101 protein-coding genes (2 of these 101 cut by a window edge) are annotated in these 115,343 nt (G+C 51.3%); 47 read left to right on the forward strand and 54 right to left on the reverse strand.

Annotated features, from left to right (window positions below):
- The 5 genes from ABDW72_RS09975 to ABDW72_RS09995 all read left to right on the forward strand — a co-directional run.
- Positions 1-2,708, forward strand: the 3' portion of a protein-coding gene (locus ABDW72_RS09975; RefSeq protein ID WP_347158405.1) for a VCBS repeat-containing protein. It extends 658 nt beyond the left edge of the window; only the last 2,708 of its 3,366 coding nucleotides appear in the window; its start codon lies off the left edge, out of view; the stop codon is at positions 2,706-2,708.
- Positions 2,705-4,048, forward strand: coding sequence for a vanadium-dependent haloperoxidase (locus ABDW72_RS09980; RefSeq protein ID WP_347158406.1), 1,344 nt, complete (start codon positions 2,705-2,707; stop codon positions 4,046-4,048). Before ABDW72_RS09975 ends, ABDW72_RS09980 begins: the two co-directional genes overlap by 4 nt.
- 368 nt (positions 4,049-4,416) lie before the next feature.
- Positions 4,417-6,219 (forward strand): glycoside hydrolase family 9 protein, encoded by a 1,803-nt coding sequence (locus tag ABDW72_RS09985; RefSeq protein ID WP_347158407.1) that lies wholly within the window; start codon positions 4,417-4,419, stop codon positions 6,217-6,219.
- 72 nt (positions 6,220-6,291) lie between these two features.
- A complete protein-coding gene (locus ABDW72_RS09990; RefSeq protein ID WP_347158408.1) occupies positions 6,292-8,502 on the forward strand; it encodes a glycoside hydrolase family 3 C-terminal domain-containing protein in 2,211 nt (736 codons plus the stop codon).
- Between the two features lie 118 nt (positions 8,503-8,620).
- Positions 8,621-11,137 (forward strand): glycoside hydrolase family 9 protein, encoded by a 2,517-nt coding sequence (locus ABDW72_RS09995; RefSeq protein ID WP_347158409.1) that lies wholly within the window; start codon positions 8,621-8,623, stop codon positions 11,135-11,137.
- A gap of 90 nt (positions 11,138-11,227) precedes the next feature.
- Here ABDW72_RS09995 and ABDW72_RS10000 read toward each other — a convergent pair whose 3' ends face one another.
- The 3 genes from ABDW72_RS10000 to ABDW72_RS10010 form a co-directional block, all read right to left on the reverse strand.
- A complete protein-coding gene (locus ABDW72_RS10000) occupies positions 11,228-12,559 on the reverse strand; it encodes a TolC family protein (protein ID WP_347158410.1) in 1,332 nt (443 codons plus the stop codon).
- 50 nt (positions 12,560-12,609) lie between these two features.
- Positions 12,610-15,723 carry an efflux RND transporter permease subunit gene (locus tag ABDW72_RS10005; RefSeq protein WP_347158411.1) on the reverse strand — a complete coding sequence of 1,038 codons (3,114 nt, stop codon included), beginning with the start codon at positions 15,721-15,723 and terminating at the stop codon, positions 12,610-12,612.
- A 133-nt stretch (positions 15,724-15,856) separates the two neighbouring features.
- Complete coding sequence (locus ABDW72_RS10010) at positions 15,857-16,939, reverse strand: efflux RND transporter periplasmic adaptor subunit (RefSeq protein ID WP_347158412.1); 1,083 nt, start codon at positions 16,937-16,939, stop codon at positions 15,857-15,859.
- A gap of 205 nt (positions 16,940-17,144) precedes the next feature.
- On the opposite strand from ABDW72_RS10010, the gene ABDW72_RS10015 reads away from it, so the two are divergent.
- Positions 17,145-17,480: an MGMT family protein gene (locus ABDW72_RS10015; protein WP_347158413.1), complete on the forward strand. Its 336-nt coding sequence runs from the start codon at positions 17,145-17,147 to the stop codon at positions 17,478-17,480.
- A gap of 94 nt (positions 17,481-17,574) precedes the next feature.
- On the opposite strand, the gene ABDW72_RS10020 is transcribed toward ABDW72_RS10015, so the two are convergent.
- The 5 genes from ABDW72_RS10020 to ABDW72_RS10040 form a co-directional block, all read right to left on the reverse strand.
- Positions 17,575-18,150 carry a hypothetical protein gene (locus tag ABDW72_RS10020; protein ID WP_347158414.1) on the reverse strand — a complete coding sequence of 192 codons (576 nt, stop codon included), beginning with the start codon at positions 18,148-18,150 and terminating at the stop codon, positions 17,575-17,577.
- Between the two features lie 369 nt (positions 18,151-18,519).
- Entirely contained in the window at positions 18,520-19,377 is an 858-nt protein-coding gene (locus tag ABDW72_RS10025; protein ID WP_347158415.1) for a DUF4249 domain-containing protein, read from the reverse strand.
- An 11-nt stretch (positions 19,378-19,388) separates the two neighbouring features.
- Positions 19,389-22,040: a TonB-dependent receptor domain-containing protein gene (locus ABDW72_RS10030; protein ID WP_347158416.1), complete on the reverse strand. Its 2,652-nt coding sequence runs from the start codon at positions 22,038-22,040 to the stop codon at positions 19,389-19,391.
- A gap of 20 nt (positions 22,041-22,060) precedes the next feature.
- Entirely contained in the window at positions 22,061-23,050 is a 990-nt protein-coding gene (locus ABDW72_RS10035) for a FecR family protein (RefSeq protein WP_347158417.1), read from the reverse strand.
- Between the two features lie 122 nt (positions 23,051-23,172).
- Complete coding sequence (locus ABDW72_RS10040; protein ID WP_347158418.1) at positions 23,173-23,718, reverse strand: RNA polymerase sigma-70 factor; 546 nt, start codon at positions 23,716-23,718, stop codon at positions 23,173-23,175.
- A 184-nt stretch (positions 23,719-23,902) separates the two neighbouring features.
- Here ABDW72_RS10040 and ABDW72_RS10045 point away from each other — a divergent pair, with 184 nt between their 5' ends.
- On the forward strand, positions 23,903-25,012 hold the full coding sequence (locus ABDW72_RS10045; RefSeq protein ID WP_347158419.1) for a sensor histidine kinase: 1,110 nt from the start codon (positions 23,903-23,905) through the stop codon (positions 25,010-25,012).
- A 43-nt stretch (positions 25,013-25,055) separates the two neighbouring features.
- Positions 25,056-25,805, forward strand: coding sequence for a LytR/AlgR family response regulator transcription factor (locus tag ABDW72_RS10050; RefSeq protein ID WP_347158420.1), 750 nt, complete (start codon positions 25,056-25,058; stop codon positions 25,803-25,805).
- A gap of 102 nt (positions 25,806-25,907) precedes the next feature.
- On the opposite strand, the gene ABDW72_RS10055 is transcribed toward ABDW72_RS10050, so the two are convergent.
- A complete protein-coding gene (locus ABDW72_RS10055; protein ID WP_347158421.1) occupies positions 25,908-26,285 on the reverse strand; it encodes a cupin domain-containing protein in 378 nt (125 codons plus the stop codon).
- A 77-nt stretch (positions 26,286-26,362) separates the two neighbouring features.
- Here ABDW72_RS10055 and ABDW72_RS10060 point away from each other — a divergent pair, with 77 nt between their 5' ends.
- On the forward strand, positions 26,363-26,731 hold the full coding sequence (locus ABDW72_RS10060; RefSeq protein ID WP_347158422.1) for a hypothetical protein: 369 nt from the start codon (positions 26,363-26,365) through the stop codon (positions 26,729-26,731).
- Positions 26,732-26,915: 184 nt separating this feature from the next.
- Entirely contained in the window at positions 26,916-27,452 is a 537-nt protein-coding gene (locus ABDW72_RS10065; RefSeq protein WP_347158423.1) for a ferritin, read from the forward strand.
- Positions 27,453-27,503: 51 nt separating this feature from the next.
- Here ABDW72_RS10065 and ABDW72_RS10070 read toward each other — a convergent pair whose 3' ends face one another.
- A complete protein-coding gene (locus tag ABDW72_RS10070; protein WP_347158424.1) occupies positions 27,504-27,794 on the reverse strand; it encodes a (2Fe-2S) ferredoxin domain-containing protein in 291 nt (96 codons plus the stop codon).
- A 205-nt stretch (positions 27,795-27,999) separates the two neighbouring features.
- On the opposite strand from ABDW72_RS10070, the gene ABDW72_RS10075 reads away from it, so the two are divergent.
- Together ABDW72_RS10075 and ABDW72_RS10080 are read left to right on the forward strand one after the other, a co-directional pair.
- Entirely contained in the window at positions 28,000-28,683 is a 684-nt protein-coding gene (locus tag ABDW72_RS10075) for a TIGR04283 family arsenosugar biosynthesis glycosyltransferase (protein ID WP_347158425.1), read from the forward strand.
- Positions 28,684-29,191: 508 nt separating this feature from the next.
- Positions 29,192-31,303 carry a M13 family metallopeptidase gene (locus ABDW72_RS10080; protein WP_347158426.1) on the forward strand — a complete coding sequence of 704 codons (2,112 nt, stop codon included), beginning with the start codon at positions 29,192-29,194 and terminating at the stop codon, positions 31,301-31,303.
- Positions 31,304-31,382: 79 nt separating this feature from the next.
- On the opposite strand, the gene ABDW72_RS10085 is transcribed toward ABDW72_RS10080, so the two are convergent.
- On the reverse strand, positions 31,383-32,153 hold the full coding sequence (locus ABDW72_RS10085) for a peptidylprolyl isomerase (RefSeq protein WP_347158427.1): 771 nt from the start codon (positions 32,151-32,153) through the stop codon (positions 31,383-31,385).
- A gap of 428 nt (positions 32,154-32,581) precedes the next feature.
- Between ABDW72_RS10085 and ABDW72_RS10090 the strand changes: the two genes are divergently transcribed.
- Positions 32,582-33,808 (forward strand): S8 family serine peptidase, encoded by a 1,227-nt coding sequence (locus tag ABDW72_RS10090; RefSeq protein WP_347158428.1) that lies wholly within the window; start codon positions 32,582-32,584, stop codon positions 33,806-33,808.
- Positions 33,809-33,874: 66 nt separating this feature from the next.
- Here ABDW72_RS10090 and ABDW72_RS10095 read toward each other — a convergent pair whose 3' ends face one another.
- On the reverse strand, positions 33,875-34,375 hold the full coding sequence (locus ABDW72_RS10095; protein WP_347158429.1) for a GNAT family N-acetyltransferase: 501 nt from the start codon (positions 34,373-34,375) through the stop codon (positions 33,875-33,877).
- A gap of 120 nt (positions 34,376-34,495) precedes the next feature.
- On the opposite strand from ABDW72_RS10095, the gene ABDW72_RS10100 reads away from it, so the two are divergent.
- The 4 genes from ABDW72_RS10100 (at position 34,496) to ABDW72_RS10115 (ending at position 40,538) form a co-directional block, all read left to right on the forward strand.
- Positions 34,496-35,500 (forward strand): zinc-binding dehydrogenase, encoded by a 1,005-nt coding sequence (locus tag ABDW72_RS10100; protein ID WP_347158430.1) that lies wholly within the window; start codon positions 34,496-34,498, stop codon positions 35,498-35,500.
- A 242-nt stretch (positions 35,501-35,742) separates the two neighbouring features.
- Positions 35,743-35,997 carry an acyl-CoA-binding protein gene (locus ABDW72_RS10105; protein WP_347158431.1) on the forward strand — a complete coding sequence of 85 codons (255 nt, stop codon included), beginning with the start codon at positions 35,743-35,745 and terminating at the stop codon, positions 35,995-35,997.
- 215 nt (positions 35,998-36,212) lie between these two features.
- Complete coding sequence (locus ABDW72_RS10110) at positions 36,213-39,182, forward strand: SusC/RagA family TonB-linked outer membrane protein (RefSeq protein ID WP_347158432.1); 2,970 nt, start codon at positions 36,213-36,215, stop codon at positions 39,180-39,182.
- Positions 39,183-39,200: 18 nt separating this feature from the next.
- Complete coding sequence (locus ABDW72_RS10115) at positions 39,201-40,538, forward strand: RagB/SusD family nutrient uptake outer membrane protein (RefSeq protein WP_347158433.1); 1,338 nt, start codon at positions 39,201-39,203, stop codon at positions 40,536-40,538.
- Between the two features lie 44 nt (positions 40,539-40,582).
- On the opposite strand, the gene ABDW72_RS10120 is transcribed toward ABDW72_RS10115, so the two are convergent.
- The 4 genes from ABDW72_RS10120 to ABDW72_RS10135 all read right to left on the reverse strand — a co-directional run bounded on the left by ABDW72_RS10120 (position 40,583) and on the right by ABDW72_RS10135 (position 44,961).
- Positions 40,583-41,026 carry a putative signal transducing protein gene (locus tag ABDW72_RS10120; protein WP_347158434.1) on the reverse strand — a complete coding sequence of 148 codons (444 nt, stop codon included), beginning with the start codon at positions 41,024-41,026 and terminating at the stop codon, positions 40,583-40,585.
- A 17-nt stretch (positions 41,027-41,043) separates the two neighbouring features.
- A complete protein-coding gene (locus tag ABDW72_RS10125; protein ID WP_347158435.1) occupies positions 41,044-41,265 on the reverse strand; it encodes a CDGSH iron-sulfur domain-containing protein in 222 nt (73 codons plus the stop codon).
- 122 nt (positions 41,266-41,387) lie between these two features.
- Positions 41,388-42,194: a hypothetical protein gene (locus tag ABDW72_RS10130; RefSeq protein ID WP_347158436.1), complete on the reverse strand. Its 807-nt coding sequence runs from the start codon at positions 42,192-42,194 to the stop codon at positions 41,388-41,390.
- A gap of 325 nt (positions 42,195-42,519) precedes the next feature.
- On the reverse strand, positions 42,520-44,961 hold the full coding sequence (locus tag ABDW72_RS10135; protein ID WP_347158437.1) for a GAF domain-containing protein: 2,442 nt from the start codon (positions 44,959-44,961) through the stop codon (positions 42,520-42,522).
- Positions 44,962-45,211: 250 nt separating this feature from the next.
- Here ABDW72_RS10135 and ABDW72_RS10140 point away from each other — a divergent pair, with 250 nt between their 5' ends.
- The gene (locus ABDW72_RS10140) at positions 45,212-45,844 is read left to right on the forward strand and encodes a hypothetical protein (protein ID WP_347158438.1); all 633 of its coding nucleotides are present in this window, start codon (positions 45,212-45,214) and stop codon (positions 45,842-45,844) included.
- Between the two features lie 249 nt (positions 45,845-46,093).
- Here ABDW72_RS10140 and ABDW72_RS10145 read toward each other — a convergent pair whose 3' ends face one another.
- Positions 46,094-46,270 carry a hypothetical protein gene (locus ABDW72_RS10145; RefSeq protein WP_347158439.1) on the reverse strand — a complete coding sequence of 59 codons (177 nt, stop codon included), beginning with the start codon at positions 46,268-46,270 and terminating at the stop codon, positions 46,094-46,096.
- A 172-nt stretch (positions 46,271-46,442) separates the two neighbouring features.
- Between ABDW72_RS10145 and ABDW72_RS10150 the strand changes: the two genes are divergently transcribed.
- Positions 46,443-47,057 carry a deoxynucleoside kinase gene (locus ABDW72_RS10150; RefSeq protein WP_347158440.1) on the forward strand — a complete coding sequence of 205 codons (615 nt, stop codon included), beginning with the start codon at positions 46,443-46,445 and terminating at the stop codon, positions 47,055-47,057.
- A 235-nt stretch (positions 47,058-47,292) separates the two neighbouring features.
- On the opposite strand, the gene ABDW72_RS10155 is transcribed toward ABDW72_RS10150, so the two are convergent.
- The 5 genes from ABDW72_RS10155 to ABDW72_RS10175 all read right to left on the reverse strand — a co-directional run bounded on the left by ABDW72_RS10155 (position 47,293) and on the right by ABDW72_RS10175 (position 55,639).
- Positions 47,293-48,864: an NFACT RNA binding domain-containing protein gene (locus tag ABDW72_RS10155; protein ID WP_347158441.1), complete on the reverse strand. Its 1,572-nt coding sequence runs from the start codon at positions 48,862-48,864 to the stop codon at positions 47,293-47,295.
- A gap of 120 nt (positions 48,865-48,984) precedes the next feature.
- Positions 48,985-49,746, reverse strand: coding sequence for an MBL fold metallo-hydrolase (locus ABDW72_RS10160; protein ID WP_347158442.1), 762 nt, complete (start codon positions 49,744-49,746; stop codon positions 48,985-48,987).
- Positions 49,743-50,018 carry a hypothetical protein gene (locus tag ABDW72_RS10165; protein WP_347158443.1) on the reverse strand — a complete coding sequence of 92 codons (276 nt, stop codon included), beginning with the start codon at positions 50,016-50,018 and terminating at the stop codon, positions 49,743-49,745. The genes ABDW72_RS10160 and ABDW72_RS10165 overlap by 4 nt, the downstream gene beginning before the upstream one ends.
- 3 nt (positions 50,019-50,021) lie before the next feature.
- Complete coding sequence (locus tag ABDW72_RS10170) at positions 50,022-50,399, reverse strand: response regulator (RefSeq protein WP_347158444.1); 378 nt, start codon at positions 50,397-50,399, stop codon at positions 50,022-50,024.
- 8 nt (positions 50,400-50,407) lie between these two features.
- Positions 50,408-55,639 (reverse strand): PAS domain S-box protein, encoded by a 5,232-nt coding sequence (locus tag ABDW72_RS10175; protein WP_347158445.1) that lies wholly within the window; start codon positions 55,637-55,639, stop codon positions 50,408-50,410.
- A 240-nt stretch (positions 55,640-55,879) separates the two neighbouring features.
- On the opposite strand from ABDW72_RS10175, the gene miaA reads away from it, so the two are divergent.
- Entirely contained in the window at positions 55,880-56,794 is a 915-nt protein-coding gene (gene miaA / locus ABDW72_RS10180) for a tRNA (adenosine(37)-N6)-dimethylallyltransferase MiaA (RefSeq protein WP_347158446.1), read from the forward strand.
- Positions 56,795-56,896: 102 nt separating this feature from the next.
- Here miaA and pfkA read toward each other — a convergent pair whose 3' ends face one another.
- The gene (gene pfkA / locus ABDW72_RS10185) at positions 56,897-57,868 is read right to left on the reverse strand and encodes a 6-phosphofructokinase (protein WP_347158447.1); all 972 of its coding nucleotides are present in this window, start codon (positions 57,866-57,868) and stop codon (positions 56,897-56,899) included.
- A gap of 354 nt (positions 57,869-58,222) precedes the next feature.
- Between pfkA and ABDW72_RS10190 the strand changes: the two genes are divergently transcribed.
- Both ABDW72_RS10190 and ABDW72_RS10195 read left to right on the forward strand, forming a co-directional pair.
- Positions 58,223-58,612 (forward strand): TerB family tellurite resistance protein, encoded by a 390-nt coding sequence (locus ABDW72_RS10190; RefSeq protein WP_347158448.1) that lies wholly within the window; start codon positions 58,223-58,225, stop codon positions 58,610-58,612.
- Between the two features lie 16 nt (positions 58,613-58,628).
- On the forward strand, positions 58,629-58,964 hold the full coding sequence (locus tag ABDW72_RS10195) for a hypothetical protein (protein WP_347158449.1): 336 nt from the start codon (positions 58,629-58,631) through the stop codon (positions 58,962-58,964).
- Positions 58,965-59,035: 71 nt separating this feature from the next.
- Here the strand turns inward: ABDW72_RS10195 and ABDW72_RS10200 are convergent, their stop codons facing one another.
- A complete protein-coding gene (locus tag ABDW72_RS10200; RefSeq protein WP_347158450.1) occupies positions 59,036-59,668 on the reverse strand; it encodes a hypothetical protein in 633 nt (210 codons plus the stop codon).
- 52 nt (positions 59,669-59,720) lie between these two features.
- Positions 59,721-61,478, reverse strand: coding sequence for an SLC13 family permease (locus ABDW72_RS10205; RefSeq protein ID WP_347158451.1), 1,758 nt, complete (start codon positions 61,476-61,478; stop codon positions 59,721-59,723).
- 8 nt (positions 61,479-61,486) lie between these two features.
- Between ABDW72_RS10205 and ABDW72_RS10210 the strand changes: the two genes are divergently transcribed.
- Together ABDW72_RS10210 and ABDW72_RS10215 are read left to right on the forward strand one after the other, a co-directional pair.
- Complete coding sequence (locus ABDW72_RS10210; RefSeq protein ID WP_347158452.1) at positions 61,487-61,612, forward strand: hypothetical protein; 126 nt, start codon at positions 61,487-61,489, stop codon at positions 61,610-61,612.
- Between the two features lie 354 nt (positions 61,613-61,966).
- The gene (locus tag ABDW72_RS10215) at positions 61,967-63,532 is read left to right on the forward strand and encodes a sensor histidine kinase (protein WP_347158453.1); all 1,566 of its coding nucleotides are present in this window, start codon (positions 61,967-61,969) and stop codon (positions 63,530-63,532) included.
- Here the strand turns inward: ABDW72_RS10215 and ABDW72_RS10220 are convergent.
- Together ABDW72_RS10220 and ABDW72_RS10225 are read right to left on the reverse strand one after the other, a co-directional pair.
- A complete protein-coding gene (locus ABDW72_RS10220) occupies positions 63,529-64,236 on the reverse strand; it encodes a Dph6-related ATP pyrophosphatase (RefSeq protein WP_347158454.1) in 708 nt (235 codons plus the stop codon). The two genes, ABDW72_RS10215 and ABDW72_RS10220, sit on opposite strands and share 4 nt — an antisense overlap.
- Positions 64,237-64,332: 96 nt before the next feature.
- Complete coding sequence (locus tag ABDW72_RS10225; protein WP_347158455.1) at positions 64,333-65,439, reverse strand: MBL fold metallo-hydrolase; 1,107 nt, start codon at positions 65,437-65,439, stop codon at positions 64,333-64,335.
- A 16-nt stretch (positions 65,440-65,455) separates the two neighbouring features.
- On the opposite strand from ABDW72_RS10225, the gene ABDW72_RS10230 reads away from it, so the two are divergent.
- From ABDW72_RS10230 to ABDW72_RS10240, 3 genes are all read left to right on the forward strand, one after another.
- The gene (locus tag ABDW72_RS10230; protein WP_347158456.1) at positions 65,456-65,677 is read left to right on the forward strand and encodes a hypothetical protein; all 222 of its coding nucleotides are present in this window, start codon (positions 65,456-65,458) and stop codon (positions 65,675-65,677) included.
- Positions 65,678-65,789: 112 nt separating this feature from the next.
- Positions 65,790-66,020 carry a hypothetical protein gene (locus tag ABDW72_RS10235; RefSeq protein WP_347158457.1) on the forward strand — a complete coding sequence of 77 codons (231 nt, stop codon included), beginning with the start codon at positions 65,790-65,792 and terminating at the stop codon, positions 66,018-66,020.
- A gap of 85 nt (positions 66,021-66,105) precedes the next feature.
- On the forward strand, positions 66,106-66,369 hold the full coding sequence (locus tag ABDW72_RS10240) for a hypothetical protein (RefSeq protein ID WP_347158458.1): 264 nt from the start codon (positions 66,106-66,108) through the stop codon (positions 66,367-66,369).
- Between the two features lie 173 nt (positions 66,370-66,542).
- On the opposite strand, the gene arr is transcribed toward ABDW72_RS10240, so the two are convergent.
- From arr to ABDW72_RS10260, 4 genes are all read right to left on the reverse strand, one after another.
- Complete coding sequence (gene arr, locus ABDW72_RS20355) at positions 66,543-66,941, reverse strand: NAD(+)--rifampin ADP-ribosyltransferase (protein WP_430438153.1); 399 nt, start codon at positions 66,939-66,941, stop codon at positions 66,543-66,545.
- A gap of 370 nt (positions 66,942-67,311) precedes the next feature.
- Entirely contained in the window at positions 67,312-68,163 is an 852-nt protein-coding gene (locus ABDW72_RS10250; RefSeq protein ID WP_347158460.1) for a class I SAM-dependent methyltransferase, read from the reverse strand.
- Positions 68,164-68,223: 60 nt separating this feature from the next.
- A complete protein-coding gene (locus ABDW72_RS10255; protein WP_347158461.1) occupies positions 68,224-69,045 on the reverse strand; it encodes an energy transducer TonB in 822 nt (273 codons plus the stop codon).
- Between the two features lie 81 nt (positions 69,046-69,126).
- Positions 69,127-69,666, reverse strand: a complete 540-nt coding sequence (locus tag ABDW72_RS10260; protein ID WP_347158462.1) for a toxin-antitoxin system YwqK family antitoxin — start codon at positions 69,664-69,666, stop codon at positions 69,127-69,129.
- A gap of 241 nt (positions 69,667-69,907) precedes the next feature.
- On the opposite strand from ABDW72_RS10260, the gene pepE reads away from it, so the two are divergent.
- On the forward strand, positions 69,908-70,627 hold the full coding sequence (gene pepE, locus ABDW72_RS10265; protein WP_347158463.1) for a dipeptidase PepE: 720 nt from the start codon (positions 69,908-69,910) through the stop codon (positions 70,625-70,627).
- Between the two features lie 161 nt (positions 70,628-70,788).
- Positions 70,789-72,603 (forward strand): DUF885 domain-containing protein, encoded by a 1,815-nt coding sequence (locus tag ABDW72_RS10270; RefSeq protein ID WP_347158464.1) that lies wholly within the window; start codon positions 70,789-70,791, stop codon positions 72,601-72,603.
- Between the two features lie 74 nt (positions 72,604-72,677).
- Here the strand turns inward: ABDW72_RS10270 and ABDW72_RS10275 are convergent, their stop codons facing one another.
- The 10 genes from ABDW72_RS10275 to ABDW72_RS10320 all read right to left on the reverse strand — a co-directional run bounded on the left by ABDW72_RS10275 (position 72,678) and on the right by ABDW72_RS10320 (position 81,865).
- The gene (locus ABDW72_RS10275) at positions 72,678-73,133 is read right to left on the reverse strand and encodes a Spy/CpxP family protein refolding chaperone (protein WP_347158465.1); all 456 of its coding nucleotides are present in this window, start codon (positions 73,131-73,133) and stop codon (positions 72,678-72,680) included.
- Between the two features lie 7 nt (positions 73,134-73,140).
- On the reverse strand, positions 73,141-73,572 hold the full coding sequence (locus tag ABDW72_RS10280) for a hypothetical protein (RefSeq protein WP_347158466.1): 432 nt from the start codon (positions 73,570-73,572) through the stop codon (positions 73,141-73,143).
- A 48-nt stretch (positions 73,573-73,620) separates the two neighbouring features.
- Positions 73,621-74,160, reverse strand: coding sequence for an RNA polymerase sigma factor (locus tag ABDW72_RS10285; RefSeq protein ID WP_347158467.1), 540 nt, complete (start codon positions 74,158-74,160; stop codon positions 73,621-73,623).
- Between the two features lie 97 nt (positions 74,161-74,257).
- Positions 74,258-75,211: a transketolase family protein gene (locus tag ABDW72_RS10290; RefSeq protein ID WP_347158468.1), complete on the reverse strand. Its 954-nt coding sequence runs from the start codon at positions 75,209-75,211 to the stop codon at positions 74,258-74,260.
- A gap of 210 nt (positions 75,212-75,421) precedes the next feature.
- The gene (locus ABDW72_RS10295; protein WP_347158469.1) at positions 75,422-76,813 is read right to left on the reverse strand and encodes a vWA domain-containing protein; all 1,392 of its coding nucleotides are present in this window, start codon (positions 76,811-76,813) and stop codon (positions 75,422-75,424) included.
- Positions 76,814-76,883: 70 nt separating this feature from the next.
- Positions 76,884-77,741: a transketolase gene (locus ABDW72_RS10300; protein WP_347158470.1), complete on the reverse strand. Its 858-nt coding sequence runs from the start codon at positions 77,739-77,741 to the stop codon at positions 76,884-76,886.
- 130 nt (positions 77,742-77,871) lie between these two features.
- Positions 77,872-78,732 (reverse strand): alpha/beta fold hydrolase, encoded by an 861-nt coding sequence (locus ABDW72_RS10305; protein WP_347158471.1) that lies wholly within the window; start codon positions 78,730-78,732, stop codon positions 77,872-77,874.
- Positions 78,733-78,869: 137 nt separating this feature from the next.
- Positions 78,870-79,319, reverse strand: coding sequence for a thioredoxin-dependent thiol peroxidase (gene bcp, locus ABDW72_RS10310; protein ID WP_347158472.1), 450 nt, complete (start codon positions 79,317-79,319; stop codon positions 78,870-78,872).
- A gap of 7 nt (positions 79,320-79,326) precedes the next feature.
- Complete coding sequence (locus ABDW72_RS10315; protein ID WP_347158473.1) at positions 79,327-81,267, reverse strand: M23 family metallopeptidase; 1,941 nt, start codon at positions 81,265-81,267, stop codon at positions 79,327-79,329.
- Positions 81,254-81,865, reverse strand: coding sequence for a fumarylacetoacetate hydrolase family protein (locus ABDW72_RS10320; RefSeq protein ID WP_347158474.1), 612 nt, complete (start codon positions 81,863-81,865; stop codon positions 81,254-81,256). The genes ABDW72_RS10315 and ABDW72_RS10320 overlap by 14 nt, the downstream gene beginning before the upstream one ends.
- Before the next feature lie 365 nt (positions 81,866-82,230).
- Here ABDW72_RS10320 and ABDW72_RS10325 point away from each other — a divergent pair, with 365 nt between their 5' ends.
- A complete protein-coding gene (locus ABDW72_RS10325; protein ID WP_347158475.1) occupies positions 82,231-83,025 on the forward strand; it encodes a M48 family metallopeptidase in 795 nt (264 codons plus the stop codon).
- 15 nt (positions 83,026-83,040) lie between these two features.
- Positions 83,041-83,649, forward strand: coding sequence for a hypothetical protein (locus ABDW72_RS10330; RefSeq protein ID WP_347158476.1), 609 nt, complete (start codon positions 83,041-83,043; stop codon positions 83,647-83,649).
- Between the two features lie 105 nt (positions 83,650-83,754).
- Here the strand turns inward: ABDW72_RS10330 and ABDW72_RS10335 are convergent, their stop codons facing one another.
- Positions 83,755-84,561, reverse strand: a complete 807-nt coding sequence (locus ABDW72_RS10335) for an exonuclease domain-containing protein (protein WP_347158477.1) — start codon at positions 84,559-84,561, stop codon at positions 83,755-83,757.
- Positions 84,562-84,580: 19 nt separating this feature from the next.
- Positions 84,581-85,960, reverse strand: a complete 1,380-nt coding sequence (locus ABDW72_RS10340) for a UDP-N-acetylmuramate--L-alanine ligase (RefSeq protein ID WP_347158478.1) — start codon at positions 85,958-85,960, stop codon at positions 84,581-84,583.
- Between the two features lie 239 nt (positions 85,961-86,199).
- Between ABDW72_RS10340 and dnaB the strand changes: the two genes are divergently transcribed.
- Positions 86,200-87,747 carry a replicative DNA helicase gene (gene dnaB / locus ABDW72_RS10345; protein ID WP_347158585.1) on the forward strand — a complete coding sequence of 516 codons (1,548 nt, stop codon included), beginning with the start codon at positions 86,200-86,202 and terminating at the stop codon, positions 87,745-87,747.
- A gap of 175 nt (positions 87,748-87,922) precedes the next feature.
- Here dnaB and ABDW72_RS10350 read toward each other — a convergent pair whose 3' ends face one another.
- Entirely contained in the window at positions 87,923-88,315 is a 393-nt protein-coding gene (locus tag ABDW72_RS10350) for a DoxX family protein (protein WP_347158479.1), read from the reverse strand.
- Positions 88,316-88,355: 40 nt separating this feature from the next.
- Complete coding sequence (locus tag ABDW72_RS10355) at positions 88,356-88,970, reverse strand: mechanosensitive ion channel protein MscS (protein ID WP_347158480.1); 615 nt, start codon at positions 88,968-88,970, stop codon at positions 88,356-88,358.
- Positions 88,971-89,074: 104 nt separating this feature from the next.
- Here ABDW72_RS10355 and surE point away from each other — a divergent pair, with 104 nt between their 5' ends.
- Positions 89,075-89,851, forward strand: a complete 777-nt coding sequence (gene surE, locus ABDW72_RS10360) for a 5'/3'-nucleotidase SurE (protein ID WP_347158482.1) — start codon at positions 89,075-89,077, stop codon at positions 89,849-89,851.
- A 76-nt stretch (positions 89,852-89,927) separates the two neighbouring features.
- Here surE and ABDW72_RS10365 read toward each other — a convergent pair whose 3' ends face one another.
- The 7 genes from ABDW72_RS10365 to ABDW72_RS10395 form a co-directional block, all read right to left on the reverse strand.
- A complete protein-coding gene (locus ABDW72_RS10365) occupies positions 89,928-90,641 on the reverse strand; it encodes a TonB family protein (RefSeq protein WP_347158483.1) in 714 nt (237 codons plus the stop codon).
- Positions 90,642-90,684: 43 nt separating this feature from the next.
- Positions 90,685-91,923: a TonB family protein gene (locus ABDW72_RS10370; protein WP_347158484.1), complete on the reverse strand. Its 1,239-nt coding sequence runs from the start codon at positions 91,921-91,923 to the stop codon at positions 90,685-90,687.
- A 95-nt stretch (positions 91,924-92,018) separates the two neighbouring features.
- On the reverse strand, positions 92,019-93,314 hold the full coding sequence (locus tag ABDW72_RS10375; RefSeq protein WP_347158485.1) for a TonB family protein: 1,296 nt from the start codon (positions 93,312-93,314) through the stop codon (positions 92,019-92,021).
- Entirely contained in the window at positions 93,298-93,690 is a 393-nt protein-coding gene (locus tag ABDW72_RS10380) for a BlaI/MecI/CopY family transcriptional regulator (protein ID WP_347158486.1), read from the reverse strand. Before ABDW72_RS10380 ends, ABDW72_RS10375 begins: the two co-directional genes overlap by 17 nt.
- A gap of 133 nt (positions 93,691-93,823) precedes the next feature.
- Complete coding sequence (locus ABDW72_RS10385; protein WP_347158487.1) at positions 93,824-95,188, reverse strand: RagB/SusD family nutrient uptake outer membrane protein; 1,365 nt, start codon at positions 95,186-95,188, stop codon at positions 93,824-93,826.
- Positions 95,189-95,206: 18 nt separating this feature from the next.
- On the reverse strand, positions 95,207-98,302 hold the full coding sequence (locus ABDW72_RS10390) for a SusC/RagA family TonB-linked outer membrane protein (RefSeq protein ID WP_347158488.1): 3,096 nt from the start codon (positions 98,300-98,302) through the stop codon (positions 95,207-95,209).
- 375 nt (positions 98,303-98,677) lie between these two features.
- Positions 98,678-99,277 carry a GNAT family N-acetyltransferase gene (locus tag ABDW72_RS10395; RefSeq protein ID WP_347158489.1) on the reverse strand — a complete coding sequence of 200 codons (600 nt, stop codon included), beginning with the start codon at positions 99,275-99,277 and terminating at the stop codon, positions 98,678-98,680.
- A 248-nt stretch (positions 99,278-99,525) separates the two neighbouring features.
- Between ABDW72_RS10395 and ABDW72_RS10400 the strand changes: the two genes are divergently transcribed.
- The 14 genes from ABDW72_RS10400 (at position 99,526) to ABDW72_RS10465 (ending at position 114,143) form a co-directional block, all read left to right on the forward strand.
- Positions 99,526-100,221, forward strand: coding sequence for an SDR family oxidoreductase (locus ABDW72_RS10400; RefSeq protein WP_347158490.1), 696 nt, complete (start codon positions 99,526-99,528; stop codon positions 100,219-100,221).
- 33 nt (positions 100,222-100,254) lie between these two features.
- Positions 100,255-101,373: an NAD-dependent epimerase/dehydratase family protein gene (locus ABDW72_RS10405; RefSeq protein ID WP_347158491.1), complete on the forward strand. Its 1,119-nt coding sequence runs from the start codon at positions 100,255-100,257 to the stop codon at positions 101,371-101,373.
- A gap of 44 nt (positions 101,374-101,417) precedes the next feature.
- Positions 101,418-103,472 (forward strand): SDR family NAD(P)-dependent oxidoreductase, encoded by a 2,055-nt coding sequence (locus ABDW72_RS10410; RefSeq protein ID WP_347158492.1) that lies wholly within the window; start codon positions 101,418-101,420, stop codon positions 103,470-103,472.
- Between the two features lie 3 nt (positions 103,473-103,475).
- Entirely contained in the window at positions 103,476-104,486 is a 1,011-nt protein-coding gene (locus ABDW72_RS10415; protein ID WP_347158493.1) for an MDR/zinc-dependent alcohol dehydrogenase-like family protein, read from the forward strand.
- A 3-nt stretch (positions 104,487-104,489) separates the two neighbouring features.
- A complete protein-coding gene (locus tag ABDW72_RS10420; protein WP_347158494.1) occupies positions 104,490-105,539 on the forward strand; it encodes a Gfo/Idh/MocA family protein in 1,050 nt (349 codons plus the stop codon).
- Between the two features lie 3 nt (positions 105,540-105,542).
- Positions 105,543-106,643, forward strand: coding sequence for a glycosyltransferase family 4 protein (locus ABDW72_RS10425; RefSeq protein ID WP_347158495.1), 1,101 nt, complete (start codon positions 105,543-105,545; stop codon positions 106,641-106,643).
- 196 nt (positions 106,644-106,839) lie between these two features.
- Complete coding sequence (locus ABDW72_RS10430) at positions 106,840-107,982, forward strand: CgeB family protein (protein ID WP_347158496.1); 1,143 nt, start codon at positions 106,840-106,842, stop codon at positions 107,980-107,982.
- The gene (locus ABDW72_RS10435) at positions 107,972-109,078 is read left to right on the forward strand and encodes a CgeB family protein (RefSeq protein WP_347158497.1); all 1,107 of its coding nucleotides are present in this window, start codon (positions 107,972-107,974) and stop codon (positions 109,076-109,078) included. The genes ABDW72_RS10430 and ABDW72_RS10435 overlap by 11 nt, the downstream gene beginning before the upstream one ends.
- A complete protein-coding gene (locus ABDW72_RS10440) occupies positions 109,075-110,175 on the forward strand; it encodes a CgeB family protein (RefSeq protein WP_347158498.1) in 1,101 nt (366 codons plus the stop codon). The genes ABDW72_RS10435 and ABDW72_RS10440 overlap by 4 nt, the downstream gene beginning before the upstream one ends.
- 140 nt (positions 110,176-110,315) lie before the next feature.
- The gene (locus ABDW72_RS10445) at positions 110,316-111,137 is read left to right on the forward strand and encodes a TIGR04290 family methyltransferase (protein WP_347158499.1); all 822 of its coding nucleotides are present in this window, start codon (positions 110,316-110,318) and stop codon (positions 111,135-111,137) included.
- Positions 111,138-111,261: 124 nt separating this feature from the next.
- Entirely contained in the window at positions 111,262-111,825 is a 564-nt protein-coding gene (locus ABDW72_RS10450; protein WP_347158500.1) for an NUDIX hydrolase, read from the forward strand.
- Between the two features lie 401 nt (positions 111,826-112,226).
- Complete coding sequence (locus tag ABDW72_RS10455; RefSeq protein ID WP_347158501.1) at positions 112,227-112,775, forward strand: YceI family protein; 549 nt, start codon at positions 112,227-112,229, stop codon at positions 112,773-112,775.
- 50 nt (positions 112,776-112,825) lie between these two features.
- The gene (locus ABDW72_RS10460) at positions 112,826-113,431 is read left to right on the forward strand and encodes a nitroreductase family protein (RefSeq protein WP_347158502.1); all 606 of its coding nucleotides are present in this window, start codon (positions 112,826-112,828) and stop codon (positions 113,429-113,431) included.
- 1 nt (position 113,432) lies between these two features.
- Positions 113,433-114,143: a pirin family protein gene (locus tag ABDW72_RS10465; RefSeq protein ID WP_347158503.1), complete on the forward strand. Its 711-nt coding sequence runs from the start codon at positions 113,433-113,435 to the stop codon at positions 114,141-114,143.
- A gap of 170 nt (positions 114,144-114,313) precedes the next feature.
- Here the strand turns inward: ABDW72_RS10465 and ABDW72_RS10470 are convergent, their stop codons facing one another.
- Complete coding sequence (locus ABDW72_RS10470) at positions 114,314-114,517, reverse strand: hypothetical protein (RefSeq protein WP_347158504.1); 204 nt, start codon at positions 114,515-114,517, stop codon at positions 114,314-114,316.
- A gap of 214 nt (positions 114,518-114,731) precedes the next feature.
- Positions 114,732-115,343: the 3' portion of a hypothetical protein gene (locus ABDW72_RS10475; RefSeq protein ID WP_347158505.1), read on the reverse strand. Its footprint extends 210 nt past the window's final position; the window shows 612 of its 822 coding nt (coding positions 211-822); its start codon lies beyond the right edge, outside the window; it ends in the stop codon at positions 114,732-114,734.

Below are 115,343 nucleotides of genomic sequence, written 5' to 3' on the forward strand. Positions count from 1 at the left end.
AGTTCAACAACCTGGATGATATGGCCTACCAGCAGATCTTGCGGCAAAAAGAGCCGAACATGCGCGTTAAGCTGTTCCGCAACGACAAAGGGCATTTTACGGATGTGTCGGATCAGGCAGGTCTGGCCGGTTCGCCGCTCACCTACGGGCTGGGGGCAGGCATAGCCGACATGAACGGCGATGGCCGTCCTGATATTTACATTTCCAGCGATTACTCTGCCCCGGATTACCTGTACATCAACAATGGCGATGGCACCTTTACTGACAAGCTGCAGCAAAGTATAGGGCATACTTCTTTGTACTCGATGGGCAATGAGGTCTCGGACATCAACAACGATGGCCTGCCGGACATTTTTGCGCTGGACATGTTGCCCGAAGACAATCGCCGCCAGAAACTGCTCTTTTCTCCCGACAACTACGAACGCTTTAACATGTATTTGCGGGCAGGATTATACTACCAGTACATGCGCAATATGCTGCATGTAAATAATGGCGACGGTACCTTTAGCGAGGTGGGGCAGCTCACGGGCATCTCCAATACCGACTGGAGCTGGGCGCCGCTGTTTGCTGATTATGACAACGATGGCTGGAAAGACCTGTTCGTGAGCAATGGTTTTCTGCGCGATTTCACCAACATGGACTTCACCAAGTATGAAAGCTCGTTCTTCAAAAGCGGAAACGTGAATGAGAAAAGCATCCTGGCTGTAGTGAACAAGATCCCATCCTCCAATGTCAAAAACTACATCTTCCGAAATAACGGCAACCTGAGTTTCAGCAATAAAGGCGCCGACTGGGGCATCAACACACCCTCTAACAGCAACGGAGCCGCTTACGCCGACCTGGACAATGACGGCGACCTGGACCTGGTGATCAACAACATAAACAAGGAAGCTTTCATCTACCAGAACCAGGCAAATACGTTACAAGGCAACCACTACCTGCAGCTGAAGCTGGCCGGAGCAGGGCAGAATACACAGGGAGTCGGGGCCAAAGTAACGCTCTACCGCAACGGACAGCAGCAGTACCAGGAGCAGATGCCCGCGCGCGGCTATGAGTCTAGTGTGTCGCCAGTGCTGCACTTCGGACTGGGCAGCGAAGCAGGTATAGATTCACTACGCATTGTATGGCAGAGCGGCAAAAAGCAGGTGCTGCGCGATATAAAGGCTGACCAGGTGCTGACGCTGCAGGAAAAAGAAGCAACCGGCAAGTATAAATTTCCGAAAGCTACGCAGCCTGTGCTGGAAGAGGTACCATCGCCGGTGAAATATACGCAGCAGCAGCAAAGTTTTACAAACGATTTTAAGCGCCAGCCGCTGCTGGTAAACCCCGTGTCGTTTGCCGGCCCTTGCATGGTGAAAGCCGATGTGAACAGCGACGGGCTGGAAGATGTGTTTGTTGGTGGCAGCAGAGGGCAGGCAGCCGTGCTGTATTTACAGCAGCCAAATAAAAGCTTTGTACAGAAAGAACTACCGGCTTTTGAAGCAGATAAAAACAGCGAAGATACGGATGCCCTCTTCTTTGACGCCAACAAAGATGGGAAAATGGATTTATACGTGAGCAGCGGCGGCTATGGCGAGTTTATGCCACAAGATGCCCTGCTGCAGGACCGCTTATACTTAGGGGATGGCAAAGGCAACTTTACCAAACAGGCAGATGCCCTGCCAAAAATGCTCACCAGCACCAGTTGCGCGCGCGCAGCCGATGTGAACGGCGACGGTTTTGAGGACCTGTTTGTGGGCAGCCGCGTGATACCGGGCCGCTACCCCGAAGCACCCGAAAGCTATTTGCTGTTAAACGATGGAAAGGGCAACTTTAAAGACATGACCGCCGCAGTAGCTCCGCAGCTGCAAAAGTTAGGCTTGGTAACAGATGCCGCCTGGTATGATCTGGATGGAGACCGGCAGCAGGAGCTGATTGTAATAGGCGAGTGGATGCCGATCACGGTTTTCAAAAACGCTAATGGGAAACTCAGTGATAAGACCAGTTCATACTTCGACAAAAAATACAGCGGCTGGTGGAATAAGCTGCTCGTGGGTGATTTCAACAAGGATGGAAAGCCGGACCTGTTGGTGGGCAACATGGGGATAAACGCGCAGATAAAAGCCTCTGCCAAAGAGCCCGCCGAACTTTACTACAAAGATTTCGACGACAACGGCTCGGTAGATCCCATCCTGTGTAGCTATATTCAGGGCAAGAGCTATCCGTATGTTACGCGCGACGAGTTGCTGGACCAGATCAGCATGACACGCACACGCTTTGCCAATTACGAAGCATACGCCGATGCCACTCTACACGATATCTTTACGCCGCAGGAACTGAAAGGGGCCGGTCATTTGTCTGCTAACTACCTGAAGACGGCTTACTTTACGGGTGGTGCAGGCGGCAAATTCAAAGAGCAGGTGCTGCCGGTAGAGGCGCAGTTCTCACCAGTGTACGCCATCCAAAGTATAGACTATAACCACGATGGCCGCCCCGACTTGCTGCTGTGCGGCAACATCAAACAGGCCCGTCTCCGCTTCGGCAAGTATGACGCTAACTACGGCGTGCTGCTGCAGGGCGATGATAAGGGCGGTTTCACGTACGTGCCGCAGAACAAATCAGGGCTGCACCTGAAAGGCGATGTGCGCAGCATCGTGCAGGTAAACAACACGCTGCTATTCGGCATCAACCAAGGCGACGTGAAAGCTTATAAAATGAGAAAGCCATGAGAAAGCTGTTATGCATAGTATTTGCTGTCGTGGCGTTGGCGGCCTGCCAGAAGCAGGAGCCGGCACAGCCACAGTTCAGCAGCGAAGCCATTAGCCAGGTAACGGCAGAGATGACTGACCTGATGGTAAACGATGTGACCAACCCGCCTTTGGCTGCCCGCTTTTTTGCCTATGCCTGCCTGGCCGGCTACGAGGTGGTGGCGCAAAACGATAGTGCCTACCAAAGTATGCACAGCGCCTTAAACCAGTTTCCGGTAATAGAGAAACCAGCGGTATCCAACTACTCCTACCAGCTGAGCGCTTTGCTGGCCATGATGGAAACGGCTAAAAAGATGCAACCTTCCGGCACGCTGATGGAAACCTACGAGCAACATTTTCTGGATTCCTGCCGCACCAGTGGTATGGATGCGGAACTGGTGAACAACTCCCTCCGTTACGCGCAAAGTATCAGCAAGCAGGTGCTGGCTTACGCCAAAGCCGACAAGTATAACCAGATCAGCAACTATCCGCGCTATACCCCAAAAGAAGGGGATGGCAACTGGTATCCTACGCCACCGGGCTACTTTCCGCCGGTAGAGCCCTACTTTAACACCATCCGCTCCTTTACTCTGGACTCCTGCTCGCAGTTTAAACCGGTGCCGCCTGTGGCTTTTTCCACAAACAAAAGCTCCGAATTTTACAGGTTGATGCAGCAGGTGTATGAAGAAGGGAAGAACATGCCCGAAGAGCACCACCAGATTGCCGCCTTCTGGGACTGCAACCCCTTTGCCCTGCAGGATAAGGGACACCTGATGGTGGGCATGAAAAAGATCTCGCCCGGAGCGCACTGGATGGGCATCACAGGCATTGCCTGCAAGCAGGCCAACAAGAGTTTTGCAGCCGCCATGCAGATTAATACGACTGTGGCGGTGGCGCTGATGGACGGCTTTATCTGCTGCTGGGACGAGAAGTTCCGAAGCAACCGCATCCGTCCGGAAACAGCCATCCGCAAGTACATGGACCCTACCTGGAAACCGATGCTGCAAACCCCGCCTTTTCCGGAATACCTGAGCGGGCATTCTACCGTTTCAGCAGCTTCAGCAGTGGTATTAACGCACTTTTTGGGAGATAATTTTCACTTTACAGATACCGTGGAAGAGCGCTATGGCCTAAAAGCGCGTCAGTTCACCTCTTTTCACCAGGCGGCGCAGGAGGCTGCAATCTCCCGCATGTATGGCGGCATCCACTACAAAGATGCCATCGACAATGGGTTGGAGCAGGGCTTCCGGGTAGGTGCGCTGGTCCTGCAGAAAGTAGAGAAGGTGCCGGCTGTAACCAACGTAGCAGTAGCCGGAAAGTAAGAGCATTAAGCAAGTATAAAGTAAGATAAGAGACGCAGAATGTTGCGTCTCTTTTTTTGTGCAGGTATAACCAACTGGCGCGGGTGTTAATCTGTGATAAAGTATAACGTGAGCCTCCAGACTGGCATGTGCCAATTGCTGAAGTATATGTGCGAAACAAGTATAGGCAGAGACTTCATCTGTATGAGAGGTAAAAGCAATCCTACCGCCAGATAGTCCAGTTATACTTACTTAAACATATCCTGGAAACGTTTGAAACACTCCTGAATTTGTTGGTTTTAACCCGCGGGGCCCACATCAGAAACATTTGATACCTGCCGTTGCTGCGCTGAATGCCTATCTTCGCCTACTACTAAAAATAATGCGGTATGCAGACTTTATACAAGGCGCTTGGAGGGTTGTTGCTTTGCGCTTCGGCTTTGGGCGCACAGGCACAAACCACAACGCAGCAGCCGGCGCAGGAACAGATACGCCTGAACCAGCTCGGTTTTTACCCAAATGCGCCCAAAGTGGCTGTGGTGGTGGGGGAGAACAAAGGTGGTAAGTTTTACATCAAAACGGCCGATGGCTCCAAAACCGTTTATACCGGGCAGCTAACGGACACCAAAAAGGCAGAGCTGTCAGGCAGGCCCACCCGGATAGCAGACTTCAGCCGTTTTACCAAACCCGGCACCTATGTGCTTGAGGTTCCGGCATTGGGTAGTTCTTATACTTTTGAGATTGAGCCGGATGTGCACCGGAAACTGGCTGCTGCTGCCATCAAAGGTTTTTACTACCAGCGCATGTCCACGGACCTGCCGGAGAAGTATGCGGGCAAGTGGCACCGTGCTGCCGGACACCCCGACAATCACGTACTGGTACACCCTTCTGCCGCTTCGGCAGAGCGGCCTGCCGGCACCATCATCGCGGCGCCACGCGGCTGGTATGATGCCGGCGATTATAACAAGTATATTGTGAACAGCGGCATCAGTACGGGCACCCTGCTGTCGGCTTACGAGGATTTTCCGCAGTATTACAAAGCGCAGCAGCTGAACATCCCTGAAAGCAGCAATGCCGTGCCTGACCTGCTGGATGAGGTGCTGTGGAACCTGCGCTGGATGCTGGCCATGCAGGACCCCAACGATGGCGGCGTTTACAACAAACTAACCAACCCGGCCTTCGATGGCATGGTGATGCCCGACAAAGCCACCAATGCACGCTACGTAGTACAAAAAGGCACAGCCGCCACCCTCGACTTTGCCGCAGTTACGGCGCAGGCCAGCCGCATCTTCCGCAACTATGAAAAAGAGCTGCCGGGGCTGGCCGACTCGTGCTTAACTGCTGCTACCAAAGCCTGGGCCTGGGCGCAGAAGAACCCGAACATGGTCTACGACCAGGACGCCATCAACAAACAGTATGAGCCGAAGATAACAACTGGGGGATACGGGGATAGGGATTTCAGCGATGAGTTTATCTGGGCAGCGGCGGAGTTATATACTACCACCAAAAATGACAGCTACTACAAGGCAGTGAACATGTTGCCAGATAACAAGATGCCGTTGCCTTCGTGGCCACAGGTACGACTGCTGGGCTACTATACCCTGCTGCGGAACAGCAACAACCTGACAGCAGCGGCAAAAAAAGATATTCCTGAAATCAAGAAGCGCATGGTGAACTTTGCCGATGAACTGATAGCGGGCACGTCCACGCGCGCTTACAGAACGGTGATGGGCAAATCAGCCAGCGATTACATCTGGGGAAGCAGCTCCGTGGCGGCGAACGAAGGCATCGTGCTGCTAGAGGCTTACCAACTGACCGGTGAGAAGAAGTATGCCGAGGCAGCTCTTTCCAACCTGGATTACCTGCTGGGCCGCAATGCCGTAGGGTATTCGTTTGTGACTGGCTACGGCGACAAAGCCACCATGCACCCGCACCACCGGCCTTCTATAGCCGATGGCATAGCGGAGCCGGTGCCAGGGCTGCTGTCGGGGGGCACCAATGCTCGCGCCAACCAGCAGGACCATTGCCCGGGCTACAACACCTCCGCATCCCCAGATGAGATGTACCTGGACTCGGACTGTGCTTATGCCGCCAATGAAATTGCCATTAACTGGAATGCGCCGCTGGTATACTTAGCGGGCGCTCTGGAGGCCTTGCAGCAGAAAGCCGGCTTTTCAGGACCTGTGAAATAGTGACAGCAAGTATGGGTCGGCCATACTTGCTGCTGTAAATTGCTTGAAGTATCAACTAACAACCACCATACAATGACGAATAAATTAACCGGCCTCGGGCTGGCAGGAAGTCTGGCAGTGCTGCTTTTTACGGCCTCTTGTTCTTCTACCGACAAAGTGCAGAACCCGGAAGGCAACGAAGCCACTAACCTGATGACGCATGAGGCACAAATCGACTCACTGCTCAAGCTGATGACGCTGGAGGAGAAAGTAGGTATGCTGCATGCTTCTTCTTCCTTTACTTCCGGTGGCGTGCCCCGCCTGGGCATCCCGGAAATGATAATGTCGGACGGTCCGCATGGCGTACGCCCGGAGCATGGCCGCGACTGGGCGCTGGATAATGCCGGCAACGATTCGTCGACCTACCTGCCGACGGGTGTAGCCTTGGCAGCTACCTGGAACCCGGAACTGGGCTATCAGTTTGGCGCCGTACTGGGCAGCGAGGCAAATGCCCGCGGCAAAGACGTGATCCTGGGGCCGGGCATCAACATCATGCGCACGCCCCTCAACGGCCGTAACTTCGAATACCTGAGCGAAGACCCATACCTGATCACCAAAATGGTGGTAGGCTACATCAAAGGAGTGCAGGACCAGGGGGTAGCTGCCAGCCTGAAGCACTTTGCTGCTAACAACCAGGAAACCAGGCGCTCCGATATCAATGTGGAGATGGACGAGCGTACGTTGCGCGAGATCTACCTGCCCGGCTTTAAAGCGGCCGTAGAAGAGGGCGGCGTTTTAACGGTAATGGGCTCATACAACAAGTTTCGCGGGCAGTATGCCGTTGAAAATGATTACCTCATCAACAAGATACTGAAAGGGGAATGGGGCTTTAAGGGCCTGGTGGTGAGCGACTGGGGTGCTGTGCATAATACGATGGAAGCCATCAACAACGGCACCGACATTGAGATGGGAACAGACCTGGGCCAGATGCCGAACATCAACTACAGCAAGTTCTTTCTGGGTGATACGGTTGTGGCGCTGGTAAAGAACGGGAAAGTGCAGGAGTCGGTGATTGATGAAAAGGTACGCCGTATTCTGCGCGTGATGTATGCGACGCATATGCTGGGCAACGAGAAGCGCCAGTCAGGGGAGCTCAGCACCAAAGCGCACCAGCAAACAGCGCTGAAAGTGGCTGAACAAGCCATTGTGCTTCTGAAAAATGAACAGAACCTGCTGCCACTGGACAAGAGCAAAGTAAAAACAATTGCGGTGATCGGGGCCAACGCCGACTGGAAGCAGGCCATGGGCGGTGGTAGCTCGCAGGTGCGGGCACCTTACGAAATAACGCCGCTGGAAGGCATCAAGCGATTGGTGGGCAATGGCGTAACAGTGACATACGCCCCCGGCTATGAAGTATCCAGAAGTGAAAAGGCCAATCAGCAACTGATCGATGAGGCGGTGCAGGCAGCCAAAGGCGCTGATGCGGTAGTGTATGTAGGCGGTTGGGTACACGGCTACTCTGATGACTGGAACGGCAATGCCTACGATGCGGAAGGCATCGACAAGCCAAGTATGAAAATGCCATTTGAACAGGATAAACTGATCGATGCGGTGCTAAAAGCCAACCCGAACACCGCCATTGTGCTGGTAGGCGGCGGTCCGTTGGACATGACGCAGTGGGTAGATCGAGCCAAAAGCATTGTGCAGGCCTGGTACCCGGGTATGGAAGGCGGCACAGCTGTGGCAGAAGTGCTGTTCGGGCAGGTAAACCCATCGGGCAAACTGCCGGTCACCTTCCCTAAGAAGCTGCAGGATACGCCGGCCTACGTGCTGGGCGAATATCCGGGCGATAAAGACACCACCAACGTGCACTACAACGAAGGCCTGCTGGTAGGCTACCGCTACTACGACACAAAAAACGTGGCGCCGCAGTTCAGCTTCGGGCACGGTCTGTCTTATACTTCCTTCGACTATAGTGGGATGAAGGTAGCCAAAGATGGCGAGCAAGTGAAAGTTACATTGAACGTGAAAAATACTGGCAAGCGCGAAGGAGGGGAAGTGGTGCAGTTGTATGTAAAAGACGAGCAGGCAGCGGTGCAGCGCCCGGAAAAAGAGCTGAAGGCGTTCCAGAAAATATTCCTGAAGCCGGGCGAATCAAAAGAGGTGACATTGACCTTGCCAAAGAGCGCTTTCCAGTACTACGACGACAAGCAAAACCAGTGGGTGCTGGAGCCGGGTAAGTTTGATATCCTGGTAGGCAGCTCCTCGCGTGATATTCGCCAGACCGGCGAAGTGACCTTATAAGTATGAATTGGTTAGAATTTATATACAGAACAAAGGGCAGCTACTTGGCTGCCCTTTGTCTTATGGTTGATCATGCCTGAAAATATAAAGCAAGTAATAGTTATAAAAGCAGTCTGAAATGAAGAATCGAATCTTTAAAAGCGCTTTAAAAGTAGCAGCATTGCTGCTGGGGCAGCTTAACCTGGCTGTCGGTGTGGCCCAGGCACAGCAGCAAGGGTTGCACCTGAACGAGCAGGAGTACCTGGAAATGCCGGGTCTGAATGTAATGCTGGCCCATGACTTTTATCCCGAAGGACACCAGGGTGGCGTCGGCATCATTCAGAACGGCTTGCGCGTAGCCACCAACGGTGACTTGCGGCTGGAGCCTACGCCGGGGCAGTGGCAACCCATTCCAAAAGTAGGAGAGCGTATGGTGAGCCGTGAGAAGCAGGAGGTAAGCGTGCGCATGGCCTACCCCGATGAGTCCAAGAACCGCAAGGGCTTCAATCCTGTCTTCTATCCCGATCTCAACTTCAGCTATGTGCTGCGGGTGGTACCCGAGGGCAAAGCCTTCCGCATCATCGTAGACCTGGATAAGCCGCTGCCCGATGAGTGGATCGGCAAGGTAGGTTTCAACTTTGAGCTCTTCCCAGGCATCCTGTTTGGTAAAAGTTATTACATGGATGAACACTTCGGCATCTTCCCGCGGCAGCTCAACGGTCCCGGCTATCTGGATGAGGCGCAGGAGTTTCAGATTACACCCATGGCAACGGGCAACAAGCTGGTGATCGCCCCGGAAACTGAGCGCCAGACAATGACGATCCAGAACCTGAACAACAACGAGCTGCAACTGCTCGATGGCCGCGCCCGCCACAACAACGGCTGGTTTGTGGTGCGCTCGCTGGTACCCAAAGGCGCTACCAAAGGTGCCATCCAGTGGCTGGTAACGCCAAATGCCCTCGAAGGCTGGAAGTATGATCCGGTGGTGCAGGTTTCACAGGTAGGTTATCATCCTAAACAGCAGAAAGTAGCCGTCATTGAAACCGATAAAACTGATACCCGCCAGTTGCCTGCCACCCTGTACCGGGTAAAGGAAAGTGGTGGACTGGAGAAAGTGCTTGAAAAAGCGCCCACCGACTGGGGCAGCTTCCTGCGTTACCACTATTACCAGTTCGATTTCTCGCAGGTGCAAAAGCCCGGCATGTATATCGTAAAGTATGGCGACTACGAAACCAATCCTTTCCAGATAAATGAGCAGGTATACAAGCGGGATGTTTGGCAGCCGGTGCTGGAAACCTTTCTGCCAGTGCAGATGTGCCACATGCGCGTAAACGACCGCTACAAAGTATGGCACGGCCTGTGCCACATGGACGATGCCCGCATGGCCCCCGCCGACACCAACCACTTCGACGGTTACCTGCAGGGCCCCAGCTCACTGACTAAGTATAAAGGCGGCGAGCATGTGCCCGGCCTTAACATTGGTGGCTGGCACGACGCCGGCGACTATGACCTGCGCGTGGAGTCGCAGGCCGATGAGATCCGTATCCTGGCGCTCGCTTTCGAAGAGTTCAACGTAGACTACGACAACACCACCATTGATGAGCAGGACCACCTGGCAGAGCTGCACCTGCCGGATGGCAAGAACGATATCCTGCAGCAGATAGAGCATGGTGCGCTGAGCATTGTGGGTGGTTACCGCTCGCTGGGGCGCCTGTACCGGGGCATTATCGTGCCTTCGCTGCGGCAGTACGTGCTGCTGGGCGATGCCGCCTCGCACACCGACAACAGGCTATTTGACCCTGCCACGGCTCCTAAGCCGGTACCACCCATTGGTTTACCTGGCGGACCTGATGATCGCTGGGTTTTTACAGAGGAGAACCCTGGTAGGGAACTGCTGGTGAGTGCGGACCTGGCCGCTGCTTCGCGGGCTTTGCGGGGCTACAACGATGCGCTCTCCAAAGAATGCCTGCAGATAGCCGTGGAGCTTTGGAACAGGACCAAAGAAAAAGACAAACTGGACCGGGTAAGGCCTGCCACCGAGTTATACTTAGCGACACATGATAAGCAATACGCTGACTTCCTGATAAGCACGCGCGAGCAGATCAGCCAACACATTGATAAAACTGGCTGGATTGTAGGCCGCACGCTGCCGCTGATCAAAGACAGGAAGTATAGAAATGCCATCACGGCAGCGGTGAAAGGCTACAAAGCAAAGGTGGATGCGCAGGAGAAGGAGACGCCGTATGGCATGCCCTACAAGCCCGACATCTGGGGAGCCGGCTGGGGCATTCAAAGCTTTGGCGTAGAGCAATATTTTCTGCACGCGTCCTTCCCGGAGATTTTCCCCGGAAACTACATGCTGCACGCGCTCAACTTTGTACTGGGCGTGCATCCGGGCTCTAACACGGCTTCGTTTGCCTCGGGTGTTGGTGCAAAGTCGCTGACGGTGGCTTACGGTAATAACCGCGATGAGTGGTCGTACATTCCCGGTGGTGTTGGTTCGGGCACAGCCCTCATCCGGCCGGATTATCCGGAGTTGCTGGAGTGGCCGTACTTGTGGCAGCAGACGGAGTATGTGCTGGGCGGCGGCTCTTCCAACTACATGTTCCTGGTGCTGGCAGCTGATAAGTTTCTGAATGGGAACAGCGGCAAATAAACGGGGCAGCCCATACTCCTACAAAAGCAGAAGAGCTGCAGCCCATAGGCTGCAGCTCTTGTTGTTCTAAACCGATCAAGAAAATTTAGCTTATTGTTCGTTGTCTTTCAGCAAGGAGCTTGTTAACCGTTTAAGTTCTGTTTCCGCTACTTTGGCCTCATACCGGATATCAATAAGGCGGTTCTGCGCGACTAACTGGTTCTGCTGTGCTTCGCGTAGTTCAATAGCGGTGAGCAGGCCCAGGCGATAGCGCTCCAGGGCAATGTCTGCGTTTTCCTCGGCAAGCTTCAGGTTATTTTCTTCCAGTTCCAGCAGCTGCAGGCGGCTGGCGTAGCGGCTGTAAGCGCGGGCCAGGTTCGCCTGTAAGGCATTCTGCTCGCGCTGGTACTCCAGCGTATTGGATTCAAGGGAGATCCGGGCATTCTGCGCCTGGCGGTTAATATTAAAACCATTGAAAATTGGCAGGCTGAGGGTAAGGCCGTAGTTATAACCTAAGTTCCGGTTAAACTGTGCCTGATACTCGTTCAGGGGTTCTGCCTCGGAGCGGGTAAAATTATAGGCGCTGGTAAAGCCAATCCGGGGAAAGCGACTAGCCCGGATAGCTTTGATATCCAGCACTGCTATTTCGCGATTCAGCTGCAGACGCTGTAGCAGTGGGTTTGTACTTAATAAGTTGTTGGTGTTGCCGTATGAGATAGTAGGATCTACCACAATGGAGTCTGTTGCTGTAAAATCAGTGTCAGGGTTGCGACCCAGGAGCTGGTTCAGGTTGATCTTGGCATTCTGCAGCATTTCCTGTTGCTGCAGCAGTACAGAACGATCCGCATTGTAGTCTACCTGGGCCCGCAGAATCTCAACCTTGGCGCTCACACCTACCTCATACTGGGCCTGAGTGATGTTTACGCGTTCCTGCGAAATGGCAATCGCTTCCTGCAGCGACTTGATCTTCCGGCCCTGGCGCACCACTTCAAAGTAGGCATTGGAAATATCGGCCAGCGTATTCTCTACTGTTTCACGTGTAATCAGCTTGCCCGCTTTTTCTACTGCTTTGAGCCGGTCGTAGTTGATGAACATTCCCAAGCCATCGAAAATTGTCCAGTTCAGGTTTACGTTGGTGCCCAAGCTGTTGGAACTTGCGCCATTACGTGTGCGGTCGGGGCCGGTAGGGAAGGACTGACGAGAGTTATTCTCGCTGAAAGTGCGGTTGGCGCGCGCATCTACCGTAGGTAAAAAGCCGGCGTTGCCCAACGTTACATTGTTGGCATCAATATCGTCTTGCTTGTCTGCAATCCGGATATCATAGTTCTGTTCTAGGCCGATACGGATCGCCTGTTCGAGGGTAAGTTGTTCCTGGCTAAACCCTTGGCGCGGGAGGAGCAGTGCTGCCAGGGCTAGCAGCACACACGCTTTAAATGGAGACATCAAATTAGCAGACTCGTTAATACCGTTTGGTATGTGTTTATACTATACTTTTATTTACTGAAGGCGGGCTCCGGCTCCTGTAGCTTCCGCTGCGCTGGCTGCTCTGCTGCTGCCCCCTGATCATCTGCCTCAATTATATTGGCCTTCGCTGAAGAGAAGTAAGAGTAAATGGCCGGGATAATGTAAAGCGTAAGGCCGGTGGAGAAGATCAGACCACCCACCACAGCTATACCCATGGAAACGCGACTCTCGGAACCCGCACCCAGCGCCAGTGCGATAGGCAGCGTACCAAGTATAGTGGAAAGCGAAGTCATCAGGATCGGGCGGAAACGCGACACGGCCGAATCAATGGCAGCATCCAGTTTGTTCAGGCCCTCCTCTTTGCGCTGGTTGGCAAACTCTACCAATAGAATACCGTTTTTCGTTACCAGGCCCACCAGCATGATCATACCGATCTGGCTGAAAATGTTGAGCGTCAGGTCGAAGTACCACAGGCTGAGCAGGGCTCCTGCCAAGGCGAGCGGTACGGTAAACATGATGATGACTGGATCTTTGAAGCTCTCGAACTGTGCCGAAAGTGCCAGGTAGATCAGACCGAGTGCCAGCAGGAAAGCAAAAAGCAAGCTGTTGGAGCTTTCAGAGAAATCGCGGGACTGGCCGGTGAGTGAGGTCTGGAAGGTGTCATCCAGCACCTTACTTGAAATAGCATCCATGGCTTTGATGCCATCGCCGATAGTTTTACCCTTCGCCAGTGAGGCGCTGAAGGTGGCGGCAGCAAAGCGGTTAAAGCGATAGATCTGCGGAGAGGCGCTCTCTTCCTTCAGGTCGATCAGGTTATCAAGCTGGATGAGTTGACCATCGCTGCTTTTTACGTACAGGCTGCGCAGGTCTAGCGGCTGGCTGCGGTTTTCGCGCGCTACCTGCCCGATAATCTGGTACTGCTTGCCGCCTTTTACAAAGTAACCGAAGCGCTGCCCGCTAAGGCCTAGTTGCATGGTTTGGGCCACATCGCGCACGCTGACACCCATCGACTGCGCCTTCTCACGGTTGATCTCTACGCGCAGCTCGGGTTTGTTAAACTTCATATTCACATCCACAAAGCTGAAGGTAGGGTCTTGGCGGGCGGCGTCGAGAATCTTCGGAATCGCATCGCGCAGTTTGGCATTGCTCTGCGACTGCACGACATACTGCACCGGTTGGCCGGAGCCGCGGCCGCCTCCCAGGCCCTTATCGCCGGAGGCGAAGGCACGCGCACCCGGTATCTGACTGATTTTGTCGGTGAGGTTGTCCACGATCTCCTGCTGGCTCTGAGCACGCTGCTCAGGATCTACGAGGCGCAGGCGCACAAAACCGGAATTGGAGTTGCGGGTCATGGTGGTCATACTTTCAACACCAGAGGCGGAGTCATTCACCAGGTCCGAGAGCTCGTTCATGTAGTTATCCATAAACTCGAAAGAAGCACCCTCCGGGCCTGTGGCATTGATGCGGAGGCCGCTGCGGTCTTCATCCGGTGTAAGCTCCGACGGACGTGTGGCCATCTGCCACCAGATAGCGCCAGCTGACAGGACTACAAGTATAAAGGCTACCCAGCGTACGTGCATAAAGCTTTCCAGGCTGCTGCGGTAGCCGCTGGTAAGGGCGGCAAAGAAAGGCTCTGTTTTACGGTAAAACCAGCCTGGCTTGTCTTTGTGCTTCAGCATGCGGGAGGTCATCATCGGCGTCAGCGTCAGCGATACAAAGGCAGAGATAACTACAGAGCCGGCAACCACAATACCGAACTCGCGGAAAAGGCGGCCGGTGGTATCCTCTAGGAAAGCTACCGGCATAAACACTGCTGCCAGGGCGACGGTGGTTGAGATAATGGCAAAGTATATTTCAGAGGCCCCTTTTTTAGCAGCGTGCCGCGGCGAATCGCCATTCTCGATGCGGGCGTAGATATTCTCCAGCATCACAATCGCATCATCCACCACCAGACCAATGGCCAGTACGATACCCAGCAGTGTCAGCACATTGATGGAGAAGTCCATCAGGTACATGATAAAAAACGTACCGATAAGCGACACCGGTATGGCCACTACCGGGATGATTGTAGAGCGCCAGTCGCGGAGAAAAAGGAAGATGATCACCACCACCAGGCCAAAAGCAATGAAGATGGTTTCTTCCACTTCCGAAATGGAGGCCCGCACATACTGCGAGTTGTCAAAGCCGATGGTGAGCTGAATATCATCCGGAATATCTTTTTTGATGTGCTCTAAGCGGCGGTAGAACTCGTCGGCAATCTCGATCTGGTTAGAGCCAGGTTGCGGAACGAGTACCACGCCCACCATGGGCACCCCGTTGTAGCGCAGCACCGTCTTTTCGTTTTCAGGTGACAGCTCGGCATACCCTACATCGCGGAAGCGGATGAGCTTGTCAGCATCCTGCCGGATAATGAGGTTGTTGAAATCTTCGGGCGTAGAGATACGGCCCATGGTGCGTACCGAAAGCTCTGTAGTAGCTCCCTCTATACTACCTGATGGCAGCTCCACGTTCTGCCGAGCCAGGGCATTCTGAACTTCCAGCGGGGTTACCCGCATCGCTGAGAGTTTATCCGGGTCCATCCAGAGGCGCATCGAGTAGCGCTTGTCGCCCCAGATCATCACGGAGCTCACACCTGGAATTGTCTGCAATTGCTCTTTAAACACGTTCGCTCCTAAGTCAGAGAGCTCCAACAGGGAACGTGTTTCGCTGCGCACCCCCAGGAAAATGATCGGGTTGGCGTCGGCGTCGGCTTTGGAGATCGTCGGTGGCTCGGCATCGTCGGGCAGGCGGCGCTGTGCTCTGGAAACGCGGTCGCGCACATCGTTGGCGGCAGCTTCGAGATCCACACCCAGGTTAAACTCTACAGTAATGTTGCTGTTGCCTTCGCTGCTGCTGGAGGTAAGCGTCCGGATGCCGGCAATACCGTTGATGGATTCCTCCAGCGGCTCGGTAATTTCGGATTCGATGGTTTCGGCGTTAGCCCCTGTGTAGGAGGTAGACACGTTCACAATCGGTGGGTCCACGCTCGGGTACTCGCGAACACCCAGAAAGTTGATGCCGATAAATCCGAATACAATGATCGTGATGCTCATCACGATAGCCAGCACGGGGCGCTTTATACTTATGTTGGATAAACTTGCCATAATTTCTTCTACATTATCCAGCGGTAATCTATACTACCGGGCTGCTTTTGCTCCTGCACTTTCCACAGAAGCAGTCAAGCTGCGGTCCGCTGCCGATCTTCCTTTTGCCTAACAGCAGCTATTGCAAAACCGTTTACTGCTGCGAGGTGTTTACTTTGCGTATTTTCAGCTCCGAGCCCGGGCGCGCCTGCAGGATGCCCGACTGAATCAGGGTATCGCCAGGCTGAACACCTTCCATTATCTGAATCAGGCTTTCAGAGCGCTGCCCGATCTTCACCATCTGCGGCACGGCTTTATTATTTTTCACTAAAAACACCTTCTGGCCTTCTGCCTCCGGTATAATGGCCTCGGTCGGTATCAGAATGGCCTGCTCCACTTCTTTCAGCGGAACTGTGATTTTTACAAAGGCGCCGGGTCGCACTTCTTCCTGCTTGTTTTCGTATAGGGCGCGAAGCTGCAGGGTACGGGTTGTCGGGTCGATGTTTGGCTGAATGGCATAAATTTCTGCCTGATACTCCTGCGGGCTGCCTTCTGTCGTGAACGTGATCTTGTCGCCTCTCTTCAGTTGCTGACTGTAACGCCCCGGAACAGCGAAATCGATCTTTACAGGACTCACGTCTACAATTTGTGCGATAGGGGTGGCGGCGGTCACGTAGCTGCCTTCGCTTACCTGCCGCAGGCCCACCACGCCGGCAAAGGGTGCCCGTATATTGGCTTTAGATAATGTAGCCTGAAGCGCTTTGATATCGGCATTAGCGGTGGCCAGTTGGTTGCTTACCTGGTCATACTCCTGTTTGCTGATATATTCTTTCTCTAAAAGGGTGTGCTGGCGCTGCTCCATCTGCTGGTACAAGGCCTGGTTAGACTTGAGCTTCTGCAACTGCGCACGCATCTCATCGGCATTAACAGTTAGCAGCAACTGGCCCTTGCTTACACGGGTGCCTTCTGTAAAGTTAATGTTCGTTACCTGCCCTGGTATTTCGCTGCGCAGCTCCACCTCCTCGTTCGGCAGCACCGTGCCCGTAGAGGTAATCTTGTTCTGGTAAGCCGTAGGCGATACCACGAATACATCTACCGCTACTTTCTGTGCCATGGGGCCGCCGGCTGGACCTGCCTGTTTGGCCTCGTCCTCACCGGGATTCACTCGTTTGATGATAAAGAAAGCCACAAGGCCTACGGCAACAAGTATGAGTACGATTTTTAGAGGTTTGCTCATGTATACTTCCGGGTGATTATATTTGATGGTATCAGTGAAATCGGTGAAATTACCTGCTTTGGCAGCAAGGTGACAATAAGCCGTTTTAAAGTTACAACGTTATTCAGTTAAAATAAAACTGCCTGATGCGGAACACGGCAAACAGGCGTTACAATAAGACAAACGGCAGAGGCTTTGGTTTAAATTGATAAAAGAAAAATTAAGTATGGCAACTGGCAAAGAGAATTTCTTTGAGAATGTATACGAAGTAGTGAAGCTGATCCCGCGAGGCAGAGTAACCTCTTACGGCGCTATTGCCGCCTATCTGGGCTCTAAAGGATCGGCACGCATGGTGGGCTGGGCACTGATCGCCTCCCATCCGCACACAAAAATACCGGCTCACCGGGTGGTGAACCGCAATGGATTGCTCACAGGAAAGCAGCACTTTGAAGAATACAATGCCATGCAGGCACGCCTGGAGGAGGACGGGGTGCAAGTGGAGAACGACAAGGTGGTAAATTTTGAAAAGCTGTTCTGGGACCCAGCCAAAGAACTGCTGTAGCCAGGCGCTTAAAAAATATAGCAGGTAAAGTACCGTTGGGCAACGGCGCTTTACCTGCTATACTTGTATGATAGGTTCCGGGCGGAACAGGAAGTCAGAGGCCGGCTGTATTCTGGCGGCGGCAGTGGTATTCAGAAGCGATGAGATAGCTGCCCTGGCCGTCTGGCGTTTTGGTTACCTTTTTAAAAGAACCATCATCAAAGAAGAAGTACTGCAACTGCAGGCGGAGCTTGCCCCGTCCAGTCAGGTTCTTCTGGCCTTTAACTGGCTTCATTTCGATCATGTTAAACCGTGGGTCCCATTTGCCTACCATCATTATCATTGGTCTGCCAAAGGTGTCGTGCTGCACAAACTCAAAGCGCTGCTGCGCTTCTGCGTAACGTAGCGTGCCCTCCTGGTGCTTTATACTGCCATCAGGCTGCGCAATGTCAAACATCTCGGTTAAGGCTTCATTTTCATCGGTGCTGTACCGAACCTGACCGACCGTCTCGGAAAATTTATTCAACTCAGGCTGCCAGATCAGTGTCTTTACCCGCCAGTTGCCATAGAGCTTTCTGAAAAGCTGATTGGCTTCAGCTGCTGTTAACACGCTTCCCTTTTGCGCTTGGGCCATAGGGAGCCCGCCTACCAGCAGCACTGCTGCCAGCAGGAAAGTAATTACTTTTTTCATGGTTTTATTCTGTTATAGGTTAAGTGGTTGCGCTACTGCTGAGCAAGTATAAAAACCTTGTCAGCAGTATAAAGATAAGTTATAATAGAGGAAGGTTGCTTGGGTATTAGACAAACGCTGAAGGAATGTAGCCTTATTTAGATATTATCTGTACCAAAGCCGCTAAACGATGCAATTTTATCGATGAAGCGGCTCATGGCGGGGAGCTTTACCGGGAGCAGGCAGCGGGAATGGAGCAGGCTTATCTTGCCGCAACTGCGGGGGATGCAGCTAACTTTTGCAGAAGGGGAATCATGAATGGCGGCTGAATAGGTTTAAGAACCCTTATGAGGTGCCTAACCTATTCATCACCTGAAAGAGGAACTTGGGTTAAGGTTTAACAGCCAGCGTAACAGCATTAAATCCGGCAAAAAGGCCCATGCCATTTTGGATGTTGTTGGCTACCGGTGCCGGTATTTTGCCAAAGTCGTCTCCGGCTCCTTGTTTATCGAGTGTGCGGACGTACTGGTAATATTCTTTTGTGATATGCGCCACCTGCACATAGGTGGCTTTATCAGGCATATTATCTACATTAAATGTTAAGTTAATCTGCTTGCCGTCAAAGAGCTTATCACTGAAGAAATAGCGATTCTCCATCCCAAACTCATATCCGATAGGAGACACAAATTCCAGCCTGATGTACCTGTTATCCAGTTTACCTTCATAGTAGCTTGTGTCGGGTGTATAGGCTTGTACATAATAGAAGTTCTCCTGCCCCGGCATGTCATCCAGCGTAAAGGAGAGGGTTACTGTCTGCTGCTCAAAATCTGACCTGGGAGCGGCTTTAGCGGCTAGTATATGGCTTAAAACTGGTGCGGCAGGGATGTGCGTTCTAGCGCTGGCATCGGGATAGCCCGGGGCACTTACGCTTAATTCATACTGCTGCAAAGCCTGTGGCTTTCTATCGCCTTTATAGATGCCGTTGCCGGTATGCTGGAGCTCAAACAGGAGCTGCCCGGCCTGGTACACCTGCACTGTGGCATCTTCTATTTGCTGGTAAGCTCCGCTCGAGAAAGCGCTCTGGCTGGCGCTGACATCCACGGTAAACAGGCTATCCGGATTCAGCACAGCATTTACCACCAGTTGCGGCTCATGCTCCGGCAAATCCGCTTCTACTACGGTTTCACAGCTCCACAGCAGCAATGGAAAGCAACATAACAGGCCCAGTATATAGTTTAAAGTTCTCATACTTTAACTATCTAGAATTTGAAACCATAGCTAAGGGATGGCAGGAAAGGGAACAGCGACACCTGGTACAACTTGCGCGGCGGGGCATCAACCGTATTGCTGCTATAAGGCTTGCTAACCTGCATGAAGTATGGGTTTTTGCGGTTGTAGGCATTATAAATGGATATGTTCCAGCTGCGCTCGCCCCACCTTTTCTTTTTGGTGTGCGTCAGGCTCAGGTCGAAGCGGTGGTAGGCGGGCATCCGGTAGTTATTGCGCTCGCCAAGGTAATCAACTGTTCCGATGGCGTACCATGACGCCCCTTCCCAGTAATGCGGTTCGTTGTAGGCTTTGTAGCTGGCGACAGGCAATGTGGTCACGTAACCTGTGCGATACGTCCAAATGCCGCCTATACTTAGTTTCTCCGTGAGTTGGTGGTTAACTACCAGTGAGAGGCTGTGGCGGCTGTCATAGGTATAAGGGAATTTCCGGCCAAAGTTAATGCTGTCGAGCTGCCGCCACGACCAAGAGAGGGTGTAGCCGAGCCAGCCGGTGGTTTTGCCCTGCCGCTTGCGCAGTAGCCACTCCGAGCCATAGCTCCAGCCCTTGCCACTGGTAATGCGCGTCTGGTAGGGTGGTGCCACAAAGTTCGCAAAGTTTACGTCCGGGCCTGCCCGAAGAAAATCGGAAATAAAATCGGCTCCGTCCTTAAATTCTGCCATATCGTGCATCTCTTTATAGTATAGGTCTGATGTTATTTCCCATTGCTGCTGCCCCAGCACGGTAGCTGCACCTAGCGTAGCCTGCCACGAGCGCTGCGGCTTTACTTTATCAGTGGCTGGCACCCAAATATCGGTTGGTGCGCCTGTGGAGGGGTTGCTAAGCAGGTGCAGGTACTGGGCCATGGTGGCATAAGAAGCGCGTACGCTGATGCCGGTCGCAGATGTATAGCCCAAAGCCAACCGAGGCTGCAGCGAAGTATACAGTTTCCGGTTCACAGCAAAGCCGGATACGTGCAGGCCAACCGTTGCCTGCAAACGCTCGCTCAGTTGCACCCGGTCGTCGGCGTAGGTATAGAATTCATGCGCCCTGATCTCCGAAAATGAGTTGGAGCTAAGCCTTATGGTGTCAGTTTGGAGCACCACTGACTCCGGCATAAAGCTGTGGTAAGTATAGTTTCCGCCAAAGCGTACGCTATGCCTGGGGTTTAAAGCATAGTCAAAATCAGCTTTTGCCCCCCAGTCTTTAATGCCCGAACTATAGCCTGACCGGTAATTGGTGTTAAGCCCCTCTTCCTTTCGTGCCAAGTCTGTTTGCTGATTGAAGCTGTAGCGGCTGTGCGTGAGCGTCAGGTTACTGAATAGGCGGGGGCCGAACACGTGGTTCCATCGCAGGGTGCTTGTTTCGTTGCCCCAGTGCATTTTAAAGTGCTGTTTCTCGTCCAGTACAGCACTTTGGAACTCCTGTTTATCCGCGAAATTATCCCGTCCGGTGTACGCGCTCAGGTATAACCTGTTAGTAGGCGAGAAGGTGTGGTTTATCTTGGCGTTGAGGTCGTAAAAGTTATAGTTAGGGATGGTTTCTCCGCTGAGCGCCGCTGCTGTCTGCGCCAGCAGGTCCAGATAAGTACGTCGCACGGCAAGCAGGTAAGAGGTTTTGTCTTTTTTGACGGGCCCTTCTAAAAGCAGTTTAGAAGACATCAATCCGATAGCGCCTTCTCCAGTAAAGCGCTGATTATTACCTTCCTTCAGTTGTACATCCACTACCGACGATAACCTGCCGCCATATGGTGCCGGAAAGCCTCCTTTTATCAGGTCCACCGTTTTGATGGCATCCGGGTTAAAGACTGAGAACGTACCCAGCAAATGCGACACATTATAAACTGGCACGCCATCCAGCAAAACTAGATTCTGATCTGGGCTGCCGCCGCGCACAATTAAATCCGAGGATCCATCGCGACCTGCCTGCACACCAGGCATGAGTTGGAGCGCTTTAATGGCATCAGCCTCGCCCATCAGCCGCGGGAGTTGCTTTACGTCGGTGGCGCGCAGGGTTAGGCGGTTGGCCTGCTGCAGATCTGTTACTTTATCGGCCACTATATTGACTTCCTGCATTTGATTGGCCAGCGGCTGCAGCGCCAGTTGCAACGTCGTATCCGAGGCAAAAGGTGGAAGATAAATATCCAGGGGGTGATAGCCAAGGTAGCGAACCTGCAACTGCACCGGGCTAGCAGGAATACTCAGACTATAAAAGCCATACGTGTTGGAGGCTGCCCCGACTCTACCGTTCGAAACAATAGCGCCGGCCAGGTCCTCCCCTGAAGCCGCATCTGTTATATGCCCGCTGATGGTGAAGCGTTCTTTCTTTTCCTGAGTGACTGGCTGCAGGATAATCTGGCCTCCGATAACTGTGTAGCGGGTGTGGCTGTTTTTTAGCACCTCATCGAGTACCTGGCGCAGCGGTTGGTTGTCTGCTTTTATACTTACCTTTTGCTGCAGCGGCACCAGGTCATCGCCGTACGAGAAGGGAATGTCATACTTTTCGGCCAGCTGCGAAAGCACCTCCTGTATAGTAGCATTCGTGCTGTTGATAGATGCTTTTCGGTCGAGCAGGCTGGCTTGTGCCAGTACGGTAAAGGCAATAGCCAGCCAGCCTATGCCCAGGCATAGTAATCGTTTGTGCATAGATGATACTTTTATAGGTTTTACCTGCAGCCTCTGCCCGAGAGGGTATATGTCTGTTCGTTTTGCTTTGTGATCCTGATTTGCAGCGATGCCTCCAGCACCTGTAGTACCTCTGGCAGGCTGACGCGCTGGAAAGTGCCCGTAAAGCGGCAGTTACCCAGTTCAGGCTGCAGCAGTTGAAAGGTAACATGATACTGGCGTTCTAGTTGCTGTAGTACCTCCCGCAGCAGCGTGCCGCTGAACTGCAGCTTGCCAGTCTTCCAAGCCCAGGCATTTTCATTGGCCACGGTATAAGTAGCTATGCTGTTATCCTGTTTTGTTAGTATGGCGCCAAAGCCCGGCGTTACAAAAGCTTGGTGGGTGCCCTTTTTAGCTGTGAAAGCTACTTTGCCTGTTGCCACTGTCAGCTCTACGGCCTGCTCCTGCGGGTAGTCCCGCAGGTTGAACGACGTACCTAGGACCTGCACTTTTGCTTCCTCCGCCTCCACTACAAATGGCTGCTGCGGGTTGTGCGTCACTTTAAAAAAAGCTTCCCCTTCCAGGTGTACTTCACGGGTAGCTCCGTCAAAGTCCGGTTCATAAGCAAGTATACTTCCCTTATTGAGCCACACCTGGCTGCTGTCGGGCAGTACAACCGCTACCTCCCGGTTTCCTGACTCCACCACTTCCAATCCGTAGTAGGGAAAGCAGTATAGTTTTACGAGCCAGGCAAGGCCGACCAGGAGCACCACAGCTGCTGCCACACGCCACAGCTGCCGGTGTAGCGGAATAACTTTTGCCTGCTGGCGTTGCGATGGCTGCAGCTGCGCGCGCACTTTCTGCCAGGCAGCATCGGTATCCACCGGCGGGGTGGCAGCGGGTGCTGTCAGCTGCCAGAGCCGCCGTTGGGCCTCGTAAGCAGCCCCCTGTTCCGGGTGCTGTGTTAGCCACTGCCGCAGTGCTTGCTCCTCGGCAGGGGTGGCTGTGCCCGCAAAGGCTTTGGCGGCTATGTCCCAGTACTTGCTATCCATGGCAGGAGGTGCAGCTTTCCGTATTAAGTTTGCCTGTAGCCTGGCGGCATTCGCCAGGGCATCCGCTGTGTTTATCGCTTTGCATAAGTATGACAGTTGAAAGCACGGTTACCGCTACGTGATCATGAAAAAAATCTGAAAATAGTTTCGAGGCACACCAGCAGCAGGCTCAGCAGCACCTTCCGAAGTATGGCGAGCGCCTTTTTGATGTGGTTGTCCACGGTATTGGTGGAGATGTTTAGAAAGGCGGCGATCTCTTTGTGGCTCATTTCTTCGTAGCGGCTCAGCAGAAACACCTTTCGGCATGCGGGCGGGAGTGTATCAATGGCTTGCTGCACCTTTTGCTGTAGCTCCTGTAGCTCCAGGTACTGGCCAGCCGCTGAGGTTTTTGCCTGCTGTTGCTGATACTCCAGGCCCATGGTATGGCGGCGCTTTTGGCTGCAGGCATAGTTCAGAGCTTTGTTGATGGCGGACCGGAACAGGTAAGCTTCCGGATTCTCCACGGCCTGGCGGTTTTCAAGGTTCCAGAACTGTACGAATGCCTCCTGCACCACGTCCTCAGCCGCGTCCATATCGCCCAGCATGCGGTGCACGTGCCGGCACAGGCGCGGATAATGGCGCCGGAACAGAGTTTCGTATTGCTGCAGGTCGTCCTGGTAGTCAGGCATAGGTATGGGGTGTGGCTGCTCACAAAAGTATAAAAATCTTTTGTAGAGAAGCCTGCCTGCTATCAGATTTACCTTGAAGCAGTTGAGGGCCCTGATGCCGTTACTGAGAAGGCTGTGGTTGCTGACCGTCTAAAAGCCCCTGACGGCGTGCGGCCGCTTTCCGCAGAAAGTATACTTTTGTAGTATGATGGATGCAAAGTTAGAAGCTGCAGGCGAGTTGGAACTGCGGGCGTGGAGCCTGCCGGATGTGCGGAAGATCACGCAGTATCGGCCGGCACAGCACCTGCTTTTCTGGGTGGTATACGTGGTGTTTTTCGGGTTGCTCTACGGCAGCTACATCGACGACTACTACAACGCTTTTATGGTGGAGTTGGTGGAACTGCCCTTTAAAATGGGACTGGTATACTTTAACATGTACTACCTGCTGCCGCGCTACCTGCTGCAAAATCGCTACCTGGAGTTTTTTACATACCTGTTGTTACTGATGGCGCTCATTGCGGCCCTTATGCAGTTTGTATTAGTGCCCTTTCTCATTCATCCTTTTTTCTGCCCTACTACCTGCACTGAAGACAACCTGACCTTTTACCGCTTCGTGAAAAACGGGGTGAACATCAGCTATGTGGTGGCCATTACGGCAGTGATCGCACTGCTCAAAAACTGGTACAGCCACCAGCAGGCCGCCCGCAACCTAACGCAAGATAAACTGGAGGCAGAATTGAAGGTGCTCAAAGCGCAGATTCACCCGCACTTCCTGTTTAACACGCTGAACAGCCTGTACTCGCTCACGCTTAAAAAGTCGGATAATGCGCCGGAAGCGGTGCTGAAATTATCTGGACTGATGAACTACATGCTGTATGAGGCCAATGCTGCCAAAGTACCGCTGGAAAAAGAACTGAACTATATCCGCAACTACATCGCGCTGGAGCGTATTCGCTATGGGGAGCGCGTAGACGTGGCGTATACCGAAGCTGGAAATATAGCAGGCCAGCACCTCGCGCCCATGCTGCTGCTGCCTTTTGTAGAGAATGCCTTTAAGCATGGTGTGAGCACAGAAACAGGTAATGCCTGGATCCGCATTGATGTAAAAGTGCAGGACCAGCGGCTGGTATTATTGGTGGAGAACTGCAAATGCGGTGACCGCGCCAGCCGCAGCACCCGCGATATGGCTTCGGGCATCGGCCTCAAAAACCTGCGCCGCCGCCTGGAGCTGCTTTACAAAGATCGGTTTGTGCTGGAGGTGGAAGATGAGGCGGAAAGCTATGCCGCACGCCTGGAACTGCACCTGGAGGAATAGTGCAGGAATTCGAAGAAGGATTTCACAACAAGTATAAACGACGATGAAGATCAGATGCATGGTAGTGGACGATGAGCCACTGGCGCTGGATGTGCTGGAAACGTTTATTCAGCGGCTGGACAACCTGGAGCTGGTGTGCCGCTGCCACAACGCCGTAGAGGCCTACAACTGCCTGCAAAGCGAGCACATCGACCTGGTGTTCCTCGACATCCAGATGCCCAAGCTTACCGGCATTGATTTTCTCAAGTCGCTGGCCAACCCGCCGAAGGTGATTTTTACCACCGCTTACCGCGATTACGCCCTTGACAGCTACGAACTGAATGCGGTAGATTATCTGCTCAAGCCTATCGCGTTTGAGCGCTTCCTCAAAGCAGTGTCGAAGGTAACGCCGCAGGAGCAGCGAATGCCGGCGTTAGCTCCCGCAACTACTGCTGCCTCTTCCCTGACTGCTGCTCCGGATTATAAGGAAGCTTTTATCTACCTGAAAGCCGATAAGAAGATGGTGAAAGTGCTGCTCTCCGAAATTCTTTACATCGAGAGCCTCAAAGACTACATCCGGGTAAAAACAGAAACGAAGGAGATCATCTCCTATCAAAAAATCTCTTTTCTGGAAGAGAAGCTACCAACCGACAAGTTCCTGCGCATTCACCGCTCTTTTATTGTGGCACTTGATAAGATACAGGCCTTCTCCGCCACAGCCGTAGACATTGGCAAAAGCGAAATTCCTATTGGCCGCTTCTATAAAAACGAAGTACTGCAGGTGCTCAACCAAAATAATCTGCTGGAGTTATAAAGTAAGCCATTGCCCTGTTTTATACCTATACCTTTAAGATAATCGCTGCCGCTGCAAACACCAGGAGCAGGATGCGCTGTGCAACTCCTGCTCTTGGTTAAGTTATAGCCTTTCTAGTTGCTGGCGGGTGCGCTCACTGTTTTGCAGGTTGCCGGTGTTCACGGTACTGGCCGGCTCAAACATCAGTACTTCGGCTTCCGCGTTGGCAACCGGCTTGTGCTCTACGCCGCGCGGCACGATGATGAACTCCCCCGGATTTAGCGTCACTACCTTGTCGCGGAGGTGCAGCTCGAACTGCCCTTTTATCACCATGAAAAACTCATCCTCATTCTCATGATGGTGCCACTCAAAAGGGCCCAGGAACTTGGCAATTTTAACCTGCTGGCCATTCAATTCACCTATTACACGCGGGTTCCAGTGGTCGTTGAACTGGCTGAACTTTTCGGCTATGACTACTTTATCGATTCCTTGATTTTCCATATATGATTTATATCATCTGTTTTTATTTGGACTGATTCTAAATAGCGTGTAACTTTGCTGTATCATAAATTAGTACTGTGAAGTTAGGACAGATGATGCAAACAACCAGCGTAGTAACCGAAATTTATACTTCCGCAGCAGGAAGTATGCTGCAGTGCGACCGCCGAAATCGCCTGCTGCTAAATTTTTCCGGTGTGCTTACTGTGCTGAAGATCGAAACTTTCCTGCGCCTGAAAAAAGCAGTAGACCAAGTGGATGTGGCGCAGATGGCTTCCTCAACCAGCCGTAGCGCAGATGTTGAAATTATAACGGTGTGTGGCTGCGATAGCTGCTTTGTACTGACGCTTCCAGAGTTGGTTGCCCTGAAAGAGCTTCTGGCCGGCGCCCGGTTCATGCTGGAGCTCAACAGTATGCTGCAGCAATGCCTGCACGCTGAGGTAGCTTAACAGATTAACTTAATTTATACTTGCGATCATAAAAAAGAGCACGGCTGACACCGTGCTTTTTTATGTAGATTACTTCCATTTAGCGCTGGAGCCGTCCTGCAGCACAACTAAATTACAGGAAGATAGTATGCATTAGAAGGTCCCTGTAAAGCAGAATGCCTGTTAATTCAACACCCTGAACTTTATGAAAGACTTACTGAGATTACGAACATCCTTGACAGAAGAAATAGAGCAGATCCTGAACGAGCAGATAAAAATGGAGGCGGAGTCTTCGGCCATGTACTTGGCAATGAGCAGCTGGTGCGACCGCAATGGCTTTGATTTTAGTGCCGGCTACTTTAAAAATCAATCGGACGAAGAACGCGAGCACATGCTACGCCTCTTCAAGTTTGTGTCGGATATGGGCGGCCGTGCGGTTTCGCCGGAAGTAGTTAACATACCGGCAGAGTTTGAGAGCTTCCGGAGCGTTTTTGAGCAGGCGTTGCAGCAGGAAATTGCCGTTACGCAGTCGTTCAACCGCATCGCCGACAAATGCCAGAAAGCGAAAGACTATGTCACGTTCTCTTTCTTACAGTGGTTTTTGAAAGAGCAAATAGAAGAAGAGTATGTAGCCCGGCGTGCGCTGGAGCTGTTTGAAGTAATTGGCGAGGAAGGCACCGGCCACTACGAAATAGATAAGCGGGTGCCGAAGATTACCTATGAGAAGAAGTATGAAGTGTAGCGTTAGTACAAAGTAAAGCTATGAAGCCTTTGGAGCAATCCAAAGGCTTTTTTATTGTACAGTACCAGTATTCTTAGTTTTGACATGCTCCTGGAAAGCGGCCTTAGCTTTTTCATCTGTGGTCTGTGGCACCCACACATTGGCAGGCTGCAGGCATACAACCGGGGCATAGTCGCAGCGGTCGGTGCAGTCGGTTTTTATTACCTCCACCTGCCCTTTCAGGCCTGCTTCCTTGATCATACTTCTGAAAAGCTTGCTTAGCTCTTTACCACCTTTTTTTTTGCATTTGCTGCCCGTGCATACATAGATTACGTTATCCGGAATTGTAAAACTCTTGCTCATGCACAGGTTTACGCATTTCAGCGGCTGAAAGTAAAAGTTCTGGAGTCGATTTCGGTCAGATGTGTCGGAAACAGGAAGAGCAACAGGGTGCTTGCAAGGGCACAAACTGGAGCTAACGTGTTGCTGTCATTAGAAAAACAGCTATAATCTAAAACTTAAAAGCAAAGCAGGCAGGTAAACGTATCTGTAGCACAAACAATAAGCATTGAACATAAGCATCGTCATACCCACTTACAACGAGGAAGCCGCTATTGGCAAGCTGCTGGCCTATTTGCAGCAGCACAGCAGCCCCAGCACCGAAATTATACTTGCCGACGGCGGCAGTACGGATGCTACCCGAAGTATAGCTGCAGGCTTGGGGGTACAGGTGCTGCCCTGTGTCCGCAAAGGCAGAGGACCGCAAATGAATGCCGGGGCTGCCGTAGCTACCGGCGATGTGTTATACTTCCTGCATGCCGACACCTTTCCGCCTGCAGGTTTTGAGGAGCAAATCAGGCTAGCGGTAAAGCAGGGAAAGGGCAGTGGCTGTTTCCGGCTGAAGTTTGATGTGCCACACTGGTTTCTGCGCGCCAACGCCTGGTTTACAAGGTTTGATGTGGACGCCATCCGCTTCGGCGACCAGAGCCTGTTTGTGCGGCGCGACCTGTTTAAAAAAGCCGGTGGTTTTGATGAACGGCTGTTGTTGCTGGAAGACCAGGAGATCATTCGGCGTCTCCGGCAGCTGGCACCTTTCGTCGTGCTGCCTTACCATGTGCTTACTTCGGCCCGCAAGTATACTCAACATGGCGTTTACAAGATCCAGACTGGCTATTTCCTGATCTATACTTTGTACCGGCTCGGCGTGTCGCAGCAGTGGCTGGTTGAAGTGTATAAATGGCTGCTACGGTAAGTGGCGGTATATACAAGCCAGCCTTCACAACTCTCCGGATAAATAGCAGCGGGTACTTATCTTATATTGCTGCAAAAAAGCAATAGCTATACTTGGTAGAGTAGGTATTTAAGCAGTAAGAGAGAGGCTCATTATTCACAATCGTTAAGCAAACTCGTAGTATAAGCCTGTGCTGCAGAGCTATCTTGTTGCTTGAACTATAAATTTTCGACCGTCTGTGTAGATTCTTTGTTCCTGGTAATCCTTTCAGGCTGCTAAACGTAACCTGCTGTGTTTAGCAGCTCAAGTATACCTGCAATAATATTATTGAATATAGATGTATAAACCAACTCCTTTAACATCGGGAATTTAATCGTTATGTGGTCAGGTATGGTTGAGCCGTTTGGTTTTACAGGAACATACTTCTCAGAGTCGTTTGGTAACACCGGTAATTATACTTAGAGCCATGTTTTAAATGTGCCGACTATTTCCGTAACTTCATCTTCCGATTCAAACCTAAACTAACCTTATGAAAAGATCACACCTGTTATCTTATTCGGCTTTGCTGTCCGGATTGATGCTGGGTAGCTGTAGCAGTTCCTCGTCTACAACGAACGCGGGAGCAGACACAGCAGCTCAAACAGCTGAAGCCACCACCGCTGCAGCAGCTCCTGCTATGAACATGGGGCATGGCCTGGAGTTGGCAAACATGGACACTACCGTGGATCCATGCCAGAACTTCTACCTGTATGCCAATGGCGGCTGGATAAAGAATAACCCGATACCCGCTTCGGAAAGCCTCTGGGGATCCTTTAACGAGCTGACCGAGCGCAATAATACCGTGCTGCGCTCGCTGTTAACGCAGGCAGCCTCAAACGATGCTGCGGCAAAAGGTACGCCGGCACAGCTGGTAGGCGATTTTTACGCCGCCGGCATGGATTCTGCAGCCGTAAATGCAGCGGGGTATACGCCCATCAAAAATGAACTGAGCGAGATCGCTGCCATCAAAAACACAACTGACCTGGTGAAAACCGTTGCCGACCTGAAGGCGAAAGGTGTGAGTGGCTTCTTTAGTATGTATGTAGCCCAGGACGACAAGAATAGCACGCAATATGCCCTACAGGCTGGCCAGGGAGGCTTGAGCTTACCGGACCGTGATTACTACCTGAAGGAAGATGAGCGTTCGCAGAAAGTACGCACCGAATACAAGACGCATCTTCAGAACATGTTTCAGCTGATAGGCGATGATGCTGCCACTGCGCAGAAAAAGGCGCAGACTGTAATGAACATTGAAATGAAGCTGGCCAAGGCTTCTAAAGCCCGCGTAGACCTGCGCGACCCCTATGCCAATTACAACAAAACAACTGTACAGGAGTTTGCCAAACAGAACCCGAACCTGAAAGTAACGCAGTTGCTGACCAGCGTAGGCGCGCAAACAGCAAAAGACGTGATCATAGGGCAGCCTGCTTTCTTTAAAGAATTGAACGGCATGTTGAAAAGTATTCCGTTGAGCGACTGGAAAACATATGCACAATGGCACCTGGTAAGTTCTATGGCACCTTACCTGAGCGATAATTTTGTGCAGGAGAATTTCAACTTCTATGGCAAAGTGCTGAGAGGCGCTAAAGAAATGCAGCCCCGTTGGAAGCGTGTGCTTCGCACCACAGACGGCGCAGTTGGCGAGGCCTTGGGCCAGTTGTATGTAAAGGAAAACTTTTCGCCGGAGGCAAAGCAGAAAGCTTTGGAAATGGTGCATAATATTCAGGACTCTTTCCGCGAGCACGTAAAGGGGCTGGACTGGATGAGTGAGGAAACCAAGCAACGCGCACTGGCCAAACTGGAGGCCTTCGCTGTGAAGATCGGCTATCCGGATAAGTGGGAAGCTTACGAGGGACTGGACATCAACCGAAACTCCTATGCCGAAAACGTGATGCGTGCCAACCAGTTTGATTTCCGTAAAAATATCAACAAAATTGGCCAGCCGATAGACCGCACCGAGTGGGGCATGACACCACCCACAGTAAACGCCTACTACAACCCAAGTATGAATGAGATCGTGTTCCCGGCAGGTATTCTGCAGCCACCTTTCTTTGATCCTAAAGCAGATGATGCGGTGAACTATGGTGGCATGGGCGCTGTGATCGGGCATGAACTGACACACGGCTTTGATGACCAGGGCGCGCAGTACGACCCACAGGGCAACCTGAAAGACTGGTGGACAAAAGAAGACAAAGAGAAGTTTACCGCCCGTGCTAATGCTGTTGCTAACCAGTATGACCAGTATACGGTGCTCGATAATGTGCACGTAAACGGCAAACTGACACTGGGCGAAAACATGGCCGATATCGGAGGCCTGAACATCGCGTATACAGCGTTACAGAAGGCATTGCAGAATAACAACCCGGGCAAAATTGCCGGCCTTACCCCAGAGCAGCGTTTCTTCCTGGCTTGGGCGCAGATCTGGCGTACCAACATCCGTGATGAGGCGCAGAATCAGCTGGTGCTGACAGACCCGCACTCTCCGGGCCAGTTCCGTACCAACGGACCTGTATCTAACATGCCGGAGTTTTATAAAGCCTTTAATTGTGACGAAGGGGACAACATGGTTCGCAACAATGAGAACCGTGCGAAGATCTGGTAAGTATTCCTGGAAACATATAAAGAGAAAGGCGCTGGCAGAAGTCAGCGCCTTTCTCTTTTAAGAGCAGTGGGTACGGCAGCTACTTATTCATTATTTTGATGGTGTGCTTTACCAGTTCTTTCGGCCAGTTGCCGGCCTCCACCGGTACGTCAGCTATTTTATCCACTACATCCAATCCGTCGATCACCTCACCAAATACTGTATACTCTGAGTCCAGGCCCGGTTCGCCGCCAATAGTTTCATATACCTTCATCTGCTCCGGGGTATACTGGATGTGGTGCTTGGCCTCATAAGCCCGCAGCTCGGCCTCCGTGCGCGGTTTGCCCTGCACTATGTAAAAGTTGTGTGAGGAGGATTCTTTCTCCGGGTTGCGCTCATCGCCATAGCGAGCCATGGCCAGCGCCCCTTTTTTATGAATATGCTTTGGGGTGATCTCCTGTGGGATCTTGTAGGCGCCCTGCTTCATTTTTCGCTCATCGGAGTCGCCGCCTTGAATGGCGAAACCCTTCACCACCCGGTAAAATTCTCCTTCGTTGTAGAAGCCGGCTTTAGCCAACCGAATGAAGTTAGCCCGGTGCAGGGGCGTGTCTTTATAAAGGCGCACAGTTATGTCGCCGAGGCGGGTGCTGATCACGGCTATACTATCCTGGTTTTTTTCGCCATAAGTTGTTAATACGCCTACCACATTTTCAGATGTCAGGGGATCCAGCTTTGGTTCTGCAGTGGCTTTGGCAGTGCTTTCGTCTTCCTGCTTTTCAGAGGGGCTCCCCTGGTTACACGAGGAGAGAGGGAGCAGGCAGGTAAGCAATAGAGTAAAGAGGCAGGTAATAGCGGGGCGTTGTTTTCTCATAGTGTCCTAATATTTGGCTGAAGCCCTAAGGTATAGATTAATCTGCACTTTATCCACTCGCATCAAAGTACATAGTCATGGAAATATAAAATTGTATTTATTTAATTTAAGGTGCTTAAATTATCCTTTATTCTGCACTTGTCGTATAAGCCAGTTATGCCTTTTTGTAATGCGCTTCCGGGAGGTGTCATTCAAGGGCTGACCATCGCTCATTTTTCGCTCGGCGCCCATTGCGTGGCAGGCGAAATTTCGCGGGCATTGAACTCCTATCACTGCCTGTTATACCTTTCGAATTTGAGGACTCCCTGGCTATGTGGATGAATAAAATGAAATTTTTATTTGCATATACCATCCTAAGTCAGTAGTTTGGAATTGACGTCACTGTTTTTAGTTAAATAATTTTACTACAATCCAAAATTTTAAAGCGTATGAAGAAGAACTTACATTTTAAGAATGTAATGCGTTCCGTGTTGTTTGGCACTGCTATGGCAACGGCTGCATGTACCTTTACCGCGTGTGATAATGAGAGTGCTGATCCGGTAACAACACAGGCTTTACAGCAGGCTGATAGTGAGAATGGAGCTGCTATTGAAGGGCAATACATAGTTGTATTTAACCAAGGCAACAACATGCGTATGGATGCCAACGTGACGTATGCACAGCGCGTGGAGAAGGTGCGGCAAATGGGCAGTGCCATCCTAGCTGATAATGGAATTAAGAATGCGACCATTGTGCAGGCCTATGGCAAAGCGATTACTGGTGTAGCTGCCAGAATGAGTGCGGAAGAAGCCGCTAAACTTAGTTCCGATTCGCGCGTGGATTATATAGAGCAGGACCGGGTCGTAACCCTCGGAAAGCCATCTTCCGGCGGCGGCACCACATCTCCGGGCCAAGTTGTGCCTTATGGCATCACACGTGTAGGAGGAGGAACTACTGCTTCCAGCGCTACGGCCTGGATTATTGATACAGGCATTGACCTGGACCACCCGGACCTGAACGTGGATGTAAACCGTAGCCGCACCTTCTTTACAAGTGGCCGCGATGCCAGCAGCCCTGATGATGGAAATGGCCACGGATCGCATGTGGCAGGTACCATTGCAGCAATAAACAATGGTATAGGAGTAGTAGGGGTAGCACCGGGTACCACAGTAGTTGCGGTAAAGGTGCTTGATTCACGCGGTAGCGGCGCTTATTCTACTGTTATTGCAGGGGTAGATTATGTAGCTGCTAACGGTAAAGTTGGCGATGTGGCGAACATGAGCCTGGGCGGCCCTATTTCTACGGCATTGGATGAAGCTATTATAAAGGCGGCCAACAAAGGTATTAAATTTGCTTTGGCTGCCGGTAATGAGTCAGCGGACGCGAACAATTCCTCTCCGGCACATATCAATAATGCTAACGTATACACCGTTTCGGCCATTGATGCGGATAATAAGTTTGCCTACTTCTCTAACTTCGGTAACCCGCCGATTGACTTTGCTGCGCCTGGCGTTAACATACAATCTACCTGGAAAGACGGAGGTTATAACACGATCAGTGGTACTTCAATGGCCTCGCCGCACGTAGCAGGCTTGTTGCTGCTGGGTGCCGTTAGAGGAGATGGTACTGCCATCGGAGATCCGGATAGTACTCCAGATCCGATAGCACACCATTAACAAATATCAAAAGCTTAAACAAGCGAAAGAGGCAGCCAATCGGTTGCCTCTTTTATTTTACCGATGCTACAGCCGCTTGCGCATCACATAATCGTTCATCCAGTAGGGGCCGATTGGGATGTCCTCCTGCTTAAGCTCATGGTAGCCGCAGCTTTCATAAAAGGATTTCGCATTGTTATACCGGTTCACGTTCAGGTCCAGGAAAACAGCGCCTAATTGTTTTACCATTGCCTCTACCATTGTTATCAGCTTTTTTCCCAAGCCTTTGCCCTGGCAGGAGGGGAGCAGGTAAATCTTGTTGAGCTTGTACACCTTATCCTGCGCTTCCTTCAACGAGAAAGCCGCGAATCCTACCGGCGTTTCTGCCATATAAAGCAGCAAAAAGGTTTGTCCTTCCTCCATTTGCTGTTGCAGCGCTTCCTGAGTATAGATCACCTCGAACATATAGTTTATCTGCTCCTGAGAGAGAATGCTGCTATACGTTGGCTCCCAGATCTGGGCGGCTAAATGATGTATCGTAGAAATGTCGGCCAGTGTGGCCTGGCGTGTGTGATAAGGATGTTCCATGGCGGACATGTGGCTAAGCTGCAAGGTAGCGCTTGCCCCGCAAAATGCCAACACCCATCAACATTGCTTCGTAAGTCATACCTTTGCAGGTAAAGCCGAAGCATTTATTATACTTATTGTATGAAAGCGATCTACTTAGAACAAATTGATAGCCCCTTTATCCTTATTGACAAAGAGAAGCCCCTGGCTGGTCCGGGAGAGGCTGTGGTGCAGGTAAAAGCCGCAGCGCTTAACCACCGCGATGTATGGATACAGCATGGCCGCTACTTTACCAAGGAGTATCCAGCCATACTTGGTTCTGACGGAGCGGGAGTAGTTGCGGAAGTAGGGGAAGGCGTTGATTCAGCATGGATAGGTAAAGCAGTGATCATCGACCCGTCTTCTGATTGGGGAGAGAACCCAAAGGCGCATGGCAAGGAATACAAAGTATTAGGAATGCCGCAGGAAGGCACCTTTGCCGAGTATGTGAAGGTACCGGTTACCAACCTGCATGAAAAGCCGCCGCACTTGAGCTTTGCAGAAGCAGCTGCTTTGCCGCTGGCAGGTGTAACCGCCTGGCGGGCCTTGTTTACCAAGTGTGACCTGAAGGCTGGGGAGCAGGTACTAATTACTGGCGCTGGCGGTGGAGTAGCCCTGTTTGCCCTGCAGTTTGCGGTAGCTGCCGGTGCGCAAGTGTGGGTAACCAGCGGATCGGATGAGAAGTTGGAGAAAGCAAAAGCACTTGGCGCCGCAGGAGGCATCAATTACAGGCAGGAGGACTGGGGAAAAGCGCTGAAGGCGCAGGCCGGCGGCTTCGATGTAAGTATAGACGGGGCTGCCGGCGCCGGCTTTGTGCAACTGGTAAAGCTCGCAAAACCGGGCGGGCGCATAGGCATGTATGGCGGCACCACGGGTATGATCGGGCAAGTTAACCCGGCAGAGATATTTTGGAAGCAGCTGGAGATCTATGGCAGCACCATGGGCACCAACCGGGACTTTGCCGCGATGGTTGCTTTTGTGCGGGAGAAGCAGGTAAAACCTATCGTAGACAGCATATTTCCGCTGGAGCAAGCAGAGCAGGCCATGCGTTACATGGAAGCAGGCAAGCAGTTTGGCAAAATTATTCTAAGCGTAGCTCTTGACTGATTGGCCCGGCAGCAACTTACCGCTACAGAGTAGGGTATAAGGCCATGCTGAAGTATAGCCCGTCGTAGCGATGCTTCGAAGCGTTTTAGTGGCGTTAAAGTGATAGCTTCCTATAAGTAGCGGACCGTCTTCCGCAATCAGTGTAATTGGGAAGACGGTGAAATTAATTACCCTTATAGTGCTGCGGGCAGTATAAAGGAGTATATTTATATTTCAACATATAAAAGCATTAAAGAATCAGTATGGCAACAACAAAAGAGTTTGAGCATGCAGTAGAACAATCAAAAACCTTAACTGAGCGCCCGGATAACGCGACGCTCCTGCAACTGTATGCCCTGTATAAGCAGGCAACAGATGGCGATGTTAATACGGCACGCCCCGGTGGTTTTGATTTCAAAAATATAGCGAAATGGGATGCCTGGAAGCAGCAGGAAGGTAAGCCTCCTGAAGAAGCCCGCCAGCAATATGTGCAGTTGGTACAGCAATTAGCCGGGTAACAATCCCCTTCATTGAAAGGCATCGCAGAGGCCTCCACTAGTACAGTGGTGGCCTTTTTTGCTGGAAAAAACGCTTAAAATTAATTCGCTTATACTTCTAAAATATATTAGCATAGTTATGTATATTAACACATGGAAATGTAACCGGTTATCTCACAAGAGCTTGTGATCATTCCGAGGCATTTCCTTTCTGTTTCACTAAATATACCTATACTATGAAAAAAATTATTTTGAGCAAACTGCTCATGCTGTTGGTGTGCCTTGGCCCACTTACAGCGTTAGGGCAAACTACGGTTCAGGGAACCGTAACAGACTATGGCTCGGGGAATCCGCTTCCTGGGGTGAGCGTGGTGGTAGTGGGTACTACGACCGGTACTACCACCGATGCTGCTGGTAAATTCTCGATCCAACTGCCTAATAACACAGGCCAGCTTACCTTTTCGTACCTGGGCTTTGTGGAGCAAACGATCGATGTGACGCCTACCGTGAAGTCGCTGGAAGTGCAGCTGCGAGAGCGCACCACCAACTTGCAGGAGGTGGTTGTAACGGGTTTGGCAACTACTGTTAAGCGGGCTAATGCCGCCAACGCTGTCGCTACTATCAATACCCGCGAGATTAGCGGCACTACCACGCCTCAAACAATGGATGCGGCAATAAGTGGCAAGCTGGTTGGGGCGAATGTAGTTTCTAATTCCGGAGCGCCCGGTGGCGGTATTGCTATCAAGCTGCGGGGAATCACGTCTGTGTTTGGCAGTGCCGAGCCGCTGTATGTGGTGGATGGCGTCATTATCGATAACTCTTCTATCTCTGCCGGTCTCAATGCCGTTACAGGCGCTGCCAGTGGCGGCAACCCTTCCTCCAATCAGGACAATGCCTCTAACCGTATCGCTGACCTGAACCCGGATGATATCGAAAGCATAGAAGTGCTGAAAGGAGCCTCGGCTGCGGCAATCTATGGCTCGCTGGCTGCAGCGGGAGTGGTGATCATCACAACAAAGCGGGGTGCTGCCGGCAAAACGTTGGTTAACTTTTCTCAGGATGTGGGCGTAACCACGGTATCCCACCTGCTGGGGATGCGCAACCTGAACGAAGAACGGGTGAAAGCCTCTTTCGGAGAAAGCGCTGTTCCGTTGTTTATTGCTGCCCGGGATGCCGGCCGGCTTATAGATTATGAGAAGGAACTCTATGGGCATACTGGTATGCTCTACGACACACGCCTGAACGTAAGTGGCGGAAACGAAAAGACGCAGTTCTTTGTAGGTGGCCTGATTCAGGATGAAGACGGTATCGTTAAGAACACAGGTTACAAAAAGAAGTCGATCCGTTTCAACCTCGATCATACTATCTCTAATCGGTTTGACTTTAGCCTCAGCACCAACTATATCAATTCGTCTGCCGACAGGGGCCTGACCAATAACGATAACGCGGGCGTATCTTTCGGGGTGGCCTTGTCCTCCACGCCGAGCTTTGTGGATCTTTTTCCAAACGAAAGCGGCGTGTATCCGAGCAACCCGTTTGCCGCCTCTAACTTTCTGCAAACCCGTGACCTGATCACAAACAACGAAAATACAGACCGCTTTATCGGGGGGCTCACGCTCAACACCTCACTTTATACAACCGCTACAAGCTCAACCAAGCTGGTGCTGCGGAGTGGCCTCGACTTTTATAACCTGCGAACACATGCGCTGTTTCCTCGTGTGCTGCAGTTTCAGTCGAATGGCAACGGTACGAACGGGGCTTCGATACAGGGCAACAACTATAACCTGAACACCAATTATGCCGCCTTCCTGGTAAACAATACCGCTGTGGCTAATCAGGCTGTAAATTTTACCACAACCCTTGGTGCTACCCGCGAGAATTTCAACCAGGACCAGGTACTCAACGTGGCTACCCAGCTAATCGGTACCCAGACGAACCTGGACCAGGCAGGAGCGGTGCAGGTAGATCAGAACCGGGAGATCGTCCGCAACAAAGGGCTTTTCTTTCAGGAAGAGGTTAACTACAGCGACCGTGTTATAGCCACCGCCGGACTGCGCCTCGACAAATCGTCTAACAATGCGGTCGTAAACGAATTTCAGTACTTCCCTAAGTTCTCGCTGGCCCTGAACCTGGCTAATTTCGAGTTCTGGGATACAGAGCAGGTAACCATGCTGAAACCTCGCGTGGCATACGGCGAAGCAGGTGGGTTTCCTCCTTTCGGGGCGAAGTATACGTCCTTTGTAGCCTCCAATATCGGGGGCCAGCCCGGCTTGTTCCCTGCGCTTCAGCTGGGCAACGAGGACATCAAGCAGGAGCGCCAGAAAGAGCTGGAAGGAGGCATTGACATTGGCCTGTTCAAAGACCGGATTATTTTAGAAGCCACGGCTTACGTTAAAACAGTATCGGACCTTATTCTGATACAGGACGTGCCCGGTTCGTACGGGTTTAGCACCAGAGTAGTAAATGGCGGAGAGCTTCAGAATAAAGGTATCGAGTTGAGCCTGAGTACGACCCCTGTAGAAACGCCCTGGCTGAAATGGGATTCTCACACCAGTTTCTGGACGAACCATTCGAAGATCACGAAGCTGGAAATACCTGCCTTTGCACTCGGCGGCTTTGGCAATACGCTAGGTACTTTCTTTATCGAAGAGGGCAAGTCGGCTACGCAGATCGTTGGTATAAAAGGAGATGAGGGCGTTGTAAAGCTGGGCGATGCTTCGCCTGACTTCCAGATGAACTTCCAGAACTTCTTCACCATCAAGCAAAACCTTTCCTTCTCTTTCCTGCTGTACTGGAAAAAAGGAGGGCAGAACATCAACCTGACACAGCTGCTCACCGACCTGGGAGGCACCTCGGCTGACTATGATGATGACGACAATGGAGATGGGGTGACCAATGCGGCTGAGCGAATAAATGCCTTAGGTGTATCAGCAGAGCCTTTTGTGCAGGATGCCGGCTACCTGCGCCTGCGGGAGATAGGTGTTTATTATGCTTTTCCCAAGCCTGCACTAAGCAGCATTTTCGGATCGCTGGTGCGTGAGGTGCGGGTAGGTGTATCGGCAAACAACCTCTTCACGATCACAGATTATAACGGCTATGATCCTGAAGTCTCCAATTTTGGCGGAAACGGCCTTTCTACGGGCGTAGATGTGACTCCTTTTCCTAATGCAAGAAGGTTGTTCGCGCACTTTTCCATCGGGTTTTAATTTTAAAGCAATAACATCATGAAAGCATATATAACTTTTGCAAACTATAAAACCTGGCTGGCGCTGCTGGCCTTGGTGGTGGTGCTGCCTTCCTGTGAGATAGATGACCTGCCAGATCCCAATAACCAGACCATTGACACCGTTGGGGAGAACGCCGGTATACCGGAGCTAAACAACCTGGTAGTTGGCACCGAATCCGGTATGCGTCTGGCTTTGGGTACTTACTATGACGACATGGGCGTAATAGGCCGTGAGCACTACCGCTTCTCGAGTGCCGATCCCCGTTTTACCTCCGACCTGCTGGGTGCTGGCAGCGCTACTTTGGATGATAATACCTTTTACACCGTTAACCCTTGGCTTGCCCGTTACCAGGTGATCCGGAATACCATTATTCTGATTCACGCTGCGGAGAATTCAGACCCCGTGCAGGTAACCGAGGAGCAGAAGCAGGCTTACCTGGGGTATGCCAAAACAATAAAAGCACACCAGCTGCTCATGAACTTAACCATGACGGATGAGAACGGCATTCGGGTGGATGTGGAGGACATCAATAACCTGGGGCCTTTTGTGGATAAGCTTACGGCCCTGACTGCCATTGCAGACTTGCTCGATGAGGCCCAGGCACACCTGCAGCAAGCCGGAACAACATTTCCTTTTCCACTTTCCAGCGGCTTCGCGGGTTTTGACACGCCCGAGACATTCCTGAAGTTTAACCGTGCGCTGGCTGCGCGGGTAGCTATTTACAGGGAGAACTGGCAGGAGGCGCTGACGGTACTTGACCAGTCTTTTTTGGAGCTGAATACGAATTTTAAGAAAGGCGTATACTATGTGTTCAGCAATTCGCCCGGCGATCAGTTGAACCCGGCCTTTTACCCGCCGAATGCCTCCGGTGAGCTACGCATTGCGCATCCTACTTTTATAACGGATGCAGAGGCAGGAGACGACAGGCTATCCAAAGTATCGTTGCGTGAGACGCCCGCTACTCAAAGTGATTTGACAGGCGCGTACGATGTGGCCGTTTACAAATCCAACCTCGACCCGATTCCGCTTATCCGCAACGAAGAACTGATCCTGATCTATGCTGAAGCAAAAATACAGACCGGGCAACTGCAGGATGCGGTGGATGCGCTGAACATCATCCGCACCGGCCATAAATTGCGTCCCTATAGCGGACCGCTAACGCAGGAGGCACTGATCGACGAAATGCTGGAACAGCGCCGCTACTCGCTCTACTTTGAAGGGCACCGCTGGATAGACATGCGGCGCTACAACCGCCTGGACGAGCTGCCAATTGACAGGGAAGGAGACGACGTGTGGACCAGTTTCCCGATCCCGTTTTCTGAAAAGGGAGTATAAACTGGTAAGTAAAATAGAAAAGGGAGCCTGAACAGCTCCCTTTTCTATTTCTTTTTCCATTCATTGCCGCAGTTATAGCATTTATACTTGCGGCTGAGGAAAGGCACCGGAAACCCCAGGAACAGGTAGCTGAGAGAGAATACAGTTTTGTTATACTTCTCCTCGGCAATGTTATCAGAGCCGCAGTGCGGGCAGGTTTCCGCCGTAACATGCTCCTGCATGGGCGGGGCCAGTTCTATGTCGTCGGTGAGGATATAGTCGGTGCTGCCTCCCATAATGCCGGCCAGTATGGCCCGGGCCTCCTCCACATCATTTTCTGGCACCCGGAGCTTAATGCCTCCCACCGCTACAGCATAAAAGGGCTGCGCTCCTACAATGTGTTCATCCCCTAAAAAGCAAAGAATGCCCTCCGCCTCCAGCCGTCCCTTCAGAATGTGGGCCTCTGTTAGTCCGTTACAGGTAGCGATGGTGATCAGGCGCTCTGCCATGGTGTGTTATAAAAGCATTATTTTTTTGGTGGCAAGTCAAAGGCAACCGCCTCATGCTCAAAGTGGCCTTTGTGTGAGCCATCGCAGAAAGGCTTGTTCTGCGACCGGCCGCAGCGGCATACAGATACCAGTTCACGGCCTCCCAGGCCATAAGTATTCCCTTTCGCATCTACAATTTCAAAGTCGCCTTCTACGCGCAACGAACCGTTGCTATTAACTGTCAGTTTGGTTTTAGCCATGTTGGTAAAATATAAGTCTAAACAAATGTAAGCATTTCAGCTGACTAATGTTTTAAAGCCTGCCTATAATAAAGAAAGGCTCTGATACACATCAGAGCCTTTCTTTATTATAGAAATTAGGACTAGTTGCCGTACTGGTAAGTATACGTTTCGCTTTTGCCGTTTGGCGTCGTCACGGCTTGGCTTATAGGAGAACCCTGCTCGTTATACTGGTAAGCGTACTGGTACTTGTAGGTTTTCTTGCTGGCATGTACCTGGGTTACCGCTGCGATCAGGTTGTTGGGGCTGCTGGCTTTACCCGGCTCCGCAAAAGCATAAAACGGGTTTTTGTTTGCATCGTAGGAGTAAGTGGTGGTAGAGAACAGTACTGCCTGGTCTTTGCTGTTTAGTACATACTGCTTTTCCTGGCTGTAATCACCATTGGGCAGTACCTCGTAGGCGATATAAGATTTGGCTTCCGCATCTTTGCCTTCGGTACCTTCAAACACCGACTTCTTGCTTAATTTATTGTCTGTGCTATACTCGTAAGTCGCAAAAGAAGTATAATCTACTTTGTTACCGTTGTAGTAACTGGACTGCGTTTTACTGAGCAGGCCTTTGTTGTCGTACGTAAACTCTTGCACGGCTAGCAAAGTATGCGTGTCGCCGGTATAGGTGCTGGCTTTTACCACCTTTCCGTCGCTGTTGTGCTCATACCTTTCAAAGCTCTCCAGTTCTCCTGTTTCTTTGTTGTAATGGTTGATCTGGCTCAGCTGCGCGCCTGCAAAATTGTAGGACGTTACGTCTGCAGAGTCTGCCATAATGTGTGAGATCTGCCCTGCCGTTGCAACAGTTGGTACTACTGATTCCTCATCGTTTCTGTCGCAGGAAGAAAGCGCTGCTACGCCAAGAAACAACATGGCTGGTAAAAAATGGTTTTTCAATTTCATTTGGCTAAAAGTTGAAAAAAATGAAAAAATAATGCTTCCGGCGCTAGGACCGGGTTGTTTGGATGGAAAACGGTAGTGAAGTCAAAATAATTGCACTGCAGGAAATTAAATTACCTGCAGATGCAGTGCGGGCTTGCGAAGGAGCTACTTAGTAGCCTGATAAACAGCTATTTTGGATGTGATAAAAAATATTTATTTGGACGATTTTTTTTAAGAAATCAATAAATATAGGATTGTAGGTATATAATGCCGTTTTTTTGCCCCTCTGCTGGCAGCGAAGTATACTGTTATACTACTTCGCTGCCGGTAAGGGGGCACTGCTGCCTTAATTAAGGCTGGCACTCTGGGCAATACTCAGGAGCTCATCGCCTGAGTCTATGTTGTGGCGGAGTTTGTCGTTATAGTTAACGGATACCCGCATCGCCTGCAGGCCCTGTACCCCTTGCAGATCCTCCAACTCCAGGAATTCGATCGTGTCATTTACATAGCCTTCCGACTGCAGGAATTCTATATAACGCTCGTATTCCTGTGCCTCTTTGTGTTGCGAGAACACGATGGCAATTTTATCTGGTTGCGTCAGGCGCTCTCCGGAGCCACGCAGCGTTGCTTTTTCCAGCCTTTTTTTGATGATCTCATACCGGATGTTGTTGGCACCATCCACATCAAACTTCTTCTCATCAGACCGGAAACGAATAGAGATCGGGTCACTGTGCACGAGTATGAGCTGTGTTATTTCAAGCGGCAGCTTCAGATTGGGGCGCAGTTTATGAATGCGACGGGCAATTTCACAGGTCAGCATCAGCTGCCACAGCCGCATATTTTTGAGGTACAGCAGCTGAAAATCACCGTTGCTGAGCAGCGATGCCCCGATGTAGATGTTATACTCCAGGCCATCGGTTTTATATTTCTCAAAGTAATGCGGGAAAATCCGCTGGGCTTTTTCCTCTTCCCGCTCCAGAAATGACGAAATCGTCTCGTTGATCGCAATAAGACTTTCCTCGTAAGCGCGGCGCTTGTTGTATACCACCCGGTAAGGGTTTTGAATAGCCGCCCGGTAAGCTTGTATAGCCGGTGCTGTAGCCGGGTTGCGGCTGATAAAATGATCGAAAAGCGACTCGATCTCGTTGCGCAGAAAGTCAAGCACAATGCCTTCATCTCCGGTGCCCAATTCCTGAACGATGCTCTGCGAGAACTTGTCCATTTTAAAAATCAGCTCATCCAGAATGGTGAGCGAAAGGTTATCTTTGGCCGTTAATATCACCTCTTTTGCCAGCACCAGCTGCTCGAGCAGGTCGCCCTGAATGGCTTTGTTGCGCTCGGTGGCGGAACTCCGGATATCGGACGAGCCATAAAGCGGGTAAATATTCTTAAAAATGATGGGTTCTATTTCCGGGCTGGCATTGCGCTCCATTTTCTCGAGCAGGTTAATGGCTGCCTGCGTAAAGCGCCATTCCACAATCGGGTGTATGGCCGTATACTTCTCTTTGATGATGCTCTGGATGCTGCTGCGCAACTCTTCCAGGCCGCGGTTCATCGACAGGGCGAAGAGTGGCAGAACTTCTTTCAGCCGGATAATAGACAGCGCATTCAGTTCGCCCGGGATAAGTGAGGCGAGCTCCACCAGCCCAATGATCTTATTTTCATAAAGCAGCGGGGCAATAATCAGGTTGCGGATACCCAGTTCAAGCAGCTGTTTCTCTATTTTGGTCGGGTTCGGAAATACCTGCAGGTCCTCCACCACAATGGTGTGTCCTTTTTTTATCACCGGTTCATAAATAGAGTCCGATAGGTCGCTGAGCTTCAGGTCACAATCCTGGGTAAGTATAAGGCCGTTCCAGATCTTGCGGGCATAGGCAATGTCAAACTCGTGCAGGGCAGGGCAGGAGGCAAGGCCTAGCCGCAGGCCCGGCAAGCCAAAGAGTACGCGCAGCTTCTGTTGCAGGTTCAGGAACCCGGCCTCGGTGCCTACCGCATCCCGGTCCAGCAGGTTCAGGCGCAGCGAAGAGATCGTCTCCTCGTTGGTAACATCTGTAAAATCGTAAATAGCGAATCCCGTAAATTCGAAGTTCTCCGGCGGCAGCTTCCGCATCCAGAGGTCTAGGTCGTTGTAGCGGTTTATCAGGTAATTGATTTCTTGGGCGCTTAGTTTTTTCAGTTCTCCGAGCGCCTTTACCTCCATAAACTTCAGATTAATGTTAAGCTTATAATGGCGCTCCAGGTCCGTAAACTTATCGTGGAGGGTAAAAATGAGTGGTTCATCTACCAGGAAATTCGCATTATAGAACTTCTCCAGAATCAGGGTATAAGCCGATAATGTGAGCCGGAATAGTAAGGTGTTCTGATCCAGGTTCAGCGTACTAGCATAGCTGCTGCCATCCAGCAGCTTCAGCTCATCCAGGCGCGGCGTGGCATAAAAGCTTTCGAAATGGAAAGGCAGCACCGCCGCCCGCAGGTCGTTCTCCCACAGCGCACCCGGAAAAATGTCTTCCATCAGAATGTCAACCGTATCGATGTTGTCTTCGATCACCTTCAGGTCTTGTATGGGTTGCAACAGCTCCGGTTTCTGGCGGAGCAGGTTGCTAAGCTCCCGTACGCGCGCTACATTACAGGCCGGATCGGTGGCTGCTTTATTTTCCCAGTACGAAACAAGCGTAGATAAGCTAAGGGTAGTTTTAAACGGAAACGCATCCACACTCAGGAATACTACATCATTGTTCGTAATGGAGACAACTGATTCGTGGAAGCTGCTTTGGTGGTGTTTTGCCATAGTTAGTAGGTATAGCTGCAGGGCTACAAACCTTGCGCAGGATGGGTGCCGAGCGGTCCGCCAGCGCACTGCATGAAGTATAAACGAGTAATTACCGGAAAAGATAGAACAATAATTAAGCCTTAAATCGTACGTTTGTGCAGCAGTATACCAGTAGAAAGTGGCTGGCGTGCGCTTTATCGCCTTTAACTGGCACAATATTTAAGGATGGAAGAGGTTATACTATACCCGTACCAAAACATTAAAACGTATGAAAAAACGAATTTTCTGGATGCTGGCGCTGCTTATGGCTGGTCTTTCTTTTGGGGCTAAGGCTCAGTCGCAATCGCAGGCGGAAAAAGATCTGGATGACCTGCGCGCCTGGATGCGTACGAAATCAGGTATGGCTGACAGCGCGATCCGGGCTGAATGGCCAACAGTAAAAAAGGAATATAAAGCCAAGACCTACACCCTGGACCAGAACTCTAAGAAGCTTTCTGATTCGTCGCGGGCCGAGTATGCCAGTATGAAGCAGCGCTACCAGGAGTGGGAGGATCGGAATGAAACCCGGAAAGCCGTAGACCTGGAGGGCGCGCAGCTGGAGCGCTGGGAGCGGCTATTGGCTCATACTACTCAGATCAGCCGTATCAAGCCAGCTAACCTGCGGGATGCTTTTACACAGGCGCTGGAGTATACTCGCGAGCATCGCCGCAACTGGAGCCTCCGCGACTGGGATTATGCTGACTTTGTGATTGGAGAACTGAACACGCGCAAATCCGAAGTGTTGGACCAGCTTAACAACGGCGACAAGATCAAGATTGCGGCCTTACAGGTGGAGTTCGTCACCCTTAAAAAGGGCAGGGAAGCCAAAGATGCTTACCATAATATGCGCGAGGAGCGCTAGAAAAGCTTAAAAGATAACAGCAGCGGCCCCGGCAAGTATAAATTGCCGGGGCCGCTGCTGTTTAAAATATTAAGATTTAGCTAAAGCTGCTCTTCCGGACTTTCAAGCTTGAAAGTAATCTGCCAGGGAAGTCAATATCCCCGTATCAAATATGCGTAAATAGATTTTCGCAACAGGCAAAGTTTCGGACACGGATGTCCGAAACAGCACGACAGCAGGCATAGATGTATCGTGCTACGTGATTGTTACTTAAATGGCGTTTTGGCCTTTGGTGCCGCCCGACTGCTCCTCATTTTCGTTGCGGCCCTGGTTCGGGCTCTTGTTCTGCTTCTGGTCTGTCAGGTGGCGGTTCTCGCCCTTATTGTCAGGGTCCTTGTCATGCGGTTTACTCTGTTTGTGCGGGTCCTGGTTGTGTCCTTTTGTCATAGCTTTTGGTGGTTTGATTAAATAATAAAGTATACTTAAGTGTACGGCAGCTTCGGGCGGTAGTTTGGCAAAGGCAGAGCAGTTGTGGATAAGTGGTGGAGAAGTAGCGGCTGTGGATGACATGAAAAGCTTTACTTTTGTTTCGCTTTACTGTACAAAACTGCTATTTACCATGCACATCGCAATCGTTGGCAACATTGGCGCCGGCAAAACCACCCTGGCTTCCAAGCTGTCGCAACATTTTAAGTGGGACCTTTACCTGGAGGCGGTCGATAATAACCCTTACCTGAAGGATTTTTATGAAGACATGGAGCGCTGGGCTTTTCACCTGCAGGTGTTTTTCCTCAACAGCCGCTTTAACCAGGTACAGCAGATTCAGGCCAACAACCACGATGTGATCCAGGATCGCACGATATATGAAGATGCCTTTATCTTTGCCAAAAACCTGCACCAGTCGGGCCTGATGAGCACCCGCGACTACGATAACTACTTTGCCCTGTTCGAATCCATGATCAGCATGGTAAAAGCACCGGACCTGATGATCTACCTAAAAGCTGATTTGCCTAAACTCATAGGCCAGATCGAGAAGCGCAACCGCGATTATGAAAGTAGCATCAGCATCAATTACCTTCGCAACCTGAACGAGCATTATAATACGTGGATAAGCAACTACGATCAGGGTAAACTGCTGGTAATCGACGTGAATAACATGGACTTTGTCTCCAACCCCGAGGACCTGGGCAGCATCATCGAAAAGATTCAGCGCGAGCTATATGGCCTGTTTTAAGCCAGGCCAGCACTTGCTTTATACTTGGTATATAGGATAGCACATCAGACGCTTTTTACCAGGTTTACTTATTGAACAAGCTGGCGAATTCTAGTGCATTAAAGCGCGGTTAAGCTTTTGGGGTTCAATTTGCAAGTATAAACTTCTGATTGCAAGTTTTAAACTGGAAGCCTGATTTGGCACGAGCTCAGGAGCAAGCACTGCGCAAAAGCAGTAGCCGGACTGCAGCGGTTTGTCAGCGGGTAGCTGCGAAGGGGTTTGCTGGCTTTACAAGTATAACCTGCTCGCGGTCTACGGCCACGGAACCGGGTGCAGCACCTTTTGGCTTGCGCACATACTTTTTAGGGGTGTAGAGTACGGGGCAGAGGGAATCGGATTTGCGTTTGCTATAATAGGCGGCCAGTTGCGCCGCTTTCTCCAGCACCGTACCAGGAATAGCTTTGCCAGCCTGATGTTTGATCACCACATGCGAGCCCGAAACGTCTTTGGCGTGCAGCCACAGGTCCTCTTTATAAGTATGACGTTGCGTGAGCTCGTCGTTATTTTTGGCGCTCTTCCCCACCAGTATCTTAAATCCTTCTGCCTCAAACACCCGGAACGGCGCCTCCTGCTGGGCCTGCTGCTTGCTGGTTAATAGTAGGCTGTAGTCGCGGAGAAAGGCTTTCAGTAGTTTGTAGTCTGTGGCAGCAGCCAGGGCCTGCAAAGCATCATCCAGCACAATTACTTCCTCCAGCTTGCGCTCTACTTTCTCTTCGAGTTGCTGCACCTCCACATGCTGGTTCTTGGCTTTGCGGTAAAGGCGTTCGGCAAATTTCTGCGGCGTTTCATCCTGCTTCAAAGTATAGGTGCGCTGCTGGTCAGTATAAAAATCGTAGAGCGTAACCTCCGTGGAGCGGGGTGGAATATTAGTGAGGTTCGCCATGATGACATCTGCCGTTTGGCTATAGGAGCGATCGTGGCGGAGCTGCTGCAGTTTTTGACCGCTTTGCTCCAGGGTAGTCTGCGTTAGGTGCAGCTTTCGCTCTAATATTTGCCTTGCCTGCTCAAACTGCCGCTCATAGCCAGTTTCAGACAAGTATAAACGGGTATAGCTATTCAGGGCCTCCAGCGGGTCAGTATACGTATAAAGCTGCTCGCCCAGCGGCAACAGCGACAAGCGCAGCTTGCCTTGCAACCGGATAATGTAGTATACTTCCGGTGCTTCCAGAATTTCCAGCACCTGCTGCACCAGTTCCCATTTTTCTTCCACGTTGGCCTGGCTGTAGCCGCGCTCCTCTAAGTATAAAACAGGAAGATCGCCAAAGGTGGGGTATACTTTGCGCAGGTTGCCCTCAGCTGCAGCAAAGGCTGCGTAGTTCTGAGGCAGCGGCCGGTCCATTTGGAGCGGGTGTAGCTCGGCATCAGCGCCAAACTTGTGCTGGAATAGCGCTACGGCCTCGTTATGCTGGTAAAGTATGATATTGGAGCGATTGCCAAACAGTTTAAACAGCAGCAGCCTATTGCCCGACAGCCGCAAAAAAAAGCTGCGTTCGTTCAGATGTTGCACAACTTCTTCCACTACCTGGCCCTGCATCTCCTCGAAAAGATTTACACTGTTGGCCCGTGCGCGGTTAAAAGTGGCCGGAAAGGAGAGGGAGGTAAACTGGGAGGTAAGCAGCGCCCGGATATAAAACTCCTGCTCCTGACTGGCAAAGCCCAGTACTAGCTCATCTTTGTTCTGGCTAAAGGCAGTGGTAACCTCCAGGCCTTGCAGCCGGGGGCGCAGCGCCTGTGTTAGTTGCCGTAAGAAGTAGTAGTTCTGGTGCATGTACGGTTCGTGTCAGGTAGCATGTGGCTTGTATTTAGGCGGAGATGCTGGTGAGATAAAACGTTCTGCCTAAAGCGTTGTGCTGGATACGGAGGATGCCGTGATCCGCTACAAAGTATGCTATATTTCTAGTTGCAGGCCATCGTAGGCCAGGTGTATGAAGGCAGGTAGCCGGGGCTCCACCTCGCGGTGCTGGCCCAGCAAATGGCTGATGTGCGTCAGGTAAGCCTGCTCTGGTTGGAGCTCTTCCAGCAGCTCTACTGCCTGCTGCAGGGAAAAGTGCGAGATATGCGGCTCTTTGCGCAGGGCATTCAACACAATTACTTTGGAGCCTCTTACCTTGTTTTTTTCCTCCTCAGAGATAAAATTAGCATCCGTGATATACGTGAAGTCACCGATGCGATAGCCAAAGACAGGCAGTTTGTAGTGTTTCACCCGGATGGGGGTAAACAGCACGCCCTCTACCTCAAAAGGGGTGTTAGTAATGGGGTGCAGCTGCACCTGCGGAATGCCCGGGTACTTGAAATCAGCAAAGATATAGGCAAATTCCTGTTTCAGCTGCGCCAGTACCCGTTCCTCCGCATAAATGGGCATATCCTTTTTCTGCGCAAAGTTATAGGCGCGGATATCATCCAGGCCGGCAGTATGGTCTTTGTGCTCGTGCGTAAATACCAGCGCATCCAATGTTCTGATGCGCTCGCGCAACACTTGCTGCCGGAAGTCAGGCCCTGCATCGATAATAATGCTCTTACCTGCCACCTGCAGGTGCACCGACACCCGCAGCCGCTTGTCGCGGTAATCCACGGAGCTGCATACATCGCAGGTGCATCCGATCACGGGAACGCCCTGTGATGTGCCTGTACCTAAGAACGTTACTTTCAATCTTTCTTTTCCTGATGGCGGATTTCGGAATAGAGCAGGCGGTTCTTTTCGCTGAGCCGGTCCTGGTCTACTGCAATGATGCGAAGAATGTCATAGAGGCAGTTTATCTTGCCTTCCAGGCTAAAGTATTTATTTACTACAGCCACTTTCATATCCTTCAACACACAATAGCCCGCTTTGAAGTTGCCCTTTTCATAGCGCAACACAAAGTCCGACTCAGCAAAAATATCCTCCAGCTTGTTTAAAAAAGGGCGCGTATACTTTAGCTCCATACATTAGGCTGTATATTTCTTAACCGTGATCACCAGGGCGTCAAAGTCAAGGGGCTTGGGTAGGTAGTCGTTGATGCCGGCCTCTTTAAAGTCGTCCATGCTGTAGTTGTTGGCATTGCCGGTTACAGCAATGATCGGGATAGCAGCGATATCCTTGTTCTCGTGCGCCCGAATTTCTTTAGTGCACTCCATACCATTTTTAACGGGGATGTTCAGGTCCATCAAAATAGCATCAATCTTGTTGTTTTCAACCTGCTTTAATACTTCGCCGCCGTTTTTGGCAGTCAGGATCTTGTAGTTCTGAAGCTCCAGGATCTTCTTCGTCAGGTTTAGTATCACAGAGCTATCCTCTGCAATCAGAATAGTTTTGCTATCTGCCATGTGCGTTTCTATGTAATTATTTCCTTATAAGCTTTTCGGTAGTTTTCGTATTGCTCCAGTAGCTTGGAGAAGTTTTCAGGCACGTGCTCCAGGCAATCCTGCTTGATATCGTGCTCTAATTGTTTGGCGAGCTCCGCCAGCGGGTTTATGCCTAGTGTAAAGCCAGTGCCCTTTAGCTGATGCAATGTACTCAAAATACTATTGTAATGTTGTGCAATAAGCTCTTTTTTGGCTTCTTCCAACAATTCTGCTGCTTCCTGTTCAAAATCGATATACATCTGTCTTGCAAATTCGTCCCCCCCGATCTGCCGTAGCTGGGCAACAACCTGCTCATCAATAATGCATTGATCGGCCGTCTCTTCAGCTTCCTCCGCTACCGGTGGGTTTATGACAGTGGCTTCTTCCCAATTATCATTTTGCCATTTGCTGATCATAGCGTGCAGGTCGGCACTTTTCACCGGTTTCGAGACATAATCATCCAGGCCCTGCCCCATAAACTTGGCCGCATCATCCTTCATAGAGTAGGCCGTCATGGCAATAATCGGCGGACAGTCTGCCCCCAGCTCTTGCTTGATGAGCCTGGTAGCTGTCACGCCGTCCATTTCGGGCATCTGAATATCCATAAAGATGATGTTGTACTTGTTGGTGGTCGCCAGCTCTATTGCCTCGAAGCCATTAGATGCAATGTTGGTCTGGCAGCCAATGCGTTCCAGCTGCTTCTGCGCCACTTTCTGGTTTATCTGGTTATCGTCTACCAGCAGCACAAAAGGGGCATACTGCAGCTGTTCCATTTCTGCCGGCTGCTGCTGGCGCAGGCGCTGCTCCTCCATTTCTGGGGCGGTTGCTTCGCGCACTTTGATGTTAAACCAGAAGGTACTGCCAGTATCGGGCTCCGATTCAACCCCAATATCGCCACCAAGCAACTGCGTGAGCTGCTTGGAAATAGCCAGACCGAGGCCAGTGCCGCCAAAAGTTTTGGTAGAGGAATTGTCCAGCTGCGTGAAGTCGGTAAAGAGCAGCTCCTGGTCATCTTCGGTGATGCCAATGCCGGAGTCTTTTACGCGCACATGCAGCAGGTACGTATGGCTGCCAAGCTGCCGGCTGCTCACTTTTATACTTACCTCTCCGGCATTTGTAAATTTAATGGCATTGGAGGTAAGGTTAGAGAGTATCTGCAGCAGCCGGGTTTCGTCGGTAAACACATGGAGCGGCGTGCCTGGGGCAATGCTGTAGGTAAAAGTGAGGTCCTTTTGCTGCGCCCTATTAGAGAACAGCGAGAATATTTTCCCTAAGGTCTCTTCCAGGTCAACAGCCCCTTCGTGCAGCACCAGTTTGCCTGCCTGTATCTTGGACAGGTCCAGGATGTCATTCAGGATAGCCAATAGTGCATCCGACGACTTACGCAAAGTATCAATGTACTCGCTCTGTTCCGGGTCGTGGTTGATCTGACTGAGCAGATCAATCATGCCGATGATGCCGTTCATAGGTGTGCGCAGCTCGTGGCTCATGTTGGCCAGGAACTGAGTCTTAACTTTCAGCAGGTTCTCCGCTTCTTCTTTGGCGCGCAGCAAGGCTACCTGTGTACGTTTCAACTCCGACACGTCGCGGGCAACCCCTTCCATGGCCATCGGCTCGCCATCTTCGTCATACACCAGCCGCGAGTCCAGGATAACGGTTTTGTGGGTGCCGTCTTTGCAGACCATTTCTACTTCCACATCGCGTATGCTACGCTTGTCGAGCACTCGCTCCTTGATGCGTTCCTGGTCCAGCGGGTCGGCATAGAACCGGACAATGTTCCGGCCCAGCACCTCGTGTTCCTCATACCCCAGCAATTGCCGGATGGACGGGCTTACCAGTTCCAGGATATTGTTGACATTTACCCGGTAATACACGTCCTGGAAGGACTCAAAAATGCGGCGGAATTTCTCCTCGTTCTCGGCCAGTGCCAGCTGCGACTTCTTTTTATCGGTAATATCCAAGGCTATACCCGAGATTTCCTCAAAGCTGCCGTCGTTCAGGTAAATTGGGTTGAGGTATACTTCGCGCCAGGTTTCGGAGAAGGTCAGGTGAATCTCAAAATGCTGGGGCTGCCCTTCAAAGGCCAGTTTATACTTGTCATGCCAGAACTCATATGAGTTCTCGTGGATGTTATAGATGGTATCGTCGTGTAGCGGCGTGTAGGGTTTCAGCTCGAAGCCGCTGCGTTCCTGAAAAGCTACTGCAAAATTGCGGTTAAACGAGGTCAGCTCAAACTCGCGGTTCAGCGACCACATGTGGTGCGTACCACTCTCGAAAATGGCATTCAGGCGGGCATTCTGGTTACTGATCTGCTCCTCATTGCGTTTCCGCTCAATAGCCAGGGCTACCTGGTTCGAGATGAAGTGCAGGATCTCGATGTCCGTGTGCACATAGGCTTCCGGGTTCTGGTAGTCCTGCAGGGTGATGACGCCAATGATGCGATCCCCAATGGCCAGTGGCGAGCAGAGGATCACCTCCGGCAGCGTTCCGAAGATCGTTAACCCTTCTTTCTGGCCTAAAAGCTGTAGCTCTTCTTTCTGCATGTAGAGCGGCCTGCCCGTTTCGATGATATACTCGCTCAACCCAGTCGAAAACGGACGGCGTACGCTGGATGTGGCAGCTTTGTCAATAAACTGGTCTACCAGGTACACAAAGTGCAGGTGCTGGTGCTCGTTGTCGCAAAGGGCAATGTAAATGTTGCGGGTCTCGATGATCTTGCTGAGCTCCCGGTGAATGGCGGAGTAAAGAGAATGAAGGTCCTTGCTGCTGATAGCCAGGTTGGCAATGCTATAGTATACTTTCTGCAGGCGCTCGGCCTTGATGCGGTCAGTGATGTCGTGGAGAATGGCGCGGGTAGCTACTGGGCGGCCATCCTGCCAGCTGCAGGTGATACTGCCGATCAGGTGCACCGGCTTACCGGCTTTGGTCAGGAACACCGTTTCAATCTTGTTGACATTCTCGCCCTTATACAGATTGCGCAGCTGGTAAATAAGCTTGGCCTTGTAGTAGGGGTGTACAATGTCGTTGAGGGTAAGCGTTTCGATATCCAGGTCGGTGTAGCCTAAGCGTTCTTTCCAGGCCCTGTTCACAAAAATGAATTTGTTATCGACCGAAATATTCTGGATCAGGTCATGCGCGTTGTCAAAAAGGTCCTGCAGGCGGATTTTGTTGTCTTTAAGCGCTTCCATGGCAATGCGCTTATCGGTCATGTCCTTGCCCACATTCGTGATGCCGGTTACTTCCCCGTCTGCGCCATACTCAATCATGCAGTTCCAGCGGATGGTTTTCAGCTGGCCGGTTTTGGTAACAATGTCGCGCTCGTAATAGGCATTCAGGTGCTTGGTCCGGAGCACCTCTTTGAACTCTTCGAAGCGGTGCTGGCGGTCCTGTTCCGATACCAGCAACGTGAAGAAGTTCTGGCCGATCATCTCCTCCCGGCTATATTCTGCATACTTGAGGAAGTAATCATTGGCAAAGGCAATATTCCCATTGGTATCCAGGCTGTAATAAACCAGGTTTACTTTATCCAGGAAGTAACGAAACTGGGTAATCGACTCGCTTGCGATCTCGGCACGCCGTTTGGCGAGTTGTGCCTGCTTGCGTTGGGTAATGTCGCGCTTGAACGCCTGTATAAAATACTCATTGTTGATTTGAATGCGGTTGATGTTGATCTCCGCATCAAAATAGGTACCGTCTTTTCTTATGTTCTTCCATTCGAACGTATTCGGGACTCCTGTTTCCAGCAACTCATCTATGAGCAGTTTTAGTTTATCATCCGAACGCATGCCATCCGGCTGGTATTCCGGGGAATAGTCTTCAGGGGTTTTGCCTATCAGGTCTTCGCGGCTGCAATTAAAGACGTGCAGGGCTTTGTCGTTACATTCAACCACCCGGCCATACTTGTCGAACAGGAGAATGGCGTCGTAGGACGCATCGAACAGCAGCCGGTACTTATCTTCGGTATTTATTAGCTGCTGCTGCAACTGGTGCCGCGAAATGTAGTTGCCTACCGTGCCACCGATAAAGTTGAGCAGGGCTACAAACGACTGGGTCATTTTCGGTACATCAGAGGGCCACACGGCAATAATGGCCAGCAGCTTCTGCTCACTCGTAATTGGCACCAGGGTGAGGGGACGCTTTAGCTGCTGCTGCATGATCTGAAGGGCATAGGAAAGCGCCTTACGCTGCTGGGCGTGCACCAGCTTCAATGTTTCGTCTTCGCCCAGGTATACTTCCTGCGGCAGCGCCGGCTCGCCGGTTGCCCCGGCAGAGTAGGTTAGTTGCAGTTGATAATTGGCCGCACAATATGTGTAGACACAGCCGCCCTGTACATCACTTTTCTCCAGCAGCTCATCCAGCGTGGAATTAAGGACTTCCTGCTGGCTGTCGGAGGTGGAGAGGCGGGTGAGCAGCTGGTTGATGAACTCTAACTGGTTGTTGCGGAAGCGCACATCCTGCTCTTTGTCAATCACCTCGTTCAGGTTTTTGGCAGAGCCGAAAATAACATCCTGCTTCTGAAACAGGCCTTTGTGCAACGTGATCTCAATGGGCAACAGGTCATTTTCCTGCTCCCGCAGCCACCATTCAAATTTTTGTACGGAGCCGGTTTGCGCCTGCTGCAGCTGCTTTTTCAGTGAGACGCGTTCAAACAAGTTCAGGCCGAAGCTACGCCAGATAGGTTTGCCCACCAACATTTCCTTTTGCTGGTTCACAAGAGCCAGAGCACCATGGTTCAGGTCAATAAAGCAACCGGCATTGTCGAGGATAAAAAGCGGCTCTGTGCTGTTCTCGAACACTGTATGGTAGCTGTCGGCCCCAAAAGGAACAAATACCGAAGGCTGCCCCAGGTTCGTGAGCTCCAGGCAGAGAAAGGTAGTACCTTGGTACTGCACCAGGCGGCAACTGTACTGAAACGAACAGCAGCCATTTTCGGCAGCCTGCACTTCGCCTACTATTTTGTGCTGCGCCTGCAGCTGATCTGCCAGCTGCTCGAAGGCTGGCGGGCCAAGGCGTAGTAATTCGCTTACATACCCCACAGCGGCAGCATCGGGCAGGTGGGTGGTGTAAGCGGCTGTTACTGCGTTAATGGATAAAATATGCCCTGTGGGCAGTGCAACCACCAGTCCATGGCCAGGTTCGGCAAGCTGCTCCAGCACCTGGAGCAAAGCATCCGCCTGCTTACGCTGCGGCTCAAAAGACGTGTGGGGTGTTATGTTTAGCATTATGGCTAGTTCAAAGAGTATTCAGTTCAGAGCAGCACATAGCAAGTACACTCCAAATCAAAGTTTACGATTTAAACTATAAATTTGCAAACATATTGGTGTTGGCGGGCGCATAATTTTAGGACACCTAAAGGAATAAAGGCGGCAGCTTCAGAGCCATGCCTCTAACCTGTTGCGAAGCAGGTGCTACGCAGGGGAGCCGGAATACGCCGGCGCCAGAACAGTTACAAACGAAAAGATATGCCGGAGAGCACAACAAATAAACGGTTGATTGTGGTGGTGGGCCCTACGGCAGTAGGCAAAACAGCCTTGTGTGTACAGCTGGCCCGGCACTACAACACCATGATCCTCTCGGCCGACTCACGGCAATTCTACCGGGAGATGAACATCGGCACGGCGAAGCCTACAGTGGCAGAGCAGGAGGGAGTGATGCACCATTTTATCAATTCGCATAGCATTCAGGAGACCTACAATGCCGGTGCCTACGAGCAGGATGTACTGGCGCTGCTGCAGCAGCTTTTTGAGGTGCATGATACCGTGATTCTGACCGGTGGTTCGGGCCTGTATGTGCGGGCTGTTTGCGAAGGAATGGATGCGATGCCGGAAGCCGATACGGCCCTTCGGGAGCAGCTAACCAAACAATGGCAGGAGCAGGGGCTGGCGCCACTGTTAACGCAATTGCAGCAACTAGACCCCGCCTATTATGTCCGCGTAGACCAGGCCAACCCGCAGCGCGTGATCCGAGCGCTGGAAGTATGCCTGTCAAGTGGCCAGCCTTATTCTGCTTTCCGGAAAAATGTAAAGCAGGAGCGCCCGTTCCGCCTCGTCAGGCTGGCGCTTACCCGCGACAGGGGCGAACTGTACCAGCGCATTGATGAACGCATGGATATGATGTTGGCGCAGGGGCTGCTGGAAGAAGCAAAGGCCTTATACCCTTACCGGCAGCACAATGCGTTGCAGACAGTGGGGTATAAGGAATTGTTTGATTACCTGGATGGTAAGTATGATTGGGCCGAAGCCGTACGCCTGCTGAAACGCAATAGCCGGCGCTATGCCAAGCGGCAGCTTACCTGGTTTCAGCAGGAGGCCGCTTATACCTGGTTTCATCCGGGGCAGTGGCAGGAGATCCTTCAGTTTATAGATGCGGAGGTATAATGCAGCCTATTAAGTTGCAAATCAAAAACGACGGTAAGCTGTATTCCAAAGTTGCATTACACACGTACCGGCAGCTCACCCGTAATTTATACTTCAACCAAGTTACACCGACAGGATATCAACCATGCGCAGGTAGTATGGGTTAATCGGTTTTATTTTCGTGATGGTATCAATGAAAGGCGAGTAAACCAGTTCGCCGTTAATGATGCCGGCCATCTCATTGGTGCGTCCTGCCAGTAAGCCTTCCACGCAGGCTATTCCCAATTGGCTGGCCAGCATGCGGTCGGCAGCGGTAGGTGCGCCGCCACGCTGCACATGGCCTAGTATGGTGCAACGGGCATCCATATGCGGCAGAGCCTCCTGTACTTTGTTAGCGATCTCTGTAACATGGCCGGCCACGTCACCTTCAGCCACAATCACGATGAAAGATGTTTTAGAACGGCTCCAACCGGTGCGGAGCGCTTCCACCACTGTGTCGATGGTAGTTTCCGACTCCGGGATCATCACGATCTCCGCGCCGCCGCCAATAGCACACGGAATGGCAATATAACCTGAGTCGCGGCCCATTACTTCAATAAAGAACACGCGGTCGTGGCTGTCTGCCGTATCCCGGATCTTATCAATCGCATCCAGCGACGTATTGACAGCTGTATCGTAGCCGATGGTGTAATCAGTGCCAAACAGGTCGTTATCAATCGTGCCCGGCGCGCCCAGCACCGGAATGCCGTATTCTTCGTGAAATATGTTGGCCCCGGTAAAGGTACCGTCGCCGCCAATGGCAATTAGCCCTTCTATGCCATGCTTCTTCAGTTGTTCGTACGCTTTCTGACGGCCTTCCTTGGTCATAAAATCTTTGCTGCGTGCTGACCGGAGAATGGTACCGCCTTTCTGGATGATGTTGCTTACCGAGTGAGACTCCATCTTGTAGATCTCTCCTTTGATCATGCCATTGTAGCCGCGCTGGATGCCGTAAACTTCCATCCCGTTATAAATAGCGGTTCGGACAACTGCTCTGATACAGGCGTTCATGCCTGGTGCGTCGCCGCCGGAAGTAAAAATACCTATCTTTTTCATGATAGTATGTTATAGTGTTTAGCTTCGTTTAAAGTAACGGAAACGCTTGCCGGCCGATGGCTTACCAACAGATCTGTTGCATCTTTTTTGCCCTTCTTACTACTGCCTCCTGAGCAAAAGTAAAAAAAAAGCGCCAAGGCGTCTCCAAAAATATAGGAAACCGTATGTAATAGCAGCATACTTGTGTCCTGGGTTTCAGCGTTAAAATGACTAAAACCCTTGTAGCTGCGCTTTTAACAAGCTGCACCGCAACACACTGCGCTTTACTGAACGATATCAAATTGCGAAATAATAGATTTTAAAATAGAGAGGCAACGTATGTTTGGTTTTTTTGAGAGCGAAGAAACAAAAAGATTGAAAAGTCATATTACCAACCTTGGAGCACTAGCTAAGATTGATGGGCACCTGGACCCTGCCGAAATGAAATTTATCGTTTCGATCGGGAAGAAAAACGGTATGCGACCGAACGAAGTGCGGGAACTGCTGGCAAGTGCCGAAAAAGTGGAGCCGCAGCTGCCCACAAATGATTCGGACCGTTTTGACCAGATCTATGACCTGGTGGAAATGATGCTGGCCGATGGCATTGTGGATGAAACAGAAATGAATTTCTGCATCAACATGGCGGCCCGACTGGGTTTTAAAAAAACGATTGTAGGGGTGCTGGTGCGCAAGATCTCGATGGGCGTAAAAGACGGCCAATCGCGGGAGCACATCAAATCGGAGGCCCAGTCTTTCTTAAATTAATAGTAAATTGCTTCGTATGAAAGATCACCGGCCTAACAGCCATGTTTTGCTTATATTTTATGGATGCCTGCTGTTACTCCTCGGATCTCAGTTCCTGATGCGTGATAACACCATCATGTTCCATATGTACCGGCAGCTGCCTGTTGCCTTCCTAATGCGTTTTGGGGCACTCTGGTGCATCGGCATCGTCGCAGCCGTCTTACTTTTCTTGCTATACCTCCGCATGGCGCGCGTTTCCCTGTCGCGTACGGACAGGTTGTATGCCGTTCAGTTAAGTAAAGTTATACTTACGCTGGTGTCTACGGGCATGGCCCTGGTCGCGATCGCTGTGTACTTTATTGTTCAGTTATAACGGGAAAAAGCCGGCCTTTGCTTTGTTTATACTAGCAGGGGCCGGCTTTTGTATGAGATTTATACTTGTGACTAGTCAGCCAGCGTGTGGGCTGCAAATTTGCCGTTATGGTAGAGGTAGGCTACTTTGCTGTTCTCAATGCCAAGACCAATGGCATCAAAGGGTGCTTCTATATCCTCCGTAGCGCCTGTTGCGTCCAGCGTTTCTCCTTTCTTGATCGGGTAGAGGTAGTATAAACTCTGGAGTTTGTTGCGGTCGTTGAACAGGATGTCCTGTTTCAATTCGTATACCTGCCAGTTTCCGCCTGCTGCATCCAGCACAGCCACTACAATTACTTTATTTCCTTGCTGTAGCTGCAAGGCATAGTCCTGGCGGCTGTCTCCGTTGTAGTCGCCGCGCACCAGCGTTGGGCTCTGCCCGCCATTGTCAGCCTGTTGCTGCGCCTCCGCTGTCAGTTCAGGCTGCTGCCAGCCTGGGTAGCGCTGCGCCAAAAGCTGCATCACCGGTTGGGGCATGGGCAAGGTGGGCGAAGTATTGTTCTCATCCGTCTTCACGGCATCTTTCCGCATATTCGAAATGGTGTCGAGCGCCTGTGCTTTTGACCCTGTTTCGATCTGTTCGTTTGTTACTTCTTCATTCTTTGGAGAGCAGGCAGTAGCGGCCAATAATAGCATGGCCCAGCCTGTGATGGATATTTTTTTCATAGGTCAGATTTGTTCCTCTTCATTAGTGCGTACTCTGATTAGACCTATGCTGTTACAAAGGCCAGAAAACAGGCACCAGCAGCAGGATAACAGCAACGAGCAGCAGTGTAAGCGGCGTGCCGATCTTGATGAAATCCAGGAATTTATACTTGCCAGGGCTGTAGACCAGAATACAGGCAGGCTCGAAGGGCGTTACCAGCGACACAGAGGCCGCCAGCATAATGGCAATGGCAAAGGCCCTCGGGTCGGCGTGCAGCTGTTGGGCCGTATGCAGGGCTACCGGCACCACCACCAGGGCAGCTGCAGCGTTAGACATAGGCTGCGTCAGCAGTACGGTCAGGATAATAAAGCCACCCAGCACCGCCAGTTTACCCATAGGGCCCATCAGCAACACAATGCCGTTTGCCAGAAAATCGGCTGCACCGGAGTTTTCCATAGCCGTTCCAAACGCCGTCATGCCGCCGATCAGGATCAGCAGGCGAAAATCGATGGCGCTATAGGCTTTGTCGGCACTGATGCAGCGGAACAGAATACTGCAGATCGCCGCAAGCAGGAAGGCAATGGAGAGCGGCAGTATCTTTAAGGTACCCAGCAAAATACCGATGATGAAGCAGGAGATCGCAATAATGCCCTTCCGTTTTTTGTAAAGTACAGGCTCAAACTCTTCGAGCAACGCTACATTGTACGAATGGCGCATCTGCCCGAGCCGTTCGGAAGAGCCCTGCACTAGCAGGAGGTCACCGAGCTGCAGCTGGATACTACCAATCTTGGAACGCAGCGTTTCGCCGTGGCGGGAGATCGCCAGCACCACCAGGCCGTAGCGCTGCAGAAAATTTATGTCTTTTATCGTGCGGCCGATCAGGTTCGACTGGCGCACGATCAATAGCTCGGCCAGCTTGATGTTCTCTGTCTGCAGGTCTTTCTCCAGAATCACGTCGGCCATAATCTGCACGCCCTTAGTTTCCTTGACTTTGATCAGGTTTTCCAGATCGCCTTCCACCAGCAGCACATCCCGCGCATTGATGCGCGTACGAAAGTCCGGCAGGAAATTCTCCTTGCCTCGTATAATGTTAAGCATCCGGAAATTAAGCGAGGTGAGGTCGGAGGCAAAGACCAGTTGCCCTACCAGGGGCGAATCAGGCAGCACCACAATTTCGGTGAGGTATTTCTGCAGCTTATACTCTTCTGTAAGTTGCTGGTCGTCGCGGTTGGGGAGCATGCGCTGGCCAATGGTAACCATGTAAAGTATACCCACCAGAAAAATAACAAAGCCTATCCCTGAAATCTCAAAAAGGCCGATGGGCGCCAGTCCTGCTTTGGCGATATAGCCGCTAATGGCCACGTTAGTAGAGGTGCCGATCAGGGTGCAGGTGCCCCCTAGTATGGCGGCATAGGCCAGCGGCATCAGGAGCTTGGAGGCGCTCTGGTTAATGCGCCTGGAGAGCCCCACAAGGGGAGTAACAAACATCGCTGTGACGGTGGTATTGTTCATAAAAGCGGAAATAGTGCCCGTTAGCAGCATCACCACAAACAACAAAAGGCTGGAGCTGTGCCGTGCCAGCCGTGCCAGCCGCACGACAATAAAATCCAGGATACCCGTTTCTTCCAGCGCTGCACTAAGTATAAAAATAGAAGCAATGATAATAATAAAATCGCTGCTGAAACCGGCAAACGCCTCCTCCGGCGTAATCACCCGCGCACTGGCCAGGATGATCAGCATCAGGAGCGTTACGATCTCGATGGAGAGCTTTTCAGTAGCAAAGAGCACAACCGCTATCACCAGTAGCGTAAGCACAAGGGCTATTTCCATAAAACCAAATGAGTAAGTATACCTTAGGAGGAAGGTATAACCTCGGCTTTTACGTGCAGCAGCAGATTGAGTTTGAGAGTGAGTGCCCGGGAAGTATAAAGAAGAACTATAAGTATTGGCACATACGCCAGTGAAGAAAAGCAAAGCAGGCCACAGGTCTGTTTTTTGCCCGGAAATCAATCTGCTTGCTATTCTATTCAGCGGTGTAACGTTCTGCCGCTCCTTTGCAGTAAACACTTGCACCAGTAGCTGAATGACTTTTATTTAAACATGTTTCTTCTCCGGATTTGCCCTTTTCAGGAGCGAAAGGTTGTAGTTGTTAAGTATAAGTGCGTACTTCTGCTCCGAAAAGGGGAATTTTCGATTATTTTCACTAAAAATGATCGGCACAACAATTTCTTTATAATGACAGTATCGGGTTTAGTTTCTTGGACTAATTTACCATTTATAAAGATATTCCTTTAGCTATGAGCAACGGTCCTGGTAGTATGAATAGTAACCATGATGTACAGCAGGAAGAAGAGGAGATGCGGTACCGGCTTCTGGTAGAGAGTGTCTCTGATTACGCTATCTTTATGCTGGATACGACAGGGCACGTAATCTCCTGGAACAAAGGTGCGCAGCGCATCAAAGGGTATACTGCCTCTGAGATCATCGGGAAACACTTTTCTACTTTTTATTCAGAGCCTGATTTAGCCCGCGATTATCCTGCGTCAGAGCTGAAATGGGCGGTGCAGAACGGCCGCTTTGAGGACGAAGGCTGGCGCAAAAGGAAAGACGGTTCTCTGTTCTGGGCCAATGTGATCATCACAGCAGTGTTAGACAAAGACAAAAAGCTGCTTGGCTTTTCGAAGGTAACGCGCGACCTAACGGAACGAAAAAAGCTGGAGGAACAGCTGAAAAAGGCGAATGAGGAGCTACGGGAGAGCGAAGAAAGAGCCCGGCTTCTGATCGACAGCGTGCACGATTATGCCATCTTTATGCTGGACCCCAACGGCCGCATTATTACATGGAATGCAGGCGCAGAGGGTATCAGCGGCTATACGGCCCAGGAGATCATTGGGCGCCATTTTTCCTGCTTTTATACCCAGAAAGCTGTTGAGAGCGGTTTTCCGCAATACGAACTTACGCAGGCGGTTAAAAACGGCCGTTTTGAGGATGAAGGCCTGCGGATCAAGAAAGATGGCAGCTCCAGCTGGATGAATGTCGTTATTTCACCTATTTACAAGGCTGATGGCATATTACTAGGCTTTTCTAAAGTAATACGCGACCTCTCGGAACGCCGCAAGAACGAAGAGCTGATGCTGAAGAACCGACAGCTGATGCGGATAAACAACGACCTTGATAATTTTGTATACACGGCCTCGCACGACCTGAAAGCGCCCATTGCCAACCTCGAAGGGTTGATTCACATACTGGAAGAGGAGGAGCTACGTGACAACAGTACTGCTTACCAGGAGGTGCTCTCAAAAGTAAATTCCTCCATTAACCGGTTGAAGGACGTGATCAGCGACCTGACTGATATTGCCAAAGTGCAGCAAGACGATAACCTGGTGCTGGAGTGGGTGGAAGTAAGCGAGGTGCTGGAGAAAGTAATTCAAACACTAGATGTAGCGGTACAGGCCAGCAAGGCGGTTCTGGACGTTTCTATACCAAAGTACTTATTCCTGCGGTACTCGCGTAAAAACCTGCATAGCATCTTTCTCAACCTCATCTCCAACGCCATTAAGTATGCCGCGCCAGACAGGCCGCCGGTACTAGCTATAAAAATCGAACCGCTGTCGGCCGATAAACTGCTGCTGACTGTTAAAGATAACGGCTTGGGGATAGATGCTAGCCAGCAAGAGAAGGTTTTCTACATGTTTAAGCGGCTGTACACACACGTGGAGGGTACCGGCATAGGCTTATACATTGTGAAGCGTATACTTGAAAATGCGGATGATAGCATTGAAGTGGAGAGCGAGATTGGGCATGGCTCTACTTTTAAAGTATACTTCAATCAGAAGCACAAATTTATGACGCCCACCCAGCAGGAGCTGACTCCGCAGAGCTAAGGCAATAGTTCGCTGAACCAGAAGTCTGTGTCAAAGGCGGGCTTTTCTGTGTTGGCATCTGCGGCAGGCGCATACGTTTTCTTTACTTTTTCTCCTACGATAAAGTCAACCGGCCTGGTAAAGAGCGGGCCATCATACACAAACGTGTGGAATTCCCCGTTTTCTCCCGCCGGATCTACTCCGGGCGGCAGGGCCTCCAGAAAGTGGGCATCCAGTTCGCGCCCCACAAACGAAGCATCCAGCAGGCGCGCATTCACGCACACCACCACGGCTTTGAAACCTATAGCAATAAACTCCTGCACCAGCGTACGGGTGGAGCGCCCCCATAAAGGGAATACCGCTTGCAGACCTGTGCGGGCTAACTGCTGCTCCCGGTATTCCCGTAAGTCCTGCAGGTTGATGTCGCCAAAAATTGCATGTGTGATGCCCTGCGATACAAAATGATCGGCAGCCGCTTCCATTTGCTGGTTATACGTGTGTATGTCTGCTATTTCGGGGAGCCATACTTCGGTAAGCGGAAGACCGATTTGTTGTGCCTGCTGCGCCAGCAGCTCCTGCCGTACGCCATGCATGGTAATACGCCGGGTGGCGCTGCTCAGGGTAGTAACCAGGTGCTGGATGTCATACTTGTTTTGCTGCTGCGCCAGGTAGAGGCACAGCGCCGAATCTTTGCCTCCGCTCCAGTGAAAAATGCTTTTATACATCAGGCAATTGCTCTTGGGTGTGGCACAAAGGTACGGAAAGGCAGGAACGCTTTACAAACAGATAGGGCCGGCTGTTGCAGCAGCCGGCCCTATCTGTTAAGGGTAATTATTGGTGTGTTCGTTTGGGTTGTCATGGTTGGGGTCAATGTCAGGCGGAAAGCCAGGTGCTACCCTGTTGTGCGAGAAAGGGCGATGCTGCAGCGGCCGTGCTGACCCTTCTTTAAAGGCGCTACCCGCAACATACGTACTTTTCGACTTTCGCCCGCTAAAGGCAGCCAGCGCAATGCCCGCCAGCGCTACGGCACCGGCAGCAGCCAGCACTTTGGGCATCGGGTTGCTGACCGGCGGCGGCACTGAAACTACGCCCTGCTCATCTGTTATAGCGGGCTCGTGCACATAGCGGCCGTGGTCTGGTACGGCCGTTATCCAGAAGTCTTTCACCAGTTGGTCGAGCTGCCACTGCAATTCCTTGCCTTTCATGGGGAGGCCGTGCCCGGTGGCTGCCACAGCAGGGCTCAGGTTAGCAAGCTTTTCTACGGAGTGCTGTGCAGCGCCCCAGTCGGAGGTGAAGTAGGCGGGCGGGCCATGCACTTTGCGCTTCTGTGTCATCACAGCCATCACCGACTCGCCATTACGGGTAACAAAGGCATCGCCGGCTACCAGCACCTGATCCCGCTCCCGGAAAAAGGACACGTGCCCGGCCGTATGCCCGGGCGTATGCAGCCACCGCCATTCCGACAGACCCGGCACACTGCCATCTGTGGGCAGCAGCTCCAGGTTATCGCTCACATCGATGGGCTTTTTAGGGTACAGAAAGGCCATATAAGCCATTCCGCCACCGCCAACACTCGCATCTGGCGGCGGGTAGCTGGATTTGCCTGTCAGATAGGGTAACTCCAGCGGATGCGCATAGACGGGCACCTGCCACTCGGCGGCCAGTTCCCGCAAAGAACCAATGTGGTCGAAGTGGCCGTGGGTGAGCAGGATAGCTTTGGGCCTTGCTTCCTGGCCAAATATCTCCTCCACTGCCTTTTTTATTCTATGTTTATGCCCGTAAAGGCCTGCGTCTACCATCACCCATGAGCCGTCCGGCTCGGCAATAAAATACAGGTTTACAAACACAGTTTTGAGCCCCCACACGCCTTGCGCCACCGGAAAAGACTCCTGAATGGTGGGGGAAGTTCTGTTGGTAGATGTCTCCATAAGTTTGTTTGAAAGTATGACAAAGCGACTGAACCATTTACTACGTGGCTCAGGTAAAAGTGTATGGCAAATTGCCTTTATACTTTCAGGTGGCAGGTTGTGCTATGCTATAGCACTGGAGGCGCTTAGGGCCAGGCGTGCAGGCAGCCGAAGTATAAAACGCGACATTGAATTAGAACAAGAGCCGGCAGTAATGGCAGTAACAGGCATACGGGGCATGCTTTTTGCTAAAAACTAGTCTTTAGTGCCTGCTAAATTTAATTCGTGTTGCATTTCCTGTTTTGCAGGAATTTTTTATCTTTCTGAAAAGTTTATAAGATATGGTTAACTTATTTGTACCCCCCAGCTATATGGCCGTTTATGCAAAGTGCTTAGACGCGTCGATGCCTGCTTTTGAGCCGGATGAATGGATAGAGGAAGGCAAGGTGTACCCTGTCAAGCACTTCACGGAGCCTCTGAACCAGGGCGAAGGGTTTGCTGTAACCATTATGGATGAGGATGGGGTGGAAATTCATCCTTCCGCGTCGCACTGGAGCTTTGCTTCCACCCGCTTTGAACTCTACACGCTGCATCTGAACTAGACCAAATCATACTATTTACGTTAAACCCATAAGGCTGCCCTGTGCAGCCTTTTTGATTATTGGCTGGTGTAGCACTTGATAAGACATGATGAGCGCCGAAGAATTTAATGAACTTTTGCCCCGGCAGCAAGCTGAGTTAGTATTGGAGCAAGGGCAGTACCTGCATCACCGCATCCGCGGCTGGTGCAAAATAGACCTGTACTGGCTGTATGATTTTTATGTGGAGCTCTGGTTTTTGTATGATCTCAAAACCATCGGCCTCGTCCGGGCGCTGACCACCTATACTTCACTGGACCCCTACGCCGATACGATCAGGCTGAAGCTGCCGATTAACAAAGAGAAGGAGTAAGGCAGTACCGGAAAGTGGAAAAAATTTAGGTGTCATTTTGTCGGGAGCCCCTTGTCAAGACGAGGTATGGCCATTGTACAGGATTAAGCAAATGTATTTTACATTTTCTAACTTAAATCACTTCTCTGATGATATAACTTACAAGAATGGGCAAGTTGTGTACATCTCAGAAGTTAATTGATAATTTCTCCTTTATTATTTGCCAGCTTTTCACGCCAATTTTGAAGCTCTTCAGGAGTTTGTCTTACCCAGTCTGTTACTTCACCAATAATTTTCAATGGTGCTGAGGTGCGATAGGAACGTGTCGGGTTTCCCGGAAATTTTTTGTCTGTAACGTTCGGGTCATTTTCAAAGTCCCCAGTCGGTTCAACGATATAAACACGTTCACGTCCATCACCTTTAGCTAATGCTGCAGCAAGGCCGGCCCCGTTAACCAGGGCTGTGAAATAAATGTGATTCATCGTGAGTTCTGACTTGTAATTAGAATTATATCCCGCTGTCAGAAAATCGCCAACCTGCAGATCTGCCTTCGTACCGTGATAAAAAGGACCCTTGTCAGACGGGTTGCCCATGACCGAATTTGCTAATTCATAGTTCTTTTTTGCGTTATCAAGGTCGTTCAGGTCCTCATAGCTTTTCGCAATACTTGCATACAGAGAGGCGAAAGCTCCCTTAACCGAATCGTCATTTATTTTTAATGCAAGCTGTAAAGCTGTTTTTAGCCATTTTAATTTATCGGGAATATTGCTTTGCTGTCGGGCCACATAATGGGCAGCAATAAATTTCTCAAAGTTGTTTGTCGCGTCGTTCCAGGCTTGAAGAAATAGTTTGTTGGCTTCTTCGGGTTTGCCTTTTCCTTCCAAGTCCATACCTTGAAGGCAGAGCTTAATAATCGTGTTGCTTGGGCTAAACTCCATTTGTAAATGCTTGGTTGGGATAGATTTATACGCTTGCAACCAGGAAGTATTCGCCAGTCGCGGGAATAAGATTATCTGCCCGGCCTTTGAAGTACCTTTCTGTCATATCTTTTGTTGAAACGGTCTGAATTTCCTTTAAACCTATTGCTTCCGCCAGTTTTACAATTTCGTCAGGCGGATAAAAGCTGATAAAAGGCGTTCCGGATGCGGCAGCTCCTTTTATTGACATCTCCATGAGTGGTTTATCCTCTTCATCAAGCTGTGCTAATGGTAAATAAAATGCAATTGCTACAGCCGAACCCGAGGCAAGTAAAGTCATTTTTTTCAGCGTGTTGATAATGGCGTCTTGTGTAAGATAAAGCGTTACGCCGGTACAAGAAACAAACGCCGCTTGATTGATGTCAAAGCCTTTGTGCAACAATTCGTCCCACCAGGATGTAGTTTCAAAGTCGACAGGAACGAAGTGCAGGTTGTCTGGAATTGCGTAACCGTTTTCAATTAGTTTTTTCTCTTTCCAATCCAATGTGTCGGGCTGGTCAATTTCATAAACGTCACTGCCCGAGATAACTTCTTGATTTCGCTGAGCAAAACTATCAAGTCCCGCACCAAGCAAAACATATTGCGTTATACCTTTTTCAATTTGTTCTTTTGCTACATCCTCCACAAAGCGGGCACGAGCAACAATGGAAGCCCGAAGCCGTTTGGTATATTTCATGTCAGGACGTTCCTGCCAGTTCTTTTCCGGATTGATTAGCCTAAACCCAACTTCATCTTCAAGGATAGGTGGCTTCTCGTCGATCTGAACGTGTAAAGCCCGCCATAAAGCTGTTCGTATAGCTGTATTATCAGGCTCAACAATCTTTTTGCTCGCTACCATTAGTTTGTGATGTTTTCAATAACAGCTAACGTGTTCGACTAAAGCACGCCTTGGTGTGCTTTAGTTTTTGTTAGCGGGTGTAGTTTTTCCTTTTCCTACTTTGAAGGGTAGCGTATATGACATAGGTGTTGGTCTTCCTTGCCTGTACGCTGGCTTCCAGTTTGGCATTTGACCTATAATACCAAGTGCTAAACTATCTGCTTCTTTATTCACTCCCTTCAATATCTTCGGGTTAGTGACTTCACCAGAAGTGCCTATTCGAAAGTTTACAACCACCATCGCACTATCTGTAGGCTCCTTTAAAACTGAACTTACTCTTACAGATACAGCCTTCAAATAATTTTTCAGTTTATTGTTTCCACCTATGAAAGAAGGTTCACTGTTCCAGTTACCTATTCGGTCTAAGCTGTCTGCCTTCTCTCTTGCTCTCTGCAGAAAATTCTTTCCATACTTCTCTTTTAATCCTACTATCAAAGTGGAATCATAACAAGCCCAGTATTTTTTGGAAAACACATCATTTATAAAGTACCGCTCAATATTAAAATCAATTCGAAGGACATCGCAATAAGTACACTCAACGGGAAGGGTCTCGGGAGAATGAAAAGCATAGACACCCTTAGCAAAATCACTATTAGCATTCTTTACTGCAAATTCACAGTCAGACAATGTTCCTTGTATTGACTTTAGCCTTAGCTGCTCTTTATACAATGCAGTATCGTCAGAAGAGGAGATTTCATCTAAAAATATACTATCGGTGTTTGCTTCAATTATTTGGGTACTTTCAGAAGGCTCTTCTACCACACCTATAACCTGTTTATCTGTTTCAGTTTCAACACAGGAACAAAGCACCATTAGTATGAGTACAGTTAGAACCTTATACATCTCTTTTTTTCGTTATCCCATCACCGCTAACGGCTTGGCTATGAAGTGGCGCAGCTACTTTATAGGTCTTGTTGACAATTGTTATTTTGCCTTTTCCCCATTCTCATATTCCATGGTTCTAATGAGTTTTCCTGCGGTATTATATTCTTCTACCTTGCCATCAACTTTACCATTTACATAAATTTCAATTAACCACACTTGTCCATTCTTATGATACCTGATTGATTTCCCATGGTCAACATCATTGAGAAAGCTACCTTGCCTTGCTAACTGTCCTGTTTTGCAATAAAACTTATACTCCCCTTGCATCTTCCCATTTACTATATTAAACTTTTCATGCAGCTGACCATTTGGGTAGTAGGTCTCGAAGATTCCATTCTTCTCTCCGTTAGCATACTCTTGCTTTGACTTAACCTGCCCGTTTTTATGATAAGAGACTTGAAGTCCGTCCAGCAAATCATTTTTATAGTTAAGTCTCCACTTAGCTTGAGCGGAATAAGCATAGTTTTCTATCCAAGTACCTTGCTTCAGTCCTGAGGAATCAGTCTGATTGTAAATTTGCTGACCAAAAGCTGTGAGCGAAAGAATCAAAAAGAGGATAGTCAGTTTAAGTCTATTCATAATTACAATTTTTGTCAACTTGTTCCTAAACGTAATTTATTACGTTTATCCTACCAAATATAGCAGATAACCGTAACTGAACTAACGAATATACTATATAATATCTGGTACATATATCAAATAAAAGTATTCGTTTTCTGAAAGCAAAAGCTCCTCCTCCGCAGGCACTCTTAAGGGCGTATTCCTGAATTATACCCAAGTATTCTTCCTCCTGCTCCCTCAAATTTCATACTTTTGAAGTATGAGCAGAAACCTCCTTTTGATCAGCACTTCTACCACGCACGGCACCGGTTACCTGGCGCATGCGGAGGAGGAGATACAGCAATTGCTACAAGGTAAAAGCAGCCTGTTGTTTATACCGTATGCCCGCCCGGGCAGCATCTCCCATAAAGATTATACTTCCAAGGCTCGCGAAGCCTTTGCACAGTGGGATGTTAGCGTCACCGGTTTGCACGAACATGCAGACCCGGTGAAAGCGGTAAGTAAGGCTGAGGCCGTATTCATTGGAGGTGGCAATACCTTTCTGCTGCTCCGGCAACTGTATGCCAACAAACTGGTGCAGCCACTGCAGGAGCGCGTAGCCAAAGGGATGCCGTACATGGGCACCAGCGCCGGCACCAACGTGGCGGGCAGAACCATCGGCACTACCAACGATATGCCCATCGTACACGTCAAATCGTTTGATGCGCTGCAACTGGTACCCTTCAACATCAACCCGCATTTCCAGGACCCGGAGCCGGACTCCACGCACATGGGCGAGACGCGCGAAATGCGCATCGCGGAGTTTCACCAGCACAATCGCCAGCCGGTAGTAGGCTTGCGCGAAGGAAGTATGCTGCGCATAGCGGGTGATAGAATTGCGCTTCTGGGGCCACTATCCGCAAGAATATTTTTGCAGGGGCAGAAGCCGATGGAGTTTAAGCCCGGCGATGACATCAGTTTTTTACTGGATGCAGTATAGCATTAACAAGCAGGAGAGCCTTGCAGCAGTATATTAGGTGCGTATGGCCTTTGCCTGTGGGATATCTGAGCAGGCAAGTATAAATATTTTGATGTAGTTAGACGGTACATTTTCTGATTATTGCTTATTTTGACGGGGCTTAACAACCCCGTCCTATCTGTATGAAAAACCATTCGATTACATTGTATGCTGCCCTGGCGCTGGCTACCTGTGTTACCGGCAGCTGCTCTCACACCACGGACAAAGTCGCAAATGCTACTACTGTGCAAGACGAACAACATATCACCCAACTCTTCCATAACTACTATGAAGATCGGCTAAAGCTATTTCCGCTGGAGGCCACAGCCATTGCCGATAAGCGCTACAACGACCAACTGCCCAACGATATCACGCATGAGTTCAAGCAAAAGGAGCGGGCGTTCTACAAAAATTACCTCGACCAGGTAAACAAAATTGACCGGGCGAAACTGAACGAGCAGCAGCAGACCAGTTACGATATTTTTAAGTATGAAATGCAGATGGCGCTCGAAGGGCTGGACCAGCCAACGGAGTTGCTGCCCATTAATCAGTTTTGGGGACTGCCTATTACCATGGCGCAGCTTGGCTCCGGAGCAGGCAATCAACCTTTTAAAACCCCTGAAGATTACCGCGATTTCCTGGGCCGTATTCAGGCTTTTCAGGTATGGGGTGATACGGCCGTAGCCAACATGCGCCGCGGCATGGCTGTAGGCGTGGTGCTGCCCCGCGCGCTTACCTTGAAGGTACTGCCGCAGCTTAAGGCGATGATGGTAAACGACCCAAAGGAGACGATCTACTGGGACCCGATAAAGCACATGCCCAAGGACTTTACAGCACAGCAGCAGGATAGCCTGACCCAAGCCTATGCCAAAGCCATCCGCGAGCAGGTGATCCCAACTTACCGCAAGCTCCACGATTTTATGCAGCGCGAGTACCTGCCCAAGAGCCGCAGCACCTCTGGCATCACCAGCATACCTGGCGGCGATGCATACTACCGTTACCTGGTCCGCTACTGGACCACCACTAACAAAACGCCGGACGAGATTTTCAAAATCGGGCAGCAGGAGGTGGCGCGTATCCGTGCCGAGATGGAAAAGGTAAAGCAGCAGGTAGGGTTTCAGGGCGATCTAAAAGCCTTCTTTGAGTACATCAACACCGACCCGCAGTTTATGCCTTTCAAAAAGCCGGAGGAAGTGCTGGCTGCCTTTGAGCAGATACATGAGCGCGAGCAGCCGCAGCTAAACAAGCTTTTCGGCTTGCAGCCCAAATCAAAATTTGAAATTCGCCAGACGGAAGCGTTCCGGGCGGCGTCTGCTAGTGCCGAGTACAGCCCGCCTGCCCCGGATGGTTCCCGCCCCGGCATCTTTTATGTTCCTATCCTGGATGCCACCAAGTATAACAGAGTAGGGATGGAGTCGTTGTTTTTGCACGAGGCGATACCGGGCCACCATTACCAGATTTCGCTGCAGCAGGAGCAGGAGGGGTTGCCGCAGTTTCGGCAGTATGCGTGGTATGGTGCCTTTGGCGAGGGCTGGGCGTTATACTCAGAAAGTTTAGGCAAAGAGCTGGGGCTCTACACCGATCCTTACCAGTACTTCGGGCGCCTGGGCGACGAAATGCACCGCGCCATTCGCTTGGTGGTGGATGTAGGGTTGCATACCAAAGGTTGGACCCGTGAGCAAGCAATCCAATACTCGCTGGATAACGAACCCACAAGCGAGGAAGCAGCCACAGCCGAGATCGAGCGGTACATGGCTATACCCGGACAAGCCTTATCCTACAAGATCGGGGAGATGAAGATCAGGGAACTGCGTGAGCGGGCGAAGCAGGAGCTAGGCGACAAGTTTCGTCTCAGCGCCTTCCACGATGAGATTCTGAAAGGGGGCGTGATGCCGCTGGAAGTGCTGGAACGGCGGGTAGACGAGTGGATTGCCAGCCAGAAAAATGCCACCACCTAATCACGAACAGCTAGTATAAAAGTAAAAGGCCCTGCCATTGCGGCAGGGCCTTTTACTTTCGGTATGTTGTAAGGTTAGTTTCTGCTGCTAGCCTGTTTGTCGTCGAGGCGCTGTAGGAGCAGCTTCATAAATTCGCGTTCGCTCCTGTAGAGCTGTGCCAACTGGCGCACTGAAATTACCTTCTGAAATTTGGCGGCATACTCCTTTTCCAGGTTCAGCACCTGCTGGTCGCGGTCAAACTTGCCATCTATCATTGCCCGAATTTCCTGTTCGCTCATTTTATCCAGGTCGGCTCTTTTAAGCGATTTGGAAGCTTCGTAAATAGCATGGCGCTTGCCCTGGTACTCGTTGTAAAGCGGCCAGAACTTCTGCGACTGCGCCGGCGTCAGGCCCATTTTATCGGTCAGGAAAGCTGTTTTAGCTGCCTGTATGTGTTCGTTCCTGTCTTTGTCCCTATCTGACTGGGCAAAGACGGCGGTGCCTGCAAAGGTAAAAAGAATCAGCAGGAAAAGCTGGGTGATATGTTTCATGTGTGCGTTAATAATCTTGCTCCGAAATAGGGTAATACTCCAGCTCTTTTTCAGCTGCTTTAGGACTTACGTTCAAAAACTCTGCCGTTAATTTTTTATCCGACAGGAAAGTGAGTTCCGACAGGTCCGAGGTTTCCAGTTGGGCGGCATTCTCTGTCAGGTAATTTACAATCTCCTCCTGGGCCAGCGCAGAGAAGCCTGCAGGCATGGGCTCCGGTTTAGTTGGAACGTTAAAAAAGTATACCCCTACAAAAAGCAAAAGCAGCAACAAGGGAGCCAGCACCAGCCGTAGCGGGCGTTGCCATGCTGTTGCCGGATGCGCATCATCAGCCGCGGCAGTGCGGGCCATAATGCGTGTCGGCAGCTTATCGAAATACTGCTCTGGCACCTGAAATATGTTGTGCCTGGGTATATTGTGCAGCTTTGGGTCTTTGTCCATTTCTTCGTGCTTTCTCCATGTTATTAGATGGAGTTTACCGGCAAAAGTTTAATCCTGGGTCAGGAAATCCTCTATTTTTTTAACAGCCAGGTGATAAGACGCTTTCAGAGCACCTACGGAAGTGCCCAGTATCTCGGACATCTCCTCATACTTCATCTCGTCAAAATATTTCATATTAAATACCAGGCGCTGCTTGTCGGGTAAGCGCAGGATGGCCTTCTGCAGCTTCAGCTGTATTTCGTCGCCGGCCACATCCGGCGAGGCTTCCAGCTTCTGCGCCAATTCGGCGGCAACATCATTAATAGGCAGGAAAAACTTTCTTTTTTTACTCGAAAGAAAAGTGAGGCACTCGTTGGTGGCAATGCGGTAAATCCAAGTATAGAGCTGGGCGTCCTGGCGGAAGTTCTCCAATCCTTTCCATACTTTAATGAACACGTCCTGCGTCAGGTCGTCGGCGTCGTCATGGTCGATCACCATCTTGCGGATATGCCAGTATACTTTCTGCTGGTACTTCCTCACAAGCTGGTTAAAGGCCAGGTTACGGCTTTCGGGCCGGGCGAATTTCTCTAAAAGCTCTTTGTCTTCCACAGGGCGCTAGGCATTGGCGTTATGCGTTGTCCGTTATTCGTTTACCGGAATTATACTTTGCCCGATAAACGAATAACAATAAACGAACAACGACGAACTATTTGCGGGCAATGGCGCGCTCAGCGGCAGCAACAATGGCTTGTTCACTCAGGCCATACTTCTCCATCAGTTCTTCCGGTGTACCAGACTCCCCAAAGGTGTCGTTTACGGCCACATATTCCTGCGGGGCCAAGTGGTTGCGCACCAGCACTTGTGCAATGCTGTCGCCCAGGCCGCCCAGGCGGTTGTGCTCTTCTGCCGATACTACGCAGCCAGTTTTAGCCACTGATTTCAGTATAGCTTCCTCGTCCAGCGGTTTGATTGTATGGATGTCGATGATCTCGGCTGAGATTCCTTTTTCGGCCAGGATGTGCCCGGCAAGTATAGCTTTCCAAACGAGGTGGCCGGTAGCGAAAATGCTCACGTCACTCCCTTCGTTCAGCAGCACCGCTTTGCCTACTTCAAACTTCTGGTCCGCAGGGGTAAAGTTGGGCACAACCGGACGGCCGAAGCGCAGGTATACCGGGCCTTCGTAATCGGCAATGGCAATGGTCGCTGCCTTGGTCTGGTTAAAGTCGCAAGGGTTGATCACGGCCATGTGGGGCAGCATGCGCATCATACCTACATCTTCCAGAATCTGGTGCGTGGCGCCATCTTCTCCCAGCGTCAGGCCGGCGTGCGAAGCGCATATTTTTACGTTTTTGCCGGAGTAAGCGATGGACTGGCGGATCTGATCGTACACGCGGCCGGTAGAGAAGTTGGCGAAGGTACCGGTATAAGGAATCTTACCGCCAATGGTCATGCCTGCGGCCAAGCCCATCATGTTCGCCTCGGCAATGCCTACCTGGAAGAAGCGCTCGGGAAACTCTTTTTTGAAATCGCCCATTTTCAGGGAGCCGGTCAGGTCGGCACAAAGCGCTACCACGTCAGGATTGGTGCGTCCTAGCTCCAGCAAGCCGGCGCCAAAGCCGGAACGGGTATCTTTACTTTCGGTGTAAGGGAAGTCTTTCATGTATATGGTTTAGCTCTTTTGATTAATTGTTTAGAGAGTTGTTTTAAGTTAGAAAGTTATAGAGTTAGAAAGGGATAAGTATAAAGTATAGATTGGCAATAGGAGGACGATACGATTAAAGCTTTGTCTTGGCGCTGTTATTCAGAAGCCTTTCTTCCAAACCACAACTTTCTAACTCTTTTACTCTTTAACTTTCTAACTCAAAACGTTCTATCTGTTAAAAATTTTTATGGTGGTTGTTGCGCCCGATCTGATGGTGAAATCCTGCACATCAGTAAATTTACTCGCCTGGGCTGATTTCATGCGGTAAACCATTCTATACTTGCCTGGCTGCAGTGCCAGCGTTACTTTGCTATTGTCTTCGGGCAGGTTGCAGATCCATTCCTGCTTGCCGCTGTCGTCGAGGGTATAAATGCTGCCATAGCCCTGCATTTGCGAGGGGATAGCCAGCTGCCCCGGCGGCGGGATAGTAATGGTGTTTACGTCTCCCTGCTTTATCTCAAACCCTTTCAGGTAAAGGCGCGGCAATGTCAGCAGTTCAAGGTCATACTTGCCCGTCAGGTATTTATGCCGTGTGCCGAACACCTGCACGTTCAGCGTCTGGTCGCTGCCCTGTGGCCGCACGATCGCATGCAGTTGGCCATAAGGCGAAGGTCCGTCCTGGCGCAGGTAGAGGGTGCCTTGTGGCGCTTTTACCCGCACCACGTTGTGCTTGCCCGGCTGCAATGCAATGTTGTGCTCCACTACGGGCGGTGTGGTGTTCACCACCAGGTCGTAGGGGAGGAGCGCGTCAACATCCAGCACATCCGGCTGCCCTTTGCTGTCCAGGTAATGCACGTAGTTATACTCTGGCTGGCCGTTCAGAGCATTCAGAAACGTCATGTTCACATTCGTCTCTACAGGCTTTCCCTGCTCGTCCTGCAGCTCTACACTCACTGTTGTTTTGCTGAGTGCCTGCGTCACGATCTCGGTCAGCACATTCTCAAACGTCTGCACATTGGCGGCATTAAAGTATGGCCCGATGCAGCTCAGCTGTTTTTCATACTCGGGCTCGATGCCAATGCCGATCACGAAGGGCCGCAGAAAAATGTGCTTCTTCTGCAGTGCCAGCGACATGGCACAGGGGTCACCGTTGCAGGATTCCAAACCATCGGTAATAAGTATAACCACGTTCCGGGACTTATCTGCCGGAAAATCACCTGCTGACTGCTCCAGCGAGTATGTGATAGGCGTGTTGCCGCGCGGCACGATCTGCTGCAGCTTTGTTTTTATAGCAGCGGCATTTTTGGCGGCAAACGGCACCTCTAGCTTGGTATCTTTGCAATCGTTGCGCTCCCGCCCAAACTGATGCCCATACACCCGCAGCGCCAGTTCCAGGTTGTCATAGCCCTGCAAGGAGTCAACCAGGTGCGTGAGCAGGTCTTTGGCTACTTGCATTCGGTCGCTGTTCTCCCATTTGGCCAGCATACTGCCTGAAGCGTCCAGCAGAAACAGGATACGCGTTTTAGGCTGCGGCTTCTCCTGCCGGCCAAAAGCCGTATGACCCGCCGAAAACATCAGCAGGAGGCCGAGTACTGCAAAAGTGCGACGCCAGTGTGCCATAGCAGGATATGTGTGCGTTGTTCGTCAGGCGTTATTCATTAACCAAAACTGCACAGCGGGTAATGCCAAATTAATAGTCGGCGGCTTTGTCTACGCTTAATTGCAGCAGAGCCTTCTCTAACTGTTCGTCGTTTGGTGCCACGCCGTGCCATTTGTGCGAGCCCATCATGTAGTCCACGCCAAAGCCCATTTCGGTGTGCATCAGGATCATGACTGGCTTGCCTTTTCCTGTTGCGGCTTTCGCTTCATCCAAGGTAGGCAGCAGCGTTTCAAAGTCATTGCCTTCTGCTTCTAGCACCTGCCAGCCAAACGCTTCAAACTTCGCGCGCAGGTCGCCCAGGCCGCCGATCTCATCTGTTGAGCCGTCTATCTGCTGGTGGTTGCGGTCCACAGTAGCAATGACGTTATCGATCTTGTGGTGCGCAGCATACAAGGCTGCTTCCCAAATCTGACCTTCTTCTAACTCGCCGTCACCCATCAGCACATACACCAGGTTATCATCATTGTTGAGTTTTTTGGCTTGTGCTGCGCCCAAAGCAACCGAAAGTCCCTGACCCAGGGAGCCGGAAGCTATCCGAATGCCTTCCAGGCCTTCTTCCGTTGCCGGGTGGCCCTGCAGCCGCGAATTCAGCTTGCGGAAAGTGGCCAGTTCGCTCACGTCGAAGAAGCCGGCCCTTGCCAGTGTGCTATACCATACCGGCGAGATGTGGCCGTTCGACAGGAAGAACAGGTCTTCGCCTGCACCCTGCATGGTAAACTTAGGGCTGTAGTTCATCACCCGAAAGTATAAGGCTACGAAATAATCGGTGCAGCCCAGGGAGCCGCCGGGGTGGCCGGAATTTACGGCATGCACCATACGCACAATGTCGCGGCGCACCTGTGCGGCCACTTGCTTCAGTTCATCGATGCTTTTGTTGTGTGGATTCACGTTGTAGGTTTAGGGTTATAAATGAAGGTCAATATACTATAAATAATAATTGTCAGCAATACACTTGTAGGGGGTTGCTTTCTTCAAGCTATAATTTAGCTGTTATCAGGCATACTATACGGCTTTAGCCTTAATTAAACCGGCCAGGACCTGCTATTTTCCGGTAAGGCTTGCTGAAAAAATCACCAACCGTTTGATTAAAGTTGTCTTTATAGAAGAGGGGTGTAGAATGGCCTGAATTCGGCAAAATCCACAGGTAGGAGCGGGGAATAGCTTCGGCAATAAGCAGCGTATGCTTCGTCCGGATCACATCATGGTCGCCGCCGATCACCAGCGTAGGGCATTTGATCTGGTGCAGTTGTGCCAAGGTAATGTGCGGCTCGTATGAGAGCAGGTGTGCCAGCTTGCGCTGCGTTTTTACACTAGGTGAGTTCGGTAAGGTAGCCAGTGAATCGTTGTAATGCATGGCCCAGCGGTATACGTAGGGGTCTACGGCAGTTGTGTCGGGCGTGAGGTTGGCACCCGTAATGGCCAGCTTTTTCACCTTATCCGGATGCCGAATGGCTAAGAGTAAACCGTTGATGCCGCCATCGCTCCAGCCCAGCACATAACACGAGTCCAGGTGCAGTTTGTCGAGCAGAACGTTCAGGTCGTCTGCCATCATCTCGTAACTGAGCGAGTCACCCTGGTCCACTGATTTCCCCTGTGCGCGGCTGTCGGCCAGAATTACCTTGTAGTTTTTTGCGAAGTAGGGGATCTGGTATACAAAGTTGTTGATGGAGCCGCCGTTGCCATGGATAATGAGCAGTGGCTGCCCTTTGCCGTAAGTTTCGTAGTACATGTTAAAGCCCCGTACTTTCACAAACTTGCCTGCCTTGGCATTCCTGCCATACTGGGTGGTGTCGAATGGCGACACCGTGGACTGGGCAATGGCAGGTTGCGACAGCACGATGGCGAGTACTGCCGCCCATAAGATTTTCCAGGTGTTCATAACGCTCGTATTACGATGGATTTAGGTATGCTCTCGGCTGCTGTTAATACGGGTTCTTTCCAAGTGTCACAGCCGCAGCACTTCCTCACATCATACGTAAACACGCTGCTTCCTGCTGGCAACAGCGCGTGTATCCTTTACTTTAAGATCTGCCCGGCATGGTCGCTGGTTTTCACCTTCGTGATGATGTCGCGGATCACACCGTCTTCATCAATAAGGAAGGTATAGCGCATAGTGCCCATGTACTTGCGGCCATACATTGATTTTTCCTGCCATACGCCATACTCCGCTACAATTTGCTTGTCTGTATCGGCTATGAGCGGGAAAGGCAGGCCATACTTGCTAATGAAGTTCTGGTGCGACTTTTCGCTGTCTGTGCTCACGCCAATTACGGCATATCCCTGCTGCTGCAGGTCGCTGTAGTTGTCGCGCAGGTTGCAGGCTTGTGCGGTGCAGCCGGAGGTATTGTCTTTGGGGTAGAAGTATAGCACCACCTTTTTGCCGAGGTAGTCGCTCAGGCGGATGGTGTTGCCTTGCTGGTCTTTGCCTTCGAAGGCAGGGGCTTTGTCGCCGATGTTCAGTGTCATAGGTCGGTTAAATGGTCGTGGTATATGTGGCTTCGTTGCCTACATTGTCTTTCACCTTCAAAACAACCTCACCCGACAAAGGTAGGCTTTTATCCAGTTTTTCAGACCAGATGGTGGCCGTTTTATACTCATAATTCATCAGCAGCCACTTGCCGTTCACATAGGCATTAAAGGTGCTGATGCCGGAGCGGTCGTCCCAGATCTTAAAGCGTATCTGGTTTTTACTTTTGCTAAGGAGCTTTATACTTGGGGGCTTTACATCTTCCAGCACCTTAAACTTGCCCATGTTGCGCGTTGTAAACGTCAGTGTATTGCCGTTCCAGGTGCCGCCGGCAAAGCTGCCGCCCCTGCCGGTGCCCAGATAGTAGGCTGCCGCTTTAGACTTGTCGGCAAACTGGCGGTCTGGTGTCACGGTCACGGTCATGGCTTTCAGCAGGGGCGTATAGTAGTCGCCGATGGTATACACCTCGCCCTCTTTGCGGGTTTGCAGGTAGAGGGTGTCGTAGAGCGTCTGTTTGCCAAAATCAAGGCTCAGGTAAGGAGTCGATACCTTCACATCCTGGCCGGGAGGCACCATCTGCCGAAAGTAGAACGGCACCATCTCGCCGCAGAAGCCGAGCGAATCAGGAAGGCCGCCGCGCAGGTCATAGAGCGAAACCGAGGCAGAATTGTCCATGTAGCTGGGCACCAGTTGCAGGGCTTTGCCGCCCATGAACAGTTCCACGTTGCGGGGCGTGGCGCTTGTGTCGGTGGCGCTTACTTTCAGGATGTTTCCGAAAATACCGTAACTCAGGCTTGGCTTCTGAACATGCTTGGCAAGCGTTTTATAAAACACCGGTTCTTTGCCCTTGATAATAAAGCTGAGCGAAGCGGTATTGTCGTAGGAGTCGCGGGTAACCAGCTTTACCTGGTAGACCGAATCTGGGTGGATTGCAAGCCGGCCCTGGCGTTTGCTTGCTGTTTGGTAGAGCGGCAAATCGTTGCCATAGTCCACATACGTTTTCTGAAAAGTGCGCCCCTCGTGCTTGTATACACCATAGTCGATGTGCTGCGACACCTGGCGCGACAACTCGAATGGCACCTTGTCGATGTAGTGTTCATACACAGGCTTGCCATTTACGAAGAGGGTTACTTCCTGCGTGCCGTTCCTGTTGGTGGCGCCATCCAGCCGGTCGTTTGTCTGCAGTTCCAGCCCCAGCAGGCCATTGGCATACACCGTATCCGGCAACGTGAAATTGCTGCCGTTTTTAACCGGCTTAAACTCCGCCCGCCCGAATTCATTGTTCACGCGGCTGCGAATGTTCAGCGTCTGAATGCCTAACGTATAAATCTCCGGCGGTGTGGTATCTATGATCTCCTTGAACTTGTATGCCAGCGGGTTAAGTAACCTGTCCTGGCTGTCGCGGACCTCGAAGTGCAGGTGCGGACCGCCCGAGCCACCGGTATTGCCGGAGAGGCCGATCACGTCACCGCGCTTAACGGGGAACTGCCCCGGCTTCAGCGTCAGGCTCAGATCAAAAGATTGTTTGTTGTACTGTTGCTCCAGCACGTACTGCCCCAGCGGGTCTGCAAATTCCGACAGGTGGCCATAAGTGGTCACCAGCCCATTCGGGTGCGTAATGTAAATGTGGTTGCCATAGCCATAGGTAGAGACATCTACGCGGGAAATGTACCCGTCGGCTGCCGCATACACATTCAGGCCAGTCCGCTGATCTGTTTTAATATCGAGGCCGCCATGAAAGTGATTCGATCGGATTTCCCCCATCGTCCCTGCCAGAAAATTGCGCATGCCCGGTTTTATAGGGAACAGGAAATAATCAGCCGGTACAGCAGGGGAGGCCTCCGTTTTATTGCTGGTGCTCTCAACCGGCATGTTGCGCTGCGCGTGCAGGCCAAGGGTGGTAAACGTACTAAGTATAAAGAGGGCGAAACGCTTATTTAATTTCAAAGTCAAGTAATTTTTTATCTTCCACATATCCTTCCAATCTGTCACCGACCTGCACAGGACCTACTCCTTCCGGGGTGCCGGTAAAAATAATATCGCCCGCTTTCAGGGTAATGAAGCGCGAGATGTAAGCAATGATGTTATCAAAGGTGTTCAGCATCATACTTGAGTTGCCCTGCTGCCGGGTGTTCCCGTTCACATCCAGCCGAAAGCTAATGTTGTGCAGGTCGGGGAACTGGCTCAGCGGCAGAAACTCCGAAACCGGAGCAGAGCCGTTAAAGCCCTTGGCCAGCGCCCAGGGCAGCCCTTTGGCTTTGGCTTTGGCCTGTAGGTCGCGGGCGGTAAAGTCAATGCCCAGGCCGATGGCATCGTAGTACTTGTGCGCAAACTTTTTGTCAATATCTTTGCCTTCGCGGCTAATGCGCAGCAGCAACTCTACCTCGTGGTGCACATCTTTGGTGTAGTCGGGGTAGTAAAAAGGCTCGTTGTGGCGCAGAATGGCCGTGTCAGGCTTTAAAAAGATAACAGGCTCGTCGGGTACTTCGTTCTTGAGCTCAGCAATGTGCTCGGCATAATTGCGGCCAATAGCTAATATCTTCATATATCGTGTAGCGTGTTAAGTTAGGATATTCAAAAATAGGACTTCTTACGTTGCGCTGCCTAAAAAAAGATGAAATCTATCCGGTAAAACCTAAAAGTGCAAGCCTGAGACGAAGGGCTGCTTTTATGCTAACCCCGTGTTTGCTCTAATTATTGCCGGCTGCACGCCATATAACATTTTGTTTAGCGTTTATCGTATACGGAGCACATCTATTGCACTTTAAGTAGTGGCTGAAAATCAGCTCGAGAACAAAAATGGCGCCGCCAGAGTATGGTGTTTGTCTGCTTTCAAAATTAAAATTCAGGCTTCCGGAAAGTTGGTTCAAAATTTGGAACCAGTTCTGATGCCACAAAACCTTTAAAATTATGTATAAAAAAATAGTAACCTTTTCTGTTGCTGTCGCCATGCTGGTAAGCTGCACTACGGTGCCGCTAACAGGCCGCCGACAGCTGAACCTGGTGTCTGATGCTGAGATGCAGCAGCAGAGCTATGCCGCATACAACCAGTTTCTGAGCGAAAACAAGATATCTAACGATGCGCAGGCGACCGCCATGGTAAAGCGTGTAGGCAAGCGCATTGAAAATGCCGTGGAACAATACATGGCCCAGAATAATATGTCGGACGAACTGGCTGGCTTTGATTGGGAATTTAACCTGGTGCAGGACGACCAAGTGAACGCCTTTGCTATGGCTGGTGGAAAAACGGTGGTGTATACGGGGCTTTTACCGGTTGCGCAGAATGAGACCGGCCTTGCCGTGGTAATGGGGCACGAGATTGCCCACGCTATTGCCAAGCACGGTAACGAGCGGATGAGCCAGATGCTGGCCCAGCAGTTCGGTGGCCAAACGCTGTCGGCGCTGGCCGGCACGCAGCCCGGAGCTGCCGCTAACCTGCTGCTGGCTGCCTATGGCGTAGGCTCGCAGCTGGGTCTTTTAAAGTATAACCGTACGCAGGAGTCTGAAGCCGATAAGCTGGGGCTGGTGTTTATGGCCATGGCCGGCTACGACCCGCAGAAAGCAATTCCTTTCTGGGAGCGCATGCAGCAAAGTGGCGGACAGGAGCCGCCGGAGTTCTTGTCTACTCACCCAAGCTCCAGCACCCGTATCAAAGACCTGCAAAACTTTATGCCGGAAGCCCTGAAGTATTATAAACCCAAATAAGGTATAAACCACTATATGTCCCATCTCGCCCTGAGTAAGCGCCGGCTTTTTACGTTAGCCCCGCCCCGCCTGTTGTTTGCCCTTGTGCTGTTGCTGCTGACAGCAGCCTGTACCCGCCGGGAATCTATCCCGGAGGAGAGTCAGACGGACCCTAACGAGAAGCCGGCCGAGCGGTATGATGGCAAGTTGCTGGCCCAGGTGGTATTCGATAGTGTTGATTACATTGTGCCGCGTCAGGAGTTGTTGCAGCCGTTTATCCGCGAGTTTGGCGATGGCACAGTAGTGGACAAAGTGATGATCCGGAAGGTGCAGGAAAGCAAAGAAGATTCTGCTGCTTACTACCTGGTTGGGCTCGGAATGCGCAACGGCGCTTTTCATTCGATGGCTCTGGAACTGGATATTGCCTCCAACAACAGCTTATACCTGAGCAGCAAGTCGACCAAGCATATTTGCGAAGCAGCGCCCGGGTGTGACTTCTGCTACTTTACCTTCTCGGGCAACAAAGTAACCGGGTGCGAGTGCTCGTCGCGGGCGCCTGGCAACAACTGCGTGCATAAAACCAGCGGCACCAACGAACTGCTGAAAGGGGTGCAACTAAGTAATAGCCGGAAAGATAAAAAGTAGCACCTATCTTATACTATAAACAGCAAGGGCAGCCATTAATGGCTGCCCTTGCTGTTTATAGTATAAAATGCGTTTCACGGGTAAAGCCAGTTGGACTACTGTATACTAGGACAGCTGCACTTTGCGCAGGCGGATGCGGGTCAGCACTTTTTTGGTGTACAGCGGAAAGTCGCCTTTCATCATCCAGTCGTAGTAGCTGGGTTCTTTTTGCAGTACCTCTTCTACAGGCACGTTTTTATACTTGCCGAAGTTGAAAACCTCCTGCCCGGTGTTGTTATACACGATGCGGCCTGAGAGGTCGGCAGTTTTCTGCACCGTAAACTTATGCAGCACCTCCATATCGTTCTGAATCGGGTATACTTCCACGCCTTCGGTAAGTTCCAGTGGCGTTTGCTGGTAGCGGTCCAGCTGGCCCATTAGAATGTGGTAGGTCGCCACGGTATCAGCCTCGGCACTGTGGGCATTCTCCAGCTTCTTATCGCAGTAAAAGCGGTAAGCTGCTGTTAGCGTGCGCTGCTCCATCATATGAAAGATCTTGCACGCATCCACTATGTGGCGGTTTTCGATGTCGAAGTCGATGTCGCAGCGCAGGAACTCCTCGGCCAGCAGCGGAATATCGAAGCGCAGCAGGTTATACCCACCCAGGTCACATCCTTTCAGAAACTGGTCAACCTCGTGGGCCAGCTGCTTAAAAGTTGGCGCATCCTTGATGTCATCAGCATAGATCTTATGGATCATACTTGACTCCAGCGGAATGGGAATAGTAGGGTTGATGCGGCGCGTTTTCAGGACTTCTTCGCCATTCGGCAGTACCTTCAACATGCTGATCTCCACGATGCGGTCTTTGCAAATGTCAGTGCCGGTGGTTTCCAGGTCAAAAAAAACGATAGGGCGCTTGAGGTGTAATTTCATGTGGCGATAAGTATAAAGGTTACAGAACCGCCTTCGTCAGCGCCTCCAGGTTGATGTTGTTATAGGTGCCGGAGCTCATCAGCAGCAGGTTGGTGTGCTGCCAGTGGCGGCCGGTCAGGTGCTGCTGCAGCGCCTCGGAGTCGGTAAAGACCTGCAGGCGCAGGTTGCGGAACGCCTCGCGCAGCTCCTGCTCGGTCAGCATCTCCATGCGCTTGTGCTCCACGGTTTTGGGGCTGAAGTATACGATGGGCTCGTCGGCCGCGTCCAGCGCGCCGGCGTACTGTGGCAGAAAGCTGCGGTTCAGGCTGCTGAACGTGTGCAGTTCCAGCACCGCCACTAATTCGCGCTGCGGAAACTGTGCCTTAACAGCTTCTGTAGTGGCTTTTACCTTGGAAGGTGCATGGGCAAAATCCCGGAACACAACGGCGGTAGCGCTCTCCCCCAGCTTCTCCAGGCGCTTGGCGGCGCCTTTGAAAGTTTTGAGGGCTTCATAAAAGTCATGCGCTTTCACCCCAATTTTTTTGCATACTTCTTTGGCAGCATTGATGTTGCGCAGGTTGTGCTCGCCAAAAAGCTGGATCTCAATATCGCCGTCCTTCTTGGTATGCAGGATCGTTTTACCATTTTTGATCGTGTGGTCGTGCACGCCGTAGCCAATGTAGGCAATGTCGGTGGGGTTACGCGGCACTGCTGCCAGCAGCACCTGCTCGTCATCTTTGTTATAGATGAGGGTACCGGCTTTAGGCGTCATCTCGGCAAAAATACGAAACTGCTCCCGGTACAGGTCCGGGTCTGGGAATACGTTGATGTGGTCCCAGCTGATGCCGCTGATCACGCCGATATGGTGATGATACAAGTGAAATTTAGGCACACGTTTGACAGGGTCGGAGAGGTATTCGTCTCCCTCGATGATGATCACCGGGGCATCGTCGGTGAGCTTTACCATGCGGTCGAAGCCCTCCAGTTGCGCTCCCACGGCATAGTCGAACTTGCGGCCGAGGTGCCGGAGCACATGCATGATGATGGACGTAATAGTGGTTTTGCCATGGCTGCCTCCGATTACGATGCGCTGCTTGTCGCGGCTCTGCTCATAAATGAATTCAGGGAAGGAATAGATTGGTAGCCCCAGTTCCTGGGCGCGCAGCAGCTCCGGGTTGTCCGGCCGGGCATGCATCCCCAGAATCACCGCATCAAGGCCGGCATCGATCTTCTCCGGAAACCAGCCTTCATGGGCCGGTAAAATGCCGGCAGCAGCCAGCCTGCTTTTCGCAGGTTCAAATATCTCGTCGTCCGAGCCTGTCACCTGCAGGCCTTTGTCGTGCAGCGCCAGCGCGAGGTTGTGCATAATGCTTCCCCCGACGGCAATCAGGTGGATACGTTTAAATTCCTTCTTCTCCATTAGCCAGGCAATTTGTTCAATCAGGCAAAGTTAGAAGACCTTGCCGAATATAAAATAGCCCGGGTGTATTATGTGGAAAGTTTGTGGATATGTGCTGCTGGGTTGTTGATATCCTGTTTATTGCTGCTGTACAAGTGTTAAGATACGGGTGGGCAAGTTTTAAAAACATTTTTCGGGCGCGGCATCTATAACGGTATATCTTTGTGCATATGGAGGAGATGAAAATGAACGTGCGCCCGATGGGCAACCGCAACGGGTGGCAGAAAAAGGCACCTGCGGTGTCGGAGTTGGGTAAGAAGCCGCCACAGGCCCTGGACCTGGAGGAGGCTGTGCTGGGCGCGCTGATGCTGGAGAAGGATGCGCTGACCACAGTAATTGATATTCTGCGCCCGCAAAGCTTTTACAAAGAGGCGCACCAGCGCATTTTTAAAGCCATATTGGGGCTGTTCGATAAATCGGAGCCGATCGACATTCTGACGGTAACGCATGAACTGCGCGAGAACGGCGAACTCGAGCTGGCCGGCGGCGCTTATTACGTCACGCAACTGACCACGCGCGTTAACTCGGCAGCCAACATCGAGTACCACGCCCGCATCATCACGGAAAACTCCATCAAGCGCGACCTGATTTCCATTTCCTCAGAAGTGCTTTCCAGTGCTTTTGAAGATACCACCGACGTATTTGAGCTGCTGGACAAGACAGAAGCCAAGCTCTACGAAGTATCGGAGTCTAACATCCGCAAGAACTTTGACGACATGCGCTCGCTCATGCACCAGGCCATTAAGGAACTGGAGGAGAAGCGCAAGCAGGCCGACGGCCTGACCGGAGTACCCAGCGGCCTGGTGGCGCTGGACCGCGTGACCTCCGGCTGGCAGAAATCGGACCTTGTTATACTTGCCGCCCGCCCGGCGATGGGTAAAACCGCTTTCGTGCTCTCGTGCATGCGCAATGCTGCCGTTGATTTCAACAAAGGTGTGGCGATCTTCTCATTGGAGATGTCTTCGCTGCAGCTGGTGAATCGCCTGATCTCGTCGGAAGCAGAGCTGGATTCAGAAAAGATCAAAAAGGGCAGCCTCGAAGAATATGAGTGGGCACAGCTCAACCACAAAATAGCCAAACTGACCGAAGCGCCTATTTTTATTGATGATACGCCGGGCCTTTCTATTCGGGAGCTGCGCACCAAGTGCCGCCGCCTGAAGGCGCAGTATGATATCCAGATGATCATCATTGACTACCTGCAGCTGATGAGCGGCAATGCCGAGGGCAAGTCCAATGGTAACCGGGAGCAGGAGATCGCCTCCATTTCGCGGGCGATGAAGATGCTGGCCAAAGAGCTGAACGTGCCGGTGATCGCCCTGTCGCAGCTGAGCCGCGCCGTGGAAACCCGTGGTGGCGACAAGCGCCCGCAGCTATCCGACTTGCGTGAATCCGGTTCCATCGAGCAGGATGCGGACATGGTGCTCTTCCTATACCGTCCGGAATACTATGGTATTACGGAAGACGAAATGGGCAACCCGACAGCCGGAGTGGGAGAGGTGATCATTGCCAAGCACCGGAACGGTTCGCTGGAGAATGTGCAGCTCAAGTTCATCGGCAAGTATACCAAGTTCACCAACCTCGACCACGATTTTGGCGGCGATGCGATGGGCGGCTTCAACGCACTGCCTAACAGCACCTTTGATGCGGATGCCCCGGGCTCTATTCGCTTAGGCAGCCGCATGAATGATGGCAGCAATAGCGGAGGTGGCTTCCCGACATCTAAATTTGACGAAGAACCACCGTTTTAATTAAATCATCTAAAGTAAGCCAAGGGAAAAGCCGCTGCCACACAATGCAGTGGCTTTTTGCTGTTAGGGCGTTTCGGTATAGCAGTACCTCTGGCAGCTATTGCAGCGCACCGGGGTAAACTAGAGCTGAAAACGGCTGCGGTCATTTGCTTTCGGGAAAAGCAGGTAATCGAGGCTATACATGCCCGGGCCGATAAACAGCAGCGACAAGAACAGTACAGCCGCTTCCAGGGCATGCGAGTAGCCGTTGAAATCGTCGCCCTGCGACAAGGTGCGTGGTGATAGCCACCAGCATGGTAAGCAGCAGCAAGAGGCAAAAAGGCCGGAAAAGCAGCCCCAGCAACAGCATCAGGCCACCGGCTGCTTCTGAAAAACCAGCCATAAAGCCCCAGAAAGTGGGTGCAAACGTAACCCCCGTTACCTGCATGGCTTGCCCGATCTGCGCCCAGTGCTCGGGGCCACCTGCCAGCTTTGGAAAGCCGTGCAGGATAAAAGCCACGCCAACACCTAGCCGGAGGATTAATAGCCCGGTATCCTGATACTTGTAATGCGCCTGAAGTATAGCCATGAAAGCAATAATAGGTATTTATACGTAGTATTGCAAAAAGCTAATACACTAAAATAGCTTTTACCCGAGTGCTGGCCGGCACGTCGGCAGGTGTGAGGCTGGCAAGCTTGTGCTGGGGCAGCTGGCTTTGGTCAAGCACGAACGACAGACCGGCGGCTTTGGATACGGCCACAAAGTTGCCTTCGCCGGTGCTCACGTAGCTGATAGGGTAGGCCTGCTGCACCTGCTGATACGTTGATCCGATGCGGATGTCTTTTGCTGTTTTATACTGCGCGTTGCGAACTGTTATGCGCCATACATGGCACGTCGGTTCACAGGCTTGCTCTACCAGAATACCTTCCGTTGCGTTTTGCGCGCGCAACAGGTAAGCGGTAGCAGCGTTGCCTTCCTGCAGCAGGGTGGTATCGGCAATGGCTAACCCGGCAGGTACCTGCTGGCGTAAGTCTGTTATCGGCATGCCGATGCGCACCGCACCTACATGGCCTTTGTCAATCCTGAAATTTGATGGTGCAGGGGCTGCAGCTGGGGTCATTTCTGCGCTTTCCGGCGCTTCCCTCTGTACAGGGTGGTCGTCGTGCTGTGAGAGGCAGGCAGCCATACTTACGCCCAGCAATACTGCGTAAAGTACGTTCTTAAGAAGGGATGTAATTTTCATAGTTCGTGGATTTATGCTTAAACCTTGTGGCGCAGCAGCAGGTTGTAGTATATTAGCACGAAAAGAGAAATCGTTTATTTTATTCTACATCAACAAAAATTATAATGGCAAAACCATTAATCTTAGTATCTAACGACGATGGCATTACCGCACCCGGGATCCGCATGTTGGTAGAAGTGGCCATGAAGGTAGGAGACGTAGTAGTGGTAGCACCCGACAGCCCGCAATCGGGCATGGGGCATGCCATCACCATTGGCAATACTTTGCGGTTAGACCGGTCTATTGCGCTGGAGGACTTGGGCGTGGAGGCATACGAATGTTCCGGCACGCCGGCCGACTGTGTGAAACTGGCCAAGCACCATGTGCTGAAAGAGCGGCGCCCCGACCTGGTGGTGAGCGGCATCAACCACGGCTCTAACTCCAGTATCAGTGTGCTTTACTCCGGCACCATGTCAGCGGCTATTGAGGCAGCTATAGAAGGATTGCCCGCCATCGGTTTTTCGCTCTGCGACTATGGCCATGACGCGGATTTTTCGCATATTCCCGGCTTTGTAGAGCAGATCATCCGACAGGCCATAGCCAACGAAATACCGGAAGGCACCGCGCTGAATGTGAATTTCCCGAAGAAGAGCGCTGAGCCGATTAAAGGAATCAAAATATGCCGGCAGGCGCAGGCCAAGTGGCAGGAGGAGTTTGACGAGCGCCTGGACCCGCACAACCGCAAGTACTACTGGATGACGGGCAGCTTCGTAAACTTCGACAAAGGCGAGGACACCGACGAGTGGGCGCTGGTGAACAACTATATTTCTGTGGTGCCGTGCCAGTTCGACATGACGGCCCACCATGTGATCGCCAGCCTGAACGAGGGGTGGGAGTTTTAGTTTATACTTTGCCCTACATAAAAATGCCCTGCTGAACACCATCAGCAGGGCATTTTTATATTTGGTGGCAGGGTTATTAAAAGTATACCGGCATGGTGTACTGTACCTTTACTTTTTGCCCATCCTTCATGGCCGGCAGCCAGTTGCCTTCGGTAAGCTTTGCCAGCCGCAGCGCCTCCTGGTACAGGGCGGGCTCTACACGGCTTTTGATACGGTAGTCGCTCAGAGACCCGTCTTCGTTGATCACAAAAGAAACCAACACGGCACCATTTTTCGTGCCTTTCCGGGGATACCTCGCGTTCTTTTTCATAAACGTCTTAAAAGCCGCTGCGCCCCCTTTGTACTCGGGCATGGTTTCGGGTGCGTTGCCATCGGGTTTAGGCTGGCCAAACTTAACGGGCAGAGTAAACCGCACCGGCACCTGCTTCCCGTCTTGCACACCCGGCGTCCATTTGCCGTCCATGGCTTTTACAGCGTTTACGCTGGCCGCATCCAGTGCAGGGGCCAGGCTCTTGATCACACGCGCACTGTCAATGGTGCCGTCCTTATCCACAATAAAGCTGAGCACTACCACGCCCTCGGGCTGCGTGTTGGAGTAAGTCACTTTAGAACCGATAAACTGCATCATGGCGCCCATGCCACCCGCAAACACCGGCATCTGGTCCACATATTCATGCACCTTTTCGCCAGTGTTAGCTTGCTGCTGGGCAATGGCGGGCGCTGTGGCTAGTGTGGCCGCAAAAAGGATAGCGGGAGGAAAAAGGTTGTTGTTTATATAAGATTGTTTCAAAGCTTAAAGATAGCAGGTGTTTTATATTTCTGATAGAACATACTTACCTATACCTTGTCACGACCACGTCGGCGGGTTGTGCCACGCCGGCCCTTGTCTGCTGCTGCTCTGTTTCCCTGACAAAGCGGATGTGCATGTGCCGCACGGTGGTAACAGGCGCACCGTTCACTTTACCTGCTTGCCAGTTGCCCTTGGTCAGGTCCAGCACCCGGAAAATCTCACCTGTTATACTTTTATCTTCGGCTGCAGCCATCGGAGCCAGCATTTTGCCGGTCTTGTCGATTACCAGCGTCACCTGCACATCGCCTTCAAAATCGGTGCTGGTGGGATAGCGCAGGTTTTTGGCGATGTGCTTCTCCAGTGGCCCATCCTTTAGCTGTGGCTTCACGTCTACCTCTTCATATTGATAGGCACTTTTCTTCGCTTCCTGTTTTACAGGCGGCACTAGAGAGGAACCCCCGCTTTCTGCCTCAGAGCCTAGGAACTGGATGGGGAGCACCATCTCTGCGGCCACAGGCTGCCCGTTCCTGGTGGCGGGCTGCCATTGGCCGGAGGTGGCTTTAACAGCTGCTGCGGCGGCCTCTGCCAGCCTAGCCAGCACGGTTTTGTTCTGCAGGTTAAAGGTGGAGGCATCCATATAGTCAAGTTTAGCGTCAGGCCCCACAGTTTTCTTCAGCTTGGTGTGCGCCAGTTTAATGTTGGAGACACTGCCATCTTTCTCTACCGTAAACTTCACCACCACACGCGCGTTCAGGTGCTCCTGGGTTGCTTCTTCCGGCATCTTCAGGTGCTTTGTTATCGTCTGCAGCATGGCCTGCTGTCCGCCTTTAAACTGTGGCTGCCTATCTGGTGCTGCTACATCGACAGGGGCAGCTTTCATGGCAAAGCGGATGGGCAAGGTATAAATAACAGGTACTGCCTTGCCATTTTGCATGCCAGGCTGCCATTTTCCGTCCATCATCTTGATCACGCGTATCGCTTCCGCATCGGTACTGTTGCTAAGCGACTTTACAACTTTCGGGTTGCTCAAGGAGCCGTTGGCATCTACTACAAAGCTTAGCACCACCAGCCCCTCTACACCTGCCTCCTTGGCATCTTCAGGATACCGGATGTTGGTGCCCAGGAACTTCATCATTTCCTGCACGCCCCCTTTAAAAGTTGGCATCTGCTCCACGTAAGAATAAGGTTTGTCTGATTTCTGCGCAGAAGCCGTAGGTGCGGTGGCGAGCATCGCCATACTGAAGAGCGCTGTTGCGGTTAGTTGTTTAAAGATGTTTTTCATAATGTGTAGGTTTTATAGTTACAAAAAGGCAATAGGTATCCTGTATCAGCCCGAAATGAGCTGAAAAAGGTGTTAAAGCAAGGATGAATTATACTTTACCTGATGGCGAAGCGGATGGGCATGGTATACCGCACTGGGACAGCTTTTCCGTTCTGGCGGCCGGGGCTCCACTTACCTTTCATCATTTTAACCACGCGGATGGCTTCCTCGTCGGTGCCATCGCCAAGGGGCTTCAGCACCGAGATGTCGTGCAGGCTGCCGTCCTTCTCCACCACAAAGCTCAGCACTACCAGGCCCTTAATGCCGGCTTCCTGCGCCTGCTTTGGATAGCGGATGTTCTTGGCCAGGAATTTCATCATTTCCGTTTCCCCGCCCTCAAACTGCGGCATCTGCTCCACGTAAGTATAGGGCTTTTCTTTAGAGGGTATCTCCTCTGCAGAAGGAACAATTAGATCGGCCTGTACCGATGCTTCAGAGGAAGCGGAGTTGATACTCTGGTTTTCTGCCGTGGCCTGCTGCCGGGCAAGTATAAATGCCAGGCCTGCCAGCAGGGGTAAAGTAAGGAGCGGACGCAGCCAGCCGGGTTTCTGCCCCTGGCGCTGCAGCATGTGCAGGCGCTTGAGCACCTGCGGTTTAGTGAAGTGGCTGCCCACCGGAAGTCCCATATTTAGAAGCGCTTCCCTGGAGAGCAGCGAAGTATAGTTCTGAGGTTGGTGCTGCTTTACCACAGCGGCGTCGGCCTGGTACTCGTGCACATCGCGCAGCTCCTCCTTCAGTAGCCAGATAGCCGGATGAAACCAAAGTATAGCCGAAAGCAGCTCGTAAAACAGCACATCCCAGGTATGGCCAAACTGCACGTGGGCCAGCTCATGGGCCAGCACCTGTTCCTGCTCCGGCTTACTCAGGTGCTGCTGCTGGCTCAGAAAAATGCTCTTTCCGAAGGCAAAAGTAGGGTAGGGGCTGTCCAGCAAGTATACTTGAGCATGGTCGGTTGCTGTGGCTGGAGTAGCGGTGGCTTTCGTCTGCTGTATCAGCCAGAGCTGCCGCACCAGCTTCACCAGGATGGCCGCCATGCCTGCAAAGTAAAGCACAGGAAGGATGGTGATAAGGGTGGAAGCTACCCCTGTTGCCGCCGCAGACGCTGGTCGGTAGGCGGTTACGACCACCTCGCTGAGCCGCACGGCCTTTAGCGTCTCCGAAACGGCTGTTTCCGGGGCAAGTATGGCCGGCCAGGTAAGCAGCGGTAACAGCAGCGCCACCAAAGGGCTTAGCAGCAGGTACAGCCTGTTAAAGCCGAAACTGTTGTGGCGGCGCAGCACCAGAAAGTAGAACAGGTACAGTGCCAGCAGACCAATGCCGGCCTTTATCGCGTAATTAAGCATTGCTTCCATCGGGAGTGTCGTTTTCGTCCAGATCTTGTTTTACGTGCCGCATCAGCTGGTCTAGTTCGTTTACGTTCAGGTTGTTGTCCTTGGCAAAGAACGAGACCAGTTTCGCAAATGAGCCGCTGAAGTAGCCGCTCATAAAGTTCTTCAGAAAGAAGCTCTTATACTTGTCCTGCGGTATGAGCGCGTAGTACTGGTGCGATTTGCCAAAAGCCTCGTGGGCCACAAAACCTTTGGTTTCTAGTATCCGCACAATAGTGGAAACCGTGTTATAGGCGGGTTTTGGCTCCGGCAGTTGGTCGAGGATGTCGCGCACAAAGGCCCGCTCTAACTGCCACAGCACCTGCATGATCTCTTCTTCCGCTTTCGTTAGTTCTTTCATGATAGTCTGTTGCTCAGGATAGTTTTAGTAAATATACAACTAAATACTTAGTTTATAAACTAAAGGTTTAGTTGTATGGCAGATAAATAAAAAAGGCTCCTGGTCGGGGAGCCTTTTTTAGGATAAGTATGGCTTAGTAGCCGGGGTTCTGCTCCATGTTAGGGTTGGCGTATAACTCCCGCTGTGGAATAGGAAATACCAGTTTATCGGAGTTAAACGGCAATGATCCGATGCTTTCCTTGGTGCGCTTGGCATCGAACAGGAAGAAACCGCCTTCAAAGGCAAGCTCTAATTTTCGCTGCTGCAGCACATCTTCCAAGGATACCGTGGTTGCCGGAGCCAGCCCTGCTCCGACTCTTATCTTGTTGATGTCGTTCAGAGGAGTGTCGCCAATAGTCGTGTTCATTCTGAGGTTTGCCTCTGCCCGGTTCAGGTACATTTCTGCCAGTCTAATCACCCGAATGTTGCCGTAGAGATTGTTAAACTTTCCGGTTCTGGTGGAGCTGCCATCCATGTAGAAAAGGTCCGCACGCTCGTCCTTGTTGCTATACTGGTTCACAAAGTTAGATTTGATTTCGATGTCCCCCCGTCCGCCATAGTCGGCAGAGGCATAGAACTCATTTAAGCTGTTGGTGCCTTGCTGTGGCGTAACCTGGAAGGCGAAAATGTCCTCAGAAGTATTATCCACGTGAACTGCGCCTGGAAAAGGGAATTCATCAGAATAATTCTCCACCAGCTCATATTGGTCAGAACTGATCACATTGGTAGCTTCTGTAGCAGCATTCTCATAATCGCCTTTTTGCAAATACACCCGCGACAGAATGGCGGCGGCGGCATATTTATTCGCAAAAAAACTGTTGGAAGCTGGCAGCAGTGCTTCGGCATCGTTCAGGTCCGATAATACCTGCTCGTAAACAGCCGCTACGGACGCTCTGGTATGGTTAGAGTTTTCATCCACCACCAGTGTTGGCGTAAGCACCAGTGGCACACCAAGGTTTGCATTAGGGTCGCCGTCGCTCCAGGCTTTACCAAAGAGGCGCACCAGATCAAAATAGATCAGGCCTCGCAGGAACTTTGCCTCTCCTTCCACCCGATCCTTCTCAGCCTCATCCACCTTGTCGATGTTGGCAAGCACGTTGTTCAATTGGTTGATCGCCTGGTATGCATCAATCCAGAGGTCGGTAACGAAGGTATTATTCGGTGGAATTGTCTGGCTATAGATCTGGGTTAGGCCTGTATAAGTGCCGCCCCAAGCAATGGCATTCTGACCAGCTAACAGATCGGGTTCCAGGTAAATTCTTCCTCCATACAGGTCTTCATCTTCCAATCTGTTATAAGCACCTATCAGGGCGCTTTGCACATCCTGTGATGTGAGCAGCGCCTCGCTTTGTTCGATTGAATTAGAGGGGCTTATATCTAATTTTTTATCGCAGGCACTGAGCGTAGCGGCCAGGCTGATGCCCAGCGCCGTTATATACTTATAGTTGAATCGTTTCATGGATGTAGCTTTTAAGATTTAGAACCCAACGTTAACGCCAAAAGTAACCGTGCGTGGCTGCGGAGCTGAGTAGAAGTCTACTCCCAAATTGATATTCGAAGCCTGGTAGTCAGCATTTACCTCCGGGTCCCATCCGTCGTAGTTCGTGATCAGGAACAGGTTGTAAGCATTCATAAATAAGCGGGCATTCTCCATTTTGAGTTTGCTTACCCAGGTCTTTGGCAGGTTGTAACCTACTGAAAAAGTCTTCAGGCGAACATAGGCTCCATCTGACAGGTAACGGCTGGAGGGGCTCACCCCATTGCCATAAAACATACGGGGCTCCGGAATATCGGTAACATCGCCCGGCTTGTCCCAGTAGTTGATCTGATCGGAGGTCTGGTTGTCAAAACCATTGCTGCCATTGGCGCTCATGTACTGACCACCTCCGTTGTAGATCTTGTTGCCGGTTACTGCCTGGAAAGTAAAGGACAGGTCGAAGCCTTTAAAGGTGAAGCTATTCGTCAGGCCACCGATATAATTTGGCGTTGGGCTACCAAGTATAACGTCTTCTGCCGCGCTATAATCAGCGGTCGTGGTACGGTCAACACTGCCGTCTGCATTTTTGGTGTTGAGGTAGTATAGCGCATCGCCATTGGCCGGATCCACACCTGCATACTCCTTGCCAAAGAACACACCGATGGGCTGTCCTTCAATAACACGGTTCAGGTCGTTGGTACCCAAAACCTGACCTTGTATGTCTGTTACTTTGTTTATATTATAGGAGAAATTCAGGTTAGTAGACCAGCCAAAGGCACCCACCAGGTTCTGAGAAGTTATAGAAACCTCATAACCCTGGTTGTAGAGTTTGCCCAGGTTGCGCAGTTGCGTGGCAAAGCCGGAAGTTGCCGGTACGTTTACGTTCAGCAGCAGGTCTTTGGTGTTTTTGCGGTAATAGTCGAAGGAACCGGAAATGCGGTTATTCAGAAAGCCGAAGTCCAGACCTAGGTCCAACTGGGCCGTTGATTCCCACTTCAGGTTCGGGTTGGCAATCTGCGTGATGCGCTGGCCGGCAACGCCGTTGTAACCTGCATCACCGGTAAATAAGCCAAGAGAAGCAAAGTTGCCTACTTCGGCGTTACCAGTCAGGCCATAACTTCCTCTAACCTTCAGCATCGATAAAGAGCTGACGCCTTTCAAAAATTCTTCTTCAGAGATCATCCAGCCCAATGAACCGGCCGGGAAGAAGCCCCAGCGGTTGTCCTTGCCAAAGCGGGAAGAGGCATCTGCACGCATGCTGGCCGAGATGAAGTATTTATTTCTGAAGTTATAGTTGCCGCGGCCAAAGTATGACAAGAAACTATACCCTGTTTGCGTAGAAGAGCCTGCCGAAATCTGCGCTGCGGAACCTACTTGCTTGTAAGCATCAGATGGAAATTGCTGCCCTTGTACATCGTTTGTGTTAATCTTGGCCTCCTGGTAACTCATACCCACAGTTGCCTCCAGCGAATGATCTTCATTGAAGGTGTTGTTGTACGTGAAGTAGTTGTTGGTATTATAGTTTAATACCTGGGTATAAGCATTTTCACCAAATCCATTTGGTGTGCCAGAGTTTCTGAAAGTAAGGCGGCCGTAGTAGCTTTCCTCGTTCTGGTTCAGCTGGTCGATGCCAAACTCAGAGCGGAACGCTAAGGCTTCTGTAAACTTCAGCTCTCCGTAAACGTTGCCAATCGTTCTATAAACATTTGTCTGGTACGAGGCATTGTCAAGGCTTAGCAGGGGGTTGTAGTAAACCGGATAGTTGGAGGCTTCGCCCGGAAGGCTACCACTCAACAAACCTGTTCTTGGATCAATGATCGGTGTGATAGGCGACAGGGCCACAATCTGCATCGGAGTAGAGAAAGCATTATCGTTAGATACACGGTCGTTCACTGTTTTGGCGAAGCTCAGGTTCACGCCTACATTCAGGATACTGTTCAATTTGTTGTCCAGGTTAACACGCCCGGTGTATCGTTTGAAGGCGTTGCCGATCAGAATACCGGTTTGATCCAGGTATTGCCCGCTGATGTAATACCGGGTATTTTCGTTTCCACCTGATATATTCAGATCATACTGCGACTGTGGTGCTTGCTGGAAGGCTTCTTTTTCCCAATCGGTGTTTACTGCGCCGGTCTGCCAATCCTGGTTGCCGGCTGAGTAACGGGTTAAACGGCTGTCTACATAAGACATATAATCATCCTGCGCATCTTGTAATGTTTCGTAGTACCCGGCGGCATAGTCCTGTGCTGCCGCTCCCATCGCTGCGCGTTGCTCCAGTTGCACATATTGATCTGCATTCAGGAAATCACGGTGGCGTGATGCTTTGCTGGTGCCCCATTGTGCCGAAAAATTTATTCTGGAAGCACCTGCTTTGCCTTTCTTGGTCGTAATGATCACTACACCATTAGAGCCCCGGGCACCGTAAATGGCCGCTGCAGAGGCATCTTTCAGCACTTCTATGGAAGCCACATCGTTAAAGTTGATATCGGCAAGAGGGTTGGTGCCGGCAGATGTGCCGGAGAGGTTGTCAGAAGTGATCGGAATCCCGTCTACTACGTAAAGTGGTTGGCTGTTTGCGGACAGGGAGGAGGTACCACGAACGCGCACCTGAATGCCTTGTCCCAGTTTGCCATTGTTAGACTGGATGAACACACCGGCAGCTTTTCCCTGTATGGCCTGCTCCACAGAAGTTACAGGGGTTTCGCTCACATCTTTTGATGTTAAGGAAGCGATAGAACCCGTTACGCTACGCTTCTCCTGTGTACCATAGCCTACCACTACCACCTCTTCAAGTTGCTTCTGGTCGGTACGTAGCTGCACATTAATCGTGGAGCGTCCGTTTACAGGAATTTCCTGCGTTTCCATCCCAATAAAACTGAAGACTAAAGTAGCGTTAGGCTGTACCGTTACATTGTATTCTCCGTTTATTCCGGTCGTCAAACCGTTCGTGGTGCCCTTTTCAAGCACTGTAACACCTGGTAGTGAGGAGCCATCGGAGGCTGACGTTACCCGACCTGAAACAGCTTGAGTCTGCGCCCAGACGCTATTCAGGAGCGCAAAGAACAGCAGAAAACTGAGTAGTAATTTTCCTGTCATAGTATTGTATTTAGTGTTATAAAGAAATCAAACTGAACTAACTGGAAAGAAGGTATGATCAAGCCCAGGAGTGCACTGGCTTGTGCTGCCCCTTGCATACAAGAAGGCCTGCCTATAAATATGCCTTATACGGGAATTATGAAAGGAGGTGCTGGTCAATCTACTGTTATGGAGGCGTTTATAATAGTAAGAATTGAAAAGCTTTGTATCGGATGTGGAAATACTGACAGCGCAAGCGTGCCCGCCGCACTTAGAGAATAGCGGTGCAGCCTTACCCATTGGCAGCAGGTAAAGCCAGCAAAAGCGTCTTAGTGCCGGTTGGCCTATACCTATACTTTGGTTCTACAGCCGAAGTATGGTACGGCCGCCGGCGTACTAATGAGATGCACCGGGCAACATGTCTTTGAAGATCGTTTGCTGGATTGCAGACCACTCCGTTTCCAGGATGCTGTAGTAGATAGTATCGCGGCGGCGGCCGTCGTGCATTAAAGTATGGCTGCGTAGGATGCCTTCTTCAGTGGCTCCCAACTTGAGCATGGCCTTGCGGGAGCGCGTGTTCAGCACGTCTGTTTTCAGTTCCACGCGTGCGCAGTGCAGTACCTCAAAGGCATATTGTAGCAGCAGGAATTTGCAGTGGTGGTTCAGGCCGCTTCCCCGGTAGGCTTTGCCCAACCATGTCCAGCCGATCTCGAGGCGTTTGTCGGTTGCCGAGATGTTGCCATAGCTTGTGCTGCCGGCCAGTTGGCCAGTGGCTTTGTCCTCAATTACAAAAGTATAGCGGCTTGCATTCCGGCGTGCTGCCAAAGCTTCCTTTGCCCACTGCTGCAGGTCTGCTTCGCTGGTTAGGCAGGTTACAGTATAACGCCAGGTGTCCTCATCGAAAGCAATCGCACGCAGTTGCTCCAGGTCAGCCGGGTTGAACGGGCGGAGCAACACGCGGGCATCTTCCAATACAATATTTTGTTTAAAATCCATCGTTTTATTCTCGTTAACGTAGCAGAACCAATAACAGCGGCAAACAGGAACCCTGCACTCTGTGTGCATTTATAGCAGCAAACATTGAAGATGTAGTTTAAACATACATATAAGGCGAATTAGCCTATTTTTATATAGCCTTATTCCAGCATCTACAACCCTAACAGCGTCTCCTACGTTCTACCTAACAATTTAGGATGTAATTATCAATATATAGACGCAAATTCTTACAACAGTACGTGCATCATTTGAAAGAAAGAAAGGCATTGGTAAGTGGTGGGGCATCAGGCATAGGCCAGGCCATAGCCACCCGACTTGCACAGGCAGAAGTAGCCACCGCCGTGGCCGACCTCCAGGTGCCGGACAGCCTTCCTGCCTCCGTTTGTTCTTTCCGATGCAACGTAAGTGCTGCCCCTGATGTGGACGCGCTCTTTGCAGGCGTACACCAGAAACTGGGAACACCCGACATACTTGTTTGCAGTGCCGGCCAGGGCATTCATGAAAAGCTTACCGAAGGAGATCCCGCCAAGTGGCAACGTGTGATCGAAACAAACCTGCTGGGCACGCTGCGCCTGATCCGGGCCTTTGTGCCGGGTATGCTGGAGGCCGGGCAGGGCGATGTGGTTCTGATCTCTTCTGTTTCGGCAGGGCAGGCCTATACGTATGGTGGCGTGTATGCGGCCACCAAAGCAGCGCTGGAGGTAATCGCCGAAACGTTGCGCCTGGAAGTGTTGCCAACAGTGCGGGTAACCGTGGTGTCGCCAGGAGTAACGGACACTGCCTTTTTCAAAAATACCATTTCAGGATTTCACACAGCAGCTGACCTTGGCTATGGCGCGCTTACGCCGGAAAATGTGGCAGCAGCAGTGCTTTTTGCGTTGCAGCAACCGCCGGATGTTTCAGTAAACCACGTCACACTACGGCCCACAGCGCAACCCTTTTAACATTTTGCTCAACCTTACATACAACAACAGACTATGGATAAGAAAGTTTTAATAACGGGAGGCGCAGGGTTTATTGGTTCTCACCTGGCAGACGAATTGATCAAGCACGGCTACAGTGTGCGAGCGCTGGACAACCTGAGCGAGCAGGTACACGGCAAAGACTGCAAACGCCCCGAATACCTGCACGACGAGGTAGAACTGCAGGTAGGCGACGTGCGCAACCCGCAAGATGTAGCGCGCGCGCTGGAAGGTGTGGACTATGTGTTCCATTTTGCTGCCATGGTAGGTGTAGGGCAGAGCATGTATGAGATCAGGGAGTATACTGATGTTAATAATATCGGCACAGCGGTGCTGCTGGAAGCCCTGATCAAACACCCGGTGAAAAAGTTGGTGGTGGCCAGCAGCATGAGCATCTACGGCGAAGGCCTTTACCAGAACCCGGATGGTGCACTGGAAACAGTGCAGGAACGGCCGCTGGAGCAACTTAAAAATGGCGACTGGGAGCTGCACGACGTCCAGGGGAATACGCTACTACCTATCCCGACGCCGGAATCCAAGATCCCTTCGCTTTCATCGGTTTACGCACTGTCCAAGTATGATCAGGAGCGTTTGTGCCTGATGGTGGGCCGCGCGTATAATATTCCGACAGTGGCCATGCGTTTCTTTAATGTGTATGGTACCCGCCAGGCACTGTCGAACCCCTATACCGGGGTGCTGGCGATATTCGCCTCCCGCTTGTTGAACAACAATTCGCCGATGATATTTGAAGATGGCTTTCAGCAGCGCGATTTTGTGCATGTGCGCGATGTGGCGTTGGCTTGCCGCCTGGCTATGGAAAAAGACGAAGCGACAGGCAAGGTCTTTAACGTGGGCAGCGGCAACAACTATACGATTCGTGAAATTGGCGAACGGCTGGCTACAGTCATGGACAAGCAGCACCTGCTGCCCGAGATCACAGGCAAGTATAGGGTAGGCGATATCCGCCATTGCTATGCCGACATATCGCTGGCCAATGAGGTGTTGGGCTTTTACCCGCAGGTAGACTTCAACAATGGGCTGGAAGAACTGGCGAACTGGCTGGAAGGGCAGATTGCCTACGACCGCGTAAGCGAAGCCAGCGCTGAACTGGCTGCCCGTGGCCTGACAGTATAACAGAACAGCACCCGCACCATTTTTAATCAAAGGATCATCAGAACATGAAATTACATAACACGATGGATAAAACGGTTTTCCCCACAGTCGGACTGGTAGAATGGTTCAGGGTTGGCGAACACGCGCGTGTACACCAAGCGCTTGCCGATTTAAAAGAACTGGGGGTTGCGGACCTGAGAACCGGTGTGTCGTGGGCGGACTACTATACAGCGGAAGGCAAAGCCTGGTACGACTGGCTGATACCAACGCTGGCAAAAGAAGTGAACGTGCTGCCCTGCTTCCTGTATACACCGCCTTCGCTGGGCGAACGGCCACGTACCTCCTCCCCACCAAGAGATAAAAAGGCGTATGCGGATTTCCTCGACGTCTTTATCACAGACCTGGGGGAGCACTTTGATTGGGTGGAACTCTGGAACGAGCCGAACAACAAAGTGGAGTATGATTTTACACAGGACTACGGCTGGTTTAAATTTGCCGAGATGGTGGGCGGAGCCGCCTACTGGTGCAAGCAGCGTGGCAAGAAAACACTGCTGGGTGGCATGAGCCCGATCGACCCGAACTTCCTGCTCACCATGTATGAGCGGGGCGTTATGGCGCACATCGATGCCATTGGCATTCATGGTTTTCCGGATGTGTTTGACCAACTGTGGGATGGCTGGGCCGAAAACATACGCGCCGTGCGCGAAGTGATGGAAAGGTATAACGGCACCGCTGAACTATGGATCACGGAAGCCGGTTTTTCGACCTGGCAGCACGACGAGTTTAAGCAGCTGCAGGAATTTAAAGAAGTGCTGAAAGCCGATGTGAGCCGCGTATACTGGTATGGCCTCCACGACCTGAATGCCAGCTTGCCTACTGTAGGAGGTTTTCACGTGGATGAGCGCGAGTATCACTTCGGATTGAAAAAGGCTGATGGCACGTCCAAACTGCTGTACAGGCTGTGGGCGAAACATGGCATCGAGCAGTTGCAGCACCTGAATTACATCAAACGTTCCCTGACGGAAGATACCGGGAAATATACGTTGATAACGGGCGGCGCCGGCTTTGTAGGCACCAACATGGCCAAGCGCCTGCTGGAGCAAGGCAAACGCGTGCTGATATTCGATAGCCTTACCCGCGACGGCGTAGAGCAGAACCTGCAGTGGCTGCACGAAACGTATCCCGGCCAGTTGGAAGTATACGTGGGCGATATCCGTGATCAGCAAACCGTACGTCAGGTGATGAAGAAGGCAGAAGCCGTCTTTCATTATGCGGCGCAGGTGGCCGTTACCACTTCGCTGGACTTACCGATCAATGATTTCGAAGTGAACGCCCGCGGCATTATCAATGTGCTGGAAGCGATCCGGGAGCAGGAAACACCGCCTCCCCTCGTGTTTACGTCTACCAACAAAGTTTACGGCGGCCTCGAAGACCTGAAGTTTATTTCCAATGGCTCCCGTTATTACCCAGCCGATACCACCATCAAAAAGTATGGCATCAGCGAAGCGCGTCCGCTGGATTTTCACAGCCCCTACGGTTGCTCCAAAGGCGCTGCAGACCAGTACGTGTTAGACTATGCCCGCACCTATAACCTGCCCTTGGCTGTGTTCCGGATGAGCTGCATCTATGGCCCGCATCAGTATGGCAACGAGGATCAGGGCTGGGTGGCACATTTCGCCATCCGCGCGATAGAAGATAAGCCGATCAGCATTTACGGTGATGGCAAACAGGTGCGTGATATCCTGTTTGTGGAAGACCTGGTAGATGCCTTCGTGCTGGCGCTGGAACACATAGACGAAGTAAAAGGACAAGCCTTCAATATTGGTGGAGGTGCCGAAAATACGGTGAGCCTGCTGGAACTGCTGAAGACCATTGGCAAGTATAACGGCAAAGAAATTCCGCTGCAGTTTGGTGACTGGCGCCCCGGCGACCAGCATTATTATGTGTCCGATACCCGCAAGTTTCAGCAAGCAACCGGCTGGTATCCGAAGCACAACGTGCAGGAGGGAGTGGCCAAGTTGTACCAGTGGCTTTGCGAGAACCGTGGCCTGGAAGTACACCTGACGCTGCCATCTGAAATAGAGAAAAAAGAACCTGTAAAAAAAGTAGCACTCGCTTAGATAATGCAAGATACGCTGACAACAGAGAAGAAAGAGATCGCTGACGCCCAGGTCAGCACGATGAAAGCCGCTGTTATTACAGCACCAAAAAATGTAGAAGTACAGCAGGTACGTCTGCCGGCGCCCCAAGCCGGGCAGGTACGCATCCGGCTGGAGGGCTGCGGCCTCTGCGCCTCCAACATCCCGGTGTGGGAAGGCCGCGAGTGGTTTAGTTATCCCATTGAAGCCGGTAATCCGGGGCACGAAGGCTGGGGCACAGTAGATGCCGTAGGCGAAGGTGTAAACAGTGTGCAGGTAGGCGACCGGGTAGCAGCGCTTTCTTACAACGCCTATGCCGCTTATGACATGGCCGATGCCAACCAGGTAGTAAAACTCCCGGCGTCGCTGGCAGGCAAGCCTTTCCCCGGCGAGCCGCTGGGCTGTGCCATGAACATCTTTAAGCGCAGCGATATTTCCGAAGGTCAGACCGTGGCCATACTTGGCATTGGCTTTTTAGGAGCACTGCTGGTGCAACTGGCTAAAAATGCAGGTGCCACCGTGATCGCTATCTCACAACGGGAGTTTTCGCTGGAGATAGCAAAGCAGTGCGGTGCCGATGAGGTGATCGCCATGGATGATCACTATAAAATTATTGAAAAAGTTAAGGAACTCACCAACGGAAATTTCTGCGAACGCGTACTAGAGTGCACTGGAAAAGAATGGCCGCTTAACCTGGCCGGTGAACTGACCCGTGAGCGCGGTAAACTCATCATCGCCGGCTTCCATCAGGATGGCATGCGCCAGGTGAATGTTCAGCTTTGGAACTGGCGCGGGCTGGATGTGATTAACGCTCACGAGCGCGATCCGCAGGAGTACATCAAAGGTATAAAAGCAGCTGTAGCAGCCGTAGAGGCAGGTATTCTTCGCCCCGAAAAGCTCTACACGCATACTTATACTTTAGATAATATTGCCTCCGCATTCGATAACCTCGTCAACCGCCCCGACGGTTTTGTAAAAGCCCTGATAACCTACTAACCTATGCAAGAAACGATACTGGACAACCAACAGGAAATACAAGCATCTTCTTCTACTTCATCAACAACCAAGCCCCGGCTCGGCTTTTTGGGTGTGGGCTGGATTGGCCGCAACCGCATGGAGGTAATTGCCAAACACGGCGCCGGTGCAGTAGCTTACGTTGCCGATACGGCGGCACAAAACGCGGAAGAAGCCCTGAAAACGGCTCCGGAAGCAAAGCAGGTAAATTCGCTGGATGCCATTATCAGCGAGCCGGAAGTAGACGGCGTGGTGATTGCCACGCCAAGTGCATTCCATGCCGAGCAAAGCGAACTGGCGCTGGAGGCAGGGAAGGCTGTTTTCTGCCAGAAACCCTTAGGCCGCAATGCCGAAGAAACACGGCGTGTAGTAGAAACTGCCCGCCGCAAGAACAAACTGCTGGGCGTTGATTTATCATACCGGTTCACTGAAGCCATGCAGCAAGTATATAAAGTGGTGCAGAGCGGCGAGTTGGGCCATATTTATGCCATTGAGCTGGTGTTTCACAACGCCTATGGCCCTGATAAAGCCTGGTTCTACGAGCCCAAGCTTTCCGGTGGCGGCTGCGTGATCGATCTGGGCGTGCACCTGGTAGATTTGGCCATGTGGTCGATGAACTTCCCGGCGGTAAAAGAAGTGCACAGCCAGCTGTTTGCAAAAGGCAAGCCAATCGATATTTGCGAAGGTAAAGTAGAGGATTACGCCACAGCCGGCATTGAGCTGGAAGGCAACACCCACATGCAGCTCAGCTGCTCTTGGAACCTGCCGGCCGGCCAGGAAGCCATCATCAGCGCTACCTTTTATGGTACAGAAGGCGGCGTAGCGCTGAAAAATGTAAACGGATCTTTTTACGACTTTGTAGCAGAGCGCTATTACGGCACTAAAACAGAGCGCTTGTGCTCGCCACCAGACGAGTGGTCGGGCAGAGCGGGCGTAGCCTGGGCCGAAAGACTGGCCAAAGGCGAAGGCTTCAGCGAGGAGGCAGAGGAGTTTGTGAAAGTAGCAGAAGTTTTAGATAAAATATACGGGAGATAAATTATGGAAGCACAGCATCCATCAAAGATTTTGATGACAGCCGACACTGTAGGAGGTGTCTGGAATTATACCCTGGAACTGGTTCGGGCGCTGTCGCCCTTCGGCACCCAGGTAACCCTTGCTACCATGGGCGCGCCGTTAAAAGCAGAGCAGCTTCGGGAGGTGGAGGAGATCGGCAACCTGACAGTGTGCGAGAGTTCTTTTCAACTGGAGTGGATGGAGAGCCCCTGGGAAGATATTGAGAAAGCAGGCCAATGGCTGCTGGAGCTTCGCGATAAAGTACAGCCCGACCTGGTGCATCTGAACGGGATGGTGCATGGCAACCTGCCTTGGGGCGTGCCGGTTGTGGTGGTAGTGCATTCGTGTGTGATGTCGTGGTGGCGAGCCGTAAAAGACGAAGAAGCCCCCAAAGCATGGGACAAGTATAAAGAGATGGTTACCCGCGGCCTGCAGGCAGCCGATATGGTGGTGGCACCCACGCAGGCCATGATGCACCAGGCCGAAGACCTGTACGGCCCTTTTAAGTCCCGTACCGTTATTTATAATGGCCGCGGCCAGCACGATTTCCAGTTTGGCAAAAAAGAGCCGTTCGTGTTCAGCTTGGGCCGTGTGTGGGACGAAGGTAAGAACATCTCGATGCTGGCCCATATCGCGTCTGATCTGGCATGGCCAGTATACATTGCCGGTGATGCGAGGCACCCGGCCAGCGGCAAAGAGGTTGAACTGGAAAACGTCCATTTTCTGGGGCAACTGACAGAGAAAGAAGTAGCAGATTGGTTGTCCAGAGCATCTATTTATGCGCTGCCAGCCAAGTATGAACCGTTTGGATTAACCATTCTGGAAGCTGCCATGTCTGGATGCGCGCTGGTAGTGGGCAAAACCGACAGCCTGACCGAAGTATGGGGCAACGCCGCCAAGTACGTAAACCCGAACGATGCCGACGAACTGCGCGATACGATCAGCGACCTGATCGAGGATGAGTTTGCCCGTAACATTATGGCCATGCGCGCCATCAAACGATCACATGGCTATACTTCCGACCCGATGGGCCAGGACTACGACCACGTGTACCGGCAGGTAATGAAGCAAAAGGTAACAGCGTAAGTTAATTTTGAATAATCGAATAACTGAATTTTGAATGGGAGAGGTGTATTGTTCCTGGCCTTCCTATGAGCTTTGGTGCGCTTCAGCTGCTTTTATACCTGTAACCAAAGGCTATACAAGAGGATGAAAAGACATTCAGTTATTCAAAAAATTAAAATTCTGTCATTCAATTATTCAGTCATTCAAAATTCTAAAAATGAACATCACCCTTTTCTACCACTCTATACTATCGGATTGGAACCACGGCAACGCGCATTTTCTGCGTGGCATTGTGCGGGAACTGGAAGAGAGAGGGCATAAGGTGCGCGTATATGAGCCGGAAAATGGCTGGAGTCTGCAAAACCTGGTAGAAGGCTATGGGAAAGAGAAACTGGACGAACTGCAACAGTATTACCCCAACATCCGCACCAACTTTTATACTTTGGAAAGTATAAACCTGGATGATGTATTAACAGATGCGGACCTGGTGCTGGTGCACGAGTGGAACGACCATGAGTTGGTGAAACGCATTGGCGAACACCGGGCAAAAGGCGGCAAGTATAAATTGCTGTTCCACGATACCCACCACCGCGCCGTAACGGAGCGCGACAGTATGGCCAAGTATGACCTGACGCATTATGACGGCGTATTGGCTTTCGGGCAGAAGATCCGTGATTTATACTTGCAGGAAGGCTGGACCAGCAAAGCCTGGACCTGGCACGAAGCGGCAGATACCTCCGTATTCTACCCGCACGAGCACAAAGGCTACGAAGGCGACCTGATCTGGATCGGCAACTGGGGCGATGAAGAACGGACGGCCGAACTGCACGAATTCCTAATCAAACCGGTAAAGGAACTGGGCCTGAAAGCGAAGATTTATGGCGTTCGCTACCCCAAGCATGCCCGCAAGGCGCTGGCTGATGCCGGCATCGAATACGGGAACTGGCTGCCCAACTACAAAGCGCCGGAGGAATTTGCCAAGTATAAAGTAACCGTGCATGTGCCGCGCAGGCCCTACGTAGAGGCGCTGCCGGGCATCCCGACCATCCGGCCGTTTGAGGCGCTGGCTTGTGGCATTCCGCTAATCTCCTCGCCCTGGGACGATGCTGAGCACCTGTTTACGCCGGGCAAGGATTTCCTGGTGGCCCGCACCGGCAGCGAAATGAAAGAGCACCTGCAAACTATTATAAACGACCCTGCAAAAGCAAAGGAAGTGGCAGAACATGGCCTGCAAACCATCCGCAGCCGCCACACCTGTGCCCACCGTGTAAATGAACTGGAGAAAGTATGTGAGGAGTTGGGCATTGCAACATCAAAAATTTATCTCACCCCAAAAGAACAAGTGCTGCATGAAGACTAAGAAACTTAAGATTGCTTTCTTCGGCTCCAGCCTGGTATCTGCATACTGGAACGGTGCTGCCACCTACTATAGAGGAATTATAAGAGCGCTGCACGAGCGCGGCCACCAGGTAACGTTTTACGAGCCTGATGCCTACGACCGCCAGCAGAACCGCGACATGGAAGACCCGGACTGGGCCAAAGTAGTAGTATACGAAGCAACTGAAGCAGCAGCCTTTAGGTGCCTGGAGGCTGCTGCTGCAGCCGACATCGTGGTGAAAGCCAGCGGCGTAGGCGTGTTTGACGAGTTATTAGAGCGCGAAGTACTGAACCTGCAGACCGATGACCGGCTGGTGGTGTTCTGGGATGTGGATGCACCTGCTACACTGGACCGCGTGCACCATAATGCTGATGACCAGTTCCTGCAGCTGATTCCGCAATACGACATGATCCTGACCTACGGCGGTGGCGACCCGGTAGTGAATGCCTACGAAGCGCTTGGAGCGAAAAAGTGCGTGCCGATCTATAATGCGCTGGATACCGCTACACATTACCCCGTAGCGCCGGAGCCGAAGTTTGCCTGCGACCTTGCTTTCCTGGGGAACCGTTTGCCCGACCGCGAGGCACGTGTGGAAGAGTTCTTTCTGAACCCCGCAGCAGCCATGCCCGACAAGCAATTTATTATTGGCGGCAGCGGCTGGGGCGACAAGCAAATGTCAGACAACATAACCTACATCGGACACGTCTATACAAAAGAGCACAACGCCTTTAACTGCACCCCAAAAGCCGTTCTCAACATCAGCCGCGAAAGTATGGCCCGTTATGGCTTTTCGCCGGCGACACGCGTTTTTGAGGCCGCAGGAGCAGGCGCCTGTATTATTACAGACTATTGGGAGGGCATCGGCTTCTTTTTTGAACCGGAAAAGGAAATCCTGGTAGCGAAAAGCGGTGCTGAAGTGGCGGCCATATTAGCTGATCTGTCAGCGGAAAAAGCCAAAGCCATCGGAGAAGCTGCCTATCAAAAGGTGCTGTCGGCGCATACCTACAGCCACCGGGCCGGGCAGTTGGAGCAGCTACTGTACGCAAAAGTAAAACAGACTAAGGAAGCACTGGCATGAACATCGTTATACTAGGCCTGTCCATTACCTCCAGTTGGGGAAACGGCCACGCCACCACCTTCAGAGGGTTGGTTCGCGAACTGAATAATCAGGGGCATGACGTTCTTTTTCTGGAGCGTGATGTGCCATGGTATGCCAACAGCCGCGACCTCCCTGACCCGGAATATTGCCAGACGGAACTTTATGCCTCGCTCGATGACCTGAAGGCCCGGTTTACGGAGCAGGTGCGGGAAGCGGATATGGTGATTATAGGCTCTTATGTGCCGGAAGGTGTATTAGTAGGCGAGTGGGTGTGCAAAACGGCGCAGGGCATCAAAGCTTTTTACGACATCGACACGCCCGTAACGCTGGCCAAACTGGAGCGCGAAGATTACGAGTACCTGCACCCCAACCTCATTCCGAAGTATGATTTATACTTGTCGTTTACGGGCGGCCCCACGCTGGACCTGCTGGAGCGCAAGTATGGCTCACCAATGGCCCGTGCCCTGTACTGCTCCTTCGACCCAACCTTATACTATCCGGAGTTCCAGGATGTGAAGTGGGACCTGGGCTACCTCGGCACTTACTCCGACGACCGCCAGCCACCCCTTGAGAAGCTGATGCTGGATGCGGCACGCCAGTGGGAGGGAGGCCGGTTTGTAGTAGCTGGCCCGCAGTACCCCGAAAGTATAAAATGGCCGGCCAACACGCAGTACATCCATCACCTGCCACCAGCCGAGCACCGCAAGTTTTACAACAGCCAGCGCTACACGCAAAACATCACGCGTGCCGACATGATCAAAGCCGGTTATTCGCCGAGTGTGCGCCTGTTTGAAGCAGCTGCCTGTGGTACGCCCATTATTTCGGATTATTGGGATGGCTTGAACTCGATCTTTAAAATTGGCTCCGAGATTTTGGTGTCGCGCTCGGCTAAAGACACGCTTTGCTTTCTGCGGGAGATCTGCAAATCGGAGCGAAAGATGATTGGCGAACGTGCCCGAAAAAAAGTGCTGTCGCAGCATACCGCCGCACACCGCGCCAAAGAACTCATCAGCTATGCCGAAGAGCTCCTGACGCTGGAGTCGACAGATGGCGAGGAGATGGTGGTGAGTGGCTGAGAGCTATGTATGTAAGCTTTCCTTTTAAACAAGTATAAGTTGCACCACTGCGTCGTTTAGAATGGTCTGGGGGTGCCACTAGTACATGTATAAAACTGATATTAATTCAGTTATTCACTTATTCATTCATTTAAGATAAAATGCATCAGGAGATAGAGCAGCTGGGCCCATGGTTTCATAACCTGCACCTGCCCAATGGCGAACAAACAGTACCTAACCATACATTGGGAGATTTCCCTGCCTTTAAATGGGCTGAGATAGAACCCTACATACCCGCTGACCTGTCGGGGTGGGAAGTGCTGGATGTGGGCTGCAATGCTGGCTTTTATAGTATAGAACTGGCCAAGCGCGGCGCAAACGTGCTGGGCATAGATGTAGACCCGCATTACCTGCGGCAAGCCGAATGGGCCGCCAAGCAATTTGGCCTGCAGGATAAAATAGAGCTCAAGCAGATGCAGGTATACGATGTGGCGCGCCTCGACCGCCAGTTTGACCTGGTATGGTACATGGGCGTACTATACCACCTGCGTTACCCGCTGCTCTCGCTGGACATTCTCTCGCAGAAAACCCGCCGGATGATGGTGTTCCAGACGCTCACCATGCCCGGAAATGAAGCAGCCACGCCGCCCGAAGATTTTGATATCAACGACCGGCAACGGATGCTGGCCCCCAACTGGCCAAAAATGGCTTTTATAGAGAAGCGTATGGCCGGTGATCCTACCAACTGGTGGGCCCCCAATCATGCCGCCATCGAAGCGATGCTACGCTCCTGCGGCTTCCGCGTAAAAGATCGCCCCGGCCACGAAATGTACATACTGGAAGTAGACGAGGCGCTAAAGCAGGGCTTGCACTGGAACGACTCGGAATTGCTCTCCGCTACCGGGCAGGACTGGCAGGAAGCAGTAGAGGAAAAAGTATCGCGCAAAAACGAGTATATGCTGGGCCACAACGGCAGAAAATAGCCTGTGGACGAAGTATAACGGAGCCATACAACGTATAAACCAGAACCATTTGCCGGACCTGCTTACCGCGGGTTCGGCTTTTTTATGCAAGAAAGTGTAACTTGCCGCAAACAAACAGCCCCTGATGACAGCCAAGAAACAGCCCCTACAGCCCTGGAAAGTACTTAAATCGGAACTGGTTTTTAACGAGCCCTGGTATAAGCTGCGCCGCGACCATGTGGAACTGCCCAACGGGATGGTGCTGGATGATTACTATGTTAGCGTGCGCCCCAACGTGGTGCTTACGTTTCCGCTTACGTCAAATAATGAGGTGATTCTGGTGCGGCAGTACAAGCATGCTGCTGCCGGCATTTTTACGGAACTCCCGGGTGGAGTGATAGATGCAGGCGAAACCGACCCGGAAGCGGCTGCCAAACGTGAGCTGCAGGAAGAAACCGGCTATACCTCTGATAACATGGAACTGCTGCTGAAGGTAACCGACAACCCGACAAAAGATACGAACCGGATCTACTTTTTTCTGGCCCGCAATGCCCGTAAAGTCTCTGAGCAGGACCTGGATGCCACCGAAAATATAGAGGTACTCAACGTACCAGTGCAGCAGGTAAGTGCCATGGTACTAAACGGCGAGATCAGCGTGTCCGGCTCCGTAGCGCTATGCTTGCTGGCTTTGCGGAAATTGGGTATCTAAAAGGCAGGCCAGGTAGCCATTGTTTGCAGCAATAGTATAAGCGGAGATCTTCAATTAAAGTAGCCTTCAGCAGTCATATATCCTTTACTATCAGCTCTTATTACGGCCAGCTTACTACTAAAAGCTAGTTCCCGCTCTTCAATCTTCAGAAGCTTTGATAAAAGTACGCCTTAATAAAGCATAAAAAATTTGCAGATTTGGAACTATGTACATACATTTGATGTATATACATTAAATAGTTGCACACCTGCACCAGAAAAGGGGAGGACCGCAGCCGCAGAAGGTAGTTTATACTTGTAGCTGGCTGCTGGTAATGTGCAAGGGTGTTTCGGCTGCTTCTGATAAAGTAGCCGGCAAGTATAAAGAAGAAAAAAGATCCTTACGATTAAAATTTCATACACATGAATCTTACAACAGAAACCACAACCACCTGGGCCGTAGACCCAACCCATTCCAGTGTTAAGTTTGCAATCCGCCATATGCTTATTTCCGAAGTAGAAGGTAGCTTCAACGACTTTAAAGTGCAGGTGAGTGCTTCGGGTGATGATTTTGCTGACGCTGCTGCAGAGGTAAACATACAGGTTGCCAGCATCAATACCGGCAATACCGATCGTGACAACCACCTGCGTGCTGATGACTTTTTCAACGTAGCGCAGTACCCAACTATCAGCTTTAAAAGTACACACGTAGAGCAACTGAACGAAGAAGAGTTCAAGCTGACAGGTAACCTGACGGTGCGCGATGTAACCAAAGAAGTAACATTTAATGTCAGCAAAGGCGGTGTTATCAAAGACCCATATGGCTACACAAGAGCTGGCTTTTTTGTGGAAGGCAAGATCGACCGCTTTGATTTTGGCCTGCAGTATAATGCCTTGATGGAAACAGGCGGCGCCATGCTGGGCAAGCAGGTAAAGCTAAAAGCTCATCTGGAGTTGATTAAACAACAGTAAGCCTTAGGGAGTAAGTATAAGAAAGTACTTTCCATTTTAGTTATAGAGCCATGAACACAGTAGATAACGATAGAGTACACGAACTGATCCGGAGCAGAAAAAGCACCAGAGCGTATAGTTCGGAGCCGGTGCCGGCAGAAGACCTGCAGACGCTTTTTGAAGCCGCGCGTTGGGCGCCCTCCGCTATGAACGAGCAGCCTTGGCGCTTTATTTATGCTGCCAAAGAGGATAACTCCGAAGGCTATAACAAGCTGCTGGATTGCCTGGCTGAAGGAAACCGCATCTGGGCCCAGCAGGCCCCTGTGCTGCTGCTAACCATCGCCAAAACTACTTTTACAACCAACGGCAATGCCTATGCGCATGCCTGGCACGACGTTGGCCTGGCGACAGGCAACCTGCTGGCGCAGGCTACAGAAATGGATTTATACGTGCACCTGATGGGCGGTTTTTCTGCAGAAAAGGCAACCACACTACTGCAGTTGCCTGAAGGGTATCAACCGGTGGTAATGGCCACAGTCGGTTACCTTGGCGATGTGGAGCAGCTGTCTGATAGCCTGAAAGCACGGGAAATTGCCCCGCGTGTTCGCAAACCGCTTAGCGAACTGGTTTTTAATGGCACCTGGGGAAACAGTGCATTTCAAAAGGAGGAAAACTAAAATGAGCAACAAAGTAATAGATAAAGCAAATACACGCGGCCACGCCAACCACGGCTGGCTTGATTCACACCATACCTTTAGCTTTGCGCGGTATTACAATCCGCAGCGTATGGGCTTTGGTGTGTTGCGCGTAATCAACGACGACATAGTGGCACCGGGTATGGGCTTCGGCAAACACCCTCACGACAACATGGAGATCATCTCTATTCCGCTATCAGGAGCGCTGGAGCACCAGGATAGTACCGGCAACAAAAAAGTGATCTATACCAATGATGTACAGATCATGTCGGCCGGAACCGGCCTGACGCATGCCGAGTATAATCACTCTAAAACTGAGAAAGTAAATTTCCTGCAGATCTGGGTATTGCCCAAAGAAGAGGACATTGCCCCGCGTTACGAGCAGAAAACCTTTAGGCCGGAAGACCGCCAGAACAAACTGCAAACAGTAGTGTCGCCGGAGAAAGGTGGTGAAGCCATCTGGATAAACCAGGATGCTTGGTTTTCGCTGGGAACCCTCAACGCCGGTTTTGCAGAGGATTACAAACTGCACAAATCAGGTAATGGCGTGTATGCTTTCGTGATTGAAGGCGAAGTAGAAATTGACGGCGAAAAGCTGAACAAACGCGATGGCATCGGTATCTCCGGAACAGATACCCTCAGTATAAAAGCCAGTTCCAACGCAGAACTCCTGCTGATGGAAGTGCCAATGTAATTTAGAAGATTTTTGATTCGTAATAGAAAGCCCCGGCAAGTTGTGTCGGGGCTTTCTTATGGGCAAGTGGCGCTTGAGGCAAATGCCGCATCACCATAATAGGTAGTGGTACTTACAAGGCTGCTTCAGCGCCCATAGCTTTGAGAGCGTTGTCCAGCTGTTGCAGTTTTTCAGGGTGTAAAATTTGCTTTAGCTTCGTGCAAGTTGTAGCGGCTAGCGTAGCCTACACCGGCCGCGAGTATAAATGCGCCGTTTGGCTGCTGAAATGAACCCGTGATATAAGCCACTAATTCTTTATAGTGCTGTGCCGACACCACATGCGGGCGCTGGTGTTTATTTGGTATAACTCTGCCGGAGATATACTCCACAAGCATGGATGTGGGTATAGGCCACAGCGGCGCCGAAAGTGCCACCTGCGGCATCAGACCATCTATATACGAGAAAATCGGTAGTCGTCCCAGCCAATAACTAGCTAAGTATAGCTACTGTTAGCGGCGGCAAACTACCACTTTCCGGTTATGCTTGCCCTGCGCCTGCAGTTGCTGCCCATGTATATCTATACTAAGGTTTAGTATCTAAGATTTGGAGTTAATGATGATTGTTTAGTTCAACGAGGTATGATACAGTAGGGCTTTCTTTCCGCTCCCATACCATCTTGTTATTTGATACAGATACAACTTGATAGGTAGCAGTTGCTGGGAAGCTTTTGTTACTATCGGCACTATAGGTAAGATAGGTTTTACCGTCGCTGTCCTTTAGAGACCATCCTCCTTCATAATAACCTCCGGTGGCTGGCAAACTAACTTCCATCCAGTCAATACCAAAATTAAAGCTGCTGGTGTTATTAGCAACGCCTTCTTTTTTTATGACTTTGCCGGCCGTATCATACATTACTTTTATCGTTGAGTCAGTATCCCAATAGCCCATAATTTTATCTTCCAGGGGGTGTTTAATTCTTTTTCTAAATTTTAGTTGATGAGGTCCAACAGGGGAAAACCATAATTGAGAAAGGCTGTCATTCACTTCCCAAGTCATGGTACTGTCCGTAATAGATTTGATTTCATATATTTCATATAATAAATTGAAATCGTTTAACTCAAGATAGGTTCTGCCACCACTATCTTTAAGCGTATAATCTCCTCCTCCTTGGTCCATACCTTCTCGGTTGCTCAAAATTGATATATTGTTTTCAGAGATATC

This window comes from Pontibacter chitinilyticus, assembly GCF_039748935.1.
GTDB lineage: Bacteria > Bacteroidota > Bacteroidia > Cytophagales > Hymenobacteraceae > Pontibacter > Pontibacter chitinilyticus.

Coding starts and splice junctions, on each gene's coding strand:
- ABDW72_RS09990 (WP_347158408.1), top strand. CDS start 6,292: ATGACGAATAAATTAACCGGCCTCGGGCTGGCAGGAAGTCTGGCAGTG.
- miaA (WP_347158446.1), top strand. CDS start 55,880: ATGCCGGAGAGCACAACAAATAAACGGTTGATTGTGGTGGTGGGCCCT.
- ABDW72_RS10120 (WP_347158434.1), bottom strand. CDS start 41,026: ATGGCAGAGCGCCTGATCACCATCGCTACCTGTAACGGACTAACAGAG.
- ABDW72_RS10410 (WP_347158492.1), top strand. CDS start 101,418: ATGAAATTACATAACACGATGGATAAAACGGTTTTCCCCACAGTCGGA.
- ABDW72_RS10325 (WP_347158475.1), top strand. CDS start 82,231: ATGTATAAAAAAATAGTAACCTTTTCTGTTGCTGTCGCCATGCTGGTA.
- ABDW72_RS10035 (WP_347158417.1), bottom strand. CDS start 23,050: ATGGATAGCAAGTACTGGGACATAGCCGCCAAAGCCTTTGCGGGCACA.
- ABDW72_RS10275 (WP_347158465.1), bottom strand. CDS start 73,133: ATGAAACATATCACCCAGCTTTTCCTGCTGATTCTTTTTACCTTTGCA.
- ABDW72_RS10020 (WP_347158414.1), bottom strand. CDS start 18,150: ATGAAAAAAGTAATTACTTTCCTGCTGGCAGCAGTGCTGCTGGTAGGC.
- ABDW72_RS09995 (WP_347158409.1), top strand. CDS start 8,621: ATGAAGAATCGAATCTTTAAAAGCGCTTTAAAAGTAGCAGCATTGCTG.
- ABDW72_RS10010 (WP_347158412.1), bottom strand. CDS start 16,939: ATGAGCAAACCTCTAAAAATCGTACTCATACTTGTTGCCGTAGGCCTT.
- ABDW72_RS10460 (WP_347158502.1), top strand. CDS start 112,826: ATGAACACAGTAGATAACGATAGAGTACACGAACTGATCCGGAGCAGA.
- ABDW72_RS10220 (WP_347158454.1), bottom strand. CDS start 64,236: ATGTATAAAAGCATTTTTCACTGGAGCGGAGGCAAAGATTCGGCGCTG.
- ABDW72_RS10090 (WP_347158428.1), top strand. CDS start 32,582: ATGAAGAAGAACTTACATTTTAAGAATGTAATGCGTTCCGTGTTGTTT.
- surE (WP_347158482.1), top strand. CDS start 89,075: ATGGCAAAACCATTAATCTTAGTATCTAACGACGATGGCATTACCGCA.
- ABDW72_RS10225 (WP_347158455.1), bottom strand. CDS start 65,439: ATGGAGACATCTACCAACAGAACTTCCCCCACCATTCAGGAGTCTTTT.
- ABDW72_RS10110 (WP_347158432.1), top strand. CDS start 36,213: ATGAAAAAAATTATTTTGAGCAAACTGCTCATGCTGTTGGTGTGCCTT.
- ABDW72_RS09980 (WP_347158406.1), top strand. CDS start 2,705: ATGAGAAAGCTGTTATGCATAGTATTTGCTGTCGTGGCGTTGGCGGCC.
- ABDW72_RS10215 (WP_347158453.1), top strand. CDS start 61,967: ATGAATAGTAACCATGATGTACAGCAGGAAGAAGAGGAGATGCGGTAC.
- pepE (WP_347158463.1), top strand. CDS start 69,908: ATGAGCAGAAACCTCCTTTTGATCAGCACTTCTACCACGCACGGCACC.
- ABDW72_RS10340 (WP_347158478.1), bottom strand. CDS start 85,960: ATGGAGAAGAAGGAATTTAAACGTATCCACCTGATTGCCGTCGGGGGA.
- ABDW72_RS10335 (WP_347158477.1), bottom strand. CDS start 84,561: ATGAAATTACACCTCAAGCGCCCTATCGTTTTTTTTGACCTGGAAACC.
- dnaB (WP_347158585.1), top strand. CDS start 86,200: ATGGGCAACCGCAACGGGTGGCAGAAAAAGGCACCTGCGGTGTCGGAG.
- ABDW72_RS09985 (WP_347158407.1), top strand. CDS start 4,417: ATGCAGACTTTATACAAGGCGCTTGGAGGGTTGTTGCTTTGCGCTTCG.
- ABDW72_RS10440 (WP_347158498.1), top strand. CDS start 109,075: ATGAACATCGTTATACTAGGCCTGTCCATTACCTCCAGTTGGGGAAAC.
- ABDW72_RS10235 (WP_347158457.1), top strand. CDS start 65,790: ATGGCCGTTTATGCAAAGTGCTTAGACGCGTCGATGCCTGCTTTTGAG.
- ABDW72_RS10065 (WP_347158423.1), top strand. CDS start 26,916: ATGAAAGACTTACTGAGATTACGAACATCCTTGACAGAAGAAATAGAG.
- ABDW72_RS10320 (WP_347158474.1), bottom strand. CDS start 81,865: ATGAAGATATTAGCTATTGGCCGCAATTATGCCGAGCACATTGCTGAG.
- ABDW72_RS10105 (WP_347158431.1), top strand. CDS start 35,743: ATGGCAACAACAAAAGAGTTTGAGCATGCAGTAGAACAATCAAAAACC.
- ABDW72_RS10270 (WP_347158464.1), top strand. CDS start 70,789: ATGAAAAACCATTCGATTACATTGTATGCTGCCCTGGCGCTGGCTACC.
- ABDW72_RS10375 (WP_347158485.1), bottom strand. CDS start 93,314: ATGGAAGCAATGCTTAATTACGCGATAAAGGCCGGCATTGGTCTGCTG.
- ABDW72_RS10240 (WP_347158458.1), top strand. CDS start 66,106: ATGATGAGCGCCGAAGAATTTAATGAACTTTTGCCCCGGCAGCAAGCT.
- ABDW72_RS10125 (WP_347158435.1), bottom strand. CDS start 41,265: ATGGCTAAAACCAAACTGACAGTTAATAGCAACGGTTCGTTGCGCGTA.
- ABDW72_RS10205 (WP_347158451.1), bottom strand. CDS start 61,478: ATGGAAATAGCCCTTGTGCTTACGCTACTGGTGATAGCGGTTGTGCTC.
- ABDW72_RS10395 (WP_347158489.1), bottom strand. CDS start 99,277: ATGGATTTTAAACAAAATATTGTATTGGAAGATGCCCGCGTGTTGCTC.
- ABDW72_RS10305 (WP_347158471.1), bottom strand. CDS start 78,732: ATGAACACCTGGAAAATCTTATGGGCGGCAGTACTCGCCATCGTGCTG.
- ABDW72_RS10135 (WP_347158437.1), bottom strand. CDS start 44,961: ATGGCAAAACACCACCAAAGCAGCTTCCACGAATCAGTTGTCTCCATT.
- ABDW72_RS10015 (WP_347158413.1), top strand. CDS start 17,145: ATGGCAACTGGCAAAGAGAATTTCTTTGAGAATGTATACGAAGTAGTG.
- ABDW72_RS10145 (WP_347158439.1), bottom strand. CDS start 46,270: ATGACAAAAGGACACAACCAGGACCCGCACAAACAGAGTAAACCGCAT.
- ABDW72_RS10390 (WP_347158488.1), bottom strand. CDS start 98,302: ATGACAGGAAAATTACTACTCAGTTTTCTGCTGTTCTTTGCGCTCCTG.
- ABDW72_RS10280 (WP_347158466.1), bottom strand. CDS start 73,572: ATGGACAAAGACCCAAAGCTGCACAATATACCCAGGCACAACATATTT.
- ABDW72_RS10450 (WP_347158500.1), top strand. CDS start 111,262: ATGACAGCCAAGAAACAGCCCCTACAGCCCTGGAAAGTACTTAAATCG.
- bcp (WP_347158472.1), bottom strand. CDS start 79,319: ATGACACTGAACATCGGCGACAAAGCCCCTGCCTTCGAAGGCAAAGAC.
- ABDW72_RS10005 (WP_347158411.1), bottom strand. CDS start 15,723: ATGGCAAGTTTATCCAACATAAGTATAAAGCGCCCCGTGCTGGCTATC.
- ABDW72_RS10030 (WP_347158416.1), bottom strand. CDS start 22,040: ATGCACAAACGATTACTATGCCTGGGCATAGGCTGGCTGGCTATTGCC.
- ABDW72_RS10455 (WP_347158501.1), top strand. CDS start 112,227: ATGAATCTTACAACAGAAACCACAACCACCTGGGCCGTAGACCCAACC.
- ABDW72_RS10425 (WP_347158495.1), top strand. CDS start 105,543: ATGGAAGCACAGCATCCATCAAAGATTTTGATGACAGCCGACACTGTA.
- ABDW72_RS10470 (WP_347158504.1), bottom strand. CDS start 114,517: ATGCTTGTGGAGTATATCTCCGGCAGAGTTATACCAAATAAACACCAG.
- ABDW72_RS10415 (WP_347158493.1), top strand. CDS start 103,476: ATGCAAGATACGCTGACAACAGAGAAGAAAGAGATCGCTGACGCCCAG.
- ABDW72_RS10350 (WP_347158479.1), bottom strand. CDS start 88,315: ATGGCTATACTTCAGGCGCATTACAAGTATCAGGATACCGGGCTATTA.
- ABDW72_RS10140 (WP_347158438.1), top strand. CDS start 45,212: ATGAAAAAACGAATTTTCTGGATGCTGGCGCTGCTTATGGCTGGTCTT.
- ABDW72_RS10405 (WP_347158491.1), top strand. CDS start 100,255: ATGGATAAGAAAGTTTTAATAACGGGAGGCGCAGGGTTTATTGGTTCT.
- ABDW72_RS10040 (WP_347158418.1), bottom strand. CDS start 23,718: ATGCCTGACTACCAGGACGACCTGCAGCAATACGAAACTCTGTTCCGG.
- ABDW72_RS10155 (WP_347158441.1), bottom strand. CDS start 48,864: ATGCACCAGAACTACTACTTCTTACGGCAACTAACACAGGCGCTGCGC.
- ABDW72_RS10355 (WP_347158480.1), bottom strand. CDS start 88,970: ATGAAAATTACATCCCTTCTTAAGAACGTACTTTACGCAGTATTGCTG.
- ABDW72_RS10385 (WP_347158487.1), bottom strand. CDS start 95,188: ATGAAACGATTCAACTATAAGTATATAACGGCGCTGGGCATCAGCCTG.
- ABDW72_RS10420 (WP_347158494.1), top strand. CDS start 104,490: ATGCAAGAAACGATACTGGACAACCAACAGGAAATACAAGCATCTTCT.
- ABDW72_RS10290 (WP_347158468.1), bottom strand. CDS start 75,211: ATGAAAGACTTCCCTTACACCGAAAGTAAAGATACCCGTTCCGGCTTT.
- ABDW72_RS10255 (WP_347158461.1), bottom strand. CDS start 69,045: ATGTATAAGGTTCTAACTGTACTCATACTAATGGTGCTTTGTTCCTGT.
- ABDW72_RS10095 (WP_347158429.1), bottom strand. CDS start 34,375: ATGGAACATCCTTATCACACACGCCAGGCCACACTGGCCGACATTTCT.
- ABDW72_RS10130 (WP_347158436.1), bottom strand. CDS start 42,194: ATGAAATTGAAAAACCATTTTTTACCAGCCATGTTGTTTCTTGGCGTA.
- pfkA (WP_347158447.1), bottom strand. CDS start 57,868: ATGAAAAAGATAGGTATTTTTACTTCCGGCGGCGACGCACCAGGCATG.
- ABDW72_RS10080 (WP_347158426.1), top strand. CDS start 29,192: ATGAAAAGATCACACCTGTTATCTTATTCGGCTTTGCTGTCCGGATTG.
- ABDW72_RS10430 (WP_347158496.1), top strand. CDS start 106,840: ATGAACATCACCCTTTTCTACCACTCTATACTATCGGATTGGAACCAC.
- ABDW72_RS10170 (WP_347158444.1), bottom strand. CDS start 50,399: ATGGCAGATAGCAAAACTATTCTGATTGCAGAGGATAGCTCTGTGATA.
- ABDW72_RS10210 (WP_347158452.1), top strand. CDS start 61,487: ATGAGTAAGTATACCTTAGGAGGAAGGTATAACCTCGGCTTTTACGTG.
- ABDW72_RS10230 (WP_347158456.1), top strand. CDS start 65,456: ATGACAAAGCGACTGAACCATTTACTACGTGGCTCAGGTAAAAGTGTA.
- ABDW72_RS10250 (WP_347158460.1), bottom strand. CDS start 68,163: ATGGTAGCGAGCAAAAAGATTGTTGAGCCTGATAATACAGCTATACGA.
- ABDW72_RS10100 (WP_347158430.1), top strand. CDS start 34,496: ATGAAAGCGATCTACTTAGAACAAATTGATAGCCCCTTTATCCTTATT.
- ABDW72_RS10070 (WP_347158424.1), bottom strand. CDS start 27,794: ATGAGCAAGAGTTTTACAATTCCGGATAACGTAATCTATGTATGCACG.
- ABDW72_RS10055 (WP_347158421.1), bottom strand. CDS start 26,285: ATGGAAAATCAAGGAATCGATAAAGTAGTCATAGCCGAAAAGTTCAGC.
- ABDW72_RS10045 (WP_347158419.1), top strand. CDS start 23,903: ATGATGGATGCAAAGTTAGAAGCTGCAGGCGAGTTGGAACTGCGGGCG.
- ABDW72_RS10175 (WP_347158445.1), bottom strand. CDS start 55,639: ATGCTAAACATAACACCCCACACGTCTTTTGAGCCGCAGCGTAAGCAG.
- ABDW72_RS10000 (WP_347158410.1), bottom strand. CDS start 12,559: ATGTCTCCATTTAAAGCGTGTGTGCTGCTAGCCCTGGCAGCACTGCTC.
- ABDW72_RS10150 (WP_347158440.1), top strand. CDS start 46,443: ATGCACATCGCAATCGTTGGCAACATTGGCGCCGGCAAAACCACCCTG.
- ABDW72_RS10025 (WP_347158415.1), bottom strand. CDS start 19,377: ATGAGAACTTTAAACTATATACTGGGCCTGTTATGTTGCTTTCCATTG.
- ABDW72_RS10295 (WP_347158469.1), bottom strand. CDS start 76,813: ATGGCACACTGGCGTCGCACTTTTGCAGTACTCGGCCTCCTGCTGATG.
- ABDW72_RS10115 (WP_347158433.1), top strand. CDS start 39,201: ATGAAAGCATATATAACTTTTGCAAACTATAAAACCTGGCTGGCGCTG.
- ABDW72_RS10370 (WP_347158484.1), bottom strand. CDS start 91,923: ATGAAAAACATCTTTAAACAACTAACCGCAACAGCGCTCTTCAGTATG.
- ABDW72_RS10200 (WP_347158450.1), bottom strand. CDS start 59,668: ATGAAAAAAATATCCATCACAGGCTGGGCCATGCTATTATTGGCCGCT.
- ABDW72_RS10260 (WP_347158462.1), bottom strand. CDS start 69,666: ATGAATAGACTTAAACTGACTATCCTCTTTTTGATTCTTTCGCTCACA.
- ABDW72_RS10435 (WP_347158497.1), top strand. CDS start 107,972: ATGAAGACTAAGAAACTTAAGATTGCTTTCTTCGGCTCCAGCCTGGTA.
- arr (WP_430438153.1), bottom strand. CDS start 66,941: ATGGGCAACCCGTCTGACAAGGGTCCTTTTTATCACGGTACGAAGGCA.
- ABDW72_RS10195 (WP_347158449.1), top strand. CDS start 58,629: ATGAAAGATCACCGGCCTAACAGCCATGTTTTGCTTATATTTTATGGA.
- ABDW72_RS10165 (WP_347158443.1), bottom strand. CDS start 50,018: ATGGAGCTAAAGTATACGCGCCCTTTTTTAAACAAGCTGGAGGATATT.
- ABDW72_RS10050 (WP_347158420.1), top strand. CDS start 25,056: ATGAAGATCAGATGCATGGTAGTGGACGATGAGCCACTGGCGCTGGAT.
- ABDW72_RS10085 (WP_347158427.1), bottom strand. CDS start 32,153: ATGAGAAAACAACGCCCCGCTATTACCTGCCTCTTTACTCTATTGCTT.
- ABDW72_RS10445 (WP_347158499.1), top strand. CDS start 110,316: ATGCATCAGGAGATAGAGCAGCTGGGCCCATGGTTTCATAACCTGCAC.
- ABDW72_RS10330 (WP_347158476.1), top strand. CDS start 83,041: ATGTCCCATCTCGCCCTGAGTAAGCGCCGGCTTTTTACGTTAGCCCCG.
- ABDW72_RS10465 (WP_347158503.1), top strand. CDS start 113,433: ATGAGCAACAAAGTAATAGATAAAGCAAATACACGCGGCCACGCCAAC.
- ABDW72_RS10380 (WP_347158486.1), bottom strand. CDS start 93,690: ATGAAAGAACTAACGAAAGCGGAAGAAGAGATCATGCAGGTGCTGTGG.